This is a genomic window from Hydrogenivirga sp. 128-5-R1-1 (assembly GCF_000171895.1).
Genome location: NZ_ABHJ01000002.1, coordinates 109,184 through 220,956, shown reverse-complemented (window position 1 = coordinate 220,956; position 111,773 = coordinate 109,184). Strand labels below are relative to the sequence as shown.

115 protein-coding genes and 1 tRNA gene (2 of these 116 running past the window's edge) are annotated in these 111,773 nt (G+C 51.4%); 51 read left to right on the top strand and 65 right to left on the bottom strand.

The annotated features are described in order from the left end of the window. The 8 genes from HG1285_RS13915 to HG1285_RS13950 all read right to left on the bottom strand — a co-directional run. Positions 1-1,834 carry the 5' portion of a hypothetical protein gene (locus HG1285_RS13915; protein WP_008286457.1) on the bottom strand. 122 nt of this gene lie to the left of the window's left edge, so only the first 1,834 of its 1,956 coding nucleotides appear in the window; its start codon is at positions 1,832-1,834; its stop codon lies off the left edge, out of view. A gap of 147 nt (positions 1,835-1,981) precedes the next feature. Further along, on the bottom strand, positions 1,982-2,224 hold the full coding sequence (locus HG1285_RS13920) for a hypothetical protein (protein ID WP_008286456.1): 243 nt from the start codon (positions 2,222-2,224) through the stop codon (positions 1,982-1,984). Positions 2,225-2,413: 189 nt separating this feature from the next. Continuing rightward, positions 2,414-4,387: a hydantoinase/oxoprolinase family protein gene (locus HG1285_RS13925; protein ID WP_008286455.1), complete on the bottom strand. Its 1,974-nt coding sequence runs from the start codon at positions 4,385-4,387 to the stop codon at positions 2,414-2,416. Positions 4,388-4,395: 8 nt separating this feature from the next. Continuing rightward, positions 4,396-5,547 carry a cation:proton antiporter gene (locus HG1285_RS13930; protein ID WP_008286454.1) on the bottom strand — a complete coding sequence of 384 codons (1,152 nt, stop codon included), beginning with the start codon at positions 5,545-5,547 and terminating at the stop codon, positions 4,396-4,398. Continuing rightward, on the bottom strand, positions 5,537-6,853 hold the full coding sequence (locus HG1285_RS13935) for a TrkA C-terminal domain-containing protein (RefSeq protein ID WP_008286452.1): 1,317 nt from the start codon (positions 6,851-6,853) through the stop codon (positions 5,537-5,539). Before HG1285_RS13935 ends, HG1285_RS13930 begins: the two co-directional genes overlap by 11 nt. Next, the gene (locus tag HG1285_RS13940; RefSeq protein WP_008286451.1) at positions 6,850-7,770 is read right to left on the bottom strand and encodes an ArsA family ATPase; all 921 of its coding nucleotides are present in this window, start codon (positions 7,768-7,770) and stop codon (positions 6,850-6,852) included. The genes HG1285_RS13935 and HG1285_RS13940 overlap by 4 nt, the downstream gene beginning before the upstream one ends. Further along, positions 7,770-8,861, bottom strand: coding sequence for an HD domain-containing phosphohydrolase (locus tag HG1285_RS13945; RefSeq protein WP_008286450.1), 1,092 nt, complete (start codon positions 8,859-8,861; stop codon positions 7,770-7,772). The genes HG1285_RS13940 and HG1285_RS13945 overlap by 1 nt, the downstream gene beginning before the upstream one ends. 85 nt (positions 8,862-8,946) lie before the next feature. After that, the gene (locus HG1285_RS13950; protein WP_008286449.1) at positions 8,947-9,420 is read right to left on the bottom strand and encodes a YqaA family protein; all 474 of its coding nucleotides are present in this window, start codon (positions 9,418-9,420) and stop codon (positions 8,947-8,949) included. 99 nt (positions 9,421-9,519) lie between these two features. On the opposite strand from HG1285_RS13950, the gene eno reads away from it, so the two are divergent. Both eno and HG1285_RS13960 read left to right on the top strand, forming a co-directional pair. Further along, positions 9,520-10,803, top strand: coding sequence for a phosphopyruvate hydratase (eno, locus tag HG1285_RS13955; RefSeq protein WP_008286448.1), 1,284 nt, complete (start codon positions 9,520-9,522; stop codon positions 10,801-10,803). Continuing rightward, the gene (locus HG1285_RS13960) at positions 10,751-11,089 is read left to right on the top strand and encodes a hypothetical protein (protein ID WP_008286447.1); all 339 of its coding nucleotides are present in this window, start codon (positions 10,751-10,753) and stop codon (positions 11,087-11,089) included. The genes eno and HG1285_RS13960 overlap by 53 nt, the downstream gene beginning before the upstream one ends. On the opposite strand, the gene fabZ is transcribed toward HG1285_RS13960, so the two are convergent. Together fabZ and HG1285_RS13970 are read right to left on the bottom strand one after the other, a co-directional pair. Then, entirely contained in the window at positions 11,090-11,536 is a 447-nt protein-coding gene (gene fabZ / locus HG1285_RS13965) for a 3-hydroxyacyl-ACP dehydratase FabZ (RefSeq protein ID WP_032496375.1), read from the bottom strand. 7 nt (positions 11,537-11,543) lie between these two features. Then, entirely contained in the window at positions 11,544-11,957 is a 414-nt protein-coding gene (locus HG1285_RS13970; protein WP_008286445.1) for an archease, read from the bottom strand. A 39-nt stretch (positions 11,958-11,996) separates the two neighbouring features. Here HG1285_RS13970 and HG1285_RS13975 point away from each other — a divergent pair, with 39 nt between their 5' ends. From HG1285_RS13975 to HG1285_RS14010, 8 genes are read left to right on the top strand one after another with little or no spacing between them, the layout of a single operon-like run. Beyond that, entirely contained in the window at positions 11,997-12,491 is a 495-nt protein-coding gene (locus HG1285_RS13975; RefSeq protein ID WP_032496344.1) for a hypothetical protein, read from the top strand. Then, positions 12,488-13,729 carry a PelD GGDEF domain-containing protein gene (locus tag HG1285_RS13980; protein ID WP_008286443.1) on the top strand — a complete coding sequence of 414 codons (1,242 nt, stop codon included), beginning with the start codon at positions 12,488-12,490 and terminating at the stop codon, positions 13,727-13,729. Before HG1285_RS13975 ends, HG1285_RS13980 begins: the two co-directional genes overlap by 4 nt. After that, entirely contained in the window at positions 13,726-14,664 is a 939-nt protein-coding gene (locus HG1285_RS13985; protein WP_008286442.1) for a hypothetical protein, read from the top strand. The genes HG1285_RS13980 and HG1285_RS13985 overlap by 4 nt, the downstream gene beginning before the upstream one ends. Then, positions 14,661-16,175 (top strand): GT4 family glycosyltransferase PelF, encoded by a 1,515-nt coding sequence (gene pelF, locus HG1285_RS13990; protein WP_008286441.1) that lies wholly within the window; start codon positions 14,661-14,663, stop codon positions 16,173-16,175. Before HG1285_RS13985 ends, pelF begins: the two co-directional genes overlap by 4 nt. Then, the gene (pelG, locus tag HG1285_RS13995) at positions 16,156-17,529 is read left to right on the top strand and encodes an exopolysaccharide Pel transporter PelG (protein WP_008286440.1); all 1,374 of its coding nucleotides are present in this window, start codon (positions 16,156-16,158) and stop codon (positions 17,527-17,529) included. Before pelF ends, pelG begins: the two co-directional genes overlap by 20 nt. Next, positions 17,492-20,215 (top strand): endo alpha-1,4 polygalactosaminidase, encoded by a 2,724-nt coding sequence (locus tag HG1285_RS14000; RefSeq protein WP_008286439.1) that lies wholly within the window; start codon positions 17,492-17,494, stop codon positions 20,213-20,215. The genes pelG and HG1285_RS14000 overlap by 38 nt, the downstream gene beginning before the upstream one ends. Further along, positions 20,184-21,239 (top strand): hypothetical protein, encoded by a 1,056-nt coding sequence (locus HG1285_RS14005; protein ID WP_008286438.1) that lies wholly within the window; start codon positions 20,184-20,186, stop codon positions 21,237-21,239. Before HG1285_RS14000 ends, HG1285_RS14005 begins: the two co-directional genes overlap by 32 nt. Next, a complete protein-coding gene (locus HG1285_RS14010) occupies positions 21,223-24,144 on the top strand; it encodes a tetratricopeptide repeat protein (RefSeq protein ID WP_008286437.1) in 2,922 nt (973 codons plus the stop codon). Before HG1285_RS14005 ends, HG1285_RS14010 begins: the two co-directional genes overlap by 17 nt. Here the strand turns inward: HG1285_RS14010 and galE are convergent. Genes galE through uvrC form a run of 3 tightly spaced genes read right to left on the bottom strand, consistent with a single transcriptional unit; the run spans position 24,141 to position 27,300 of the window. Beyond that, complete coding sequence (galE, locus tag HG1285_RS14015; protein WP_032496374.1) at positions 24,141-25,118, bottom strand: UDP-glucose 4-epimerase GalE; 978 nt, start codon at positions 25,116-25,118, stop codon at positions 24,141-24,143. The genes HG1285_RS14010 and galE overlap by 4 nt on opposite strands. A gap of 30 nt (positions 25,119-25,148) precedes the next feature. Beyond that, positions 25,149-25,619 carry a hypothetical protein gene (locus HG1285_RS14020; protein WP_008286435.1) on the bottom strand — a complete coding sequence of 157 codons (471 nt, stop codon included), beginning with the start codon at positions 25,617-25,619 and terminating at the stop codon, positions 25,149-25,151. After that, complete coding sequence (uvrC, locus tag HG1285_RS14025; protein ID WP_008286434.1) at positions 25,612-27,300, bottom strand: excinuclease ABC subunit UvrC; 1,689 nt, start codon at positions 27,298-27,300, stop codon at positions 25,612-25,614. Before uvrC ends, HG1285_RS14020 begins: the two co-directional genes overlap by 8 nt. 32 nt (positions 27,301-27,332) lie before the next feature. Between uvrC and flhA the strand changes: the two genes are divergently transcribed. The 4 genes from flhA to HG1285_RS14045 are packed head-to-tail and all read left to right on the top strand — an operon-like array spanning position 27,333 to position 32,016. Beyond that, positions 27,333-29,381 carry a flagellar biosynthesis protein FlhA gene (gene flhA / locus HG1285_RS14030; protein ID WP_008286433.1) on the top strand — a complete coding sequence of 683 codons (2,049 nt, stop codon included), beginning with the start codon at positions 27,333-27,335 and terminating at the stop codon, positions 29,379-29,381. Further along, on the top strand, positions 29,371-30,513 hold the full coding sequence (gene flhF / locus HG1285_RS14035; RefSeq protein WP_008286432.1) for a flagellar biosynthesis protein FlhF: 1,143 nt from the start codon (positions 29,371-29,373) through the stop codon (positions 30,511-30,513). The genes flhA and flhF overlap by 11 nt, the downstream gene beginning before the upstream one ends. Beyond that, positions 30,476-31,312, top strand: coding sequence for a MinD/ParA family protein (locus HG1285_RS14040; RefSeq protein ID WP_008286431.1), 837 nt, complete (start codon positions 30,476-30,478; stop codon positions 31,310-31,312). The genes flhF and HG1285_RS14040 overlap by 38 nt, the downstream gene beginning before the upstream one ends. Then, entirely contained in the window at positions 31,309-32,016 is a 708-nt protein-coding gene (locus HG1285_RS14045) for a FliA/WhiG family RNA polymerase sigma factor (RefSeq protein WP_008286430.1), read from the top strand. Before HG1285_RS14040 ends, HG1285_RS14045 begins: the two co-directional genes overlap by 4 nt. Here HG1285_RS14045 and trmD read toward each other — a convergent pair. Both trmD and HG1285_RS14055 read right to left on the bottom strand, forming a co-directional pair. Then, positions 32,000-32,755 (bottom strand): tRNA (guanosine(37)-N1)-methyltransferase TrmD, encoded by a 756-nt coding sequence (gene trmD / locus HG1285_RS14050; protein ID WP_008286429.1) that lies wholly within the window; start codon positions 32,753-32,755, stop codon positions 32,000-32,002. The two genes, HG1285_RS14045 and trmD, sit on opposite strands and share 17 nt — an antisense overlap. 1 nt (position 32,756) lies before the next feature. Beyond that, on the bottom strand, positions 32,757-33,623 hold the full coding sequence (locus tag HG1285_RS14055; RefSeq protein WP_008286428.1) for a tyrosine-type recombinase/integrase: 867 nt from the start codon (positions 33,621-33,623) through the stop codon (positions 32,757-32,759). A gap of 21 nt (positions 33,624-33,644) precedes the next feature. Between HG1285_RS14055 and mobB the strand changes: the two genes are divergently transcribed. Genes mobB through HG1285_RS14070 form a run of 3 tightly spaced genes read left to right on the top strand, consistent with a single transcriptional unit; the run spans position 33,645 to position 35,133 of the window. Further along, positions 33,645-34,073, top strand: coding sequence for a molybdopterin-guanine dinucleotide biosynthesis protein B (mobB, locus tag HG1285_RS14060; RefSeq protein WP_008286427.1), 429 nt, complete (start codon positions 33,645-33,647; stop codon positions 34,071-34,073). Continuing rightward, positions 34,070-34,645, top strand: a complete 576-nt coding sequence (locus HG1285_RS14065; RefSeq protein ID WP_008286426.1) for a hypothetical protein — start codon at positions 34,070-34,072, stop codon at positions 34,643-34,645. Before mobB ends, HG1285_RS14065 begins: the two co-directional genes overlap by 4 nt. Beyond that, positions 34,642-35,133 carry a DUF3467 domain-containing protein gene (locus HG1285_RS14070; RefSeq protein ID WP_008286425.1) on the top strand — a complete coding sequence of 164 codons (492 nt, stop codon included), beginning with the start codon at positions 34,642-34,644 and terminating at the stop codon, positions 35,131-35,133. The genes HG1285_RS14065 and HG1285_RS14070 overlap by 4 nt, the downstream gene beginning before the upstream one ends. Here the strand turns inward: HG1285_RS14070 and HG1285_RS14075 are convergent. The 4 genes from HG1285_RS14075 to HG1285_RS14090 are packed head-to-tail and all read right to left on the bottom strand — an operon-like array spanning position 35,100 to position 39,151. After that, a complete protein-coding gene (locus tag HG1285_RS14075) occupies positions 35,100-36,884 on the bottom strand; it encodes an ATP-binding protein (RefSeq protein WP_008286424.1) in 1,785 nt (594 codons plus the stop codon). The genes HG1285_RS14070 and HG1285_RS14075 overlap by 34 nt on opposite strands. Continuing rightward, entirely contained in the window at positions 36,874-37,542 is a 669-nt protein-coding gene (gene phoU / locus HG1285_RS14080) for a phosphate signaling complex protein PhoU (RefSeq protein ID WP_008286423.1), read from the bottom strand. Before phoU ends, HG1285_RS14075 begins: the two co-directional genes overlap by 11 nt. Before the next feature lie 11 nt (positions 37,543-37,553). Further along, entirely contained in the window at positions 37,554-38,201 is a 648-nt protein-coding gene (deoC, locus tag HG1285_RS14085; protein ID WP_008286422.1) for a deoxyribose-phosphate aldolase, read from the bottom strand. Further along, the gene (locus tag HG1285_RS14090) at positions 38,192-39,151 is read right to left on the bottom strand and encodes a nucleoside phosphorylase (RefSeq protein WP_198005420.1); all 960 of its coding nucleotides are present in this window, start codon (positions 39,149-39,151) and stop codon (positions 38,192-38,194) included. The genes deoC and HG1285_RS14090 overlap by 10 nt, the downstream gene beginning before the upstream one ends. 40 nt (positions 39,152-39,191) lie before the next feature. Between HG1285_RS14090 and def the strand changes: the two genes are divergently transcribed. Genes def through HG1285_RS14105 form a run of 3 tightly spaced genes read left to right on the top strand, consistent with a single transcriptional unit; the run spans position 39,192 to position 41,863 of the window. Continuing rightward, the gene (gene def / locus HG1285_RS14095; RefSeq protein WP_008286420.1) at positions 39,192-39,707 is read left to right on the top strand and encodes a peptide deformylase; all 516 of its coding nucleotides are present in this window, start codon (positions 39,192-39,194) and stop codon (positions 39,705-39,707) included. Positions 39,708-39,709: 2 nt separating this feature from the next. Next, a complete protein-coding gene (locus HG1285_RS14100) occupies positions 39,710-40,666 on the top strand; it encodes a TIGR01212 family radical SAM protein (protein ID WP_008286419.1) in 957 nt (318 codons plus the stop codon). Positions 40,667-40,675: 9 nt separating this feature from the next. Continuing rightward, positions 40,676-41,863, top strand: coding sequence for a cation diffusion facilitator family transporter (locus HG1285_RS14105; RefSeq protein ID WP_008286418.1), 1,188 nt, complete (start codon positions 40,676-40,678; stop codon positions 41,861-41,863). Here the strand turns inward: HG1285_RS14105 and HG1285_RS14110 are convergent. Genes HG1285_RS14110 through HG1285_RS14125 form a run of 4 tightly spaced genes read right to left on the bottom strand, consistent with a single transcriptional unit; the run spans position 41,828 to position 46,576 of the window. Next, complete coding sequence (locus HG1285_RS14110; protein ID WP_008286417.1) at positions 41,828-42,481, bottom strand: DUF554 domain-containing protein; 654 nt, start codon at positions 42,479-42,481, stop codon at positions 41,828-41,830. The two genes, HG1285_RS14105 and HG1285_RS14110, sit on opposite strands and share 36 nt — an antisense overlap. 1 nt (position 42,482) lies before the next feature. Next, the gene (locus tag HG1285_RS14115; protein WP_008286416.1) at positions 42,483-43,703 is read right to left on the bottom strand and encodes a glycosyltransferase; all 1,221 of its coding nucleotides are present in this window, start codon (positions 43,701-43,703) and stop codon (positions 42,483-42,485) included. Beyond that, a complete protein-coding gene (locus HG1285_RS14120) occupies positions 43,700-46,207 on the bottom strand; it encodes a CBS domain-containing protein (protein ID WP_008286415.1) in 2,508 nt (835 codons plus the stop codon). Before HG1285_RS14120 ends, HG1285_RS14115 begins: the two co-directional genes overlap by 4 nt. A gap of 9 nt (positions 46,208-46,216) precedes the next feature. After that, positions 46,217-46,576 (bottom strand): heavy metal-binding domain-containing protein, encoded by a 360-nt coding sequence (locus tag HG1285_RS14125; RefSeq protein WP_008286414.1) that lies wholly within the window; start codon positions 46,574-46,576, stop codon positions 46,217-46,219. A gap of 210 nt (positions 46,577-46,786) precedes the next feature. Here HG1285_RS14125 and HG1285_RS14130 point away from each other — a divergent pair, with 210 nt between their 5' ends. The 4 genes from HG1285_RS14130 to HG1285_RS14145 all read left to right on the top strand — a co-directional run bounded on the left by HG1285_RS14130 (position 46,787) and on the right by HG1285_RS14145 (position 51,023). Next, entirely contained in the window at positions 46,787-47,125 is a 339-nt protein-coding gene (locus tag HG1285_RS14130) for a P-II family nitrogen regulator (RefSeq protein ID WP_032496341.1), read from the top strand. A 22-nt stretch (positions 47,126-47,147) separates the two neighbouring features. Further along, the gene (gene glnA, locus HG1285_RS14135; RefSeq protein WP_008286412.1) at positions 47,148-48,557 is read left to right on the top strand and encodes a type I glutamate--ammonia ligase; all 1,410 of its coding nucleotides are present in this window, start codon (positions 47,148-47,150) and stop codon (positions 48,555-48,557) included. 54 nt (positions 48,558-48,611) lie between these two features. Then, the gene (locus HG1285_RS14140; protein WP_008286411.1) at positions 48,612-49,889 is read left to right on the top strand and encodes an ammonium transporter; all 1,278 of its coding nucleotides are present in this window, start codon (positions 48,612-48,614) and stop codon (positions 49,887-49,889) included. Between the two features lie 72 nt (positions 49,890-49,961). Beyond that, positions 49,962-51,023: an outer membrane beta-barrel protein gene (locus HG1285_RS14145; protein ID WP_008286410.1), complete on the top strand. Its 1,062-nt coding sequence runs from the start codon at positions 49,962-49,964 to the stop codon at positions 51,021-51,023. An 83-nt stretch (positions 51,024-51,106) separates the two neighbouring features. Here HG1285_RS14145 and rpmA read toward each other — a convergent pair whose 3' ends face one another. Together rpmA and rplU are read right to left on the bottom strand one after the other, a co-directional pair. After that, positions 51,107-51,397, bottom strand: coding sequence for a 50S ribosomal protein L27 (gene rpmA / locus HG1285_RS14150; RefSeq protein WP_008286409.1), 291 nt, complete (start codon positions 51,395-51,397; stop codon positions 51,107-51,109). Between the two features lie 11 nt (positions 51,398-51,408). Then, positions 51,409-51,702, bottom strand: a complete 294-nt coding sequence (rplU, locus tag HG1285_RS14155; protein ID WP_008286408.1) for a 50S ribosomal protein L21 — start codon at positions 51,700-51,702, stop codon at positions 51,409-51,411. Positions 51,703-51,772: 70 nt separating this feature from the next. Here rplU and purL point away from each other — a divergent pair, with 70 nt between their 5' ends. The 3 genes from purL to HG1285_RS14170 are packed head-to-tail and all read left to right on the top strand — an operon-like array spanning position 51,773 to position 54,977. Next, positions 51,773-54,001, top strand: coding sequence for a phosphoribosylformylglycinamidine synthase subunit PurL (purL, locus tag HG1285_RS14160; protein WP_008286407.1), 2,229 nt, complete (start codon positions 51,773-51,775; stop codon positions 53,999-54,001). Further along, on the top strand, positions 53,971-54,441 hold the full coding sequence (gene lspA, locus HG1285_RS14165; protein ID WP_008286406.1) for a signal peptidase II: 471 nt from the start codon (positions 53,971-53,973) through the stop codon (positions 54,439-54,441). Before purL ends, lspA begins: the two co-directional genes overlap by 31 nt. An 11-nt stretch (positions 54,442-54,452) precedes the next feature. Beyond that, positions 54,453-54,977, top strand: coding sequence for an archaemetzincin family Zn-dependent metalloprotease (locus HG1285_RS14170; RefSeq protein ID WP_008286405.1), 525 nt, complete (start codon positions 54,453-54,455; stop codon positions 54,975-54,977). Here HG1285_RS14170 and HG1285_RS14175 read toward each other — a convergent pair. From HG1285_RS14175 to HG1285_RS14210, 8 genes are all read right to left on the bottom strand, one after another. Then, positions 54,954-56,123, bottom strand: a complete 1,170-nt coding sequence (locus tag HG1285_RS14175) for an MFS transporter (protein WP_008286404.1) — start codon at positions 56,121-56,123, stop codon at positions 54,954-54,956. The genes HG1285_RS14170 and HG1285_RS14175 overlap by 24 nt on opposite strands. Before the next feature lie 19 nt (positions 56,124-56,142). Next, positions 56,143-56,694, bottom strand: a complete 552-nt coding sequence (locus tag HG1285_RS14180; protein ID WP_008286403.1) for an ATP/GTP-binding protein — start codon at positions 56,692-56,694, stop codon at positions 56,143-56,145. Between the two features lie 7 nt (positions 56,695-56,701). After that, complete coding sequence (locus HG1285_RS14185; RefSeq protein ID WP_008286402.1) at positions 56,702-57,394, bottom strand: DUF4388 domain-containing protein; 693 nt, start codon at positions 57,392-57,394, stop codon at positions 56,702-56,704. A 3-nt stretch (positions 57,395-57,397) separates the two neighbouring features. Then, positions 57,398-57,754, bottom strand: coding sequence for a roadblock/LC7 domain-containing protein (locus HG1285_RS14190; RefSeq protein WP_008286401.1), 357 nt, complete (start codon positions 57,752-57,754; stop codon positions 57,398-57,400). 15 nt (positions 57,755-57,769) lie between these two features. Further along, positions 57,770-58,480 (bottom strand): hypothetical protein, encoded by a 711-nt coding sequence (locus HG1285_RS14195; RefSeq protein ID WP_008286400.1) that lies wholly within the window; start codon positions 58,478-58,480, stop codon positions 57,770-57,772. A 58-nt stretch (positions 58,481-58,538) separates the two neighbouring features. Beyond that, the gene (gene ilvN, locus HG1285_RS14200; RefSeq protein WP_008286399.1) at positions 58,539-59,120 is read right to left on the bottom strand and encodes an acetolactate synthase small subunit; all 582 of its coding nucleotides are present in this window, start codon (positions 59,118-59,120) and stop codon (positions 58,539-58,541) included. 11 nt (positions 59,121-59,131) lie between these two features. Then, positions 59,132-60,883 carry a biosynthetic-type acetolactate synthase large subunit gene (gene ilvB, locus HG1285_RS14205; RefSeq protein WP_008286398.1) on the bottom strand — a complete coding sequence of 584 codons (1,752 nt, stop codon included), beginning with the start codon at positions 60,881-60,883 and terminating at the stop codon, positions 59,132-59,134. Between the two features lie 105 nt (positions 60,884-60,988). Beyond that, positions 60,989-61,915 carry a hypothetical protein gene (locus HG1285_RS14210; RefSeq protein WP_008286397.1) on the bottom strand — a complete coding sequence of 309 codons (927 nt, stop codon included), beginning with the start codon at positions 61,913-61,915 and terminating at the stop codon, positions 60,989-60,991. Between the two features lie 139 nt (positions 61,916-62,054). On the opposite strand from HG1285_RS14210, the gene atpA reads away from it, so the two are divergent. From atpA to HG1285_RS14230, 4 genes are read left to right on the top strand one after another with little or no spacing between them, the layout of a single operon-like run. Then, positions 62,055-63,566, top strand: coding sequence for a F0F1 ATP synthase subunit alpha (atpA, locus tag HG1285_RS14215; RefSeq protein ID WP_008286396.1), 1,512 nt, complete (start codon positions 62,055-62,057; stop codon positions 63,564-63,566). 4 nt (positions 63,567-63,570) lie between these two features. After that, positions 63,571-64,404 (top strand): DUF72 domain-containing protein, encoded by an 834-nt coding sequence (locus HG1285_RS14220; RefSeq protein WP_008286395.1) that lies wholly within the window; start codon positions 63,571-63,573, stop codon positions 64,402-64,404. A 51-nt stretch (positions 64,405-64,455) separates the two neighbouring features. After that, entirely contained in the window at positions 64,456-64,857 is a 402-nt protein-coding gene (gene panD, locus HG1285_RS14225; RefSeq protein WP_032496340.1) for an aspartate 1-decarboxylase, read from the top strand. Continuing rightward, positions 64,829-65,149, top strand: coding sequence for a rhodanese-like domain-containing protein (locus tag HG1285_RS14230; RefSeq protein ID WP_008286393.1), 321 nt, complete (start codon positions 64,829-64,831; stop codon positions 65,147-65,149). The genes panD and HG1285_RS14230 overlap by 29 nt, the downstream gene beginning before the upstream one ends. On the opposite strand, the gene HG1285_RS14235 is transcribed toward HG1285_RS14230, so the two are convergent. The 15 genes from HG1285_RS14235 to HG1285_RS14305 all read right to left on the bottom strand — a co-directional run bounded on the left by HG1285_RS14235 (position 65,146) and on the right by HG1285_RS14305 (position 78,270). Beyond that, complete coding sequence (locus tag HG1285_RS14235; protein ID WP_008286392.1) at positions 65,146-66,378, bottom strand: HDOD domain-containing protein; 1,233 nt, start codon at positions 66,376-66,378, stop codon at positions 65,146-65,148. The genes HG1285_RS14230 and HG1285_RS14235 overlap by 4 nt on opposite strands. Then, a complete protein-coding gene (gene glyA, locus HG1285_RS14240; protein WP_008286391.1) occupies positions 66,344-67,630 on the bottom strand; it encodes a serine hydroxymethyltransferase in 1,287 nt (428 codons plus the stop codon). The genes HG1285_RS14235 and glyA overlap by 35 nt, the downstream gene beginning before the upstream one ends. 12 nt (positions 67,631-67,642) lie before the next feature. After that, positions 67,643-69,088, bottom strand: a complete 1,446-nt coding sequence (locus tag HG1285_RS14245; protein WP_008286390.1) for a hypothetical protein — start codon at positions 69,086-69,088, stop codon at positions 67,643-67,645. A 15-nt stretch (positions 69,089-69,103) separates the two neighbouring features. Next, positions 69,104-70,102 carry a radical SAM protein gene (locus HG1285_RS14250; RefSeq protein WP_008286389.1) on the bottom strand — a complete coding sequence of 333 codons (999 nt, stop codon included), beginning with the start codon at positions 70,100-70,102 and terminating at the stop codon, positions 69,104-69,106. A gap of 36 nt (positions 70,103-70,138) precedes the next feature. Beyond that, the gene (locus tag HG1285_RS14255; protein ID WP_008286388.1) at positions 70,139-70,585 is read right to left on the bottom strand and encodes a glycine cleavage system protein H; all 447 of its coding nucleotides are present in this window, start codon (positions 70,583-70,585) and stop codon (positions 70,139-70,141) included. 45 nt (positions 70,586-70,630) lie between these two features. Continuing rightward, positions 70,631-71,035, bottom strand: coding sequence for a DsrE family protein (locus tag HG1285_RS14260; protein WP_008286387.1), 405 nt, complete (start codon positions 71,033-71,035; stop codon positions 70,631-70,633). A gap of 13 nt (positions 71,036-71,048) precedes the next feature. Continuing rightward, entirely contained in the window at positions 71,049-72,035 is a 987-nt protein-coding gene (locus tag HG1285_RS14265; protein WP_008286386.1) for a CoB--CoM heterodisulfide reductase iron-sulfur subunit B family protein, read from the bottom strand. Between the two features lie 21 nt (positions 72,036-72,056). Continuing rightward, positions 72,057-72,818, bottom strand: coding sequence for a 4Fe-4S dicluster domain-containing protein (locus HG1285_RS14270; protein WP_008286385.1), 762 nt, complete (start codon positions 72,816-72,818; stop codon positions 72,057-72,059). A 12-nt stretch (positions 72,819-72,830) separates the two neighbouring features. Further along, a complete protein-coding gene (locus tag HG1285_RS14275) occupies positions 72,831-73,631 on the bottom strand; it encodes a hypothetical protein (protein ID WP_008286384.1) in 801 nt (266 codons plus the stop codon). A gap of 2 nt (positions 73,632-73,633) precedes the next feature. Further along, positions 73,634-74,692 carry an FAD-dependent oxidoreductase gene (locus HG1285_RS14280; RefSeq protein ID WP_008286383.1) on the bottom strand — a complete coding sequence of 353 codons (1,059 nt, stop codon included), beginning with the start codon at positions 74,690-74,692 and terminating at the stop codon, positions 73,634-73,636. Between the two features lie 64 nt (positions 74,693-74,756). Next, entirely contained in the window at positions 74,757-76,094 is a 1,338-nt protein-coding gene (locus HG1285_RS14285) for a heterodisulfide reductase-related iron-sulfur binding cluster (RefSeq protein ID WP_008286382.1), read from the bottom strand. Between the two features lie 54 nt (positions 76,095-76,148). Beyond that, entirely contained in the window at positions 76,149-76,883 is a 735-nt protein-coding gene (locus HG1285_RS14290) for a 4Fe-4S dicluster domain-containing protein (RefSeq protein ID WP_008286381.1), read from the bottom strand. Positions 76,884-77,026: 143 nt separating this feature from the next. Next, the gene (locus HG1285_RS14295) at positions 77,027-77,452 is read right to left on the bottom strand and encodes a DsrE family protein (RefSeq protein ID WP_008286380.1); all 426 of its coding nucleotides are present in this window, start codon (positions 77,450-77,452) and stop codon (positions 77,027-77,029) included. 20 nt (positions 77,453-77,472) lie between these two features. Further along, positions 77,473-78,021, bottom strand: a complete 549-nt coding sequence (locus tag HG1285_RS14300; RefSeq protein WP_008286379.1) for a DsrE/DsrF/DrsH-like family protein — start codon at positions 78,019-78,021, stop codon at positions 77,473-77,475. Between the two features lie 12 nt (positions 78,022-78,033). Continuing rightward, complete coding sequence (locus HG1285_RS14305) at positions 78,034-78,270, bottom strand: sulfurtransferase TusA family protein (protein ID WP_008286378.1); 237 nt, start codon at positions 78,268-78,270, stop codon at positions 78,034-78,036. 148 nt (positions 78,271-78,418) lie between these two features. On the opposite strand from HG1285_RS14305, the gene HG1285_RS14310 reads away from it, so the two are divergent. Both HG1285_RS14310 and HG1285_RS14315 read left to right on the top strand, forming a co-directional pair. Further along, positions 78,419-78,982: a DeoR family transcriptional regulator gene (locus HG1285_RS14310; protein WP_008286377.1), complete on the top strand. Its 564-nt coding sequence runs from the start codon at positions 78,419-78,421 to the stop codon at positions 78,980-78,982. A gap of 10 nt (positions 78,983-78,992) precedes the next feature. Continuing rightward, positions 78,993-79,721, top strand: a complete 729-nt coding sequence (locus HG1285_RS14315) for a flagellar hook-basal body protein (protein ID WP_008286376.1) — start codon at positions 78,993-78,995, stop codon at positions 79,719-79,721. Here HG1285_RS14315 and HG1285_RS14320 read toward each other — a convergent pair. Next, positions 79,718-80,593: a 5'-3' exonuclease H3TH domain-containing protein gene (locus HG1285_RS14320; RefSeq protein WP_008286375.1), complete on the bottom strand. Its 876-nt coding sequence runs from the start codon at positions 80,591-80,593 to the stop codon at positions 79,718-79,720. The genes HG1285_RS14315 and HG1285_RS14320 overlap by 4 nt on opposite strands. A gap of 22 nt (positions 80,594-80,615) precedes the next feature. Between HG1285_RS14320 and HG1285_RS14325 the strand changes: the two genes are divergently transcribed. Further along, positions 80,616-82,502: an SLC13 family permease gene (locus HG1285_RS14325; protein WP_008286374.1), complete on the top strand. Its 1,887-nt coding sequence runs from the start codon at positions 80,616-80,618 to the stop codon at positions 82,500-82,502. Here HG1285_RS14325 and hflX read toward each other — a convergent pair. After that, complete coding sequence (gene hflX / locus HG1285_RS14330; protein WP_008286373.1) at positions 82,493-83,632, bottom strand: GTPase HflX; 1,140 nt, start codon at positions 83,630-83,632, stop codon at positions 82,493-82,495. The two genes, HG1285_RS14325 and hflX, sit on opposite strands and share 10 nt — an antisense overlap. After that, the gene (gene hfq / locus HG1285_RS14335) at positions 83,629-83,841 is read right to left on the bottom strand and encodes an RNA chaperone Hfq (RefSeq protein WP_032496337.1); all 213 of its coding nucleotides are present in this window, start codon (positions 83,839-83,841) and stop codon (positions 83,629-83,631) included. Before hfq ends, hflX begins: the two co-directional genes overlap by 4 nt. Before the next feature lie 85 nt (positions 83,842-83,926). On the opposite strand from hfq, the gene HG1285_RS18675 reads away from it, so the two are divergent. The 7 genes from HG1285_RS18675 to der all read left to right on the top strand — a co-directional run bounded on the left by HG1285_RS18675 (position 83,927) and on the right by der (position 90,042). Further along, positions 83,927-84,838, top strand: a complete 912-nt coding sequence (locus tag HG1285_RS18675) for a hypothetical protein (RefSeq protein ID WP_008286371.1) — start codon at positions 83,927-83,929, stop codon at positions 84,836-84,838. Further along, on the top strand, positions 84,751-84,957 hold the full coding sequence (locus tag HG1285_RS19390; protein WP_157560450.1) for a hypothetical protein: 207 nt from the start codon (positions 84,751-84,753) through the stop codon (positions 84,955-84,957). Before HG1285_RS18675 ends, HG1285_RS19390 begins: the two co-directional genes overlap by 88 nt. 100 nt (positions 84,958-85,057) lie before the next feature. Beyond that, the gene (locus HG1285_RS14340; protein ID WP_008286369.1) at positions 85,058-86,947 is read left to right on the top strand and encodes a DUF3488 and transglutaminase-like domain-containing protein; all 1,890 of its coding nucleotides are present in this window, start codon (positions 85,058-85,060) and stop codon (positions 86,945-86,947) included. A 49-nt stretch (positions 86,948-86,996) separates the two neighbouring features. Next, a complete protein-coding gene (locus tag HG1285_RS14345; protein WP_008286368.1) occupies positions 86,997-87,290 on the top strand; it encodes a metalloregulator ArsR/SmtB family transcription factor in 294 nt (97 codons plus the stop codon). Next, complete coding sequence (trxA, locus tag HG1285_RS14350; protein ID WP_008286367.1) at positions 87,290-87,616, top strand: thioredoxin; 327 nt, start codon at positions 87,290-87,292, stop codon at positions 87,614-87,616. Before HG1285_RS14345 ends, trxA begins: the two co-directional genes overlap by 1 nt. A gap of 48 nt (positions 87,617-87,664) precedes the next feature. Further along, entirely contained in the window at positions 87,665-88,723 is a 1,059-nt protein-coding gene (locus HG1285_RS14355) for a PilZ domain-containing protein (protein WP_008286366.1), read from the top strand. A gap of 23 nt (positions 88,724-88,746) precedes the next feature. After that, entirely contained in the window at positions 88,747-90,042 is a 1,296-nt protein-coding gene (gene der, locus HG1285_RS14360; protein ID WP_008286365.1) for a ribosome biogenesis GTPase Der, read from the top strand. A 1-nt stretch (position 90,043) separates the two neighbouring features. Here the strand turns inward: der and HG1285_RS14365 are convergent, their stop codons facing one another. The 11 genes from HG1285_RS14365 to bcp are packed head-to-tail and all read right to left on the bottom strand — an operon-like array spanning position 90,044 to position 99,236. Then, entirely contained in the window at positions 90,044-90,784 is a 741-nt protein-coding gene (locus tag HG1285_RS14365; protein ID WP_008286364.1) for a DsbC family protein, read from the bottom strand. Next, positions 90,784-91,062, bottom strand: coding sequence for a hypothetical protein (locus HG1285_RS14370; protein ID WP_008286363.1), 279 nt, complete (start codon positions 91,060-91,062; stop codon positions 90,784-90,786). Before HG1285_RS14370 ends, HG1285_RS14365 begins: the two co-directional genes overlap by 1 nt. 1 nt (position 91,063) lies before the next feature. Beyond that, entirely contained in the window at positions 91,064-92,629 is a 1,566-nt protein-coding gene (gene leuA / locus HG1285_RS14375) for a 2-isopropylmalate synthase (protein ID WP_008286361.1), read from the bottom strand. Between the two features lie 43 nt (positions 92,630-92,672). Beyond that, on the bottom strand, positions 92,673-93,566 hold the full coding sequence (locus HG1285_RS14380; RefSeq protein ID WP_008286360.1) for a DUF3365 domain-containing protein: 894 nt from the start codon (positions 93,564-93,566) through the stop codon (positions 92,673-92,675). A 2-nt stretch (positions 93,567-93,568) separates the two neighbouring features. Further along, positions 93,569-94,696, bottom strand: coding sequence for a hypothetical protein (locus HG1285_RS14385; protein ID WP_008286359.1), 1,128 nt, complete (start codon positions 94,694-94,696; stop codon positions 93,569-93,571). Beyond that, a complete protein-coding gene (locus HG1285_RS14390) occupies positions 94,681-95,244 on the bottom strand; it encodes an ADP-ribosylation factor-like protein (RefSeq protein ID WP_008286358.1) in 564 nt (187 codons plus the stop codon). The genes HG1285_RS14385 and HG1285_RS14390 overlap by 16 nt, the downstream gene beginning before the upstream one ends. Then, positions 95,241-95,732: a roadblock/LC7 domain-containing protein gene (locus HG1285_RS14395; protein ID WP_008286357.1), complete on the bottom strand. Its 492-nt coding sequence runs from the start codon at positions 95,730-95,732 to the stop codon at positions 95,241-95,243. The genes HG1285_RS14390 and HG1285_RS14395 overlap by 4 nt, the downstream gene beginning before the upstream one ends. Before the next feature lie 49 nt (positions 95,733-95,781). Next, positions 95,782-96,897, bottom strand: a complete 1,116-nt coding sequence (locus HG1285_RS14400) for a cache domain-containing protein (RefSeq protein WP_008286356.1) — start codon at positions 96,895-96,897, stop codon at positions 95,782-95,784. A gap of 13 nt (positions 96,898-96,910) precedes the next feature. Further along, on the bottom strand, positions 96,911-98,098 hold the full coding sequence (locus HG1285_RS14405) for a hypothetical protein (RefSeq protein ID WP_008286355.1): 1,188 nt from the start codon (positions 98,096-98,098) through the stop codon (positions 96,911-96,913). Between the two features lie 41 nt (positions 98,099-98,139). Then, complete coding sequence (gene nth, locus HG1285_RS14410) at positions 98,140-98,769, bottom strand: endonuclease III (protein ID WP_008286354.1); 630 nt, start codon at positions 98,767-98,769, stop codon at positions 98,140-98,142. Beyond that, positions 98,766-99,236 (bottom strand): thioredoxin-dependent thiol peroxidase, encoded by a 471-nt coding sequence (bcp, locus tag HG1285_RS14415; RefSeq protein ID WP_008286353.1) that lies wholly within the window; start codon positions 99,234-99,236, stop codon positions 98,766-98,768. The genes nth and bcp overlap by 4 nt, the downstream gene beginning before the upstream one ends. 33 nt (positions 99,237-99,269) lie before the next feature. Between bcp and HG1285_RS14420 the strand changes: the two genes are divergently transcribed. Continuing rightward, positions 99,270-99,881 carry a DUF5752 family protein gene (locus HG1285_RS14420; protein ID WP_008286352.1) on the top strand — a complete coding sequence of 204 codons (612 nt, stop codon included), beginning with the start codon at positions 99,270-99,272 and terminating at the stop codon, positions 99,879-99,881. A gap of 1 nt (position 99,882) precedes the next feature. Next, positions 99,883-101,085 (top strand): glycosyltransferase, encoded by a 1,203-nt coding sequence (locus HG1285_RS14425; RefSeq protein ID WP_008286351.1) that lies wholly within the window; start codon positions 99,883-99,885, stop codon positions 101,083-101,085. On the opposite strand, the gene otsB is transcribed toward HG1285_RS14425, so the two are convergent. Next, positions 101,071-101,760, bottom strand: a complete 690-nt coding sequence (otsB, locus tag HG1285_RS14430; protein WP_008286350.1) for a trehalose-phosphatase — start codon at positions 101,758-101,760, stop codon at positions 101,071-101,073. The genes HG1285_RS14425 and otsB overlap by 15 nt on opposite strands. Positions 101,761-101,784: 24 nt before the next feature. On the opposite strand from otsB, the gene HG1285_RS14435 reads away from it, so the two are divergent. Next, positions 101,785-103,152 (top strand): trehalose-6-phosphate synthase, encoded by a 1,368-nt coding sequence (locus HG1285_RS14435; protein ID WP_083793027.1) that lies wholly within the window; start codon positions 101,785-101,787, stop codon positions 103,150-103,152. Here HG1285_RS14435 and hslU read toward each other — a convergent pair. Then, the gene (gene hslU, locus HG1285_RS14440; RefSeq protein WP_008286348.1) at positions 103,132-104,481 is read right to left on the bottom strand and encodes an ATP-dependent protease ATPase subunit HslU; all 1,350 of its coding nucleotides are present in this window, start codon (positions 104,479-104,481) and stop codon (positions 103,132-103,134) included. The two genes, HG1285_RS14435 and hslU, sit on opposite strands and share 21 nt — an antisense overlap. Further along, complete coding sequence (locus HG1285_RS14445) at positions 104,462-104,926, bottom strand: hypothetical protein (protein ID WP_008286347.1); 465 nt, start codon at positions 104,924-104,926, stop codon at positions 104,462-104,464. The genes hslU and HG1285_RS14445 overlap by 20 nt, the downstream gene beginning before the upstream one ends. A gap of 87 nt (positions 104,927-105,013) precedes the next feature. Here HG1285_RS14445 and HG1285_RS14450 point away from each other — a divergent pair, with 87 nt between their 5' ends. The 7 genes from HG1285_RS14450 to recG form a co-directional block, all read left to right on the top strand. Continuing rightward, positions 105,014-106,621, top strand: a complete 1,608-nt coding sequence (locus HG1285_RS14450) for a S1 RNA-binding domain-containing protein (protein WP_008286346.1) — start codon at positions 105,014-105,016, stop codon at positions 106,619-106,621. Positions 106,622-106,636: 15 nt separating this feature from the next. Further along, positions 106,637-106,939 (top strand): HU family DNA-binding protein, encoded by a 303-nt coding sequence (locus HG1285_RS14455; protein WP_008286345.1) that lies wholly within the window; start codon positions 106,637-106,639, stop codon positions 106,937-106,939. Positions 106,940-106,950: 11 nt separating this feature from the next. Continuing rightward, positions 106,951-107,023: transfer RNA gene (locus HG1285_RS14460), tRNA-Pro, on the top strand. A 28-nt stretch (positions 107,024-107,051) separates the two neighbouring features. Further along, entirely contained in the window at positions 107,052-107,690 is a 639-nt protein-coding gene (locus HG1285_RS14465; protein ID WP_008286344.1) for a hypothetical protein, read from the top strand. Positions 107,691-107,694: 4 nt separating this feature from the next. Next, on the top strand, positions 107,695-111,108 hold the full coding sequence (locus HG1285_RS14470) for a translocation/assembly module TamB domain-containing protein (protein WP_008286343.1): 3,414 nt from the start codon (positions 107,695-107,697) through the stop codon (positions 111,106-111,108). Position 111,109: 1 nt separating this feature from the next. Continuing rightward, entirely contained in the window at positions 111,110-111,418 is a 309-nt protein-coding gene (locus HG1285_RS20195) for a hypothetical protein (RefSeq protein ID WP_008286341.1), read from the top strand. Positions 111,419-111,452: 34 nt separating this feature from the next. Next, positions 111,453-111,773, top strand: partial view of an ATP-dependent DNA helicase RecG gene (gene recG, locus HG1285_RS18085; protein ID WP_008286340.1) — the beginning only. It continues 1,692 nt past the right edge of the window; the window shows 321 of its 2,013 coding nt (coding positions 1-321); it begins with the start codon at positions 111,453-111,455; the stop codon falls past the right edge of the window.

Genomic DNA, 111,773 nt, shown 5'->3' with positions numbered 1-111,773 from the left:
CAACAGAGTTGGATACAACACCGTTTACCACAGCTATGTTGGAACCGGCGTTTACCGCTGAGGTTGCAGCGTTAACTATGGTCCATCCGCTCGCAGCCCTCTGGGCGTTGTCGTTTAGCTGGACAGAGTTCATGTTGTTGTCCTGATCCGTGTCTGAGAGGTCTGAGCAGAAGCAGTTGTCTATTATCTGTCTCTGCTTGTTCAGGTTTATGGCTATGGCGAGGGCGTCCGCATTGGCGAAGTTGTTGTGGTTGCTCGCATACTGGTTGTTGGTCTGCGCTATGGCGCTTCCGTCAACAGCCCCGTCAACGAAGATTATGTTCACGCCGGAGTTTACCGCAGACTGAGCCATGTTTATGGCGCTTAGAGCCGAGAACTCCATCTGGGCGTTGCCGTTCAGCTGAACTGAGTTGTTATTGTTGTTCTGGTCGTCTATGTTCGCGTGAACCGTGTGGACGTACTGACCGGGTTCTCCAGCGAGCTCAAGGTTGCCCGCCACAGCTACATCGTTGGACTCAACGTTCCCCGTGTAGGTCTGGGCTTCGTTGTCAAAGTTCCTTGCGTTCTGGTAGTTGGACTGCACCATGTTTGAAGAGGATACGCTCTTTGCAGCCATAACGTTTATGCCCGTGTTACCCGCGGATACCGCTGAGTTGGTAACGTCAAGACCGCTCGCCTCTCTCTGGGCGTTGTCGTTCAGCTGGACTGAGTTGTTGTTGTTGTCCTGGTCAACTATTTCAAGGAGTTCACCTTCAAACACGCCTTCGGCGTTCTTGACGTTCTGGGTTTGCTTGTTCACGTTCCCCGCGAGGGCTCTGCCGTTGGCAGCCTCCGCCTTGGCTATGTTCAGATGGCTTTCTGCCGTCTGGGTGTTCGTCTGCATTAGAGAGCTCTCTGAGACGTCTCCCATTGACATGACGTTGAAGGCATGGTTGTAAGCCGAGTTTGCGAGGTTTGATATGAGAACTCCGCTTGCCTCTCTCTGGGCGTTGTCGTTCAGTTGGGCTGAGTTGTTGTTGTTGTCCTGGTCAACTATCCTGTTGGGGACGAACTCATCATCAACCTCTGAGCCGTAGACGTTGTTTATATCCTGGGTGACACCGAGCTCTGCGTTTCCAGCCACCGCTAAGGGTGCCTCACCGGTCTGGGCTTCGGCGTAGTTACCCATGTTCTTGGCTACCTGCACGTTTGTCTGGTAGCCCTCGGTTCCCGATACCGTGTTAGCTACGAAAACGTTCATGCCGCTGTTGGCTGCTGAAATGGCTGCGTTCTCAAGCATGAGAGCTGAGCTCTCCATCTGGGCGTTGTCGTTCAGCTGGACTGAGTTGTTGTTGTTGTCCTGGTCAACTATGTCGCCGTTGTTGTTGACCGTCTGGGTCTCTTTGTTGAGGTTGAAGGCTATTGCGATCTCTTCCTCTGCGTAAGCGTTGTTGGCTGTGTTTACGTGGTTCATAGCAGTCTGGAGGTTGGTCTGTGAGAAGGTATGGCTGAAGGACTTGTCGGGGTCTGAGGGTGGCGGGTCTCCGTCGTCTTCACCAGGACCGTCTATGAGTATGTTTACCGCTGCGTTTATGGAGCTCTTGGCAGAGTTTATTATTCCGCCGGCGGTCGCCTCCATCTGGGCGTTGTCGTTGAGTTGGACTGAATCAAGGTTGTTGTTCTGCCCGTTTATCTCAGCGAAGTGCCTGTTGTCGTTGTCAATGACCTGAAGTCCCTGGGCGCTCACGTCGTCCAGCTCTTCCTCGTTTATGACCTGCATCTCGCCCGCCTGGGCTACACCTAACGTCCCTATCGCAAATACTGCTGACAGAAGCAAACTTCTCTTGGAATTCATAATTGACACCTCCTTATGGTGTTCTTAAATTGAAGGAATAAGGCTCTACTCGGCGCTTCTGGCGCCCTTTTAACTTTTTCGTTAAAAAAAGCTACTCGGGAGCCATGTGTTTGCCTCTATTGACCATACTTCCACCTCCTTCAACGCTCAAAAGCTGACCTCAATCCTGGGTACAGTGGAGCTCTTTCTTCTCTCGCTCTCCTTTACAGCTTCATCCCAGAGGATGATCCTCTGGTCTATGTCCAACGGGCTGGGTTCATGTAGGGACACGCCGGCAGCCACGTTGTCAAGCTCTTCCTCGCTCACGTGGTATCTACCCGCCTCGTCCACCTCAAGGGCGTACAGGTGGGCAGTGCCTCCGATGAAGAGAGCGACCAGAAGAGCAAGCATGAACCCTGTTGTGCAATAAGCGTGCCATATAGGAGAAGTGTTGCTGTGCAAACATTCGGGGGTTTTCTCCTCCCTGATAGCCTGTAAATGAAGTTTACAGCTCCGTTGTGCCTCGGTGAAGTTGTAACCTTTGGTACTCTAACCTGTCCTGCGTTGTGTAAAGGTCTTTTATAGGGATGTTAAAGGGCTTTACTCGTGTGTATCTATGAGGAGGTTCCCGAACCTGTCAACCTCGGCTGAAGAACCCGGCGGTAGAACCGTTGTGGAGGAGTACTCCACCACTATCGCAGGTCCGTAAATCCTGTTGCCCCAGCGCAGGCTCTCCCTCCTGTAAACCCTGGTTTCTTGAAACTCACCGCCGAAGGCGGTCTTTACAGAAGTTAAAAGAGCTCCCGAGCTGTCCTCTCCAGACTTCTCACTAAAACTGGGTAGCGTGGGCTTTCTGGGAACGCCAGTAGCCCTGAGCCTTATGTTGACTATCTCGGTTTCCCTGTCGTGCCTGTAGCCGTAGGTTTTCTCGTGTTCCCTGTGGAAGGACTCCTCGTAACCCTCCGACAGGGGAACGGTTAGCTCGTAGGACTGTCCCCTGTACCTCATGTCAAGAAGTCTCTGCAGGGTAAGCTCTTCGGGGGTGAAGCCTTCCCTCTCCATATCCTCAATCGCCTTATCTTCCAGGGCTTGGAAGAGTTCCTCCAGCTGCAGGTAGCTCGTCTCTGGGCCTCTGAGCATGACCGTCAGGGAGTAGTCCTTAACGGTGTCCGCCAGGAGCATTCCCAGGGCTGAGAACATGCCCGGATTACGGGGCACCAGCACTTTAGGTATGCCGAGCATACGTGCCAGGAAGACTGCGTGAAGCCCGCCCGCCCCACCGAAGGTTATGAGGGTAAACTGCTGGGGGTCGTGCCCTCTCTGAACCGAAACTTTTCTGAGAGCTCTCTCCATGTTTGAGTTCGCCACCTCAAGGATAGCCTCTGCAAGCTCTTCTGGGGAAGTATCAAGCTGTTCGCTGAGTTTCCTTAGGGGCTCACCGAGCCTGTCTGGGTAGAGCCTCATCTCTCCCCCAAGGAAGTACTCGGGGACGAGCCTACCCAGGAAGAGGTTCGCGTCCGTTACGGTCACGTCCTCACCGCCCCTGCCGTAGCATACGGGTCCCGGCTCAGCGCCCGCGCTCTGGGGACCTACCCGGAGCATGCCACCCTCATCTATCCAAGCTATTGAACCGCCTCCAGCCCCTATGGTGTGTATGTCTATCATGGGTACCTTTATGGGCAGTCCGTTTATCTTGGCCTCCGTGGTGATCGTTGGCGCTCCCTCTATGAGGGATACGTCCGTTGAAGTCCCACCCATGTCAAAGGTTATGAGCCTGTCAAAGCCGGTTAGCCTTCCCACGTGAAGGGCACTTATTACGCCCCCGGCAGGTCCGGACAGGACTGTTCTGACAGCCTCCCTCTTTGCCACCCCCGAGGATATTATTCCCCCGTTTGACTGCATTATGCTCAGGCTGTCCTCTTTACCGAGGTTCTTCTCAAGATAGGATATGTAGCCCTCCATTTTGGGAGAAACGTAGGCGTTAACGGCGGTAGTTGATGCCCTCTCAAACTCCCTGAACTCCGGGAGTATCTCATGGGAGAGGGAGACGTGGATACCGAGCTTTACGAGCTCCTCGCCGAGCTCCCTTTCGTGAGCTGGGTTGGCGTAGGAGTGGAGCAGGCACACCGCTACAGACTCCACACCGAGCTCTCTAAGCCTATCTACGAGGGCGTCCACGTCCTTTAGGGGTAGCTCCTCTATTATCTCTCCCCTGTGGTTTACCCTGCCTCCAACACCCAGACGGAGCTCCCTAGGTATCAGAGGGGCGGGTCTTCTGTAATGGAGGTCGTACAGACGCTCTCTGTTCTGCCTGCCTATCTCAAGGATGTCCTCAAACCCTCTGTTGGTTACGAACGCCGTCCTTGCCCCCTTCCTCTCAAGGAGTGCGTTGGTAGCTACCGTTGAGCCGTGAACTACCCTCCTGCCCTGCCCTCCTATGCTTTCAAGTCCTTTGAGAACTGCCTCGGCTGGGTTGTGGGGTGTGGATAGGACTTTTAGAACCTCCAGGCTCCCTTCCTTAAAGAAGACGAAGTCGGTGAACGTTCCGCCTGTGTCCACACCCACGAAGATCATCGGGAATATTATCTCAGAACTTTGAGGAGCAGCTTGGTAGTCCAGGGAAACAGCAGGGAGGAGAGAGCGGCGCTTATGTAGAGGGCTATTGAGGTCGTGTCATCTATCAGACCGGAGGAGTGGGCTATCTCCGTACCCGCTATCATCAGGGTGAAAGGATAGGAGAGGAGCAGGGAGGAGGTGATCAGCTCCTTCGGGGTAAAGCCGGCGGTCAGCAGTAGGGGCGATGGAATTAACCTGACCAGGAGCATCAGCGCGAGGAACATTCCCACGGACTTTGCGGTGTCAAAGTTCAGGGAGGAGAGCTCCATATCCATACCGGTCTTTATGAAGAATATGGGTATAAGGAAGCCGTAGCCTATGGAGGAGAGCTTCTCCTCAAGGTCGTGCTTCTTCCTTATGAAGAAGGAAAAGACCGCGCCCGCAAGGAAAGCACCCAGAACGCTCTCTATCCCGGCGAGGCTAGCTATAACGGAGGTTGAGAACATGAGCGCGAGGCTGAGTCTCACCGCTATCGCACTCGGGTCCTCCTCATAGGTGAGCTTCTTGACCATCTCAGGAAACCACCATACGAGGAGCTTGACTACCCTGAATAGGAGAAAGAAGCCGACGAAGAATCCCCCCACGAGTGCCGTCTCAAGGAGAAATGAGCTCCAGCCGTGAAACCTCCCCACCTTCTCCATGAGAGTGAGAGCGAACAGGCTGACGAGCTCCCCTATCACCCCCACTATCATCACGCGTTTAGCCAGCGGGCTTGAGAGTATTCCCATGTCCCTCAGGGTGGCGAGCATCAACCCCACGGATAGGAGCGAGAGTATAACGACGGATGTAAGGCTCAGGTTCAGGAGAAGCGCTGCTGCGGTTGCTGTTATGAGTATCAGGAACGTGTAAAGGGTATATATACCCAGGAGTCTGCCCTTTATACTCTCAATCAGGTTGAAGTCTATCTCAAGCCCGGCGAGGAACATTAGTAGCAGGAAGCCGAACTCCGCGAGGAAGTCAAGCACCTCAGGGACTTCCTGAACACCTCCGAGCAGGTGACCGAGGGCGAGACCCAGTATGAGCTCCCCCACCGGAACGGGCATCCTGAGTGCGCGGGAGAATATGGGAGAGAAGAACGCTCCCGTGAAGACTATGAGCAAGATGAACTCAGCGCTCAAGGGATACCTCCGGCACCAGCAGTGTGGTCAGCTTAGCCTTATTGGCGAGCAGGTGAGGTGTGTAGGGTGAGAATAAACTTGACTTTCTGCCGGGTGTGTAACCCAAGGCGAGCAGGTTGAAGTTTCCCTTAAGGAGCTTTAGGGTCTCCCTCACGGGATTCCCTTCCTTTCTTATCAGGTTCACGTCTATGTCCGCTACGGCTTTCGTCCTGTCCACGAAACTTTTGAGGCTCTCAAGTATCTCCTTCTCCTCCTTGGTGAGCATCTTCTCTATGCTCGTGACGAAGAGGATGAACACCTTGCTCCCGAAGAGCCTGGCGAAGTCAACGGCACTGGGCAGCAGGAAGCCGAGGGCGTCCGTGTTGGCTGAGACGAGTATGTTTTCGTAGGGGTGGGTGCCCCTCAGTATAGCCGAGGGGACTCTCAACTCCTCAAAGACCCTGTCCACGACCGAGCCCGAGAGGAAGCCTCCGCTGTCCCTGAGTAGATAGAAGCCGGCGTCCTCAACGGAGCCGAGCCTGTCGGGTTCCACCTCCAGCCACTCTCTGACCTTGACCCTCTCCTTAACGTACTCAACCTCATCACCGGATAGCCCGCACACGACACCCTTGGAGCCCCACTTGAGGGGGAAGTTGGGCGTTCCTTTGGTCACCATGTTCACGAAGAGTTCTATCTGGGAGGGTTCTCCGACCACGAGCAATCTGTCTCCCGGCTGAACCCTTATGTCTGTGCGGGGCAGGATTATGCTCCCCTCCCTGTATATGAGCGCTATCCTGACGTTCCTCTGCCTTAGCTCGCTCAACTTCAGGAAAGCTGCCGGAGAGCTCTTTGTTATGAGAACCTCCGCCACCTCGCCCCGCCTGAGCCCTATGCCCACCGGATACTTGACAACACCCTGTCCCTTGAGGAGGTTCTTAAGGAGAGCCCCGAGCACGTCCGGTACCGATATGAGCTCTATGGAGAGCTCTCTGAACTCACCGCTTTCTGGTCTCTCCTTCGCTACAAATACGAAAGTCCCCTTAAAGCCGAAGGCTTTCCTCAGAACCCTCGCTATGTCAAGGGTGCTCTCTTCGTTCAGAAACGAGATAACAGCCTCTACCTCGTTCAGCTCTATCTTCTCCCGCCAGAGCTCTATGTCGGTTGCGCTGCCGGGAACCACCCTGAGGTTCTCAAGGTTCCTCTCCTTTTCCAGGAAGCTCCTGAGTCTCTCCCCCTCCTTCTCTACGACCACCACCTCCGAGAAGGTGGACACTATCTCCGTTATCTCCTCAACGTACCTTCCGAGCCCGAGAATAACTACGCTCATACCCCCAGCCTCCTGCCGAGCTCCACCGCCACCTCCTCCAACTGTTCCATACCCCTGACGTCCCTATCCCTCATGGGCATCTTTACGATCCTCATACCTCTGAACCTCTCCTCAATCTCCCTCATGTACTCTCTCTCCTGCTCCTTTCTGGCGGTCAGGAACTCGTCCCTGACGTTCTCGGGCAGAACCTTGTTTACTACAAGGGTATCTACTCCTACCCCGAGCTTTCTGAGGGAGGTTACCAGCCTGGAGGTCTCCTCTATTGAGAGCCTCTCGGGGTTCAGGACGGGCACGAAGAGGGTCTCCCTTGATAGGAGTATCTCTGAAAAGCGTGAGAACCTCCTCCGCCTCTCCTCAAGGATATCCAAGGCTCTGTCCTCCTTATCTCTGCCGCCGGCAGACCAGAACCTCTTGGCTGTCTTCCTCCTCTTCAGGAGCTCCTCAAGCCAGGCGCCGACCCTTCCCACAGTCTTTAGCATCTGGAGCGTGTGTCCCGTGGGGGCTGTGTCTATAACGAAGTGTTCGTAGTCGTCGTAGCTCCTCAGGACGGTCTTGGAAAGTTCTTCAAGGGTGGCGGACTCTTCGGTTCCCGGTGTTTCCTCTACACTGCGGAAGGCTTCCCTGACCTTTTCAAAGACATCTGGGCTAACTAAGGGCTCTATGCTCGCAAGGGCGTTCTTTATGTATTCCTTAACCACCCCTTCGGGGTCTATCTCAAGAACATGAAGCCCTTCGGTCACCTTGAGAATACCCTTGCCTTCCACGCCGAGTATGTCCGAGAGGGAGTGGGCTGGGTCTGTGGACACGAGCAGGACTCTCCTTCCTTTCCTTGAGAGCAGCAGGGCTGTAGCGGAGGACAGGGTGGTCTTTCCAACGCCTCCCTTCCCGCCGAACAGAATCAGTTTCTTATCAAGCATCAAGAAAAGTTTAAACGTATGTCGGAGGATTTTGTGAACTGGGATACGAGGCTGAGCACGTCCTCCACCGTTTTAAAGTTTTCCGGATACTTCACCTGCATGTATTTGAGCTTAACGCCCAACGAGTCCATAGCCTTGACCACGCTCTCCACCTTCTCCTGAGGCGGTATAAAGGGTGCTATTACGCCCACCTCGTCCCCTCCGAGGCGGAATATTAGGGGTGAGGTTATGTCAAGGATATCCACCTTCATAAGCTTTATTATGGTGTCCCGTATGTCGTGCATACCGCAGCACTGGACGTTTATGAACTCAACGAGCTTCGTTAGAACTTCGTTTCCCCGCTCCCACCCGAACCTGCGGTTGACCTCAAATAGGTTCTGTATGTCAAATACCGTGAAGCAGAAAGGCTCACCTTTCTCTATGAAAGCCTCAAGGGTAGGCAGGAAAAGGTCTCCCTTTATGGCTCCGGTGAAGTCTATGTAGTAAAAGCTCCACCTTATCTTGTCTATCTCCGTATCTATCTCCGGTATAACGGCGAAGCCGCCTTCCATGCGTGAGAGAACCTTAACGGCGTAAGGAACGATGTCCGGGTCAAAGTGCTCGCCCGCGAGCTCTTCAAGCTCTCTCAGGGCTACATCCCAGGGCTTTGAACGTTTGTAGATCCTCCTCGCCGTCATAGCCTCAAAGGAGTCAGCTATCGTGTATATACGTGCGAGGAGCGGTATCTCCTTTCCCTTCTTCCCGAAGGGGTATCCCGTGCCGTCGTACTTCTCCTGATGGTAGAGGAGGACGTTAAGACTGCCCTCAGGTAACTCCAGTCCCTTCACGAGCTCGTAGCCGAACTTGACATGCAACTTCATGACCTCGTACTCTTTGGGTGTAAGCCTGGTTGGTTTGAGAAGTATTACGTCAGGTATGGCAACCTTACCAACGTCGTGTATGTAGCCTCCGGTTTCAAGCTCTTTTAGCTCTTCCTCGGTGAGTCCGAGAGCCCTACCTATCTCAACGGCGTAAACAACACCTCTCTCAGTGTGTCCCTTAGTATAGGTGTCCCTCAGTTCAAGAAGTTTGATGAAAAATTCTGGGTTCATATCACCCCTGACTTAAACGTAAGGATTTTAGTATTCATTTTCTATGATTTCTTATAGCGAGAGTTTAAAAAAACATAAAACTAACTTATAAAAGACCTCCCAGGAGGTCTCCCAGGTATGCAACCAAGAGGAACCTCGGCAACCTTCCCACGAAAGAGGCTATCAGGAAGGGCAGCCTCGGCATCTCAAATATCCCTGCGAGCCAGCAGATCACCTTGAAGGGTATAGGCGTCAGGGCTGCGAGCAGGACCGCCCAGACCCCAAACCTGTTGAAGAGAGCCTCGCCTTTGAGGAAGTTCCTCTCACCCAGGAGCTTCTTTGCCACAGGTTCCCCCAGAAGGAGCCCCAAGGTGTGGGCTGTAAGACCACCCAGCACGCTTCCCAAGGTGGCTACAAGGGCGGAGAGCAGGGGACTCAACCCGAGGGCTGTCGCTCCTGCTATGAAGGGGTCGGGGGGGACGGGCTGGGCTATGCTCTCGCTGAAGGATATCAGGAATATGCCCGCGTAACCGTAGCTCTCCACCACACCCCTCGCCCACGCTTCAAGACCTTCAAGCATATACACCTCCGCTCGTTCAGATGCACCTTAGTATATAACGACATGAGGTCACCGAGCTCTGCCTTCGGATAGCCAGGCTGTAGGTTAAAATACTTAACCATGTCTGCGATAGTAGAGGTTCACGGAAGAGAGGTTCTTGACTCCAGGGGAAACCCCACCGTGGAGGCTGAGGTAGTTCTGGAAAGCGGATCTGTCGGCAGGGCGATAGTGCCCAGTGGAGCTTCAACCGGTGAGAGGGAAGCCTTAGAGCTGAGGGACGGAGACCCGAACAGGTTCCACGGCAAGGGAGTCCTGAAGGCTGTTGACAACATAAGGGGAGAGATAGCCAAAAGGGTGTGCGGAATGGAGTCCCTCAATCAGAGGGAGATAGACGAAACCCTCATTGAGCTTGACGGAACTGAAAACAAGAGCAGGCTGGGGGCAAACGCGATACTCGCGGTGAGTATGGCTGTGGCAAGGGCAAGTGCCGAAGAGCTTGGTGTTTCGCTGTACGAGTACCTCGGGGGCAGGTTTGGTGTCAGGTTGCCCGTGCCCCTAATGAACGTCATAAACGGGGGTGCCCACGCTGACAACCCTCTGGACATACAGGAGTTTATGATAGTGCCCGTCTGTGGAGGTTCCTTCAGGGAAGCCCTCAGGGCTGGGGTTGAGGTGTTTCACACCCTCAAGAAGGTATTGAAGGAGAAGGGTTTTTCCACAAACGTGGGAGATGAGGGCGGCTTTGCCCCTAACCTGAGTTCAACCCGCGAGGCTCTGGACACGCTGGTCAGCGCCATAGAGAAGACGGGCTATAAGCCCGGTGAGGACATCCTCTTAGCCCTTGACTGCGCCTCTTCGGAGTTTTACGAGAACGGCGTTTACAACCTTGAAGGTAATAAGCTCTCCTCTGGTGAGATGGTTGAGTTTTACGAAGGGCTGATAAAGGACTACCCTATAGTGTCCATAGAAGACCCTCTCTCCGAAAACGACTGGGAGGGCTGGAAGAGGCTCACGGAGGCTCTCGGCGGTAGAGTCCAGCTGGTAGGGGACGACCTCTTTACCACGAACCCCAAAGTCCTGAAGGAAGGGATAGATATGGGTGTAGCCAACTCAATCCTTATAAAGCTGAACCAGATAGGCACCCTCTCGGAGACTATGGACACGATAATGCTTGCCAAGGAGCACGGATACACAGCCATAATCTCCCACCGCTCCGGTGAGTCCGAGGACACCTTCATATCTCACTTAGCTGTTGCCACCAACGCCGGACAGATAAAGACAGGCTCGGCTTCCAGGTCGGACAGGGTTGCAAAGTACAACGAGCTCCTTAGAATAGAGGAGGAGCTTGGTTATGGAGCGCAGTTCTGGGGAAAAGAGGAGTTCAGGAGATTTCTCAATAGTTAGAAAGCTGGCTTACGGGTTCCTTGCGCTCGCTCTATTAAACACGCTCGCAAACCTCTTCTTCTCCGAGCTGAACCTTAAGAAGGTTGTCCAGTTGAAGCTCGCCTCGGACAGGCTCTCAAAGCTCATAGAGGTTGAGAAGGGGAAGAACCTGAGACTTACCGCCCTTCACGCTCGCGTCAATAGAAATCCAAGATTTTACAAGGAGAAGTTCGTCAGGGAGTACCTGCTGATGTTCAAGAAGGGGGAGAGGGTTATACCCCTTCCGAGGGAGCTGTGGTACAGGTGATCACTTCTTGACCTCTTCCAATCTCCGGGAGGCTGCAAGTAGAACCGCTTCAGTTACCACCTGACCGTCAACGGTTGCAACTCCCTTCATCTTTGAGAGGGTCTTCTTGAGGGATATGGCTTCCAGCTCCATTCTTATCTGGTCTCCGGGGAAGACAGGTCTCTTGAAACGTGCCCCGTCTATACCCGCAAAGACTATGGCGTACTTGCCTATCTCAAGGTTCAGGGACTTTATCATCAGTATGCCGCCTACCTGTGCCATAGCTTCCAGGACATAAACCCCTGGGAAGAGGGGAAAGCCCGGGAAGTGTCCCTGAAACACGGGCTCGTTGACCGATACGTTCTTTATGCCCACTATCCTCTTGCCCTCTTCGTACTCAACTATCCTGTCAACGAGCAGTATGGGATACCTGTGGGGTAGTATGTTCATTATTTCCAGCACGTCCATGGGGGTATTATATATCAAAGATAACTTCCCCAACGTAGTGGCTGTCTTCTTTAGAGACCCTTAGCCTGTGGTAGGTGGCTGCCTTTATCACGAGTTTTGAGGTGTGCCTGTCGGGGTTAAACTTCTCCCCTGAGAGTCTCGCTTTAACGTAGTCCTCTCTTAGCTCTACGATTTCGCATCTGGAGGCTACAAAGCCTTTACTCTCGTGAAGGACGAGGGCTTCGTTTATTATGTCCGCCAGAAGGAAGGGCAGGGGACTCTGGACTTCAATCTCGTGGCTCTCTGCTGGCTCTACCCTGTCTATGTCCGTTATCTCGTTGAAGGTTGCGAGAAGTGCCCTGCAGAAGAGCTCTTCAAGGCTCTCAGCCCTAACCCTTATCCCCGCATCGGCTGTTATGTCATCTATGGTTTCGTAGAACATGTTTCACTTATATTTTAAAATTTAAGTCGGGAGCGAAAAATGGTAAAAAGGCTTTTAATCTGGTCTATCGTAGTGTCTGTTTTTGCCTTGATGTCCTGTGCAAAGATCGTTGATAACGAGAGATTCATTCTTAACAAAGGCAAAAGCTATGCTGTTTTACCCTTTGAAAACTATACAGATACACCCCTTGCCGGTTACAGGGTTGCCTCCGTGTTTGAAAGCGTTTTAAGGTCAAGGGGGTACAGAGTTACGGAAAGGGTTTGGCTGTTTAAAGAGCAGGAACCTACCCGCAAAGAACTTGAGAAGTACCTAAAAGAGGCGTCGGAGAGAGCCGATTATGTAGTAATGGGCAGCGTTAACGAGTTCAGGTACAAGGTGGGTGTGGACGGAGAGCCAGCGGTTAGCATAAGCGTTTGGCTTATAGAGTCCTCAACGGGTAGAAGTGTAGGGGGTGCAACTCTATCAGCTTCAGGGTGGTCCCATGAGTCTCTGGGAACGGTCACCCATGAGCTCGTCCGAACCCTCATAAAATGAACTTAAAAGGCGTCAAGAATTTAATCCCCTACGTGGTTTTATTTGAAGTCGTTGCCTTCTCAGCCGTGTTCTTTACCGTTGGTTACATCTTTAACAGGGAAGACCCCCTCTTTATGAAGACCTACTTCTCCCCTACCACAGTGGTTTCCCTTGTTCTTTCCCTGTACTACGGCTTTGCCGGAGGTATTCCATTCCTTCTACTCCTCTCAGTCCTATCCACATACATTTACGGCAGGCTGCTCATATACGAGCTGCTATGGAACCTGCTCATAGTTATGGTTGCGGCTGAATTTAGATATTACTGGCTCAGGAGGATAAGGTCCTCAGAACTTGAGAAGGAGTACCTTAACGAACAGATAGCCCGTATAAGGAAGGAACTGTTCCTTATAAAGCTGTCCCACGACCAGCTTGAGTTCAACTACATAGTCAAGCCATACAGCCTCAGGGGGATGATAAAGGAGCTCAGAGATAAGCTCCTCAGAGAGCGTAAAGAGAAAGTCCTCGTCAGATACTTTTTGAGCATACTCTCCCAGAACTTTCATATATACAGGGCGTCCCTATACAGCTACTCGGACGGAGAGTTCAGGTATGTGGCAGGCATAGGGGGTTCAGGAGGCAAACTCAACAGGGAAGACCCTCTCGTCAAGGTGGCTGTGGAGTCAGAGGAAACGCACTACCTACCACCCAAAGCTCTGAAGAGGCTTAACCTTAATGGGGGCGGTTTCAATTACCTCGCGGTCGTCTTTGCCTCCGCAGAGGAAGAGAAATACCTGCTCGTTATAGAGGATATGCTCTTTGTTAACCTGAACGAGGAGATACTGACCTACATATACATACTCCTCCAGTATATGCTTGAAGACATAGTTTTCGCCAGGAAGGTTTCTCCCTTCTACACCGACCGGGAGAACAAGTGCGCCTTTGAGTTTATAAGGGAGTTCTACAAGATGTATGAGCTCAATAAAAAAGTCGGTATACAAAGCAGTTTGGTGGTTTTCAGGTATGAAAATTTGAGAGATGACATAAGGTACGAGATAGAACACGCAGGTAGAAGCCTTGATATGGTCTGCTTCGTGGACGACAAAAAGTTGATCCTTTACCTGCTTCCTTTCACGGCACCTGTCAACGCCAAGAGCTTTGTTGACAGAATGAAGGATAGGTTTAAGGAGATAGAGTTTGTAGCTATGTACGAGATTGAGGAACCTATCCTGGAACAGCTCCTGAGGAGAGTTGAAGCATGAACATTAAAGGGGTTTCCGTCTCCTCTGTGATTGAGCTATCAGGGCTTGCCTTGCTTTACAGCTTTAAGTCCCTTGAATCTGTGCTCGCTTACTTAGCCCTGCACGTGTCAGCCTCGGTTATAGTAGCCGCATCACTCAGACCCTTACTACCCCGAAGGCTGCGCAGGGGTTCATTCTGGGCTTTTTCGCTCCTGACGTCTCTATCCGGTCCCGTGGGTTTTCTGCTCATGGTTGCTATATACATGGCTCTGACCTTTAGAAGGGTTGAGGCTATGCCTCTGTACGAAAACGTGAGCACCGAGATAATGCCGGAGGTTGAATTCAGCGGCAGAAAGATAGGTGAGGCGTCCCTCAAAGCGAACAACCCAAGGATAGTGCTTTACATGAGCAAGACGCCCCACCCCCTTGCGGTGAGGTATTTGAAGGAAGCTGTATCCTCTGAGGAAGACGAGGTCAGGCTCGTTGCCTTCGCCACCTTATCCTTCCTTGAGAAGGAGATAATGGATAAGATAGGCTCCTTAAAAGAGAGCCTAAAGAGTATCTATAGAGAGGAGGAGTTATTTTCTACCTACCTGTCGCTTGCTGAGCTTTACTGGGAATTGGTTTACCTGAATATAAGCGACAAAGAGCTTGAAGAGTTTTACCTTGACGAGGTCAGCAGATACGGTGAGGAGGCTCTCAGTATAAAGGACAGCCCTAAGGCTCACTTCCTCCTTGGAAGGCTTTATCTAAGACGCAGGAACATAGAGCTTGCAGAGAAGCACCTTACGAGGGCTGTGGAGTTAGGTTTCCCCGAAGAACGTGTGGTTACCTACCTTCTGGAGATACTCTACGTTAAGAGGGACTACAAGAGGTTGTTTGAGCTTTCCAGTAAATTCTCCCACGTGCTTCCCACTGACCCGAGGGCAGCCTCTATCATGAGGGTGTGGATATGAAGGTCATTGATACAGGGAAACCCATAGATGTTCTCTTCATAGCTGAGGGTACTTACCCTTACATAAGAGGGGGTGTGTCCACATGGATACACCAGATTATAACGGGCATGGAGGATATAAATTTCGGTGTCCTGTTCTTAGGTTCAAGGGAGGAAGACTATGAAGGTATAAGGTACGAACTCCCTCAGAACCTCGTGTACCTTGAGAGTTTTTTCATGTTCTCCGAGTTAGACTACCCTCCACCGAGGTACTCCCAGGGTTCTTATAAGGTTGAAAAGCTGAAGTCCTTCTTCATAGAAGGCGGGGATATACCGGATGAAATAGTGGACATCGGGTACTACACGGAGGAGGTGCCTTTTGAGGAGCTACTCTACGGAAAGAAAACCTGGGATATGCTTGAGGAACTTTATCTGGAAACGGACGTGGACATACCCTTCGTGGACTTCTTCTGGACTATGAAGAACATATTCTCGCCGCTGTGGGTGCTCGTCAGAGCCGCGGATAGTTTGAGAGACTGGAGAATATCGCTCGTTCACTGCCCCTCTACGGGGTATGCGGGCTTCCTCGGAGCCCTGCTGAGGAAGTCTATGGGTATTCCTTACATAGTCACAGAGCACGGCATATACACCCGTGAAAGGAAGATAGATATCCTGAACTCCCGCTGGATAAAAGAGGTTTCCCACATGTCCGTTGACAAGTACGATATAGACTCTCTGAAGAAACTCTGGATAAACTTCTTTGTAAACATAGGAAAAGCCTGCTACCTCCATGCGGACAGGGTTTACTCCCTATTTGAGGGAGCGAGAAATATACAGATCAGGTTGGGGTGCCCGGAGGACAAAACCGGCGTTATACCCAACGGAGTTGAGATTAGCAGATACGCCCCCGTCAGAAAGTTTAGATCAAGGAAGCCTGTGCCCAGAATAGCGCTCATAGGCAGAGTTACACCGATAAAGGACGTTAAAACGTTTATAAAGTCTATGAAGCTGCTGCTGAACGATATGCCGGAGGTTGAAGGGTGGGTGGTTGGTCCCGAGGATGAAGACCCCGTTTACGCTCAGGAGTGCAAGATGATGGTGAAGGCTCTGGGGATAGAGAACAAGGTTAAGTTTCTGGGTTTTATGAGGACTGAAGAGGTATTTAGGGAGGTTGGGATTACGACCCTTACCTCAATAAGCGAGGGCATGCCTATGGTTGTCCTTGAATCCTTTGCAGCAGGTGTTCCCTGTGTTACAACCGACGTTGGTTCGTGCAGGCAACTTATATACGGAGGGCTGAACGAAGAGGATATCAAGATAGGCAGTGCCGGAGAGGTAGTACCGGTCGGCGACCCGAAGGCGCTCGCAGAAGCTTACAAACGTGTTCTAAGGGATGAAGACCTCATGAATAGGTACAGTGAGGCTGCCGTAAAGCGGGTTGAGCGCTTTTACTCCTACGACAGATTTATAGAGAATTACAGGAACGTATACCTGAGTTTCATGGAGGCAGGAGTTGGCAGGGATATCCATTGAGCTGAGACGCATACTTAAAAGGGAAAGTCTCTTAGGTTTGCTTGCCGCTGTCGGCTACTCTGCGGTTCTGGGCAGCGGAAACTGGGTAATAGCCGTATCAACGATATTCATATTCTCAACCTTAGCCCGTCTGATGACCCAGGACGCAAACATACCGGTTATTTACCAGATATACATAACCTACACCGTAGCCTTCAGCCTGATCATATCGGGACCTCTACAACTGATGTTTACGAGGTACATAGCCGACAGGCTCTTTGAAAAAGAGGTGGACAGGGTGGTGCCAAACTACTTTGGAGCGCTCGCCCTGAGCATGTCCGCAGGACTTCTCGTGTCCTTTATAGCAGCACTCTACCTATTCAAAGGGGAACCTTACCATTACCATGCCGTATTCTCCTTCACCGTATCCACGCTGAGCGGACTTTGGGTAACGAACGCTCTCCTTACAGGGTTGAAGAGCTACAGACACATATTTCTATCCTTCGCTGTAAGCTACCTGTTCATCGGCGTTTCTCTGCTCCTTACCGTGAGGTTTGGGCTATTTTGGACTTTCGTTTCCTTCTACGTTGGGCAGTGTCTTTTACTCTTCCTGCTCATTTACCGGGTGATAAAGGACTACGTATCGGATCGTCTCTTTGAGCTGGACTTCCTGAAGAAAAACCGCTCTTATTACTCCCTCGCCATGGTGGGTTTTCTCTACAACCTTGGCATATGGGTTGATAAGTTCGTCTTCTGGTTCAGTCCATTAACGGGAGATAACGTATTCGCCAATATCAGGGCTTCAATAATCTACGATGTCCCCGTTATACTGGCTTACCTGTCTTTAGTTCCGGGTATAGCGGTCTTCTTTCTTAAAGTTGAAGTGGAGTTCGCCACAGAGTACGACAACTACTACAAGGCTGTGAGGGAGTGGGGAACCCTTGAGGATCTTTACAGGCTCGGCAACAAAATGATAGAGGGTATCAGAGCCACCCTATATGAGACCCTGCGGGTCCAGGCTATAGCCACCGTCCTGATTTTCTTCGTTGAGGAGTATGTATTTGAACTTCTCCACGTGTCCAAGGTGTACATACCTCTATTTAATGTCCTGTTATTGGGTGCACTGCTTCAACTGGGGTTCATGGTCATCTTTGCGATACTGTCCTACTTTGACAGGAGAGATTACCTGCTCTGGATGACATCAGTGTTTGTCCTAACCAACTTCTCCCTGACGGTTGTTAGTCAATACCTGGGTCCGCACTTCTACGGGTACGGCTATGTCCTTTCCCTGTTGATATCCCTGCTTGTAGGTATGCTCTCCCTGAGGAGGTTCCTGAGTGAGCTTCATTATAGGACTTATATGCTTAGTGGTTAGTTTCGTATTTGCGGGTGTGTCTAAGGCTGACGAGCCTCAGTGTGTTCTATTTCTATACCACCATAAGTACGTACCTCCGGACGTGATCCACGCCTACGATTGGGTGGTGTTGGATGCAGACAGTCCTTACGTGGACACCCTTGGAAAACTCTTTTACCTGAAGCGAAGGACAAAGCTTATAGGGTACATGAGCGTTGGAGAGATTGAGAGGTACAGAAGCTACTACAACGAGCTCAAGAAGTTTTCCATAGGAAAGAATGAAACATGGAACTCTGAGATAGCAGACCTGAGAGAGGAGGAATACATAAACTTCCTCCTAAATGTTGTAGCCAGGGGTATAGTGGAGAAGGGCTTTGACGGCTTCATGCTTGATACCCTTGATTCTTACAGGCTAGCTGTTGAAGAGGAGGATTATCCTGCCTTTCAGAATGCTCAGATAAGGCTGATACGTTCTCTAAAGGAGCGCTACCCAGACAAGCTGATAGTCCTCAACAGAGGCTTTGAGATACTTGACAGGGTGGGTGATATCGTTGACGCTGTCGTCGTGGAGAGTCTGTTTCACGGTATAGACGAGGACAGGAAGTATGTTGAGGTTGAGCCCTCTGTGAGGGAGAGGCTTCTGAAAGATCTTGAGAAGGTTAAAAACCTGGGTCTACCGGTTGTAGTGATCGATTATGTCCACCCAAGGGATCGTGAACTGGCCGGTAAAACTGTTGATAGGATAAAGAGCCTCGGGTTCATACCTTACGTATCCGACGCGGAGCTCTCCCGTGTAGGACACTCTTCCTGCAGCATAGTCCCGAGAAAGATAGTCCTGCTCTACGACTCAGCCCTCTTCAATAAGAGGCATACAGCCGCCATTCACAGGCTCGTGCAGATGCCCCTTGAGTACCTCGGCTTTGTCCCGGAGCTTCACGATGTAAGGGGAGAGCTTCCGGAGGTGTATCCGGAGCTCGGTTATGTTGGGGTTGTTTCCCTCTATGTGGATAGCAGGAGTGAAAAACTTGACAGATGGCTCCTGAAGGCTAAGGATGAAGGCTTAAAGCTCTTCTTTATGAACGACCTGCCCTTTAAAGACGCCTCCAGCCTGTACAGGTCTTTTGGAATACGCTCATCGGACAATAAAGACCCGTTGCGTAAACCTCTCAGAGTTGTGTGGGCAGAAGAAGGGCATGGTTTTGAAGCTCCCCTGGTACTGCCCTACACAGACGAGCTCGTTGAACCCGAAGAGGGGAAAGCTTTAGTTGTGGCTGAAAACTCCGTGGGGCAGAGGCATACTCCCTTTGCCATTACGCCCTGGGGTGGTTACGCTCTGAACGAGAGCTTGCTCAGAGACAGCGAGCTGTGGGTTTACGACCCCTTTGTGGTATTTGAGAGACTCTTTAAACCAGAGTTTCCTGTGCCGGACGTGACCACCGAAAACGGGAGAAGGATCCTCACAGCTCACATAGACGGAGACGCCTTTACGGAGAAGGCTTCCTTTGATCCTTCCAGGCTTACGGCTGAGATAATCAGAGATGAAGTTCTCAAGGTTTTCCCCATCCCCCACACAGTTTCCATCATTGAGGCTGAACTATCCCCTGAAGGCATATACCCTGAGCGCTCGGAGGAACTGGAAAGGGTCGCTCTCAGCATATTTAGTTTGGACAACGTTGAGCCCGCATCTCATTCCTATACCCACCCCTTCACGTGGCAGCCGGAGACCGTTCCCAAGGAGGACTTGATGTACGGTTACAACCTCAACTTGAGGGGCTACAGGCTGGACTTCAGAAGGGAGATAGAGGGGTCTATAAGGTATATAAACAACCTCATCAAGGACACGGGAAAACGGGTTAAAGTGTTCCTCTGGACGGGCTACTGCGACCCGAAGGAGGAAGAGGTCGGGCTCACCTACGAACTCAGCGTATTTAACGTGAACGGGGGCGATACGGTCGTGACTAAAGCTGAGCCCTTCCTGTCCAGGGTATCTCCAATGGGTGTTGACTATAGTCCCTTTTTCCAGGTTTACGCACCCGTTCAGAACGAAAATCTCTATACGAACCTGTGGACGGAACCAAAGTGGGGGTATGTGAGGGTGATCCAGACCTTTGAGCTCACAGAGAAGCCAAGGCGCGTAAAGCCCATATCCATCTACTACCACTTCTACTCCGCTCAGGAGCTCGCCTCCCTGAACGCGCTCAAGAAAGTTTACAGATACGCTATCTCTCAAGAAACCACACCTATGTACCTTTCGGAGTTTGCCGCAAGGGTGTTGGACTTCAGAGATACGGCGTTTATAAGGGTTGAAGGAGGCTTCAGAATAAAGAACTCAGGTTATATGAGAACAGTGAGGCTTAAAAAGGACATGGGCTATCCAGACTTGAGGCGCAGTCTGGGCGTTCTGGGCTTTAGAGAGCACGGAGACGTGTTGTACGTTCACCTTGATGGCTCTGGAGACAACCTCCTGATACTTACCGATAAGGCTGCGGCTGATTGGGCAAACTTGGTAAGCACGAACGCCATAACCAGAAATTACCTTAGAACTGCAAACGGCTTTGAGCTTGAATTGGAAGCCTACATTCCGATTGAGCTTGAGATAGATACGGGAGCTTGCGAAGTTAAGGTTAACGGACTTCCCCTGGTAAAGGGAAGGGCTCATTTTAAGGGAGAGTTTAATGCCGAGGTTGAAGCAGTTTGCCCTGATTGAGGCTTTCTCTATAAAAGAGGTCTTAGTTTTCATTTTGCTCTTTGTGAGTGCCATGGTTGTGGTGTTTCCCGCAGGCAGACTTGAGGAACTACTCCTGTCGGGGGACAAGCTCAACTCCCAGCTGAGGGTGAAGTATCTGGAAGCCCTTGTTCGGATCAAAGAGTCTCCCGAGCTTCTTGAGGCTCTCGCACTATCTTATGCGAGCTTGGGCAGGAGAAGGGAGGCTCTCCGTATAACTCGCGAGCTTGAAAGGTTCCCGAACTTTAACCTTAGAGCCCTTAAGGTGAGGTATGAACTACTCAAGTACGACTACTTCGCTTTGAAGGGTAGAGCTGATAAAAGGGCTTTGGAGAGAGAACTTGAGAGCGTACTGCTGCACATAGCTACTTTAGAGTCAAAGGCAGATGCCCTTGAACGTGTGTACAGGGAAAGCGTCAGTCTTGGGCTCCATAGGGTTGCCCTCTATACCGCACGAAAGTTAGCCGGGATCACCCATGACCCTTTATGGATCAAAAGGGCTCTTGAACACGCCTTCATACTTAAGGATCGTTCAGCTGTCTTTAGTATAGTTAAGGAGATCAAAGGCTCCGACCCAGACACACTGCTCCTCCTTTACAGAGCCTACGCATCTGTCGGAGAGCTCAGAAAGGCACTTTATTCACTTCAGGGGCTTGTAAGCAGATACCCCCGCATGAGGGAGAAATACCTTGTGGAGCTGCTTTACATTTACGACAGGCTCGGTGAGAGTGCCCTTCCTTTCTTGGTATCCCTAATCTCTAAAGAGAAAAACGAGCTGAGGAGGAAGATGCTGATAATGTTGTCCATTAAGTATTACCTCGGCAGGGGAGAGTACGGGACGGTAAAGGAACTGGTGAAGACCTACGCAACTGCTTTTCCTGACGATTCCATTTTCACAAAGTTTATGCTGGAGGTTTCCCTTGCCACCGGCGATCCGAAGTTTGCAGGATACATAGCCGAGAGGATAGCTGAGAGTATAGGAGTTGTGAATGGTTCTTCTTCTTAGCCTTTTGCTACCCCTTGCGATAGCCTTTGGGAACAGCTATTACTGTATTCAGGTTGTAAGCTCAAAGAGCCTTCAGCCTCTTAAGGAGAGGTTTTCCAGCCTTTCCCACCTGCCTTACTCTCGCATTGAGAAGGTGGGAGGTTTCTACACCATAAGGATCGGCTTCTTCAAGAGCCCAGAGGAGGCGGAGGAACTTTACAGGAAAGTTAAGGGACTTTTCAGAGATGCCATGCTCCGTAAGTGCAGGTATGCCCCGGAGAGGATAGTGTACGAGAACTCTCCGGCGGTGAAAAACGAGCTCTATAAACTGCTCGTCTCCGCGTTGCTCGGTTCAAGCAAGCTTGATCAGGCTGTTGCCGTCGCCAGGAGGGGTACAGAGCTGTTTCCCCGAGACCCATATTGGTGGGAGCTCTACGCAAAGCTCCTTGAGTGGAGCGGTAAGCCGAGGGAGTCCCTAAACCCTCTTCTCAGAGCTTACGAGCTCTCAGGGGACAGGAGACTACTAAGAAAAGCCTTCAGACTGGCTCTCGCCACGGGCAGGTACGACCTCGCGAGAAGACTCCTGGACAAGGTGGAGGTTACCCATAAGGAGAGGCTGTTCGTTTACAGCAAAACGGGAGACCTGGAAGGTCTGAAGGAGTATCTCAGGAGCGAGGGCAGCAAGGAGTCACTTAAGACCCTCGCGGAACTGCTCCTTTCCCTTGGAAAGCACGAAGAAGCCCTTGAGACCATAGAGAGGATAGAGAAAACCTATGGCAGTGATGAGGAAACACTCCTTCTTAAAGCCAAGGTTCTCTTTGCAAAGCGGCAGTTTAAGAAGGCTCTGGACACCCTTAGGGCTCACATGAAGGAGGCAGACAGGAGTGCTGTAGAGTTCTGGAGAACGCTTGCAACTTTAAGCTGGATGCTCGCAGATTACGATACCTCCCTGCGTGCCTCCCTGGTTCTGATAGAGTCAGGGCAGGGACAGCCTGCAGACTACGAGAGGGTGATCTCAATCCTGAATGTGAAAGAGCCCAGGAGGGCTATAAAAATGTCCCTCTCAGCATGGAAAGCATACGGGTCGGAAAGGTTCGTCCATAGGGCGGTGCAGATAGCGTACACCCACGGTTACTGGAAAGAGCTCATAGACGTAGTGGAAGGCTATCCCCATAAGGAGAAACTGCTGGAAGAGGAGTTTACCTTTATAGCCTACGCAACGGCTCTGTACAGGTTGGGCATGAAGAAGAAAGCCTTAGCTTTATTTGACAGGCGTCTGAGAGATAGGTTTTCACGGGATTTACTGTACACATATATATTCCTGCTCATAGATGCGAAGGAGCACAACAGGCTGAGAGCTGTGCTCAAAGCCTACGACAGGAATAGGAGCTATCCTCAGCTCTCTGAGGCTTTCATTTACGGCTACCTGGCTTTGAACATGGGTGGGGAGGCTTACAGGCTTTACAAGAGTGCCGGCATAGAAGACCCTATCATGCTTGCAGATGTGTTTGACGTTATGGGCAAGAAGCGGAGGGCATTTTACATACGCTTTAGAGAATTCAGAAAGATGCGAGCCAAGCTAAAGAGGAGGACGACCCTGCTTAAGAGTGCTGAGTTTACTAAAGATTACCTGTACCTCAGCTTACACTTCTTGAGCGCACCTGCCTACGAAAAACTGCTCATGAGCTTGAGAGGCTATTTGGACGACACCCTTTGGCGGGAGCTATACCTTTCCTACCTGCTGAGCGAAGGTTCCTACGACAAGGTCAGGTATTTAGCCCGTATGAAGCTGTACAGGCTTGAGCCGTGGATGGAACTCAGTCTCTATCTGAGGGAGAATGATGTGGACTCTGCCTACGCTGTGTATCAGGAATTACCTTCCGCCGCGGGGCTATCAGATACAGCCGAAACCCTCTTGCGTGCGGGCAAGCCGGGACTGGCTCTGAAGCTCTCCTATGAGTGGCTTCACAATAATCCCTACGATGTTTCCTCTTACGTCTATCTCAGGGATATTTCTGTGGGCTACGCCGGTAAGTTCAACGCAACCTTTTCCCTGTTGTCCAGGAAGGGATACTCTGAGCTTCGCACGTCCTCAGGGGTAAACCTTCGTTTCAATAGCCTTACCACCAAGGCGGTCTTGACTTACAAAAGACCCCTCTCAAAGGACGCAGACCTTATTAAGAAGACTCCAGAGGGAACTTCCTTCCAGTTAACCTCCTCAATAAGCCTCGGAAAGGCTACGGCAGGTGTTGGTTTTGGACTGTTCCGCAGAGATGGGGAGGTATTGACCTCGGGTGTTTTTGGCGAACTGAAGCCTTTCTCCGAGTTGAAGATCAGCCTGAGCCTGTTCAGAAACAAGGAGACGGAGGAGACGCTCTACCTCTACATTGGTGGTGTGAAGGACTCCCTACAGTTTAATTCGGAGCTTACACTCTCTAAAAGGCTCTTTTTGTTTGGGGAGTTTGATTACTCAAGGTTCTATACACTGAACAGGGAGGATCTGGGAACGGGTAATGTTGTAACGACCCAGCTCACGTACAAGCTGAGAACCCTTTACCCCGATTACAGCTTCAGGATGTACTCCCAGGTGGGAAGGTTCACTTCCTCTGGGTACGCAGGCGATATGGACGGAGTCGTTCCCTCTCCCGGATTTCAGATAATACCTGAGGATTACGAGAGCTTTGGAGTTGGCTTCTTTTTCGGTTACGAGAACAGGGATTCCTACGTCCGTGTATGGAGACCTTTCGTTGACCTTGAGCTCGGCTACAACACCCGTTATGGTTTGCTTTCCTCCGCAACCGCCGGACTGGGCGGCTCTCTGATAGACAAGGACAACGTGTATCTGTATATGTCCCTGAGCGACAACAGGGGTCCAACCCAGGAGACCGTATTCAGGTTGGGGATGTCCTACAATCGCTGGTTCTAACCCCTGCCTTTTACCTCCCACTCCCAGGCGGTCTTTACTATGAATTTAAGGTCGTCGTACTTTGGCTCCCAGCCTAATCTTTCCCTTATCTTCTTGCTGTCAGCCACTAAGACGGGCGGGTCTCCCTCCCTCCTCGGTGCCTCAACCACCTTGAAATCTCTTCCAGTAACTCTCTTGACGGTTTCAACCACCTCCTTCACAGAGTACCCGTGCCCGTACCCGCAGTTAAAAACATCGCTCTGCCCTCCCTCAAGAAGGTACTCAAGGGCGACTATGTGGGCATCCGCGAGGTCAACAACGTGTATGTAGTCCCTTATACAGGTTCCATCGGGAGTGGGGTAGTCTGTTCCGTATATCTCAAGCCTTTCAAACTCTCCCTTGGCAGTTTTCACAGCCCTTATTATGAGGTGTGTGGGATTAGGGTAGGCGAAGCCTATCTTCCCCTCCGGGTCTGCCCCAGCCACGTTGAAGTATCTGAGGGAAACGTATCTGAAGTCCTTCCCGGAGTTTGAGAGGTCTCGCAGGATTCTCTCCACCGTAGCCTTAGTCTCCCCATAGGGGTTTATGGGATTGAGCGGTGCGCCCTCAGAAACGGGGATTTTCTCAGGAATGCCGTAAACCGCCGCGGATGAGGAGAATATGAACTTGTCAACTCCGAACTCCTCCATCACCTCAAGGAGGTTTATCGTGTTCACCACGTTGTTCCTGTAGTACTTTAAAGGTTCCCTCACGCTCTCTGGTACCACTATGTAGGCTGCGAAGTGCATGACCGCGTCAGGTTTGAACTCCCCAAAGACCTCTCTCAGTTTGTCCTTGTATGCGAGGTCACCAACCACGAGTCTTCCGTAGAGGACAGCCCAGTCGTGTCCCGTGGATAGGTTGTCGTAGGTGAGAACTTCGTACCCACGCTCTCCGAGGAGTTTTACCATGTGAGAGCCTATGTACCCTGCACCACCTGTTACGAGAACTCTCATGGCTTTCTTTGAGAGACCCATTATACCCTCTTACCGGTATTCCCTGGGCACGTACAGTAACCCCAGCACCCCACCCCATACGAGGTGTAGCAGGAAGAGGGAGAGGTGATCGCTTAAGGGCATCCTTAAGAACTCCCTCATGAACTCTGCACCGCCGAAGGCGGTAACTACAAGGGCGATAAGGACAAGTATGTGCCACAGAACACCGAAGCTCAAACCCTTTACTGAGCCGTCTCTACCGGGTAGTCTTCTATAGACCGACGGATAGACGAAGACGAGGGCGAGGACTACCGAGTTTACCATGTGCCCCACTGCCATGACCCAGTCCTCAAGCCCGCGGAATATACCCCAGAGCTTTATAAGTCCTATGTAGCCCCTGTAAGTGCCGAAGAGCCCGAGGAACCCGTCAAGCATTAGGTCAACGCCCATCATTACGTATCCAGCGACCAGGCTCACGAACAGGTAGCTGGCGAAGTTGACACCCCTTACGATCTCACTCAAGGTACTTCTTAACCTCCTGCTGGAGAGAGGGTGGAAGTCCCAGCTTTCTCAGCCTTTCCTCGTCAGCCCTTATGAACTCGTAGAGGTTGTCAAAGTTCCTGTATATTATCTTCTTCCTCGTTTCCCCCACCCCCTTGACCTTTGAGAGAACATCCTCAAGAGCCCTCTTCGTCCTCAGCTTCCTGTTGTAGGAGAGGGCAAACCTGTGGGCTTCGTCCCTGATCAGTCCGAACACCCTGTAGAGTAGAGGCTCCTCTCTCAGGCGAACGAGCTCGCCCCCGTCACCGAAGAGTATCTCCTCCTCCTTGGCGAGGGAAAACACCTTGAAGGGTAAACCGAAGGTGTCCCTCACGCTCACCGCTACGTTCAGCTGACCTTTTCCACCGTCTATCAGCCAGAGGTCTGGTATGGGTTCTCTCTTCTCCTTAAAACGCATAGCTCTCCTCGTCAGGACTTCCCTCAGTGCTCCGTAGTCGTCTATTCCGGACAGGCTCTTGACCTTGTACCTTCTATACCTCCTCTTGTTCATCTGCCCCTTCTCCCACACCACGCAACTGCCGACTATATCCTCCCCATAGAAGTGGGATATATCAAACCCCTCTATGGTTTTCGGCAGCTGTATACCGAGCTTTTGTCTGAACTCCTCTTCAAGGACTTCAAGGCTTATATTTTCCTTCACATTTTCCTCAGCGAGGCTAACGAGCTCTGTGGGTATGCTGGAACTGAACTCAACCCTACCCTTTGTCCTGCCCTCTATCCATGTGCGCACCTCCTCCGAGAGGAAAAAGTTCGTGAGTATGTTCTCAGGTACGAAGTTTGAGTAGTAGTATCCGAGCAGGAACTCTTCAAGTTCCTCTTCCCTCTCCAGGTCGTATATCTCCTTACTGATGAGCTTACCACCCCTTATCAGAAAGAGCCCTACCCTCCTGCCTATCCTGTAAAACAGGTCTGCAGAGCTGTAAGGCAGCCCGGAGACGCTCTGACCCCTGCTTATGTTCTCAAGAGCCTTTATCTGATCTCTGACGTGGGCGCACTTCTCAAAGAGCATCTCTCCGGAGAACTCCTCTATCTTCTCGTAGAGCCTCGGGAGAACCTCGGCCACCTCACCCGACAGAAGCGCCTTTGTCCCCTCAACGCTGAGCTGGTACTCCTCTTTGCTGACGAACTTGGTGCACGGGGCTGAGCAGAGACCGAGGTGGTAGTCCATACAGGGCTCCTTTCTCTCAGGAAGGGGGTCGCACGTCCTCAGTTTGAAGAGCTTGTGTATGAGCTTCTTTACCTTGTAGGCTTTGCTCGCCTGCAGGAAGGGTCCGTAGAGCGTGCCCCTGTGCTCAGTTCCCCTCACCACCTTGACCGTTGGGTAAGGCTCGTCGGTCAAGAGCAGCATGGGATAACCGCCGCCGTACTTGTGGAGTACGTTATACCTCGGCTTGTGGCTCTGTATCAGGTCAACCTCAAGGACGAGAGCCTCAAACTCGTTCCTCGTTACTATCCACTCCAGGCTGAGGGAGTCACGCAGTATGGCGAACTCTTTAGGGTCTATGTCTGCGAGCTTGAGGTGTTGTTGAAGTCTCTTCCTCAGGTTCTTAGCCTTACCTATGTAGGTGGGCTTCTTCTTGCCCTTGAATATATACACTCCCGGCTTTTCGGGCGCACGGGATACAACCTCTGACCACTCCATCTCAAAGAAATATAATTTCCTAAAGGGTGTGAATGAAGCACAAAGAAACCTGGATAATCTTAGCCTTTGGCATCATACTGACGGCGATAATAGTTCCCATACCCGCCTTCTTCCTTGACATACTCCTCGCGACCAGCATAACCTTCTCCCTCGCCGTCCTTATCCTGACCTTCTTTGTCAAGACACCCCTTGAGCTGAGCTCTTTCCCCACCATACTCCTCATAGGGACCCTCCTGAGGCTCTCCCTGAACGTTGCTGCGGCGAGAAGAATACTCCTCTACGGACACGAGGGGACGGACGCTGCAGGGCACATCATAGAGGGCTTCGGTAGGTTCGTGGTGGGTGGAGACGTCGTGGTCGGGCTTATCGTCTTCCTCATATTCATAGTCATAAACTTCATAGTTATAACGAGAGGTGCGGAGAGGATATCAGAGGTCTCGGCGAGGTTTACCCTTGACGCCATGCCCGGTAAGCAGATGAGCATAGACGCAGACCTGAACGCAGGTCTCATAACGGAGCAGGAGGCTAAGAAGCGCAGGGAGCAGCTTGAGAGGGAGGCTGCCTTCTACGGGGCTATGGACGGTGCCAGTAAGTTCATAAGGGGTGATGCCATAGCAGCCCTCCTGATACTCTTTCTGAGCCTTATAGGGGGGCTTATAGTGGGGCTCGTCTTCAAGGGTATGGACTTCATGGATGCCTTGCAGACCTATACCCTGCTCACCGTGGGTGAGGGGCTTGCCTCCCAGATACCCTCCCTCATACTCTCAACCGCAGCCGGTCTCATAACCACAAAGAGCTCTTCCACTGAGGAATTGGGGAGCGCCATAGCAGAGGAATTCTCAAGGGAGCCGAAGGCTCTGCTCTACTCCTCTGCCCTCCTGGTCTTCGTGGGTCTTATACCCGGACTTCCCAAGATACCCTTCTTCTTTATGGCGGGTGTTCTCGGGGGGCTCTACTATTTGGTCAGCAGGAGTCTGAAGGAAAGACAGATCAAGGAGCTTGAGAAGCTCGTTGAGGAACAGAAGAAAGAGGAGGCAAAGAAGAAGGAGGAGACAGAAGAGGAGTTCATCCCCCAGCCAGACCCTATAACCATGGAGGTTGGGTACGGGCTGATACCTTACGTTGATGAGAGCCAGGGGGGAGAAGTTCCACAACGTATAAGGACGATGAGGAAGCAGATAGCTCAGGAGTTCGGAGTCATAGTTCCTCTCGTTCACATAAGGGACAACCTCAAGCTCCAGCCCAACCAGTACAGGATCCTGATAAAGGGCATAGAGGCAGACTCTTACGAGATTATGCCCGGATACGTGCTCGCCGTTGACTTGGGAACTACGAGGGGCAGGATAGAGGGTATAGAAACCAAAGAACCTGCCTTCGGCATGAAGGCTTACTGGATACCCGAAGATAAAAAGGACGAAGCCCAGAGGAAGGGTTACATGGTGGTTGACATAAGCACCGCGATAATAACCCACCTTTCGGAGGTTATAAAGAGAAACCTCCACGAGCTCCTTGGAAGGAACGAGGTCATAGAGCTAATAGACAGGCTCGCCAAGAAATACCCCAAGGTCGTTCAGGACATAGTTCCCGAGCAGGTTCCCGTATCGGTCGTCCACAGAGTCCTCCAGAACCTTCTCAGGGAGGGCATACCTGTTAACGACCTCCTGACCATACTGGAGACCCTCGCCGACTATATAGAGCAGACGAGAGACCCGGACGTACTTACCGAGTACGTTAGACAGAACCTCTCAAAGCGGATAACCCGCATGTACATGACCGACGGCGTCCTCTACGCCATAGCCCTCTCGCCTAAGGTGGAGGCTAAACTCATACACCTCATAAACGAGGGCAGAGAGGACGAGTTCATAGACATAGTCCTCAACAAGCTCTACAGGAAGATATCTGCGGAGATTGAAAAGTTCGTCCAGTTCCAGGCTCAACCTGTCCTGCTAACTTCGGGAAACCTACGCAGATACGTGCGTAGAGCCTTAGAGCCCTACTTACCCCAGCTTGCCGTTCTATCTTATAATGAACTTGAAAAGCAGGTGAACATGAAGATATTAGGACTAATAGATGAAGACTGAAAAGATAATAGTTAACTCTTTGCAGGAGGCTGTGGAGGAACTAAAAAGAACCTACGGTGACAACGCGGTAGTCCTGTCTTCAAGGATAGTCAAGAGGAAGAGGTGGAGCCTGCTTCCCTTCTTTAAGACTACCCTCCTTGAGGTCACGGTGGGGATACCCGATGAGGAGGGAGAGTTCCAGAAGGAGTTTGAAGAGAAGATAAAGGTTTATGAAGAGCTTGAAAGACTGAAGAGCACCCTGAGCGAGGTTATGAAGAACGTCCGTTCCCAGGACGAGGAGAAGGAAACGTCCCGGAGGGACGTGGGAGAGGGGTTGTCTATGCGCGCCCAGCGCGTTCTGTCCCGCATGGTTTACAGGGGTGTAAGAAAGGACGTGGCGAGGCGTCTCGTGGAGGAAGCCTGCGGATACGACATAGAGCTCGGAAAGCTGGACTTCAAGGAGGAGATATACCCATCTCTCATGGAGAGCTTCCGTAAGAACATCGTCATAGAGGGGGAAAGGGTCTTCAGAAACACCCCCCGCATAATGGTCCTAATAGGACCTACCGGTGTGGGCAAGACAACGACCATAGCCAAACTTTCTTACCTCTTCAAGAGGGCTGGCAAACGCCCGGGCGTCATAACCTTGGACAGCTACAGGGTCGGTGCTGTTGAACAGCTCAGAGCTTTCATAAACATAATGGAGCTTCCCTTTAGGGTGGCGGACACGCCCGAAGAGTTCCTGAAGTCCCTTGAGGAGATGGACAACAGAGACCTTATCCTCGTGGACACGGCTGGCAGGAGTCAGCATGACAGGCTCAGGCTCAATGAACTGAAGCTCTTCCTTGAGAGTGCGGAGACCCAGATATACCTGACCCTGAGCGCAAACCTCTCGGAGCTCGTAATGTACGAGGTGATAATGCAGTTCGGCATGTTCCCGATAAAGGGGCTCATATTCTCAAAGCTGGACGAGACCTCCTACCCGGGTAACGTTATAAACGTGGCTTACAGAACGAAACTGCCTATCCTGTGCTTCACCACCGGTCAGACCGTGCCTGACGACATCGTCATGGCTGATTACGAGTATCTGACCAAATTAATGTTAGAGGAGAAGCATGAGCTTGAATCAGCAGGCAACTCACCTGAAGCATAGGGAGGGTGCCGAAACAGGCACCAAATACATCGCCATAGCGAGCGGCAAGGGTGGTGTGGGCAAAACGATACTCTCCCTGAGTATAGGCAAGAGCCTCTCCGATAGTGGAAAGAAGGTGCTGATAATAGATGCGGACTTCGGTCTGAGCAACATACACCTCATGCTGGGCATAACACCCCAGAAGAACCTCGCCCACTTCTTCTTCGGGGACGCCTCCTTTGAGGAGATAGTGGTCAAGATAAACGATTTCTTCTCCTTCATATCCAGCGGAAACGGGATATACGAGCTTGCAAAGCTACCCAAGGATCAGGTTATAAACCTCATAAGGAGGCTTCAGGAGCTTGCGGAGGATAACTACGACTACGTTATATTTGATACGCCACCGGGGATACACGACGACACAATAGCGGTAGTGTCCTCGGCAGACTTTCCCCTCGTGATAACCACGCCCGAGCCTACAGCGGTTGCTGACGCATACGCACTCATAAAGATAATCAACCGGGAGAACGACACAGAGGACTTCTACCTTGTGGTTAACAAGGTGGAGAACGATAAGGAGGGTAAGAAGGTCTACGAGAGCATAAGGCTTCTTGCGGAGAGGTACACCTCAGCCAAACTGAACCACGTGGGAAACATAAAGTACAGGAGAGCCCTTATAAGGAAGATAATAGAGCAGAACCCCTTTGAGAGTGGCTTCATGGACGATGTGTATAATATTCTCTCCAATATGAGCGTTGAGGTGAGCCCCAGGAGGAAGAGCTTCTGGGAGAGCGTTATGACAAGGTTGCTTGGAAGATGAAAAATCCATACACCTTTGAAGAGAAGGAGCGTGAGGAGTTAGTCCTTAAATACCTTCCCCTCGTTAAGAGCATAGCCTTTACCATAAAGAGGCAGATCCCGCCTACCATAGACGTCAGAGACCTGATAGGGCACGGAATAATCGGACTTATGAAGGCGCTGGAGAAGCTGGACACCCAGAAGAACCCGGAGAGCTACCTAAAGATAAGGATAAGGGGCGCCATATACGACTACCTGAGGAGTCTTGACTTCGGGAGCAGGAGGATAAGGGAAAAGGAGAGGAAGATACGGGAAGCCCTGAGGGAGCTTACGGAGAAGCTCGGAAGGGAACCCACCGATGAGGAGATAGCCGAGTACCTCGGTGAAGACCTTGGGACGCTCCAGCACGACCTCAGCAGGATATCCTTTTCTTACATACTGAACCTTGAGGACATATTTACCGAGGAGAGGAGGAGCTACGAGGAGGTCATAGGCTCAAAGAGGGTTGACGTTGAGGACGAGATAGTAAAGAAAGACCTGATAGAGAAGCTAAAGGAAGCCATAGAAGCCCTTGACGAGAGAGAAAAGCTCGTAATACAGCTGATATTCTACGAGGAGCTACCTCTGAAGGAGATAGCCCAGATACTGAACTGCTCCATATCCCGGGTTTCCCAGATAAAGGCGGAAGCCATAGAGAAGCTCAAGAAGTTCATGAAAGACTTTTAGACTCAAGCCACTCCTCAAAGCTCATGCCCCTACGAATGCTCTCAAGGATATCCTCTTCCTCCGGGGTGAGCTCTTCGGGGATAAGGTCTGGTCTCTTCCTGAGTGTGTTTTCTATCCTGTGCCATAGCTTCCAGAGCTCTATCAACCTGTGGTTGCCCGACAGGAGAACCTCGGGCACCTTCATTTCCCTGAACTCCCTCGGTCGCGTGTAAACGGGGTAGCCTATCCACCTGTTTCGGAAGGAATCCTCCTCTATGCTCATTGGTTCGCTGAGAACGCCCGGCAGGAGTCTTGAGACCGCGTCCACTAAGGTCAGAGCTACGAGCTCTCCACCGCTGAGAACCACGTCCCCGATGGACACCTCCTCGTCCACTATGCTCTTCACCCTCTCATCAACACCCTCGTACCTGCCGCATATTATCGCCACCCTTTCCTTCTGCGTGAGCTCTTCAACGAACCTCTGGTCTATCCTCCTTCCCCAGGGTTCGGTTATCAGAACGTAGGGCTTTCTGTTCTTCTCAAGGAGGCTCTCGTAGGCTGAAAATATGGGCTCTGGTTTAAGGACCATTCCCGGAAAACCGCCGTAGGCGGTGTCATCAACCTGACCTTTTGGGGCAAACTTTCTTATATCCACAGCTTCAACTTTCACCTTCCCTTTCTTTATAGCCTGGCGGACTATGCCGAACTCGGTGTAGCACCGGATCAGGTCGGGGAATATGGTCAGTATGTAAAACTCCATCTCATCCGGATAGGAAGCTCTTCACGAGCTCCTCAGCCCTCCTCTGGCTGAACTTGTAGTAAGTTTCTATCGTGGTCTTTATGTTGGAGTGACCTGCGAACTCCTTAACTACCTCTACGGGAAAGCCGCTGTTAACGAGGTTGGTTATGTAGGTGTGCCTGAAGCTGTGGACGCTGAAGGGTATTCCGAGCCTCTTGGACAGCCTGTCGGTGTATACCTGAAGGACGCCCCTCTTGACCCTGAAGTTCTCCTCGTAGTTCTCTATCCACTTCAGTATCCTGTCCGTTATCCTGTAAGTTTCGTCTCTGTCCTGGGCGAGCACCGGCGCGAGCCTACCCTTGTTTCTCTTGGTCATGTGGGGCTCAAGCCTTATCCAGAGGATACCACTCTTGTCAAGATAGAAACTGCTCTTGTCAAGGTTTTCAAACTCTCCGAGCCTTATGCCGCTGTAAAGGAATAGGGAGTATATCTTCTCGTACCTCTTACCCTTTACGGCGTTGAATATGTTGTCCACCTCTTCTTTGGTGAGAGCCTTCGGATAGGTGGGTCTCTTCTTGGCGTTGAGCTCCTCCCTGAGCTCCTCTATAGCCTGCTCTATGTCTGTGAACCTGTCCCTGTCTATGTACTCTCTCCTGAGCAGGAACTTGAAGAAGTGCTTGAGGGCGGAAAGGTTTGCGAGGAGTGAAGTAGGTCCGAGGTCTGTGGAGTCCACGTACTTGAATATCTGGGCGGAGGACACCTTCAGAAGTTCCTCTTCTCCTATGTTCACCGTATCAATGAAGTTCTTTATATGCCTGACGTAAGCCTCCGTCGTTCTCTGGTTCTTGGTTCTCTCAAGATTTCTCTTCCAGAGCTCAAGAACCTCCATGGAATTCATAATAATAGAAGAATGAAAGTTATTGCAATCGTGGGGTATCACAACACAGGGAAGACAACACTCGCGGAGCGCCTGGTAGATATGCTCAAAGGCAAGGGGCTCAGGGTGGGCTACCTGAAACACGACCCCAAAGGACACGGCGAGACCGACAGGGAGGGCTCGGACACACACAGGCTCTTTGGAGTTGCGGACAGGGTTGCACTCCTTTCCCCGGACAGACTGACCCTCTGGGAGAGGCGCAGTGATGACCCCCTGGAGGTGGTGAGGGAATACTTCAGGGGCTTTGATGTCGTGATACTTGAAGGCTTTAAGTCCCTCAGAGGTATCCCGAAGGTCGCCTTAGGGAGCGTGGAGGCTGAGGACGTAGTCATGAGGGTTGAAGGAACGGAAGAGGCCGGACATATTATAGAATTACTTGAGAATATGGAGGACAACCTATGAGGGTTAGATGCCTTGAACACAGAGAGCTATGTCCCTTCTGCCACAGGATAGCCCTGACGGTATGCGAGTACTCGGAGCCCTACCCGAGGGTTGAGGCTACCTGCGAGTGCTGTGGGTACCGCTCCTACGACATACCGATGGAGCTAAACAGGGAAACTTTCTTCCAAATACTTGACAGACTCTCAAGGAAGGAGATAGGGGAGATATGCATAGACGACAGGTGTGGTTCAAGGGACATAATAAAGCTCCTTCAGGAGGGAAGGTACACCGAGTACAGGTGCCTTGAGTGCGGCGCCGAGTGGAACAGCGACGATATGCTGAAGGCTATAAAGAGGGTGAAGTCCGTTCAGAAGTACATAACGAACGGCTCAAGTCTGGTGGACGTCCTTAAGGCTGAGGAAGGAGAATGTCCCCTCTGCGGGTGGGACATAGGACACCTGCACGAGGGTTATGCGGTTGAGATAAAGTGTCCCATCTGTGGTTACCACAACGAGTTTAAAGAGGAGTTTCCCGAGAAGGAACCTCCACCTGAAGTGTGTGCCAAGTTTGAGAAGTCCGAGGAAGCTGGATGAAGAGTCCCTTCCAGGAACTCCACCGCTTTATGAACTGGAAGGAGAGATTCCTTAGGGACTATGAAAAGATAGAGAGCTCAGACCTTGAGCTCATAAGGGGTGAGGTTAGGGAGCTATTAGGTCAAGAACCCGATGAAAGGCTCCTTAAGGCTGTCCGCTCCATGTACGTCGGTGGTATGGAGCGCAGGGTGGAAGACCCTGAGATAAGAAGCTGGACTAACTGGGCTGCGGTGAAGACCTACAAGACCTTCAACGAGTTTCCTATACTTTCAGACCTTGAGCTCGCCTTCGTTTTCTATTCGGTGGGAAAGCTCTTCGTTCCTTTACTTATGCACGAGAGGGGTGTAAAGTCTGAGTCCTTCAAGAGGCTTTCCCGCGAAGAACAGGAGGAGGCGGTCTTTGAAGAGCTGGATACTATATGGGAGACACAATTGACACTTATACTTCAGGCTCTTCAATTCCTCGGTCTGAACTCTATCAAGAAGTGAGCCCCTTCATCGGAGGGTAAAGCCCTTATGCTCCACCCGTGGTCTTCCACTATCCTCTTGACCACCGCCATACCCAGCCCCATTCCCTTGGGATTGCTGGAGAAGTAAGGCATGAATATGTTCTCCGCCTCCTCCGGCGGTATGCCCTTGCCGTCGTCCACGTACTCAAGCCCGTCTTCCCCTATCCTTATCCTCACGTTCCTTGCCCCCCACTCTATACTGTTGTTTATGAGGTTGTAGAAGACCTCTTTGAGGAGAGAGGCGTCTCCCTTTACGACCTTGTCCCCTTCAACCTCTATGTTTATCCCTCCAGAGGCGTACAGCTTCCCTATGTCGGAGAGCAGCTCTGAGAGCCTCACTTCCCCGAGCCTTAGTTCCTTTGATGGGCTCAGGTGCTTGAACTGGTTTATCAGGTCGCTTATACGGTTTATCTCCCTAAGTATAAGCTGGGTAAGCTCCGTGAACTTCTCGCTATTGAACTCACCCCTCTCCGCGTATCTGGAAAGCCTCTCAAGGTTGAGCCTGATGGGTGTGAGGGGATTCTTTATCTCGTGGGCTATCCTCTTTACCGCCTCCTGCCAGGTCTTGAACCTCTCGGCTAACACTATGGAGCTAACGTCCTCAACGAGGTATAGGTCTCCCTCCTTGCTCTTTATATGCTCCAGCCTCAGATTCTTGTCCTCCCTTATCCTCCTAAGGGCTTCCTTCAGGTCTCCCTCTCCTCCGAACTGACTCCTGAAGGTTCTGTTTGAACGTGTCTCGCCCGTTGAGCTCACGAAGAGCACGCCCACGGGAAGGGCATCAAGCAACCTCCCCAGGAGGTCTCTCTCCCTCCTGAGCTCCTCGTATATCTTTTTGAGGTTGTCCTTCATCTTTATGAACGCCCTGGAGAGCTCCTCTATCTCGTCGCCGGTTTCCTCCTCTTCAACCTTGATGTCAAGGTTGCCCCTCGCTATCCTCATAGCCCTGTCGGAGAGCCGCTCTATCGGTTCGCTTATGTGTCGCGCCACGAGCATGCTCATCCATACGGTAGCGAGGAGGGTAAGCAGGGTCACGAACACTATGAAGAACACGAATATACCCGTTATTATGTCCCTCGTTTTTACGAACGCCCTCACGTCAAGGGCGAGCTCACCGAACTCCGAAACGTCCCTTATCAGCCTAAGGTCTTTGCTTACCACTACCTTATAGCTTGCATCTCCGGTGTTCACACAGAGGGTATAGTTGAACTCCCCCTCCGAGACATCAAAGTCGCAGCTGGGAACCCTTACCACGCTCTCTATATCCTTTATGCGGTTCAGCTCGTCAAAGAGCCCCGCCTCCAGGAGGGCATGGGCTATGCTCTTGAACCTCTCTACCCTCCTGAGCTCAGACTCGTAGAGGTTTCTGTAAACCCTCTCTGCCGAAGAGGAAAGGGCACGGGTCTTTGAGCTAAGGTAGGTCTTGGTTGATTGCAGGACGACGACTATTGACACCACGTTGAGTAGGAGGAGAGGTATGAACAGATACAGAAACAGTATGTTGGCGAGCTTCCTGCGGAGTATGTTCCTCCTCTTCCCCAGGTAAACCTTTATGAGCTTTCTGAGGATTATGGAGGTTATCAGCACGAGGGCGAGCAGGTCTATGTTGATGGCGAGGAGAAGTATGTAGTAGTTAGCGTAGGGCAGGTTCTTAAGGTTGTTGATGAAGGCTACGTTTATGGCTACGAAGGCTAAGAGGAGGGAGAGACCTATTAAAAGCTTACGCTTCACCTTCTTCTTTTATCCTGTGGTGTTTTATCAGCTCGCCCTCAGCCCAGTATATTGCCATCTCGGCGATGTTTTCGGCGTGGTCGGCTATCCTCTCAAAGTGTCTCGCAACGAAGGAAAGGTGTATGACCCTCTTTATGTTCCTTGGGTCTTCCATCACGTAGGTTATGAGCTCCCTCTCAAGCTGGTGATAAAGCTCGTCTATCATGTCGTCCTTCTCTATTATCTTCTTGGCGAGCATAGTGTCTCTCTGGAGGAAGCTTATCACGCTGTCGTTCACCATGTCCTTGACCGCCTCTGCCATCAGCGTTAGGTTCACGTAGGGTTTCAGGGGCGGTTCCTGGGCGAGGAATATTGAGCGCTCGGCTATGTTCTCAGCCTCGTCCCCCATCCTCTCCAAGTCCGAGACTATCTTGTATATGCCCATAACGAGCCTCAGGTCTGAGGCTTCCGGCTGGTACAGGGCTATCATCCTTATACACCTTCTCTCTATGTCCACCTCAAGGGAGTCTATCTCGTCGTCTCCCTTTATTATCTCCTCGGCGAGCTCAACGTTCTGCTCGTTGAGAGACCTTATCGCCTTGTCTATGGCTTCCTGGACGAGCCTCGCCATCTTTACGACGAGTTCCTTTGCCTCTTCAAGCTCCTCTAAAAACTTCATGGCTAAATAATTTAAGCCTCCTGGCTCTCTTTGTAAATCTCAAGACCTCTGCTGGTACCGAGCCTATCCGCTCCCGCCTCAATCATAGCGAGGGCGTCCTTCAGACTTCTTATACCTCCTGCAGCTTTAACCTTTATCCTGCCCCCGGCGGCTTCCTTCAGAAGTCTCACGTCCTCAAGGGTTGCTCCCCCCTCTGCAAAGCCCGTTGAGGTCTTCACAAAGTCCGCCTCTGCCTCAATACAAACTTCAACAGCCTTCAGCTTCTCCTCCCTGCTCAGATAACAGGTCTCAATAATTGCCTTCAGAACTACTCCTGTCTCCCTCTTTACAGCCTTTAACTCCTCCTCAACGTATCTGTATTTGCCGGACTTGAAGGCTGATATGTTCATCACGATGTCTATCTCTTCAGCTCCGTCGTCCACAGCCCTGACTGCCTCGTGCACCTTGACCTCTTTGACGTTAAGCCCCAGGGGAAACCCCGCGACAGAGCACACCACTATCCTGTCTCCACCCACCTCCTTGGCAAGCTTCACGTGGTACGGATTCACACACACTGCGTAAAAGCCTATCTCCGCCGACCTTATGACGAACTCCTCAACCTCTTTCTCGCTCACGTTGGGTTTGAGCAGTGAGTTGTCTATCAGCTTTCTCACGTCCATTCCCTTAGCCTCCTGAGGGCGTTTAGAGCTACCCTTGACGCCTCCTTAACCTTCTCCTGATAGTTCACTAGGAACTTCTCCTCGGGTCTCTTGTCTATCGTGGGACAGACCACGCCCGCTCTGTGACCCAGAGGGTAGAGGAAGTGGAGCAGGAAGCTCGCCTCCATCTCCATGTTTTCAAACCTGAGCCCCTCTATGCCTGTATCGGTTCTGGAGAGCCTGACGTCTATGTCGGGGACTGTGGGCGGTATCCTTGAGACAGACCTGCCCTGGTTCGCGAAGAAGCCAGAGTTTGACACCGTGACACCCCTCTTGAAGTTTACCCCGAGCTCCTCAGCCGACTCAGTCAGAGCCCTTACAACATCGGGATGTGCCTTTGAAGCGTAGGGACTTATACGACCCTTGAACCTTGAATTCTCAGATATAACGCCCTCAAGGGCGTCCTTCACAACACCTTCAAGCTTTACGCACCTCTCGTCCGGGGGCGGAGCGTCGTAAAACAGTCCCGTGTTGTCAAGCCCAACTGCGTACTCGGTTATAACAAGAGTGCCGAGCTCCGTATCCTTTTGGAGTCCACCCGAGGTGCCCACCCTTATCACGTTCAGCGTGGGAAACTCCTCCTTCCTCTCCATGCTCTGGAAGTCTATCTCGTGGAGTGCCACGATCTCGTTTATGACTATCTCAAGGGAAGGGGTACCCATGCCAGACGTGGTTATGGAGACCCTCTGCCCCCAGTCCGTATATCCCGTGACCGTTCTCAGCCCCCTGTGTTCCTTGTTTACGTCTATCCCCCTCAGAAAGTTCCGGGCTATGAAGGTTACCCTGTGCGGGTCTCCGACGATTATTATGTCCGGTGCGAGCTCTCCCGGGGACAGGTTCAGGTGATACACCTTGTCGTTGATTATAGGAAGGTCGGGAGGGTGGAAGGGCTGCTCCCTCATACTACGCATTATAATCCTAAGAGACTAAATTATTTCGTGAGGAGTTGCGATGGTAAGGGAGATAGTCACCTATCCGGCTGAGGTTTTGAAGAAGCCTACCCTTGAGGTTTCCGACATAGACAGGGAGGTGAAGAGTTTAATAAAGGACATGTTTGACACCATGTACAATGCGGAGGGCGTTGGGCTCGCAGCCAACCAGATAGGAGTTCCCCTTAGCGTCATGGTTATAGACACCACGCCCAAGGAGGACGTCCCAGACCTGAAGCTCGTTCTCATAAACCCGGAGGTTATAGCGTCCGAAGGCAAGCAGAAGTATAAGGAGGGGTGCCTATCCTTCCCCGGGCTGAGCGTTGAGGTAGAGAGAGCCAAGAGGGTGAAGGTGAGGGCTCTGAACGAACACGGAGAACCCGTTGAGGTGGTGCTTGAGGACTTTCCGGCGATAGTATTTCAGCACGAGCTTGACCACCTGAAGGGCATAACCTTCATAGACAGGCTCAAGGGTTGGAGGAGAAGGCTCGCCCTTGAGAAGTACAGAAAGCTCCAGAAGGAGGCTGAGAGAGTATAGACATGGGCACACGGACTAAACCCTTCCTATCACTCAAAGACTACTTTCTGGATAAGTACGGGAAGCGCGTCCAGAAGATAACCGTTGCCCTTCCCTTCACGTGCCCTAACAGGGACGGTAGCAAGGCTAAGGGAGGGTGTACCTTCTGTCACGACGGCTCAAAGCCGTCCATGCTGAGCCCCTCCGTTCCCCTGGAGACCCAGATAGAGGAGGGTATGGAGAGGGCAAAGAGGAAGTACGGCGAGGATATACTCTTCTTCGTCTACTACCAGTCCTATACCAACACCTACGCGGACATAAACACCCTTCGCAGGGTCTACGATACAGCCCTCGGCTTTGAGGGGGTCGTCGGTATAGACGTGGGGACGAGACCCGACTGCGCTCCCGAGGAGGTGCTTGACTTACTCACAGGCTATGCCGAAAGGGGTCTTGAGGTGTGGGTTGAGTTCGGTCTCCAGTCAGCCAACTTTGAGACCCTGAAGAGTATAAACAGGGCTCACGGCGTTTCGGACTTCGTGGACGCGGTTTTAAGGGCAAAGAAGAGACCCCTCAAGGTCTGTGCCCACATGATAGTGGGTCTGCCTGGCGAGGGTAGGGAAGACATTATAGAGACCGCCAAGCTCCTTGCGGCTCTGCCCGTAGACGGGGTTAAGATTCACCCATTGCACGTTATAAGAGGAACTGTGATGGCACTCCAGTACGAGAGAGGAGAGTTCAGTCCACTCTCCCTTGAAGAGTATGTTGAGCTGTGCAGTGAGGTTATAGAGATACTCCCTCCGAAGGTGGTAGTCCACAGAATTACAGGTGAGGTGGATGAAAGTCTCCTCCTGGCACCGGATTACTGCAAGCCCTCCATGAAGAACAGGGTCATAGGGGAGGTGTTCAGGAGGCTTGAAGAGAGAGGGGGCTACCAGGGGGCGAAGACGTCTCTATACCTGAACAGGTCTGCATCTCTTTAAGCTCTTAAGATGAAAAAGGAACACTGGGCGCTCGTTTCACTCCTCCTGAACCTGATTCAGTCTGCCCTCAAGTTCATTGCTGGTCTTATGACGGGAAGCCTATCTCTCATAGGCGAGGCTCTGCACTCCCTCTCCGATGCCACAGCCTCCGTTATAGCTTACGTCTCCATAAAGTTTTCCGAGAAGAAGCATGAGCGCTTTCCTTACGGGCTGTACAAGCTTGAGAACATAGGGGCGATAGTTATAGCCTTCTTTCTCGTCGTTGCCGCCTACGAGATAGCCCACAGGGCTCTGACGGGCAGAGTGGAGATAGACAGGGACGCTCTCCCCGTGGGTATAGGGGTTGTCCTTTTCTCCCTCATTAGTTCCATAACCCTCTCCTTCTTGGAGAGGAGGGCTGGCAAGAAGTTGAACTCACCTACGCTCATAGCGGACTCTTACCACACCCTAACCGACGCCTTCGGTTCCTTCCTCGTGCTGCTCAGCCTCAGCGCCGCTTACGTTGGCTACAACTACGACAGGTACTTTGCCCTTGCGGTCGTAGCCCTGATACTCTACACAGCCTTCGGGCTTCTGAAGGAGCAGGTGGGGGCGATACTTGACATATCTGCCGATGAGGAAACGGTGGAGCGTATAAGGGACATAATCCTGAGTTTCCCCGAGGTGGAGAGCGTGAAGAGACTCCTTGTCAGGAGTGCGGGAGGTAAGCTCTTCATAGATGCGGAGATACTCCTGAGACCCGGCAGCTTCATGAGGAGCCACGCCATAGCGGACGAGATAGAGAGGAGGATAGCCAGGGAAATAGACAACGTTGAGATGGTCTTTATCCACTACGAGCCTGCCAAAGAGGAGAAACTGCGTATAGCCATATTCTCCGGTAACGGTGAGGCTCTCTGCAGGGACTTTTCAAATGTAAAGAAGATGTTCCTCTTTGAGGAGAGGAGCGGCAAGCCTAAGATTAAAGAGATAGAAGTGAAATCGGAGGAGGACGTGGCGAGGTTGCTCGTCAGGGAGGGAGTGGACATAGTTATATGCGGTCACCACCCCGAGAGTGCAAGGGCTAAGTGGATACTCCACAAGAACGGCGTGTTCGTCTGGGAGACCGACAAGGAGAACATATATGAAGCCCTCTCGGAGGTCTCCAGACTGAAGCTTGATGGCTCAGATAAAGAGCGAGGCAACGAGGGGAACGAGTAGGTTTACGCTCTTCACATCTTTGAGGAGACCCCACAGCTTGAAGGCTATCACCACCATTACGCCTCCTCCTATGAACAGGCTGTTCGCCATCGCCTGAGGGTCAAGGAACTCTCCAAAGAAGAAAGCGAGCAGCGTTATTCCTCCCTGGAAGAGGAGAACGAAGAGGGCTGAGAAGGCTACACCCTTGCCGAGGGAGGAGGCGAGTATTATTGAGGAGAAGCCGTCCATGGTGGCTTTTGAGAGGATGAGGGAACTGTCTCCTTTAGTCCCTTCAAGTATGCACCCCAGCAGGGTCATAGGACCTACGGTGAATAGGACGGAGGACGTGACGAAGGCGTTCGTAAAGTCCTTTCCAGTGTCCGAGAGCTCTTCTATCTTTCCCTCTATGTTCAGGAGGTAACCCACGGCCGTTCCTATGAGCAGGATAAAGAACACCTTCAAAGTCTCTGGCTTGTTCTCTACTAGGAGTTTAACTCCCAAGATGAGGGTGAATAGTCCTATGCCGTGGATAACACCCTCTCTCAGCTTTGGGTTTATGAAGCGGGCACCCTTGAGCCCAAAGAAACTCCCCAGGAGGACGAAGACTACGTTGACGAGAGTCCCGAAGCCCGGGAACATGTCAGCTCTTCTTCTCTTCCTCTGTCTGCGTCTGCTGGGCTTCCGCCTGAGCCATTATGTCTTTCATTAGGTTGTATATAAACTCTCCTCTGTCGTCCACCCTGTAACGGCTTACCACCGCGTTGTTAGCCTTCTCCCCTATGCCCTTGGCTTCTTCAAGGTTCTCAAGGTAGTAAAGTATCTTCTCCTCAACGTCAGCCCTGTCAAGGGGCATGTAGGTTATGACCTCCTCGCCGGGGGTCAGAAAGCCCGGAAGCGTTCCGCGAAAGTCAATCATGGGTGCGCTGCCCATAGCTGAGACCTCAAGGGGCGTAAAGCCTATGCCGGAGGGAACCGTATGGGGAAAGCTCATTATAGTTATGTAAGACCTGCCGTATATTTCAAGGAGCTCCTCGTAGGAGTTTACCTTAAGCTGTTCGTGGTCTTCCCTAAGCTCCCCTTGGAACTCACCCACTATCTTGAGGTTCAGCCCGTCCAAGAAGTTCACGAGATACCACCTCTTCCTCATGGTGGCGTATATGGATATATCGTTCAGCATCCTGAGGAAGGCTTCACCGTTCTGCTCCCTCCACTGGGTAAACTCCTGCTGTATCTGGGGGTTGAAAATACCCAGTATGTAGTTGAAGGCTGTAAGCACGTGAACTTCAGGGTTCCTGAACATGAACTCACCCGTCTCTATGAAGAGCGGGAATATGTTCTCGGGGATGTTCTGCCTGACGGAGTTAACGACTATCTCTGGGTTTATCACGGGACCTAAGAAGGCTACCTCTATGTCCCGCTCTTCCGCGGGCTTCGGAAAGAGGGAGAAGTTCAGGAAGGGCGTTATGTAGCTTATGTTCTCAACGCCGAGGAACCTCAGACTGTCAACGTACTTTATGTCCGTCACGAGGGCTATCAAGTTCCTGTGGCTCTCAACTCCGTGTATGTTGGGGAAGTGCAGGAGAGGATCCTCGGTAAAGACGGAGAGATGAACGAAGCCGAAGATGTCGTATATGGGAACCTTCTTTCCCTCCTGCTCACCTATTATTATCCCCGTAGCGTTCACGTCCATGGTGAAGGCGGGTCTGAATTCGTTAAGCTCCTCCACAGCCTTCTGGACGTTCTGGGGGTCAAGCTCTATCTCCTTAAGCTCCACACCCCTGTTCTTCAGGTAATCAAATAGGGCGTCCAGGTGTTTGAGACTTCCCTGCAGCTCTCCGACTTTGAAGAAGGCGAGTTTCATGACCTTTCCATTATAAAGGATTTCTCCTCGTCCATTATCCTCTCCTTGAGCCTCTCTATCTCCTCGCCGAGCTCCCTGCCCTCAAGACCTTTACTCTTAAGTTGAGAGACCGCCTCCGGCGGTGCTTTAACGAACCTCAGCCTCTCAAGGAAGAGCTTGACCTTGTCCTGAACGTCCCTGCAGGTCATAAGTATCAGCAGGAGCGATATGTGAACCCCCTTCAGAGCCCTGTAAACCTCCGAGTTCCTCTCAGCCCTTTGGAGTTTGTCTTTGAGTGCGTTCAGGGAGGTGTAGAGGCTCTCCATGCTCTCCCTCACCCATGAAGGTGCTGAGACCTCCTGCAGAAACCTCTCGCTGACCTCCGGCTTGACCGTTGAGAGGATCACCATCAGGAAGACCCAGCCGTAGTCCACCCTTTCCGAGGGAAACTCAAGGGAGTGCCAGTCGGTCACCTTTTTAAGGTTTATGAGCCTATCCTCAAGGTTCTGAGTCCATCTGAAGCCCTTTATCACGTGCTCCAGAACCTTGAACTTCCTGTAAAGGGAGAGTATCTCCAGGAGTCTGTCCTCCCTCAGGGCGAGCCTTATCTCGTTCATGATCCTTCCTCTGGGAGCCTCTTCAAGTAGACCCAGGTTTACAGCCTGTTTGAGTAGCCTCTCCGTGCTCTTGGATAGCTTGAACCCGAGCCTGCCTGCAAACCTGAGCGCCCTGAGTATCCTGACAGGGTCTTCTATGAAGCTGACCGGGTGCAGAACCCTGACTATCTTGTCCTTGAGGTCTCTGATACCTCCGAAGTAGTCAATTAGTGTGCCCATGTCTTCGGGGTTCACAGATATAGCCATGGCGTTTATTGTGAAGTCCCTCCTCACGAGGTCTTCTTTAAGGGAAGCCTTCTCCACCTTAGGGTAGGCGCCCGGCCTCGGGTAGGTCTCCCTCCTTGCGGTGGCGAACTCAAGCTTCAGACTACCAACCTTAACATGGGCTGTCCCGAACTCCGGAAAGGGGTGAGGCTGAACGCCGTGTTCCCTTGCGAGCTCCTCGGCAACTCTTATGGCGTCTCCCTCTATTACGAAGTCAAGGTCCCACACGTCCTTTCCCAGCAGTATGTCCCTGACCACACCTCCAACTATATAAGCCCTGTAACCCAGCCTGTTGGCTATGATCCCCACCTCAGTAGATATCTCCTCTATGTTCTTGGGTATCCTTATCCTCTTGTGGAGGGCTTTAGCCTCGCCCAGGTCTTCCTTCATCCTGTGGAGTATGTCAAGCCTTGTGACAACCCCGACCACAGTTCCTCCGTCCACCACGGGTATCAACTTCTGACCGAACTTTGTGAGTATCTCCTCAGCCTCCCACACCGGGGAGTCAGGCGAGAGGGTAGTGAAGTCCTTGTTAACGAACTCACCCACAGGCTCCTCTGGATACAGGCGGGAGAGCTTCAGAAGGCTCTTCTTGGAGACTATGCCTATCAGGTTTCCCTCCCTGTCTATGACGGGGGCATTTGCAAAGCCTCTCTCGGACAGCTCCAGCAGGGCGTCCCGCACCGATAAGTGCTCCGAGAGCATGAAGGGGGGAGAGCTCATTATGTCCCCCACCCTGAGCTTTGGAGGTTTTAAACCCTTCAGGTAACCTATGAGTAAGTTTTTAACCCTCTCTGCGGATACGTTTTCAAGCTTTGTGGCTCCCGCTTCCGGATGCCCCCCACCCCCGAAGTGGGAGAGAACTTTCCCCGCATCTATGTCCTTTGTCTGGGAACGCCCGAACACGTAGGTCTTTCCTTCAGCCTCTATTATCACGAAGAAGGCATCGGCCTCCTTCAGGTCTTTCACTTCATACAGGAGGGCGTTTATGTCCGGCTCATATTTCTCAAGAACAGCTGTAGCTATGACTATTTCCCTGTCCTCTATGAAGAGCTTCTCTATTGAAGAGAGGATCCTCCTGACTATGTCTATCTGCTCCTTGGTGAAAGCCTCAAGCATGTACTTCCTTATGCTCTTCAGGTCTGCACCCATGGACAATAGCCATGATGCCGCCTTTAGGTCTCTATCGGTGGTTCCTTCGTAGGTGAAGTTTCCCGTGTCCTCGTATATGCCGAGGGCTATCACGGTAGCCTCCTCGGGGGAGAGCTCTATGTTTCTCTCAATCAACTCTTCAACCACGAGGGTGGTAGCCGCGCCCACCCTGTCCACCTTTCCCTCAAACTCCTTAACATCACCCTCCGGGTGGTGGTCGTAAACTACGACACCTTCCACCCTGTCCTTGGGGATGCTCTCTGGAAAATGTCTCGTATCCGTAAGGACAAGGGTGAAACGTTCAGGCAGGTCATCCGTTGTCCTGAAGAGGTGTCTGAAGTCTCTGAACACCTCGCCCGCCCTCTTTGAAAGGTATCTCGGTGTTAGAAGACACGAGTCCGGAGAGAGCCTCTGGAGGGCTAAGGCTGCCGAGAGGGCGTCCAAGTCGGCACCGTCGCTCAGAACTATGACCTTGCTACATTCCTGTCCCACCCTATAAATTTAAACCCTCACGGCAAGTCCCCGGGCGATTATCTTCGTGTGAACTGCGTACTCCTTGCTCTCTATCCTGAGCTCCAGGATTGCGTTCGCTCCCACCTCCCGGGCTCTGTCCATGAGCTTCTGTATTGCCGACTGTTCACCCATGGAGGCGTACACCTCGTCCCCTTCGCTGGGTATGGTTACCACGCCCTCCACGTAACCGAAGATCCTCTGAACCTCGTACCCAGGTATGGACTTTGAGTAGGTAACTATGATGTTGTCCTCTACCGACGGATCACCGCTCCTCTCCGCCCTGTGCCTGAGCAGAGAGGCTGTTATGAACGCCACGAGAAATACCCCAAGAGAGACCTCAAACCACATGTGAGAAACCTCCCCAAATTTATCTTTTCATCCTTATTATAATCCCCCGTCCCTCCGAGGGAAGTGTTTACAACTTTACAATTTTGTGAACAATTTTACCTGAGATCGGAAGGCTGTATCCTGACCTCGGTCGTAAAATCTATGTTTAAGGGGCGTTTTTGATTTTTGGCACGCTCCTTGCACTATAACGGAGCAGAGGAGGAAGGCAAGATGAAGAAGATTGAGGCTATCATTAAACCCTTCAAGTTGGACGAGGTCAAGGACGCCCTCGTGGAGATAGGCATCGGGGGTATGACAGTGACCGAGGTAAAGGGCTTCGGTCAGCAGAAGGGTCACACCGAGATCTACAGGGGCACGGAGTACGTTATTGACTTCCTGCCCAAAGTCAAGATTGAAGTGGTGGTCAAGGACGAGGACGTGGAGAAGGTTCTTGACACCATCGTCAAGACAGCCCAGACGGGAAGGGTGGGCGACGGAAAGATATTCGTCCTCCCCGTTGAAGAGGTCGTCCGTATAAGGACGGGTGAGAAGGGTGAAACAGCTATTTAAAAACCTATAAGGAGGTGCAGGCATGCCGAAGTATTCACCGCAGGAGGTTTTAAGCCTCATTGAACAGGAAGGAGTCCAGTACGTTGATCTGAGGTTCTCAGATCCCTTTGGTCAGTGGCAGCACCTGACCATACCCGCCTACGAGCTTTCCGAAGACACCTTTGAGAACGGAAGAGGATTTGACGGATCTTCCATAAGGGGTTGGCAGTCCATAAACGAGTCCGACATGCTCGCAAAGCCCGATCCCAACACCGCTTTTATAGATCCCTTCATAGAGACCAAGACCCTCGTGATGATATGTGACATCTACGACCCCGTTACCGGAGAGAGGTACGGAAGGGACTCCAGATACATAGCTCAGAAGGCTGAGCAGTATCTCAAGCAGACGGGTATAGGCGATACCGCCTACTTCGGTCCCGAGGCGGAGTTCTTCATACTTGACTCCATAGAGTACGGAACCTCCGCCAACTACTCCTTCTGGAGGGTGGACTCCGAAGAGGGCTGGTGGAACAGAGAGCTGACTTCCACCGGCTACAAGATACCCCACAAGAGGGGATACTTCCCCGCACCCCCCATGGACAAGACCATGGAGATCAGGAACGAGATGGTCTCCATACTCTCCGAGCTGGGAGTGACCGTTGAGCTCCACCACCACGAGGTCGCAACCGCCGGACAGGCTGAGATAGACATCAGGTACGACTCCCTCGTAAGCCAGTCCGACAAGCTCTTCCTTTACAAGTACATCGTCAGAAACGTGGCAGCCAAGCACGGCAAGTTCGCCACCTTCATGGCTAAGGTTCTTCCCAACGACAACGGTTCCGGAATGCACACCCACTTCTCCATCTGGAAGGGAGACGAACCTCTCTTCGCAGGATCCGGATACGCAGGTCTTTCAGAGACCGCTCTCTACGCCATAGGCGGAATACTCAAGCACGCAAGGGCTATAGTCGCCCTCACCAACCCCACCATAAACTCCTACCACAGGCTCGTTCCCGGATTTGAGGCACCCGTAAGGCTCGCCTACTCCGCAAGGAACAGATCTGCCGCCATCAGGATACCCATGTACTCCCAGTCTCCCAAGGCAAAGAGGATAGAGGTTAGGTTCCCCGACGCCACATCCAACCCGTACCTCGCCTTCAGCGCCATACTTATGGCTGCAATAGACGGAATAGAGAACAAGATTGACCCCGGAGAGCCCTTTGACAAAGACATCTACTCCCTACCTCCCGAAGAGCTTGAGGGAATACCCCAGCTCCCCGGATCACTTGAGGAGGCTATAAACGAGCTGGAGAAGGACTACGAGTTCCTCCTAAAGGGCGGAGTCTTCACAGAGGAGTTCCTCCAGCTCTGGATAGAGACCAAGAGGGACGAGATAGACCAGCTCAGGTTTACCCCTCACCCTCTGGAGTTTGAGCTTTACTTTGACATTTAAGTTTTTAAGCACCCCGCCTTCGGCGGGGTCATTTTTATAAAGGAGGGAAAAGAGATGAGGCGCGCATCCCTTTGGGCATTACTGCCTTTACTTACGGTAGCCGTTCCTGCCTTTGCAGGAGAGGCTAAGCTTGACACGGGTAATACAGCCTGGATGCTCATGGCTTCCGCACTGGTTGTATTCATGACCGTTCCCGGACTGGCGCTCTTTTACGGCGGTCTGGACAAGAGCAAGAGCATCCTCAACACCATAGCCATGTCCTTCGTTGCCTTCGGTATAGTCACGATAACCTGGCTTGCCGTGGGTTACTCCATAGCCTACGGTGACGACCTGGGTCAGTTCATGGGCAACCCCTTTCAGTACCTCTTCGGTAAGGGGATAACGGGTATAAACGCCGATACGGGCTACCCCGCTCTCCTTGACCTGATGTTCCAGCTAACCTTTGCCACAATAACCACCGCTCTGGTCAGCGGTTCTCTCGTTGGAAGGATGAAGTTCTCCGCATGGATCATATTCTGTGTGCTCTGGAGCATAGTGGTTTATCCGCCCATAGCCCACTGGGTCTGGGGTGGAGGATTTCTCAGCAATCACGGAGCCCTTGACTTCGCCGGCGGAACGGTTGTCCACATAAACGCCGGTATAGCGGGTCTGGTTGCCGCTCTTATACTGGGCAAGAGGAAGGAGCCCCAGCTCATTCCCAACAACGTTCCCCTGGTTGCCCTCGGAGCGGGTATCCTCTGGTTCGGTTGGTTCGGATTCAACGCAGGTTCCGCCCTCGCAGCGGACACCATAGCCGTCTACGCTATGCTCAACACCACCGTAGCGACCTCCGCTGCGATGCTGGCGTGGATGTTCGTGGAGTGGATGTCAGCAGGGAAACCCACCGTGGTGGGTATATCCTCTGGAATAATAGCAGGTCTCGTTGCCATAACTCCCGCGGCAGGCTTCGTCAATCCTGTGGGAGCCATATTCGTGGGCGCCATAGCTTCCATATTCGCCTACTTCGCCGTTGCCAAGCTGAAGGCGGCGCTCGGGTACGACGATGCCCTTGACGTCTTCGGAATACACGGAGTCGCAGGTATAGTTGGTGCGATACTGACGGGTGTGTTCGCCGACCCCGCTGTAAACGAGAGCGCTGGACTCCTCTACGGGAATCCCAAACAGCTTCTCATACAGCTGGAAGGTGTGATAGTTACCCTTGTTTACTCGGGAATACTCACAGCCATTATAGTGCTGGTGGCTAAAGCGCTCACCGGTCTGAGGGTTAAAGAAGGTGACGAGATTGAAGGACTTGACAGCTCCCAGCACGGTGAGAGTGCTTACAACCTTTAAAAGCTCAAGGAGGGAGGCTCAGTCCTCCGCTCCGCTTTTCTCTTTTTGAAAAACACTAAGGAGGTGTTGGTTATGAAGAAGAAGATACTGCTTACCGCTGTTCTGGCTTTTGCCGGAAGCTCCCTCGCTCAGGAGAAGACCCTGAGCCTCAAGATATCTCAACCCATGGAGCTGTACGGTGCAATTACGGGAGGATACTTTTATACCACCAATGAGGGTAACAGGGACTCCCAGGATGCTTTTAGACTGACCAATGTGGTTGTTGGTCTTTCGGGAGGAGGTGACAAGGTTAGCTTTGACCTTGCAGTTGGTACACTCCTTGCCCCCTCTGTATGGGATGGCGGAGTGAACAACAGTATGATCTCCTATACCAATGGAAGCTCAGTTAGCAACGAGGCAGGAATACTTTGGGGGTATGTCACCTTGTCTCCTATGAATAGGATATCCGTTGACGTAGGTTACCTCACAACCAACGTGGGTGCTGAAGTCATAAATACGTATGCTAACAAGAATATAACTTTGGGAGCTGTTTGGTACGCCCAGCCTGTCATATATCCTGGTGTAAGGGTAAACTTTCAGCTAAATGAAGATATAAGTCTGTACGCTGAGTACAATAACGATGCCATAAGCCCTAGGGCAGAAGCTTACGCTGTTGGTTCGCTTGGTTCCTTGGCTGGTATAGATTATGCTTTAACCTACTATGACTACACCGGCTTCAAAAACTTTATAGATGTGGTGCTTGGGTATTCTCTTGGAACACTTGAGATAGGTCTTAACTTAGACTATCAGTGGTTGGATAGTTCCGCCAAATCCTCGGGGCAGGACGACACAGCTTACGGCTTGGCTGTATTCATAACTCCGTCCTTTAAAGACATATCTGTTCCTGTTAGGTTTGAGTACTTTGATGAAGGTACGAGCGGTATATACTTCACCCCTGACTTTAACGGAGATGGAACCCCTGATGCATACGCTGAGAAGGGATTCTCCTTCACAGTTACGCCAACCTATAAGCCGACCGAGAATTCCTTTGTAAGAGCTGAACTTTCGTACGTGTCCGCAGACAACAAAGTTTTCAAGAATGGAAATGAGGACAACAAAACCACCGTCGCCGTTGAGCTCGGATTTACGTTCTGAGCCCTGCACCCATTGTGCCCTTTGCCCCCTCTCGGGGGCTTTTTTATTAGACGTAAGGGATTAACGGGAAGGGAAATAGAGTTTTAATTGGCTTTTCCGTTTCCGTTCAGAGATTCCCACTCCTCAGGGGTGAGGACACTGACCGTCTTCTTATTCCTTCTCTTCTCAAAGTGGACGTATCCGTCTGTGAGTGCGAAGAGGGTGAAGTCGGAACCCAGACCAACGTTCTTGCCGGGGTATATCTTGGTTCCCCTCTGCCTGACGAGTATGTTTCCTGCCTTTACAAACTGACCACCGTATCTCTTAACTCCGAGCCTTTTAGAATGACTATCCCTTCCGTTCCTCGTAGAGCCACCACTCGCTTTAGATGCCATACTAAAACCTCCTACTTTATATCTTTAATTAATATCTCGGTGAAGGGTTGTCTATGACCCTTCCACCTCTTGTAGTTCTCCTTAGGCTTGTACTTAAATACGGTCACCTTCTTACCGAGCCCGTGGGACACCACCTCTGCGACTACCTTTCCCTTGTAGAACTCCACGCTTCCGTCGTCCTTCCTTACCATCAGAGGCTCTAACTCAACGGTGGAGCCCTCTTTGGCATCTATCTTCTCTATCCTGAGCCTCATTCCAGGCTCTACCCTGTACTGTTTGCCACCCGTCTTTATCACGGCGTACATGGATTACCTCCTTATGGCTTAGCGGAGTGAATAGTATAGCACAAAAACAAGGTGATAAAATAAAGCTTCCATGGAAAAGCTCTGGGAAGCACACGGTCTATCGGAGGAAGAGTACAGGAAGATAGTGTCCTACCTCGGAAGGGAGCCCAACAACGTTGAGCTGGGTGTTCTGGGTGCCCTCTGGTCTGAGCATTGCTCCTACAAGTCCTCAAGGAAGGTTCTGAGGAAGTTCCCCAACAAGGCGGACTGGGTGGTTCAGGGACCGGGGGAGAATGCGGGCGTCGTGGAAGTGGACGAGAACGTCTGGGTAGCCTTCAAGGTGGAGAGCCACAATCACCCCTCCTTCATAGAGCCTTTCAACGGAGCCGCTACGGGTGTGGGCGGGATAATAAGGGATGTACTCTCCATGGGAGCCAGACCTATAGCCTTAGCGGACTCCCTCCGCTTCGGTGAGCTTACAGACCAGCGCACGCGCTTTCTCGTAAGAGGGGTTGTGAAGGGTATAAGCTCTTACGGAAACTCCATAGGTGTACCCACAGTGGCAGGGGAGACATTCTTTGAGGACTCCTACAGGACTAACCCCCTTGTAAACGCCTTCTGCCTCGGGGTAATGCCTGCGGGCAGGATGTTCCGCGCCAAGGCTACGAAAACCGGACAGCTCCTCTTTCTGATCGGCTCTTCAACCGGAAGAGACGGGATACACGGTGCGGTTATGGCTTCCGGGGAGTTCGGTGAGGACGCCGAGGAGAAGAGACCCAACGTTCAGGTTGGAGACCCCTACTTCGGCAAGAAGCTGATAGAGGCGGTTCTGGAGGCTGTGGAGAGAGGACTGCTCGTGGGCATGCAGGATTTGGGAGCTGCTGGTCTTGCGGGTTCAGCGTCCGAGCTTGCGAGTAAGTCCGGTATGGGCGTTGAGATTTACCTGGACAGGGTTCCCCTCAGAGAGGAGGGCATGAATCCTTACGAGATACTCCTCTCAGAGAGTCAGGAGAGGATGCTCCTGATAATAGAGGAGGAGAACTTAAAGCACCTTGAGGAGCTCGCCAACAGGTATCACCTGAGTTACGGTGTCGTCGGGAAGACTACCGAAGACAAGAAGTTCAGGGCTCTCTTCGGAGACGAGCTCGTTGCAGAGCTACCGGTCAGCCTGATAGTGGATGAGGCACCCCTATACGAGAGACCCATAAAGGAGCCTTCCTACATAAAAGAGCTCAGAAGTTTTGAACAGAACCTCCTGCCGGAGGTTGACATAAAAGACTCACTCCTGAAACTCCTTTCATCACCCAACCTGTGTTCAAAGGCGTGGGTTTACAGCCAGTACGACTATCAGGTTGGAACCAACACGATCGTCAAGCCCGGAGGGGATGCCGCCCTCCTAAGGCTGAAGTGGGTTGAGAGACCGGAGCTCAACTCAAAGCGGGGCATAGCCATATCCGCCGAGGGAAACGGCAGGCTCGTATTCCTTGACCCTTACGAAGGAGGTAAGTACGTGGTCGCCGAAGCCTGCCGGAACGTTGCCTGTACCGGAGCGAAACCTCTCGCCATAACGGACTGCCTGAACTTCGGCAACCCGGAGAGACCGGAGATAATGTGGCAGTTCGTCAGAGCTGTGGAGGGTATGGCTGAAGCCTGCGAAGCCCTCAACGTCCCCGTGGTGAGTGGAAACGTATCACTCTACAACGAGACCATTGAGAAGGATAAGGTAAGGAACGTTTATCCCACCCCGGTGATTGTCTGTGTAGGAGTCCTTGAAAACGCCGAACGGTTCGTGGACGTGTATTACCCCTCCACGGCAGAGCTTCTCCTTATAGGAGACCTGAACAGGCGTTCCCTTATAGACGGCAGCGAGTACCTGAAGGTTGTTCACGGAGTTGTCAAGGGAGGCGTCCCGGCGGTTGACCTTGCGAAGGAGAAAACCCTCATTGATACACTCGTGGAGCTCGTTAGGGAAGACCTGATAGAGTCTGCCCACGATGTATCCTCTGGAGGACTTCTGATAAACATACTGGAGAGCCTCTTCGTGAGCAGGTGCGGGGCTGAACTTGAGCTCTACTCCGACGAGAGGGCAGACCTGTTCCTGTTTTCAGAGATGCCAACCCGCGTGGTCGTCAGCGTAGACCCCTCAAAGTCAGACCAGCTGAAGGACTTCATAGAGGGCAGAGGACTTGACTGGATGTACATAGGCAGGGTGGTTTCCGACAGAACGCTCAGGGTGAACTACAACGGAGAGTTGCTGCTCCAGGAAGAGGTTGAAAAGCTCAAGGAGGTGTGGGAAAGATCCTTAGAGGAAGCACTCTGATATACATATACACCCTCACGGGTGTCCTTCTGATAGACCTCTTTACTAAAGAGCTTGCGGAGAGGTTTCTCTCAGAGAGGAGTTACGATCTTTTCCCCTTCCTGAAGCTGTTTCTCATATACAACAAAGGGGCTGCCTTCGGTATGTTTGCCGACACGCCCGACTGGTTCCGCATACCCCTACTGCTCCTGACACCCCTCGTGGCGTTCGTGGTCACCTACATATACTCCCGCAGGGACGGTAATCCTGCGCTCGCGCTTCTCATGGGTATGATAGCCGGGGGAGCCCTGGGCAACCTCTACGACAGGCTCTTTATAGGCAAGGTGAGGGACTTTATACACCTCCACGTGGGCGAGCACTACTGGCCAGCCTTCAACTTCGCCGACGCATCTATCACCACAGCCATAGTGCTCCTGATAATAGGTCAGCTGAGAAGGTAATATTTATAAGCATGGGTTTCATATACATAACCTCCTTCGGAGGTGTGGAGAACAGGCTTCAGATAGCCTCGGCGAGGAACATAAAGGACGTGTTCGGAATTGAGGTAAGGCTCTCCTCCGTACCCTTTCCCCCCAAGCTGGGCTTTGACCCCGTCAGGGGACAGTTCCATGCAGGAGCCATACTCTCCTACCTGAAAGGCTTTTCCTTCCCTGAGATGGTCAAGATGCTGGCACTGGTTGAGTTTGACCTCTACGAGGAGGGTCTCAACTTCGTCTTCGGTGAGGCTGAGCTGGGCGGTAGAAACGCTGTGGTCAGCGTGTACAGGCTGAGGCACCCCAACGAGAGGATCACCTTTGAGAGAACCTTTAAAGAGGTCAACCACGAGCTCGGTCACACCTTCGGGCTGACCCACTGCACCGATGCAAGGTGTGTGATGAGCTTCTCTAACTCCCTTGCGGACGTTGACAGGAAGGGAAGGGATTTCTGTGATAACTGCAGGGAGAAGCTTGAATCAGCCCTTGCTCTCTACCGATAGGAACCAGCGTGCTACGAGTGCAAACCACAGGACGGACACCAAGAGGTTAAAGGCAAGCATGTAGACCACGCCAAACTTGAGGAACACACCACCGAGCGCTCCCCCCAAGAAAGCCCCTATGAACTGGGAGGTGTTGTAAACTCCAACCGCTATACCCCTCGTGTCCCTGTGGGAGAGCTTGGTCAGAAGGGAGGGCATTATGGGCTCTAAAAGGTGAAAGCCCACAAAGTAGAGGAGCAGTAGCATCACCACTCCCACGAAGCTTCCTACGAGCAGGTGGCTCGCGAAACCTAGACAAATTAGCAGTATCCCGCTCAGGAAAACCTCCTTCACCTTCCCCTTCTTCTCTGCGAGGATGGTTGAGGGAACCATTATGGCTATGGACACCAGTATTATTGGCAAGTAGAGCTTCCAGTGGTCTGGCTTCGGGAAGCCGTATCTGTGTATGAGCTCTATGGGGACGATCGTAAAGATGGAAACGAGGAGGGCATGCAGGACTCCCACGGAGATGTTAAGCATTAATTGAGCCCTGTCCCTTATGACCATGCCCACGTTCTTTATAGAAGGCTCTATCTCCTTGTGGTGTTTCTCTGGCTCCTTTATGAAAAGGATTATGTAGAGCATAGCCACCGCCGAGAGGAAGGCGGTCATGTAAAAGATGAAGGGAACGCCGAACTTCCCTGCAAGTATAGGAGCCACCGTTATGCTGAAGGCGAACACCATGCCGACAGAAGCACCTATGTGGGCGAATGCCCTTGTCCTGACCTCTTCCCTTATGAGGTCTGCCGCTAAGGATACGGCGGCCGAGGATATGGCTCCACCTCCCTGGATCAACCTCGCCACTATCATGCTCCACACGTTGGTCGCCAGTCCCCCCATGATACTACCGAGTATGTAGGCGATGAAGCCTGCGGTTATAACTGGTTTCCTTCCAAACCTGTCGGATAAGTAACCGAAGGGAATCTGGAGAACCGCCTGAGTTAGACCGTATATACCCACCGCCATACCAGTGAGTATGGGTGTGCTGCCCTCAAGGTTCTTGACGTATGGTGCCAGAACCGGTAGAAGAAGAAAAAGACCGAGCATACGTGCGACGACAGCAAAGGTTATACCGGCGAGGGTTTTTTTCTCCTGGGGGGTAAACATGTGAAAGTATTATAAACCTTCAGGAACTCTCTAAACTATATCTGATAATTTCCAGAAGGGTTAGTAAGGTCTTCTTAACGTCCTCTTTGTCCTTGGCGGAGAGAGGTATGACAGGTATTCCCTCATCTTCCGAGATGTCCAAGGCGAACTTCACGTCCTCGGGAGACCACGCGTTCGGCAGGTCTTGCTTGTTGGCACCGACCACGACCGGCACGGGAAACCTTGACTGAAAAAAGTTTATTATCTTCCTCGCCTCGTGGAAGGTTTTAGGGTCTGTGCTGTCAACGAGGACTATTATCCCCAAGGCACCCTCTCCAAGTATCTCCCACATGAAGTCAAAGCGCGACTGCCCGGGCGTTCCGAAGAGGTAGAGCTCGTGCTCGTCGTCTATGCGTATCTTTCCGAAGTCCATGGCGACGGTGGTGTAGTCCTTGACGCTCTTCTCGGTTACGCCGGAGGTCTTCCTCTCTGTCGCTACGGTCTTTATCTCACTGACCGTGTTTATGAATTGGGTCTTGCCCGCCGCAAAGGGACCCGCCACCACTATCTTGATCTTCTTCAGCTCCTTCATGCCTCACCTACAGTTGTTTGATCTTCTCTATTATCTTTGCGAGGAGGTCAAGGGTTATGGAAGGCTTCTGGACTCTCTCCTTCCTCTTCCTCCTTATTATCCCGGAGGCGAGGAAGCCGTAGAGAGCCCTGTCCACCGTTAGCCTGTCTATGCCAGCCTCCTTTCTTATGTCTGCCACCGTCCTGTTCCCATTTACCAAGGAGAGCACCTTCTTCTCCTCTTCCGTGAGGTTAACCTTAGCCACCCTATCGTCCGCGTCGGGAGCCTTTTCAAAGACGAGAAGCTCGTCCGATATCTTCCTCTCAACCTCGTCCTCCGTCAGGGATCGGGAAGCCCTGATTATCAGCTCCTCAACCGGGTAGCGCACGGGGACATCGCTGTCGTACTTTATAAACCCTGGGGTGAAGGAGAATATACCTTCCTTCTGCTCCAGCCTCGGCAGGAAGAAACGCTCTATGGTTTTGTGTATATCTTCCTTCTTTATACGTAGCTTGTTTATGAGCTGTTCAAAGTTCCTGTCCGTGTAAACCCTGAAGACCTTATCTACCGGTCTTGCGAAGACGACCTCCCCGTCCTTAACGTAGTAGGCTACTATCATGTCCTTCCACTCTACGAGGAGGACTCCACTCTTCTTGTCCTTGGCGAGAACCTGAAGTATATCTGCAAAACTGAAAGTGGTTAAATCTCCGGTGAGAGCCATCTATTAACCTATAGCCTCCTTTAGCTGGTCTTGGGCTTTCTTAATCTCCATGAGCAGGAGACCCAGCTTGGCTGCGTTGCTGGCGAGAACCGTGAGCACGGCATCCTGACCTATACCGGTCAGGACTATGTAACCTTCCTCTCCCTTTATGGTGATCTGCTCAAGGGTTCCCTTCTGAAGCTCCTCTGTAACCTTTTCACCGAGAGATAGTATGGCGGCGCTCATGGCGGCGACCCTATCCTCTTCTATACCGGGCTTTAGAACAGCGGATATGGGGAGACCATCGGCACTTACGAGAACTGCACCCTCAAGACCGGAACTCTTGATCAGCTCCTGCAGGACCTTCTCGTACTTATCCATATCTTATAACCCTCCTTAATCTACTTTTATGAACTTCAGCTCTTCCCTTATCTCTCGCTCCAGCCTCATTATCTTTTCTATCCCCTCCTTTACTCTCTGAACATCTATTTTATCGTCTTTTTCTTGAAGAAGTGCAGAAATTCTCTCTAATTCTTCTCTGCACTCGTTTAGCCTGCTCTTTAGACCCGCAAACAGCTCCGCGTAGTCTTCAAATACATGCTGAACCGCCTGACCTATGGCACCGACGGGGTCAAGCCCCGTGGGAAACTCAGCCTTCAGGTCTCCCTCCTGAACCTTGTCCAGAGCCTCCAGTAGCCTTGAGGCGTTCTCGGAAATGCTCTCTATCTGGTCTTCTAAGGAGCTTATCTGTCTCTGATATTTTTCCTCAAAACTCTGGACGAGCTCCTTTATGCTGTTAACCACGTCTATCACCTCTTCATGGAGGGGAATGGGGACGACCATCTTCTCCTTGTGCTTCTCTTCAAGGATATCTATCACGTAGAGCAGCCTGCCGAAGAGCTCCTCAAGCTTACCCTTAGTCCAGAGTATGTTGAATAGAACCCATGCAGAGGATATCGCAAAGCCAACGCCCAGGGCGTAGTAAGGACTCATGCCTCCCAGGAAGAAAAAGGCAAAGGAGAGCAACACACCCAAGAATATGGATGAGAGCAAAAAGAACTTCAGGAGCTCGCTCGCTAAAGAAGATATCTTGGGCGTTTCAACCATTGGCTCACCCTCTAATCCCCCTATGGGAGGATATCGTTACAAGCTTAGGTTTTTTCAATTACTCGGAATTGCCCTCATCAACGAAGAGCTCTCTCCTCATTGCCACCTTCCCCGTCCTCGCCATCTCCTTTATACCAAAAGGTTTCAGGAGTTCAAGCATGGCGTCTATCTTGCCTTCGTCCCCCGTAGCCTCTATGGTGTAAGTCTCTGGGGATACGTCAACTATCTTTCCCCGAAATATCTCAACTATCCTCAAAACTTCATCCCTTGCCCTTGAGGTAGGGGTATGAACCTTCACGAGAACGAGCTCCCTCTCCACGTGGGGAACGTCAGTTATGTCCCTAACCTTAAGGGTATCTATGAGCTTTCTGAGCTGCTTTACCACCTGGTCTATAACTATGTCGTCCCCCACAACCTCTATGGTCATTCTGGATATACCGGGCTCGTGGGTCTCTCCTACGGAGAGGCTCTCTATGTTGTATCCCTTACCCGCTATGAGGGTCGCTATCCTCGCCAGTACGCCTATCTCGTTCCTGACCTTGACGTTTATTACATGTTTCCTGACATGCCCCTTTCTCGTCTGCCTGAACTTGGGTGCTTTGGCGACCGTTATCTCCGCTCCGCCGACGGTGTCAGCCATAGGTAACCTCCTTAACCTACCAGATACATAGTTTCAGCTTCGGTTCCCTTACCGTCCTCAAGTATCATGTCCTTGTAAGACTTTCCAGGAGGAACCATGGGTAGCACGTTTTCCTCCCTGTCAACCACGAAGTCCATTATCACGGGCTTGTCATCTATCTTCATAGCCTCCTCAAGTATCTCCCTTACCTCTTTAGGCTTCTCAGCCCTGAAGCCTACAGCACCCATGGACTCCGCCAGCTTCACGAAGTCGGGCTGTAAGCTCAGATCCACCTCAGAGTACCTCTTGTCGTAGAAGAGCTCCTGCCACTGGCGAACCATCCCAAGGTATGCGTTGTTTATTATCGCCACCTTGACGGGTATCCTGTACTGCACCGCAGTTATTATCTCCTGCATGGTCATCACGAAAGACCCGTCCCCATCTACCACGAAGACCTCCTTCTCTGGTCTTCCCACCTTGGCACCTATACCCGCAGGCAGTCCAAAGCCCATAGTTCCCAGCCCACCGGAGTTGAGGAACTGTCTCGGATAGGAGTACTTAAAGAACATCGCTGCCCACATCTGGTGCTGACCCACGCCGGGCACTATTATGGCATCTCCGTTCGTTACCTTGTGTATCTGCTCTATCACGTATTGAGGCTTTATGACCTTCTTGGAGTTTCTGTAGGTGAGTGGGTGGAGCTTCTTCCACTTTTCTATCTGCTCTATCCACCTCTCTCTCTCTTCGGGGTAGGCTATCTTTGCTCCCTTCCTCTTTAGCTCGTTTATAAGCTTCCTGAGGACTATCTTCACGTCGCCCACTATGGGGACGTCCACGATTATGTTCTTGGATATGGATGCGGGGTCTATGTCTATGTGGATTATCTTGGCGTCCGGTGCGAACTCGTCTATCTTTCCCGTAACCCTGTCGTCAAACCTCGCCCCTACCGCTATAAGAAGATCGGAATTGTAAACCGCCATGTTGGCGTAGTATGTACCGTGCATTCCCAGCATTCTCAGGGCAAGGGGGTGATCCTCGGGGAAGGCGCCCTTACCTTGGGTTGTGGTGGTAACGGGTATCTTCATAAGCTCAGCGAGTTCTATAAGCTCCTCCTGGGCTTCCGAGTTTACCGCACCGCCACCAACGTACAGGACGGGTCTCTTAGCTTCCATTATCAGCTTCGCCGCCTTCTTTATCTGCTGTATGTTCCCTTCAACATGGGGCTTGTAACCCGGCAGAGACCTCTTCACCTCGTCCATGGAGGGTATCTTCACATCGGAGAGCTGCTGGGTTATGTCCTTGGGTATGTCCACGAGGACGGGTCCAGGTCTTCCCGTACTGGCTATGTAAAAAGCTTTCCTTATCACGAGCGGAAGCTCGTCTATATCTCTGACCAAGAAGTTATGTTTGGTTATGGGTCTCGTTATCCCTACTATGTCAACCTCTTGGAAGGCATCGTTTCCTATCATGTGGGTGGGAACCTGCCCGGTTATGACGACCATCGGAACGGAGTCCATGTAGGCGTCAGCTATTGGGGTAACTATGTTGGTGGCTCCGGGTCCCGAGGTGGTCATGGCGACACCAACCTTGCCTGTAGCCTTGGCGTACCCCTCAGCCATGTGCCCCGCACCCTGTTCATGACGGGCGAGTATGTGTTTTATGCTTCCATCCCTGTACAGGGCATCGTAGACCTCCATTATTGCACCGCCGGGCAGACCGAATATTACTTCAACACCTTCCTCTTTGAGGGTTTCTATTACTATGTCCGCGCCCTTTCTTGACATTAGACTATCTCCTCCTGATATACATAAATCGTAATATATAAAATTTGTATAAACTTAAAGGAAGTTCAAGCTCTTTGGTAAAGGCTTTCCTTACATCCAGCGTAATTATCTTACTTTGTGTCCTGCAGGGGCTCCCATGAACACCGGAGGCTTCTCCGGTTCAGGCTTAGCCTTCTTCTCAGGGACGTCTATAACAGACACCACATCCGAGCCTTTGAATGGAGTTCCGTCCTTCAGCTTACCCCAGAGGTAAACCCTCAATCTCTCAGAGACCATCCAGCCCTTGACCTTGTGCCTGTCAAAAATGGCTATGAGAAACTTCGGGTTCTTTGTTATCACCTTTACGGGCTTCGTCCCCTGAAAGATTATGCTGCTTGGGTCTATGTCTTCCACCCTGTAGCCCGAAGGCGGTTCTACATGAACCTCCATCTTTGACCTTGAGGTAAGGTTCACGTTAATGACCCTCGGAACTACTCTTATCCTCGTCTCAAGTAAGGGTCCCGGAACGAGGGTGTCCCCTAAGAATGTGTCTGCAAATACGTTGTGACCCTCTCCGAAGTCCCTCTCTATCTGAGCTTCTATCTCTTCAGCGTCGTCGGCCCTCGGTATGGGGGTGTCTCCCATCGCGTCAAACTTTCCCTCCACAGGTGGGAACTTGCTTCTGAAGGAGAAACAGCGGAGCTTCTCTCCGGGGGCTATGAGTGCGTCTTCCCATTCTTCGTCCGAGACTTTGCTGTCGCGGTTCCAGACTATCCTTCCCTCCTCCCTTATCAGGACCTTCCATCCTTTCGGCTGTCCTATGTCGCGGACAGGTCCCTGAGGGTATAAGGTGAAGACGCTCACAGCCTGCTCTGCGTTTGGCAGATTTTCAACCTCGTAGGAGTAAATGTGTTCTTGTGTATCGGGGTCAAAGTCCACGTTGACATGAACCACCACGTTCACCTTGTTGGGCGGAATGTAGGGAATTTCTACTTCCGCAACGGAAATTCCCACCAAGAATATCAGACAAGCCATAAACACCGGAAACCTCATCTTTTTCCACCTCCCCTTTGTTATTTATGCGGCTTAAATTTAATGTCTTCCGTTTGGTGTGGTCAATATTCGTTCCAGCGTTTCAGGGTTTTCAGCTCTTGTGATATAATTCTGAGACATAAAATTAGGAGGTTCCGAAATGGGAATGCTCAGCTATGAGGAAGCCCTTGACCTTCTGCGTCAACAGATAAAGGACTTTGAAGCAGAAGCCAAGATGGAAGAGGTCGGCGTGGTCTATTACGTCGGTGACGGTGTTGCGAGGGCTTACGGTCTTGAGAACGTTATGGCGATGGAGGTCGTTGAGTTTGAAGGTGGTGAAAAGGGCTTAGCCTTTAACCTTGAAGAGGACAACGTAGGTATCATCATTCTTGGAAGTGAAACTGGTATAAGGGAAGGTTCAATAGTCAGAAGGACTAACCAGATCCTCTCAACACCGGTCGGTGAGGGACTCGTTGGTAGGGTCATAAACCCACTGGGTGAACCCCTTGACGGGAAGGGACCTGTTGAGTACGAATACATGTCTCCCGTTGAGAAGATAGCCCCGGGAGTTGTTGCGAGGAAGCCCGTCCACGAGCCTCTCCAGACGGGTATAAAGGCTATAGACTCTATGATCCCCATAGGTAGGGGACAGAGGGAGCTTATAATCGGTGACAGGGCTACCGGTAAGACGACGATATGTATAGACACGATCCTCAACCAGAGGGATACGGACGTTTACTGCATATACGTTGCCATTGGCCAGAAGAGATCAACCACCGCAAGGATAATAGAGCTTCTTGAGAAAGAAGGTGCCATGGAGTACACCACCGTGGTGGTTGCTTCAGCTACAGACCCCGCATCACTCCAGTATCTTGCTCCATTCGTAGGCTGTACCATAGGGGAGTACTTCAGGGACAACGGAAAGCACGCTCTCGTCGTTTACGACGACCTCTCCAAGCACGCTGAGGCATACAGACAGCTCTCCCTCCTGATGAGAAGACCTCCCGGAAGGGAAGCCTATCCAGGTGACGTTTTCTACCTACACTCAAGGCTCCTTGAGCGTGCCGCAAAGCTGAACGACGATCTGGGTGCTGGTTCTCTAACAGCCCTACCCATAATTGAGACCAAAGCCGGTGACGTTGCTGCTTACATTCCCACCAACGTCATATCCATAACCGACGGTCAGATATACCTTGAGCCTGACCTATTTAACAAGGGTGTCAGACCCGCTATTAACGTTGGTCTTTCGGTCTCAAGGGTCGGAGGGGCAGCGCAGATAAAGGCAATGAAACAGGTCGCGGGAACGCTCAGGCTTGACCTCGCCCAGTTCAGGGAGCTGGAGGCTTTCGTCCAGTTCGCATCGGAGCTTGATAAGGCTACTCAGCAGACCATAAACAGGGGTATGAGGCTCGTGGAGCTCCTCAAGCAAGAGCCCTATAACCCTCTACCCGTTGAGAAGCAGATAGTTGCCATATTTGCAGGAACGAACGGATACCTTGATGACCTGCCCGTTGAGTCGGTTAGAAAGTTTGAAAAGGAGCTATACGCTTTCCTTGACAACGAGAGACCGGACGTGCTCCAGGAGATAAAGGAGAAGAAGGCTCTGGACGACGAGCTCAAGCAGAAGATCAAGGAAGCTCTGGACGCCTTCAAGGAAAGGTTCGTTCCCTGATTAGGTGAGGGGGCGTAAAAGAATATACGTAGGTTGCAGTGGCTTCTCTTACAAAGACTGGAGGGGGGTCTTCTACCCCTCCAACCTCCAGCAGTCAGAATTCATAACTTACTACGAAAAGTTCTTTGATGTTCTTGAGGTTAACTACACCTTTTACTCCATGCCCCACACTTACACCGTAGGGAGCTTCCTTGAAAGGAGCAAGAGGCTACGCTTCTCGGTGAAGGTGAACAGGGTCTTCACCCACGAAAGAACCTACTCGGATAAAGAGCTAAGGCTGTTCCTTGAGGGTTTGAAACCCCTTCTGGAAAGCGGCAGGTTTATAGCCTTCCTATTCCAGTTTCCTCAGAGCTTTGGTTACTCACCTGAGAGTATGGATTACATTGCGAGGCTGTCGGAGGACTTCGCTGGCTACGAAAAGGCAATTGAGCTCAGGAGCAGGAGCTTTGGGCGCAGCGAGGTGTATGAGCAGTTGGAAAGCCTCGGCTTCTCTCTGGTTAATATTGACGCTCCTAAGGTCAGGGGACTTCTCGTTGGACCTTGGAAGTCCGTGGGAGAGCTAAACTACGTGAGACTTCACGGCAGGAACGAGGAGAAATGGTTCGGAAGCGAGGAGTCCTACGAGAGGTACGACTACCTCTACTCTCAGGAGGAGCTTGAGGAGCTTAAGGCTAAGATAGAGAGGCTGAACAGGGAGAAGGAGACGTACGTTTTCTTCAACAATCACTACCGTGCTAAGGGTGTGCTGAACGCCCTTCAGCTCAAGGAGCTCTTCGGTGAGGAGGTTAACATACCGAAAGGTTTGAGGGCAACCTTTGGAAGGAAGCTATGGGAGTAGAAATTTATAAGAGATTTCGTATATTATTATCTGCTCGGAGGAGGTGTTCAGTTGAGGAGACAGATGCTCAAATCAAAGATTCATAGGCTTACCGTTACCGGAGCTGACCTTCACTACGAGGGTAGCCTTTCCTTAGACGTTGAGCTCATGGAGGCTGCCGACCTTCTTCCCTTTGAAAAGATAGACGTTTATAACATCAACACCGGCGATAGGTTCACTACCTACGTAATACCTGCACCGAGGTATTCGGGCACTGTCAGGCTAAACGGTGCGGCGGCAAGACTGGGTGCAAGAGGAGACCTTATAATAATAGCCTCTTACGCTGAGTATAACGAAAACGAGCTTGAATACTATAGCCCCCGCCTCGTTTACGTTGATTCGGAAAACAGGATAGTATCCCTGAAAAGGTCTATGGAGGAAGAGGATGTTCAATGTACCGGAAGTAACACCTGAAGAGGCTAAGAAGATACTTGAGGAGGAAGGTGATAAGGTTGTCCTTCTGGACGTCAGGACTCCACCGGAGCACTTTCAGCTGAGGATACCCAACTCAATGTTCATACCCCTTGACGACCTGAGGTACAAGCACTCCGAACTTCCCAAGGACAAAAAGTACATAGTTTACTGCAGAAGCGGTGAGAGGAGTGCCTTCGCCACTTACTTCCTGAGACACATGGGATACGACGCCTACAACCTTGCAGGCGGTATAATCGCCTGGCCCTACGAGAGGGAGTCTGGGCAGGGTTAGATCCTGAGTATCTCTTCAGCCTGGGACTGAGCTTGAAATAGAAGGTTCTTAAGTTCGTAGGCTTCCATCCTGAGTTTGGGAGCGAACTTCTCCACCATGTGGTCAAGCTTCTCACCACCGAGCTCAAGCGCTTCCTCAAGTATGCTCGCTTCCTGGAGTGCGAGGCTGAGGCTCTTGTTAACCCCCGTGTAGGCGTCTATTATCTCCTGGTCTATGTTCACCTCTCGGAGAAACTCTATCTTGTCAACGCCGAGTATCTTATCTATCAGAGAGAAGAGTCCCGCCAGATAGGCTTCGTTTGCGAGCTCGGGCTTTATCCTCCTCATTACCTCCTCGGCTATTATCGCCCTTATCAGGGACTTCTTCCAGAGGTATGGATTTTCAACGGACACGTAATCGTTGGTTGCCACCAGGAGGGTAAACTTCTTCAGATTGTCCATACCGAGGTAGGCGCACGCCTGAATAAGGTCTTTAATCTCTTTTCTCCGTGCGAAGTAAGCTGAGTTTACGAACCTAAGTAGCTTTGCAGACATACCCACATCGCTCGCTATTATGTTCGCAAAGTCCTTTATACTCTGCACTGTGTTCAGGGCAGCTATCATTCTCATCAAGGTGCTCTTAAGGAAGGGGGCTATCTCAAACTCCTTTATGGTGGACACGGAGCCAAGGTAGTTGCCTTCAAAGAGGTCTCCGTAGTTCAGAACCCTGTTGAAGTCTTCCTCCGTTTCTATCCTGGATATGAGTATCTTCTTCTGATTTCTCTTGACAGCGTTCACCCGCGCCTCATCCACTGTCTTGGCGGAGAACTCAACTATGTGGGACATGCGGAGTATGTCCGCGTACTTGCCGGAGTAAAGACCCTCCGTGAGTGCAAGGAGCCCTCCCTTCTCTCTCAGCTCCTCTATCCTCTTTATGGCGTTGGCGTATATGGTCTGTCCCATCTCCATCTGGGGCGGCATGAGCTGAAAAACCACCATCTCCGTGGGCAGAAGGTCAAGGACTTTGTTTAGGAGTGAATCCAGGGTCACGTTTATGAATATCTTCTTTCCATCGGAGACCCTGTTTAAACCGAGCTCAGCCACGAGCTCGGCAACTATGAAGGTGGCTTTGTTGAAGGGTATATCGCTGGGGTACCTGTCCAGGTCATCGGTCTTTCTCAGGTATATCTCATATCCGTATGTGTTTCTGGCAGCATCAAATACCGGCTGCCTTGCTATTGCGAAGCTCATTCATCCGCTCCCTGAGTTCGGGATAAAGGGGGAACTGCTCGCACAGCTCTCTCACCTCTTCCCTCACCTTTTCTATAATCTTATCGTCTCCTAAGTTCTTTACAACCTCGGAGATCATCCTCGCTATACTTCTCATCTCGGCTTCCTTCATTCCCCTCGTGGTCAGAGCTGAGGTTCCTATCCTTATGCCGCTCGTTATCATGGGTTTCTGCGGGTCAAAGGGAACGGCGTTTTTATTGACCGTTATGTTTGCGCGTCCAAGAGCCTCCTCAACTTCCTTGCCAGTCAGGTTCATGTTTCTAAGGTCTATTAGAACTATGTGGCTGTCTGTTCCGCCCGTTATTATCTTGAAGCCTTCCTTTGCAAGCTCCTCCGCAAGGGTCTTTGCGTTGAGTATCACCTGCTTTGCGTAGCTCCTGAACTCTTCCGTCATAGCCTCCTTAAAGGCAACAGCCTTTGCAGCTATAACGTGCATGAGAGGTCCACCCTGTATACCCGGGAAAACGGACTTATCAACTTCCTTCCTGAACTCTTCTTTGCATAGTATAAAACCGCTGCGCGGTCCTCTCAGGGTCTTGTGGGTAGTTGACGTTACGAAGTGAGACACAGGAACCGGGTTTGGATACTCTCCGGCCGCTATCAGTCCAGCGTAGTGTGCCATGTCAACCATCAGGAGCGCTCCCACCTCGTCCGCTATCTCCCTGAGCTTTGCCCAGTCTATAACCCTCGGGTAGGCTGAGGCTCCACCAACTATCAGCTTGGGCTTGTGCTCCTTTGCAAGTTGATACATCTGGTCGTAGTCTATCAGCTCCGTTTCCGGGTTTACCCCATAGTGAACTACGTTGTACAGCTTTCCTGAGAAGTTGACCTTCGCTCCGTGGGTCAGGTGTCCTCCGTGGGCGAGGTTCATGCCCATTATGGTATCTCCAGGCTGGAGGACTGCCATGTAAACTGCCATGTTAGCCTGAGAGCCCGAGTGTGGCTGGACGTTGGCATGCTCAGCGCCGAAGAGCTTTTTAACCCTTTCTATGGCAAGGTTTTCAGCTATATCAACGAACTCACAACCTCCGTAGTATCTCCTTCCCGGCAACCCCTCGGCGTACTTGTTCGTAAGGACGCTACCGGTCGCCTCCATGACTGCGAGGGAGGTGAAGTTCTCTGAGGCTATCAGCTCAAGGTGGTAGAACTGCCTTTCGTACTCCTTAAATACAACGTCAAATATCTCGGGGTCGGTTCTCAGCAGGTTTTCCATGGAAGAATTATATCATCTCCGGGGGCAGAGAATTTCACGAACCTTAAGGGCGCCCTTGATTAGCTCGTCGTGGGTAGGGTTGTCGGAAACGGTCTCCTCCCACACCTCCTCGCTCTCCATTTCAACCCCAGCTTCAAAGTAAGCTAAAACCATGGTGAGGAAGTTTTCAAAGGTGCTTTCTACGATAACCCTCGCATCTTCTTCCGTTGGATATATATCGGCAAAGCTTTCAACGCTGACCTCTTCGGAAAACTCCAGAAACAGTTGTATGCCAAGGCATAAACTCTCTTTTATTTCCGTCTCCTTCGCTTCCCTGACCTCCTGAGAGGGGGAGTTTTCCATCTCCTCGGCGAGCATAGGTATTAGCACGGACAGGTAGGCGAACAGATTTCCCAGATTCATGGGGAAGTCCTCGGTTCTGCCGAGCTTCAGGAGCTCGTTCACTGAGAACATAGCCTTCTGGAGTAGCACCAGTGAGAGTTCCCTGTACTCCTGGTTCTCCGTCTCCTCCCAGCGTTCGTGGAAGCTCATACCGAGGTCTCCGAATATGAGGGGAGAGAACTCCTCAGTGTAGGGTATGTACCTGTCAAAGCTGTACAGGATGTCCTTAAGCACCTCCGTGTTGTCGGTCGCGAGACTTGTTATGACCTCGTATATGGTGAAAGCCCTCTTCTCATCGGATATGTCGCCCTTCACGTACTCCTCAAGCATATCTTTCAGTGTTTTATACGTGGTCTCATCAGTATCTCCCTCAACGAGCCTTGCACAGGCGTAGAGGGACTTTTCCATGAAGAGTGCTCTCAAACCTTTCTCTTCTGTCTCGTATAGTTTCTTCAAGAGGAGCTGGTAAAGCTCTTCGGTGTTTTCCTCGTCCGTTAACCTGAACAAAACGTGCCCCAGAAACATATCCAGGGAATCTATGTCGTATTCGGTGCAGTCAGAGAGGACTTCCTCAACCGTGTGAACGTCCAGGGGAGCGCTTTCTCCCATGAGTAGGTTGTTGAGCTCTTCCACTTCACCCTTCATGAGGAGTTCTTTGAGCTCTTCCACCGACAGGTGCTCTCCCCCGAGATTGATGTTTATCGTACCCACCTGCACGCCTCCGGTAGCTAGTCTCTCAACCATAACGGCTATATCCGCATCCGGGTTGAGGAGTCCTTCCAGCCTGGTCTCTGTGGGGTCTACGCAAACGAAGTCTCCCGTCCGGTCTATCTTCCTCAATACTGACTCAAAGTCTCCTGATCCTCTTATTATGCTATCTATCTTGGTAGGTACTTTCCCCTCGTTGTGGTAATCAAGTATGGCTACCCACTCACCTTTTTCATCGTTTACGTGGAGCAACAGGTAATCAACTGACAGCTTCCTGACGTTGAATAGATAGGTCAGATCCCTTACTCTACCCTCTCCCTCAAGGACTCTCTTTAAGGACTCTCTTCCCCTAAGGATCTTTAGTTTCATACGGAAAAGATAGTATTACATAACTCCGGCTTCAAACATAAACACCGTGGAACAACAGCTCGGCGAGAGAACCGGGTCAAGACCTATGGACTTGGAGTAGGTGACCACTCCCTCCGCAGGGAAGGCTATCCCGTTCACGCCCGCAAGGACAGAGTATATGTCCAGCTTAACCCTCTCCGCACCTGCTGGTCTCGCACACCCTATCATTATGGGGGAAGTTGGCATTGCCTTTCTCGCATGGAGAACCACATCAACGCTCTCTTCAACCGAGGGCGGTGGCAGTAGCTGAAACTTAGCCTTGCCGTAGTAGGGCATCACAACCACAAGCACGAGAGCGTCGGGATTGTACTTGGCTATCATGTCAAGGGCGTAGTATTCACCCTTTATCTTTCCGTAATGGAGACCTATTATCACGTGGGGGACTATCTTCAGACCAGCTTCTTTCAGTAGCCTAAGGGAGTTGTCGTAGTCCTCTACGCTCTTGTGGGGCATCTTGTAAACTTCGGAGATGGTATCGTTGTCGCCCATTATGTCCAAGAGAACCGCATCAACCTCAGCATCCTTTAGTCCTTGCACAAAATCCTCGTCCACCAGACCCACGTGGCAGGTCACCAGCATACCGAGGTCTCTCTTCACAGCCTTCATGGTCTCAAAGAAGGGTTGGAGCTCTACCACGCCGTCCTTGTTAGAACCGCCCGATACCAGAATACCCTCTACACCCTGCTCTTTTAACTGATTGCAGACCTTCCAGAGATCATCGGGGGTGGTGGCAGGTATCATGTGCCAGAGTATCTTGCTGGCGCAGTGGTCGCACATGAGCTCACAGTTCCTTCCCGTGATGGATATGTCCACGAACCTCGGGGGAGTCTTTATGGAGAAGTCCTCCACCTCGTAGTGTTTAAATCCGGGACTGTGAAAATAGACCTTCTTACCGAAGTTCTTGATCCTTATATCAAGACCTTCTCTTAACTTCTCAGCAAGCTTCTCGTCTATATCAAAGTCAAGTTCTACCATGATACTTATAGGACGGGGCGCGTGCGCCCCGTGATTTTACTCACACTTAACGCCTTTCTCTTCGGCTACCTTCCTGAGAGCTTCTACAGCATCCGCACCGCTCATGAGAGACTTGGGATCGTCTGGATTGGTGGGCTTGAGCTTAACTATCCAACCCTCTCCATAGGGGTCATCGTTGGCGAGCCCGGGATTTCCCTTGAGAGCATCGTTTACCTCAACGATCTCACCCTCAAAGGGTGCAGGAACGGGTCCGACCCACTTTCCGCTCTCAATGGTGGCAACGCTCTTGCCCTTCTTGACCACCTTACCCACCTTCTTGGGCGTGTAGGCAACCAGCCTTCCGGCCATAGCCGCAGCAACGGAAGTGAGACCCACGGTGTAAGTACCGTCTCCGTTGTCCTTTGCCCAAGTGAAGGCGTTCGCGTCAGGATCGATGTGATAGAGAAGGTCCTCAGGGACCTGGCATCCGTTTACCTCTGCCATTTTACACCTCCCGTTTATTGGAATTTAGAGAATATTCTATCCCATTTAGAAGACTATCAGCTTGTCAGCTTCCATAGCCCTTATGGCGAACTCGCTCGCTGGTACGACCCCGTCAAGCTCCGGTATAAGCTCCTCCTCTGACAGACCGAGTGAGTCCACAGCCTGCCTGCAGGAGTAAAACCTCACACCCGCCAGTTTTGCGTCCCTCATGAAATCGTACACGGTTTTGGGCTTCTGTCCGTTCTGGGGAAAGCAGTTTCCCTCTCCCGTAGGACATATCTTCTCAGCTATACCCTTTCTTATGAGGTTCGTCCCGTCCATGTTGAAGAAGACCTCAACCTCTGCATCGTTGGCGGCCATAAGAGCGGCGATGTAAAAGGGCGAGGCGCACCGCCAGGGTGTCCTCGGCCCGCTGGTCATGAGTATAACTATCTTCTTTTCCTCGTCCATCACCTACACCCTATCAGGCAAGTCCGAGCCTCTTGAGAACGGGAATAGGATCGGAGAGGTTGTCCTTGAGCTTTACGTCTCCGGCGCTGTATCCGAAGGCGAGACCCATCAGCTGGGTGAAGTAAGCTGCGGGAACGTCCACATCGGGAACACCCTTCATCATGAGCCTGTGTCTGTACATCTCAAGGGACGCGTGACAGAGGGGACACTCGGTAGCTATTATGTCCGCTCCGTTCCTCTTAGCGGTCTGGAGTATCATCATCACGAACTTCTCGGATACCTGCTCGTCGGATAGGGAGTGGGGTCCGCCACAGCACTGGGTGTGCATGGGCTCAAATTCAACGTTGGTGGCTCCTGCGGACTCAAGGAGAGCCTCCATGTAGTAGGGGTGCTCGTCGTCGTCGGCGGTGTCTCTCATTCTGGGTCTCTCCTGCTCCTCGGTTCCTCCGTGGGAGTAGGTTCTGGCGTAGAAGTGGGGTCTGGTGTAGAGACATCCGTAGTAGTTGGCGACCTTCAGACCCTTTAGTGGCTTTCTGGTTCTCTCTTTGACCTTCTCGGGTCCGGCTTCGTGGTAGAACCACTCAAGTATGTGGTAGGTGTTGGGTATCTCTGACAGAGGATCCACTCCACCCTCTTTGAGCAGAGAGTTTATCCTCTCAAACACGTTCTTGTCGGTCTCAAGGAAGTACTCAGCCCTCTGGAGAGAGAAGGAACATCCGTTGCAGGGTGCCACTATGGTGCTGTGACCCTGCCTTTTGGCGAGGGACATGTTCCTTGCGTTCAGGAGCATAGTTCCCCAGAAGGTCACGTTCTTGGTCTCCATAGCGCCGCAGCAGTTGTAGTCCTCAAGGTAGTCCAGCTCAAGACCGAGCTCCTTAGCAACTATTCTGGTGGAAACATCGTACGCCCTTGCGGCACCCTCGAGGGAGCAACCGGGATAGTAAGCGACTCTCTTTCCAATACCGCCCATGGGCGGTTTTCTTACTTGAGCTACTGCCATCTTTTCACCTCCTCAACCATATTAGTGAGCGAAGACTCCCTCTTCGTCCATAACCTTCCTGAGAACCTGCTTGAACCTGTTCCAGTTCTTGGTTCTCGGGTGGAAGAGCATGTGCTTTGCGTTCAGAACGAGGAAGCCTATGTTCATGCTCTTAAGGGGCTTCGCTGCAAGCTCTTTGAGCCACTCGGGAACTCCGCCTATGAAGGGTATGGGCTTCTTGAGTATGGGGTCTTTCACAACTTGGTAACCCTGCTTCTCTATCCATCCGAAGAGGAGCTCTCCGTCCTCTATCCTTCCGTACTCGTAAACGCTCTCAAGGAAGAACTTGTCAAACTTCTTGGAAGGATACTCCTCTATGACTCCCTTCTTAGCCATAACCCTCAGGATAGCCTTGAGAACCTCCTCAACCAGAACTCCCTTGGGACATCTGTGGGTGCACTTGTGGCAGGACACGCACCTCCACATGACGTCCGCTCTTTTCTGGAGCTCGTCTATGAGCCCGAGCCTGGCAAGGTGTATGAAGTGTCTGGGGTTGTATCTCTCATCCCAGTAGTTGTGAACGGGACAAGAAGCTGTGCAGTAGGAACACTGGTAGCATTGGAGTATGGTTTTACCTTCGGGTTGCTGGAGAACCTCGTCAAGGAACTCAAGGTCGTAGTCGTTTATAACCCTAGGGAGTATTATAAGGTTCCAGTCTCCCGATACGTCAACACCGTCAACAACGAGCCTCTCTTTCCTCAGGACCCTTTCCGGGTCAACAAGGCTCCTCTCGTGAATAGCCATGCCTCACACCTCCTAAGTAAATTCAACGGGGACGTTAACCCCGAGGAGTCTCTTCGCCATAACTCCTGCAGGTGGAAAGAAACCCTTTGCGCTGTGCATGGTAGAAAGGGTCATGTAGTCCACGTAAGTGGCGTATATCATCGCCAAGAATATGTCCACAAAGAGATAGCCCTTAACCTTTATACCGAACTCCTGTAGCTTCTCCGCTATCTGTTCATATACCTGTTTGAACTGCTCGTACTTCTCTCCGTACATCCTTCTTCCACGACCTCCCGTGGGAGGTTCCTCTTTCAGGAAGACTATCGCCCCGGTTTCACTCTCCGGATCCCATATCCAGCTCGTCCAGAGTATATACTCGTCGGGGAAGGTGAAGTGAAGGAGTTCTGCGGCTATATCCCTTGCCGACTTCCTGTCTATTCCCCTTATCTCCTTTGCAAACTCATCCACCTTCTCTTCCCAGCTTCTCTCTTCCTTTTTCTTCTTTTTTAGAAATCCGCCCTTCTCGTCTCCGTAAAGCAGGTCGCTTATAGCCTTCTTGAGTCTATCCATACCAGTCTCTTCAACGATCTGCTTCTTCTTCCTTCTCGCGGCGAATATCTTGTCAAGTACAGCCTCTATTTCAGTTTCCTTCAGGGAGGGAAGTCTATCTTTGGCGAGCGTGTGCTGGAAAAACTCCGATTTCTCTACAAGTTCCTGATAGAACTCCTGGGCGAAGTCTTCCCCCTCGCCAAGGATCTTTATCAGATAGTCCCTTATAAGGGCATCATCAAGCGTGACAGCCTTAAAGCCGCCTTCCTTCTTTTCTTCGTTCATAGTTATGCTGACACCTTAGCTCCTATAAATGTTGCGGCTTCTGCTCCAGCAGCCTCACCCTCGGAGAGGGAGGACTCTATGTCTATGGGTCCCTTACAGGCACCTGCGATGAATATGCCTGCCTTGTTGGAGACTATGTTTGAACCGGCATCCTCCGCTGGAACGAGGAACTGGCTGTCCGGGTCCTGTGCAAGCCCGAGGATCTTGGCTAACTTCTTGGTTCCTTCGGAAGGCTCCATTCCGAGGACGAGAACTACCAGATCCATGGGTATCTCGGCAGGTCTCTGGACTATGGTGTCCTCGTGCTTAACCCTGAGTCTTCCGTCGGAGGGGCTGTAGGTTATTTCAGCTATCCTACCCCTGACGTACCTGACGCCGTGCTTCTCCTGGGGAGCCCAGTAGAAGGGATACTCCCAAGTTCCGTAGGTTCTGACGTCCATGTAGTAGCAGAAGACGTCAACGTCAGGATACTTCTCCCTTATCTCGGTTCCCTGAAGACCGGAGAGAGCACATCCGTACCTACAGCAGTGGACGTTGGTGACACCGAGCTGTCTGTCCCTTGAGCCCACACAGAAAACGAAGGCAACCCTTTTGGGAAGCTGTCCGTTGGAAGGTCTGTAGAGCTTGCCTTCCCTTGAAAACATCTGCTCAAGCTCAAGGTTGGTGATAACGTCGGGGTAGATGCCGTATCCGAGCTCACCTTTTCTCTTTGCGTCAAAGTGCTGGAATCCGGTTGCCACAACGATAGCGGCTACCTCATGCTCCTCTCCGTTGGAGAGCTTTACCTTGAAGTTAGGAGCCTCACCTTCGCAGGCTTCAAGCTCAACTCCCAGCTTAACATCAACGTTGGGATTGTTCTGAACCTCTTCAATGAAAGGTCCTATAACCTGCTGGGGAGTCATCTTCCTGGGTATGAGGGTGTGGTAGTCCTCAATTACGGGTCTTCCACCGAGCTTCTGCTCCTTTTCCACCAGTATGGTGGGTATTCCGAGTTTTCCCAGGGTTCTCGCCGCTGCGAGTCCTGCCGGACCTCCTCCGACTACCAGAACACTCTTTGCCATCTCCAACCTCCTTAATTAAGAGTTATAGAATAAAGGGGGCAAAAGCCCCCACAACATATCCCGTTTAGGACTTGAAGAGAGGCATATCTGCGGAAGCAGACCTCTTCCTCTTGAACCCGTCGGAAGTCTTGCTGTAGGGCTCGTAGAGGTCGTACTCCTTGAAGAACTCCATCAGCTCGTCGTACTTTCCTTCCTTCTCAAGCTCCGCTATCTGCTTTACGGTGTCCTCCCACTCCTTTCTGAGATCCTTCCAGTTGGTTATTCCCATCTTCTCAAGGAGGGGCTCGTAGTTGGAGCAGTTCCAGTAGAGCTGGACTATCTTGAAGGGGTGAGCTCCGCATGCGAGAGCTGAGAACATAACATCTGACATAACCGCAACGGGGTGATACATTCCGTGAGCCTTACCTATCCACTGGTTCTTCTCAAAGGTGGTGGTACAACCGGTGTCGTGGGTGACTATGAGGTCAGCCTTGATCTCCTCGGCTATAACTTTGAGCTTCCTCTGTATGGCGAAGGATCTGGTGAACTCCCTCTCGGTGAGGATGTGCCTGAAACCGAAACCACAGCAATCGTACCAGGTGGAGTAGTCAACCACCTGAGCACCGAGAGCCTTAACGACTGCAGTAGAAGCAGCGGGTCTCTGTCCGTTGTAAACTTCCGCGTCGTAGGGGTAGTCGTCAGCCATCATCTTCCAAGTGTGACAGGCGTTGTGTATAGCCACCCTTACGTTGGAAACGTCTATTCCCTTAGCCTTGCCCTCTTTCTCGTAGAGCTCGGCTATCTTGTTTCTGACGGCGTGGACCCACTCTGAGTAGTGAACGACCTCTTGGGGTATCACTATCCTCCCGTCCTCGGTGAGTCTTCCGAGCTTCTTGAGTATGGGCTTGACCGCATCCCTGAGCTCTTTGTTGAATATGAGCTGCTCCCTCGTCTCCTTGTAAGAACCGAAGGAGGTTCCGCAGTGTATAAGGGGATAGTATCCGGTCTTCCAAGCCTGGTGCATGTTCCTCAGCCAGACAGCCGCGAGAGCAACGGGGTTAGAAGTTCCGGAACCGTGGTAGTTCCAGGCCGTGCAGGAAGTCTGGTGAGGCTCGTTGAGGTAGTCGTAGCCAAACTTGTTCATGAACCAGAAGATAGAAGCAGGGTATCCAGGTATGTTTCCACACTGACCGCAGGACTTGTGGTGCCAGAGCTTGGCGGTGGGAACGGTCTTTATCCTACCGGTTCTGGTGAAGACCTCAACAGGCTTATTCTCCTCGGTGATCTTAAAGACAAGGATCTCGCCCTTTTCCTCAAGCTCGTGCATCTCCTCAAAGAGATGGTCGTAGTGAGAGTGCTTGTTCAATATCGGAAAGGGTTCAGGATCCGCATATCTCAAATATGGGCTTTTTCCATGTCCCATAACTACACCTCCTCAAAATTTTTCCTCGGGGTTTCATCCCCTTTAGTTAGCATATTACTCCTCTTCCTCCTCTTCCAGAAGCTCTTCCCAACGCTCCTCGTTCTCCTCCACTATGTCCATTATGACGTTGTAGAGGTTGGGGTCAAGCTTCTCAAGCATCTCAAAGATGCCTGTCTCTCTCCATATCGTGTACATCTCTATGGCTGTTTCAAGGGAGACTTCCCAAGCGGTCTTAACGGACTTACCCACGTCAAAGGGTATAGCCATCCTCTTAGCCCTTATGTTCTCCATGTTGTCCTGCATCTTGGGACCCCAGTCGGGGAAGAAGTCCGGCTGTAGCATGTCCGCTGAGAGCTGGTTTCCGGTGGTCATGACCTTTAGAAGAACCCTTCCGTAGGGCTTAAGAAGGTCTTTGGTAGCCTCAAAGGCGTTCCTGACCGCAACCTCCCTCATTATTATGACGAGTCCGCCGGGGTTGTTGACGAAGGGACACCTTATCCAGCAGGTAAAGCACTGGGAGCAAGCCCAGATGTATTCGTGCATCATGTCGTAAACGACTTCCACGTCTTCCTCAAGGAACCTCTGGACTATCTCTCTCGGGGAGTAGTCAAAGAATCTATTGGAAGGGCATGATGCCGTACAGACTCCGCAGTTCAGGCATCCGAAGAGGAACTCCTTAAACCTGAAGTCTGACTTCACCTCTTCGTAAACCCTTACCTTCTCTTCCCAGGGGACCTCCTTTGTCTTCTCGGATATGGGTATGTTGTATCCGTAAGGATGTCCTTCCATCTCAGCACCTCCTCAATTTGGTATGCACAGATACTAAGTTAGTTTCTTTATTGGGAGAAAACAAAAAAATTTCGTTATAGGTATATAAAAATATGCTTATAATCATATTTTTATTTTTGGGGGGAGCCGCTCCCCCCATTGTCTTACAGGGATATGACAGCATACTCTCCGCTCATGAGCTTGTCTAAGAACGCAGCACCACCGATTATTCCGTCACAGAGCTCTTCGTTGACGTCCTCTTTCTTATATACATCGGTAAGGTCAAGGGAGGGTACACAGAGGTATATCTTCACGCCCGCTTCCTTAGCCATGACTATGAAGTCGTAAACGCTCTGCTCAACTCCGGGTCTTACCTTTACCTTCTTAGCGTTGTCCTTCATGAGAAGGAACCCGGCTTCAGAGGTTATCACCATTTCAACCTCGTAGTCCATCGTGGTTGCGGCGGTGGCAAGGAAGAAGGGTGCACCCGCCTGGGGGTTTATGAGCTCACCGGTCGTGGGTTCAGCCCTCTCAAAGAAGGGAACGGTCAGGATGTAGAAAAGGAGCTTTTCATACTCTTGTGCAGCCATCTCTTTCCTCCTAAAAGTTTTTAAACGAAAAGTATCATAGGTTTGTCCGCCTCAAGAACGTAATTGATAAAGGTGGCAGCTCCTCCTGGTGGCTCAAGACCGTCTATGAGGTCTTCGTACTTGTAGTCAAAGAGTTCCATTGTCATCTGGCAGGGTATTAGCTTTACATCCGCATCCTTGCACAGTTCTACGAGCTCCTCAACTGAGGCTACACCGTGATCCTTCATGGTCTTCTTCATCATAGCGGTCATGAAGTCCGTCATTCCGGGAATAACGCCCATTAGCTGAGGTGGACCGGGGAATATCGCTTCCATAAGCCCTGCGAGCTGTCCGGCTACGGGAGTTTTCTTCACTGAAGGGGGAAAAGCCATGGGCATTCCGGGGTTGCCCACGGGAGCTATCTTGAGGTGCTTCATCTTCTCCTTGTGGATAATGTTGAGCCCGTAAAAGGTGAAGAATATGGCGGTCTCAACACCAAGGGATGCTGCCGTTGAGGCAAGTATCAGAGGAGGGTAAGCCCAATCTAAAGTTCCTTTTGTTGCTATTATCGCCAGTCTTTCGCTTGCCATGGCTACCCTCCTTTACTTTTTCTTGATGTAGAAGATGTACTTACCTCCTTCTTCTACAGTTTCCACGAGCTCGTGCCCAGTCCTCTGACAGAAGGCAGGTATGTCCGCCTTGGAACCTGGGTCTGTAGATATAACCTCAAGTATCTGCCCGCTCTGAAGCTCCTCAAGAGCCTTCTTTGTTTTCAAAACGGGAAGAGGACAGTTGAGTCCTGAAGTATCCAGTGACTTATCGGCAGTAACGCTTGCCATACTACACACCTCCTTTAAAATTTACAGAAAACCCTTACATTAGATTATCACCATATTTTTATAAAGGGACTATTACTTTTTATTAATACACGGATAAAGCCGATTTATAGTTTACAGGAGCTTAGGGGGGGTATAAGTTTATTTAGATATGGGAAGGAAGGAAGAGATACTGAAGCTCGTTGAGGAAGGATACACGACCGCGAAGGAGCTCGCCAGACACTTCAACGTATCGCTCATGACAATATACAGAGACCTCAGGGAGCTTGAGGAGGAAGGAAGGATAGTTAGGAGGCACGGTAACATAGAGCTCAAGAGGGAAGACAGTCTCAGGGACAGCGTCTGCGCAGTGTGTGGCAAGGAGGTAGATCTGAGGCTCGCCTTCATATACATACTTAAGGGAGGAAAGAAGGTTCATACCTGCTGCGCCCACTGTGGTCTGATAGCTTACAAGACCCTTAACAAAGACAAGATTGAGATGGCTATAACGAGGGACTTTATAACCTGCAATCCGATAAACGCCTTCATGGGAGCTTTCGTTGTGGGTAGCTCTGCGACGCCCTGCTGCACACCTTCCGCCTTTGTGTTCGCAGATAAGGAGGACGCCGCCAGGTTCGTTAAGGGCTTTGGGGGCTACGTGTCCGACTTTACGGAGGCTGTGGACAGGATGGAGGAGCTTATGAAGGTGGGGCAGAAGGTTAACATATCCTTGTAAGGAGGGAGTTATGGCTCTGGACTATCAGCCACTCTTCATACTGTCAAGCGGCATGCTCCTGCAGGAGAGAAAGCTCGCCGTTACCACCAACAACCTTGCAAACCTTGATACGCCTTCCTTCAAGAGAGATTTCGTTGAGGTGTCCAGCTGGTACACGGACATGGGTGCCCAGGTGCCGAACCTTTCACCCGAGAACCCTACCAACAACTTTGTTTACCCCATGATGACGCGTATATTTACAGACCTCTCACAGGGTTCCCTCAGGGAAACGGGCAACACCTTTGACCTCGCCATAGAGGGAGAAGGCTTCTTTGCAGTAAGGACGCCCGAGGGCGTGATGTACACGAGAAAAGGGAACTTCCGCCTTGACAGCGAGGGCTTTCTCGTGACGGAGAAGGGTTACAGGGTGCTTGACAGAGCCAACGATGAAGTAAAGGTGGTGGGCAACAGGGTGGACGTGGACAGGGAAGGTAACGTTTACGTGGACGGCATCAGGGTGTCCACCCTCGGTGTGTGGGCTCTCCCCGACGCCCAGAAGGTAGGGGAAGACCTCTTTACGGGCACACCCCAGCCGGCGGAAGGCTTCTCGGTCAGACAGGGGTTCATAGAGCTGTCCAACGTGAACGGCATAGTTGAAATGGTCAGACTCATAGAGACCTCAAGGGCACACGAAACCTACGCTCGTCTTATACAGGCTGTTGACGAGGTTCAGAATAGGGTGAACACGATAGTCCGCTAAAAGAGCGTTCCCTGAACCCTTCCTTTAAACAGCTTCTCAACATCCTTTAGTATGCTCTTCATCTCAAGCTCTTCAAGGCGCTTCCTGAGCCTGTTTATGTCTGGCTCTCTGAGTTTGAAGTCCTCATCGGACAGGCTCACCTCAGCATCCGTCATTGGCTTTACGAGTTGGTAAGACAGCTCCAGTTCCTCCCTCTTAGCCTCCGGATAGATCTTCTTAAACTCTTCCCACCTCTCCAGTATGTTAGGGACACCGCCGAACTTCTCTATTAGCTTTACCGCCGTTTTAGGTCCCACCCCCCTTACGCCGGGCACGTTGTCTATCTTGTCTCCAACGAGGGCGAGATAGTCGGCAACCTTCTGAGGGGGTACACCGAACTTATCCTTCACCTTATCGGGATTGAAGACCTCCCAGTTCATAGGGTTTATGACTACCACATTCTCGCTTACGAGCTGGAGCATGTCCTTGTCGGGCGTGTATATCTTTACCTTAAACCCCTTCTCGGAGAACCTCTTGGCGAGTATGGCTATCAGGTCGTCCGCTTCGTACCCCTCCACCTCAAGGGTCGGTATGCCCATAAGCCAGAGCAACTCCTTTATGACAGGTATCTGGAGTCTGAGTGGGTCCGGCATGGAAGGTCTTCCCGCCTTGTACTCCTTAAACAGGGAGTCTCTCTTGGTAGGTGCAGGGTGGTCAAATACTACCACCAGGTACTCTGGTCTCTCGGACTTCATTATGGAGAGCAAGGCTCTGAGGAACCCGTATATGGCGCCCGTTGGGAACCCGTCTTTGGTCGTGAGGGGCGGCAGGGCGAAAAAACCTCTGTATATGAATGATGAGGCATCAATCAGATAGATCTCCCTGTTTCCCATGGCATTATAATTTTCTTACATAATGGTAAAGAAAATACTCCTTTCTTTTATCTCCCTTGCCATAGGGGCAACCTTCATCGCCGACGAGGCTCTTATAAAGGATACCGTCGGGCTTGACAAGGATAAGGTTCTCACGCTGGAAGTTCTCACCCTCGCCATATACCTCTTCGTGTCCGAGCTCGTAAGGGTTGATGTGGTGGGGATACTCATGATGGTTCTCCTTCCCCTGCTTGGGCTCGTGTCCCCAGAGAAAGCTATAGGCGGCTTGAGCAGTAATGCGGTCGTCTCAATAATAGCCGTGATCATCATAGGTGCCGGTCTTGACAAGACCGGTGTTATGAACGTTCTCGCTGGTTACATAATACGCTTTGCCGGCAAGTCCAAGACGAGGATAGTAGCCCTCATATCGGGGACGGTAGCCCTCATATCAAGCTTTATGCAGAACATAGGTGCGGCTGCCCTGTTTTTACCGGCAGTGGTGAGGATATCCAAGAGATTGAGAATACCCGTATCCCACATGCTCATGCCCATGGGTTTCTCAGCTATACTCGGGGGTACTATAACCCTCGTCGGCTCAAGCCCCCTGATACTTCTGAACGACCTGCTGAGCATGTACGAGCTTCCTCCCTTCGGTCTCTTCTCCGTTACACCGATAGGTCTCTCTCTCGTGGCCGCCGGAATCCTTTACTTCATACTCCTGGGCAGGTTCATTCTTCCCAAGGTTCACAGCTCCGAGGACGAGGGCAAGTTTTTACCCTCCGATCTCTCACAGACCTATGAAAACATATGTGGACTCTACGAGCTTCACGTGCCCGTGAACTTTTCCAGACGGAAGATCGGGGAGATAGATGCGAGGAGGAGGTTTGGTGTAACCATAGTTGCCGTGTACCACAGGAAGACGAGAAAGAAGAACTTCGCTCCCCACAGGGAAGAGGTGGTTGAGCCCTCCGATGACATAGCTGTGATCGGGTGCCCGGATACGGTTGACCGTTTTGCCCGTGAGCTGGGTCTAATACTGAAGGAGGAGCTTGAGGAGTTTGCCGACGACCTTTCAAACGTGAACGCTGGTCTGGTTGAGGGCATAATAACACCCCGTTCAGAACTAGCCGGCAGAACCTTGAACGACGTGCGTTTTAGGAGGAGATACGAGGTAAATCCGGTAGCCCTCGTTAGGAGGGGAGACGTCATATACTCCGGCTTCTCCGACATGAAGTTGATGCCCGGTGATACTCTCCTCCTCTTCGGGAGGTGGGATAAGTTCCTGGAGCTGAAGGACAGGAACGTGTTCGCCTTCTCCACTGAGATAAAGGGGGAGATAATGCGCCCGGGGAAGGCAAAGTTTGCCCTGCTCTGGTTTGGCGTAGCCCTGACCCTAATACTCGTGTTCAACGTGAAGCTCTCCATAGCTCTGTTGACGGGTGCCCTCGGGATGATACTAACGAAGGTAATGAGCGTTGACGAGGCTTACCGTTCCGTTGACTGGATGACCGTATTTCTCTTAGCAGGGTTGCTCCCTCTGGGCATAGCCTTTCAGGAGAGCGGGACGGCCGAGTTCGTGGCGAAGACGATAATATCCGGTATAGGAGAGCTGACACCCCTCAGCTTCTACCTGCTCGTTGCCCTGCTTACTTCCTTCTTTACCCTCGTGGTTTCCAACGTGGGAGCGACAGTCCTCCTTGTTCCTCTCTCAATAGACATGGCTATGGAGGTGGGTGCAGACCCCCGTCTGTCAGCCCTCGTTGTTGGTGTTTCCGCCTCCAATACCTTCGTCATTCCCACCCATCAGGTGAACGCTCTCATAATGAGACCCGGGGGTTACAGAACCATAGATTACGTGAAGGCAGGAGGCGGTATGACCATTCTGTTTATACTGGTCTTGATGGCGAGCCTTTACATCTTTTACGTTTGAGTACTTCCCTCCGCACCGGAACCAACCGCCAGCATTCTTTCCCCGAAGAGCCTTATTTTATTTATCAGCTCGTCTATGCCCCATCTCCTCTCGGCAGAGACAACTACCGACGCGCCCTCCACAAAGGCTCCGTGGGGAAGGTGTCTCATCTCTTCCTCGCTGTCCACTATCCTGTCAGCCTTGTTGAGCACGTATATTACCGGCTTCCCGTCCGCTGAAAGCTCCTTGAGTATGTCTCTGACCGTGTGTATGTAATCAAGCCACCTGTCGTCGGACACATCAACCACGTGGAGTATGAGGTCAGCTTCCGTCACCTCTTCCAGTGTAGCCTTGAAGGACTCTATCAGTTCCGTGGGAAGCTTCTTTATAAAGCCCACCGTATCAGTAAAGAGCACCTTCAGGTCTGAGGAGAGAAACCTTGAGGAGGTTTTTGTATCCAGCGTTGCGAAGAGCATATCCGCGGAGAAGGACTCCCTCCCGGTGAGCACCCTGAGGAGCGTTGACTTACCCGCGTTCGTGTAGCCCACGAGGGCGACCTTGAGTATGCTCTCCCCCGAATCGCTCCTCTCTCTCCTCTTTCTCTGGTGCCTTCTCATCTTCTTAACCTCTTCCAGCTCTTCTCTTACCTGATATATCCTCTTCTTTATGAGCCTGCGTCTTATCTCCGTCTCCTGTTCACCGGGACCTCTCGTTCCAACGCCACCTCCGAGCCTTGACATGGACTTACCCCTCCCCTGAAGGCGAGGTAGTTCGTGGGTGAGCCTTGCGAGCTCCACCTGAAGCTTCGCCTCTTTGCTCTTAGCCCTCCTTGAAAATATCTCTATGACGAGGTCTGTCCTGTCCAGCACCTTTCTGCCCGTCAGCTTCTCCAGGTTCCTGACCTGAGAGGGCGTTAGGGAATCGTCAAAGACGACCGTGTCCGCTCCGGTTCCCTTAAGGACTTCCCTCAACTCGCGAGCCTTACCCTCCCCTATGAAGTACCTAACGTCTGGTCTATTCCTGTTCTGGAGTACGTAGCCTATGCTCTTCCCGCCCACCGCCTCAACGAGCCTTTTCAATTCCTTCAGGGATTCCTTCGCTTCCTCCTTGGTAGTATCCCTGTTCCATATACCTACGAGGACTGCCCTCATTTACCCTCCACTATGGTGCTGACGGCGTGCTTGTATATGAGGTTGGGCTGTCCCTCAACGTCAAGGAGTATTGTGTACTTGTCGTGGTTCAACACCTTGCCCGTTATCCTGTTGCCACGGGTAAGGTATATGGTCACCGTGGCTTCCTTGGCTTTGAAACTGTCAAGCAGTTCGTCCTGTATGCTCACCTCTTTCTCCATAGGATACATTCTCCTTTACCTCCTTAGAATTTAAATATATACAAAGGAAGCTCCTTTTGTTGCAAGAGAAATCACTCCACTTTAAATTATTCCTATGCTCAAAGATACATGGCAGGAGATAGGGAGGTTAGAGAGCATATTCCTGGAGATCATAGAAGACCCCACCAAGAAGGAAGTACTCCTTTACCCCATATGCTACTGCCAGCTTGTCAGGAAGGAGAACAACTTTGAGGTGGACCTGGCTAAGCTAATATCCTGTGCCAACAAGACCTTTCACACCTTCAAGGGAAAGTGGCAGGACATACTCCTTGAGCTGGATCTCTTCCAGTTCGTAACCCCAAAGGGCGACGTATTCTACGGTAAAGACATACTTAAGGTGTCCTCACCGGAAGGTTTAAAGGTCAGCTTTCTGCCGGAGTACAGGGAAGTGTTCTACGAGATGTACTCCAAGTTCCTGCGCTACTGGACAGTCCTGAGCAAGATATCCAGCTACTCAAAGAGGAACACGCCCGCAGAGGCGGTTTACATGTCAGCCCTGATATTCAACGAGGAGCTCTACGCTGAATCAGCCCACTACGCAAGCGTTCAAGCTATGAGGTTCCCGAGGGAGGAGCCCTTCTTTACCACCGTGAAGGATATCTCCGAGTTTTACATAAAGCTGAACGAGAGGAAGGAGTTTGATACGGAGCTCCTTGAAAGGGCACTGGGCAGGGTAAAGGGTCTCGGCAGCACCTACTACAGCGTGAACGTGGAGAAGCTCAGAAAAGACCTGGAAGCCCTGATAAAGGACGTTTCAAAGGGAAAGGGCTACTTCGTATTGAAGATAAGCTTTACCCTTGTTTCAGGTCATGGAAAGGGCTTTCTCAGAAGGGTAATATCTAAGCTGGTTGAAAAGTTAAGAGAACTCGGAGGAAAGAGATGGACTTTAATGAACTCAGAAACGGTCTGCTCCTCTTTCACAGGAACCTACTGGAGAAGGCAGAGAGGACTGATAACCCACGTCTGAAGGACGCTTACATGGAGGCGGCGAGGCATCTTAAGGACGTTGCCTCTTCCCTTTACAAGTTTGACCAGACCATGAAACTCATAAAGGAACTTGAGAAGCAGGGAACCCAGCACAACTGAGGTGTATCTGGAATTCTGAGTTTAAAGGACCTGCTTCGCAGGTGTCCTCATTCTGGGGCGTAGGGAGGCATAAGCTAAATCTACGATAGAGTATTTAGGTATGCTGACCGCTAAGAAGGTAAGCCTCATCCTGACCTATCTCGTCGCCCTCGGTTGTTTCTTAGGTCTGTACGGCATAGCGAGCGACCTTTACTACTTCCCCCTCCTGGGCTTGTTCCTTATCGGCCTTTTGAACGAGTGGAAGTTCCGTATATACATGCCCCGCTGGGTGTTCAACCTCGGCGGTGTGCTGGTATCCATACTCTTCCTGCTGGAGCTCAGCTTTGACAACGCTGTTAAACCCTTCGCCAACATGCTCCTCCTTCTCCTCGCTATAAAGTCCCTTGAGGAGAAGAAGCCCAGGGATATATACCAGATGCTCCTCCTAAGCCTCTTCGGGGTTGCGGTATCCACCACCTTCCGTTTAGACCTGAGCTTTCTTCTCTTTTTCCTGTACGAGCTCTTCATAGGAAGCGTGGCTTTCACCTTCACGAACGCTTACGCCAACCTCGGTGAGAGACCTCTAACGCCCGACTTCCTCTCTCGTTACCTTAAGTTCTCGGTTCTGTTTCCCTTCTCCGTGGCTCTCGCTACAGTACCCTTCTTCCTCATACTTCCGAGAACTCAGACGCCCCTCTTTGACGCCTTCGCCCGTCAGGAGAAAGGTCTCTTGAGCGGCATATCCGATGAAGTGGAGCTCGGGAAGGTGGGGGACATTCAGCAGGACAACACCGTTGTGTTCCGGATTTACGGGAAGGTGCCGGAAGAAGCCTACTGGAGGGTATCCGTCTTTGATACTCTCCTGAATACGAAGTGGGTCAGGACGCTTAAGGAGAAAGAGCAGAACCCCAGCGTGCTTGAGCCAGGAGAGTTTTACAGGTACACGATCATACTGGAGCCTACCTACGATACCTTCCTACCGGTGCTGGACTATCCTGTCAGACTCCTGAGGCTGGAGGGAACTAAGGCGAGCGCCCTTAGATACAAAGGGGGATACTACGAGAGCACCAAGGCTATAAACCGACCCGTGAGGTACAGGGCTGTATCGGGAGACCTCTCTCCCTCGGACGAACTGAACGAAGTATACAGGGAAGTCCCTCCCGACGTCCCGGAGAGCGTAAGGGAGCTCGCCAGGGAGCTGTCCCGCGGTAGGGAAAGTCCAGAGGAAAAACTTGAAGCGGTTAAAGACTTCTTTAAAAGGGGGTTCTCGTACTCCCTCAGCATAGAAAAACCTCAGGGACACCCCATAGAACACTTCCTCTTCAGGTCAAGGAGGGGAAACTGCGAGTTCTTTGCCTCCTCCACAGCCCTTCTCCTGAGGCTTATGGGTGTGCCTGCCCGTGTCGTGGGTGGTTTTAAAGGCTACATAAAGAACGATTACGGAGACTACTACATAGTAACCAACTCTATGGCGCACGTGTGGGTGGAGGCTTACGCGGGAGGAAGGTGGCTCAGGCTGGACACGACGCCCCCCTACCTCTCACCGGCGGTCAGCCGTATATCAAAGCTGCATCTCCTCCGCGATGCCCTGGTGTCCTTCTGGTACGAGAACGTGGTGGACTTCTCAGCCAAAAAGCAGGTGTCCCTGCTGAGGAGTGCGGTTAAAGGACTGAAGGATATCTCTCTGTCCGATATAAAAGAGGTTTTCTTAACCTTTATCGCCGTTCTTTTTGGTGTGATGGCAGCATTTCTGGCTTTCAGGTTCTATTTACTTAGGGTAAGGAAGACTCCGGAAAACCTTTACAGGCTTTTACTGGATAGGCTCAGCAGGAAGGAGGGTTACCCCTTTAACGAGTATCTTCCCGAAGAAGTGCTGAAAAAGCTCTCCAGCAGACCCTACTACCGTGAGGTTGCCTTCATAGTATCTCTGTACCAGAGGCACAGGTTTTCTCCATACAGGGTGACCAAGAGAGAGCTTGAGGAAGCTTACAGAGTGTTGAGAAAGATTTAATACTTGCTTATATTCTAATTATGTTAAAATTTTCCAAGAGGGCGAGAGGATGAATACAACTGTAACCAACGAGGAAAAGTTAGAGGAGTTGGCGGAATTTTTCAAGGCTCTTTCCCACCCCGTAAGGTTAAAGATAATCTCAATCCTCATTGAGGGGAAGCAGTGCGTCAAGAATCTTGGGGAAGTACTCAATATGTCACAGCCCAGCGTATCCCAACACCTGTCCATACTCAGGAGCAGGGGTATAGTTGGGTGGAAAAGGGAGGGCTCAATAATCTGCTACTATATTAAGGACGACCGTATTCTGAAACTCTACGACATGCTCATCAAGGAGGAGTTGTAATGGCAGGAAGTGTTGTTACATTGACGGAAAGCAACTGGAATGAAGAGGTTGTTAACTCAGATAAACCTGTGCTCGTTGACTTCTGGGCACCCTGGTGCGGACCCTGCAGGATAATAGCTCCCATAATTGAGGAACTCGCCGAGGAGTTTGAGGGTCAGATCAAGGTAGGTAAGCTCAACACCGACGAAAATCCCAACATAGCCATGCAGTACGGCATAAGGGCTATACCTACCGTAATACTCTTCAAGAACGGGGAGGTCGTGGACACGAGGATAGGCGTCCAGCCGAAGGAAGCTTTAAAACAGATGGTTATGGCTCACGTATGAGCTGAAACTTAAAAATTTTTATCTTGGGGAGGATATTAATATATAGCTATGGAAGCCCAGTCTGCGTGGGACACTCTGGTTGAAGCTTCTCGCTATATGTTTCAAGGACCTTCCACAAAAGAGATAGTCCTATTCTTCGTGGTTCTCGCCGCCACTCTCACCGTCATAACCATACCCTATCTATGGGGCAAGCTTTCCCACGCCAGGGAGGTTGAGAAGGCTTTCTTCATGAGGGGAAGGTCTCTTGGTCTTACCGAGGAGGAGATAAGGCTCCTCTGGAATTACGCTAAAAAGTTCCCCTACGATCCCCAGATGGTCTACGAGAACAAACCCCTCTTTGAGAGGGTCGTCTCCCGAATAATCCATGAGAACATAGCGGGTGTTAGACTCATACCCTCCATAAGGGCTAAGCTCAGGTTTGATACGATCCCCTGGTTCATACCTATAACGAGCACAAGGGACATAGACCTTTATCAGACTGGAAAGCTCGTCATAGACGGGGTTTACGTGGACGCCGCCGTCTGGGACAAGACGGAAACCGAGCTCCACGTTGTTGTTCTTGAGGCACTTCCAAGACCCGTGAGGATAGGCGAGAGCGTGAAGTTCCACTTCATAAGGGAGAACGAGGGCAGGTATAGCTTTGAGACCATAATCAAGGATAAGTACACGGAGGGGGACAGGCTCGTGCTTGTCCTTGAACACACGGACAACATCCACAGGGTGCAGCTGAGGGAGAGCCTGAGGTGGAAGGTGAACATACCCGCGGAGTTCGCCGTGGTGGATGACATAACCGAGGAGGCTATGGAGGGTGCCGACTTCCTAACGGGCAGGATAGAGGACATAAGTACAAAGGGTGTTAGGATATGCACCGATGCCCTCATAAAGCCTTCGGAGGGCAAGTACGTGGTTATGAACTTCTCTATAGGGGAGCACAAGTTTGAGAACATGCTCGGTCAGATAATGAACGTCAGGGCTATGCAGACACAGGTCTGCATGGGTGTCAGGTTTTTGAAGGTCTCCCGTCAGGAGGAGAAGGTCATAGACAAGTTCATACTTGAGGAGCAGAGGAAGCTCATAAAGACCTTCAAGATAGGTGAAAGCGACTGAACAGGTGTTAATATAAAACTTTCATGAATAACAGAGTTGTGATAATAGGGCGTCCTAATGTGGGCAAATCTTCCCTCTTCAACAGGATCGTCGGGCGCAGGAAGGCGATAGTTGAGGATATACCTGGTGTTACGAGGGACTCAGTTGAGTCAAAAGCGGAGTGGGGTGGAAAGGAGTTCCTGCTCGTTGATACAGGCGGGCTCGTACCGGACTCCCATGACGAGATACTTGAGGGCGTGAGGAAAACCATAGAGAGGGAGGTAGAACGTTCTGACGTTATCCTCTTCGTTGTTAGCGTAAAGGACGGCGTTACCCCCCTTGACGAGGAGATAGCGCGACTCCTCTATCCCTTCGGAGACAAGGTGATACTTGTGGTAAACAAGGTGGATACGGACAGGGACGAGGAGGTCGTCTCTGAATTCTATCAACTTGGCTTTAGGCACGTCTTCCCGGTGTCTTCCGTCCACGGTAGGGGCGTGGGGGAGCTCCTGGACGAGGTGGTTAAGAGGCTTCGGTATGGCAGTGTTGAGCTGAGCTACGAGGGTATAAGGCTTACCCTTGCAGGAAGACCGAACGTTGGGAAGTCTTCCCTCCTCAACGCCCTTCTCAAGGAGGATAGGGTGATAGTCTCGCCCGTGGCGGGCACGACAAGGGATACCGTTGAAGTTCCCTTTGAGTGGAATGGCAACAAGTTCGTCCTGGTGGACACGGCCGGTGTGAGGAGACCCTCAAACGTTGAGTACGGCGTGGAGTTCTTCTCGGTAGGGCGCTCCCTTAAGGCGATAGAGAGTTCGGATGTGGTCTGCCTTGTGCTTGATGCTGGAGAAGGTGTGACTAGGCAGGACAAGAGGCTCGGTGGTCTGATAGAGCGTAAGTATAAGGGTTGTGTTGTGGTCGCCAACAAGATGGATCTCTCTCCCCTCTCCGAGGAGGAGGTTGAAGAGCTGGTAAGGAGAGAGCTCTTCTTTCTGGATTACGCTCCCATTGTGTTCACCGTTGCTCCGGAGGGAAGGGGTGTAGAGGATATCCTTGATAAGGCTGTACTCGTCTACGAGGACTACACAAAGAAGCACAAGACCTCCTTCGTCAACAAGGTCGTGCACGATATAGTTGAGGAAAGACCTATACACCACAGGGGCAGGCAGGTTAAGGTTTACTACGCCTTTCAGGAGGGAGTAAAACCACCTACGGTGGTGGTGATAACTAACTACCCCGATGCCTGGAAGGACAACTACAAGAAGTTCTTTGTGAAGAGGCTCAGGGAAGCGCTCGGCATAAAGCACTCCCCTATAAAGCTCCTTATAAAGGGAAGGGACTGAGTTATTTAACGAGGCTGTTCAGCTCGTCCGTTGACCTCGGCAGACCCACTATGTACTTCCCGTTCATCCCTATCACCGTAGGAGTCCCCGATATACCGAGCTCCTGCATTAGCTTCATATTCTTCTCTATGGCTTCCTTACCTTTCTTGCACTGGTTCTTGGTGTTCACGTTCTTGTGTATGTGGTCATAGCCCTTCTTATCGCACACCATAGCTATGGCTTTGGGTTTTGCCTCGGGATGTATGGGAAGCGGGTAGAGGATAACCTTTACCTGGACGTTGTTCTTCTTAGCCCACTCCTTCAACATAGGAGAGAAACGTCTGCAGAAGGGACAGTCTGGGTCAGTTATGTAGTAAACGAACTTATCCCCTTTACCGTAGGTCATGTTAACGCTCTTCTCAAGCTTGTCCAGGACATCCTTTGATACGGTCATGTACTTGCTGACCGTCTTCTGGGTTAGGTTCTCCTTCGTGTCCACGTTGAACACGTTACCCACTATGTAGTTCTTGGCTTCCGCATTTGTATATACGACTATAGGCTTTAAACCCATCTTAAGAACGACCTCGCACAGACCCCCGAATCCCTCCACAGGCTTCAGGCTCACTACCTTGAAGTCCCTGTTGACGAGCTTGCTGAGGTTTTCCTTAACTGTCTTCTCGTCGGGGCAGGCTTTCGCCTGAGTAGCCTTACAGGAGTATAAGAGGACAGAGCCTACCATAAGGGCAAATATGGCTTTTTTCATCACCTACCTCCAGTTTTCTTATATTTCCAGATTTTACTAATATACACCATGAGCATGTATATAACTCCGAGCAAAGCTAAGACCTCAAGCACGAGAAGGGGGACGAATATGTAAGGGTTTTCCCCGATCCTAGCAATAGTTTTCGCTACCAGCAGCCCGTATAGACTTCCCCCTATCAGCAAGAATACAAACAGGAGGAGCGCAAATACAAGCAGGGGAACTACAACCAAGCGTAGCAGCCATAGAAGTAGTCTGAACCTTAGTAAGAGCCTCCACAAATCAGATAGTTCCCTCTTCCCTTATGCGGCTCTTCTGGAGTATGTACTCCTTCCTCATTATGGCTCTGTTAAGAGCGTCCACGAAGGCTTTCACGCTGGCTTTTATTATGTCCGTATCAACACCCCTTCCAGAGGCTTTCACTCCGTCAAGCTCCAGCACAACCCTCGCCTCGGCTTGGGCGTCCGTATTCGGGGTCAGGGCTTTTATTGAATAGTCCAGCAACTTCGTGTTTATCCCGAGCGCCTTCTGGACAGCCTTTATCGTGGCGTCCACGGGTCCGTTCCCCGTTGAGGTTGCCGTTCTCTCCTCGCCCTTGAAGTACAGCTTAACGGTGGCTGTGGGCATCAGGTTGTCCCCACTCTGCACCTGGAAATGCTCTACCTTGACGGGCTCTTCATCACCGAGCTTCATGAACTCCTGATATATCAGAGCCTCTATGTCCTCGTCGTAAACCTCCTTCTTTTTATCTGCGAGGGATTTGAGCTGTTCGTATATCCTGTTCAGGTCTTCCTCCGTGTACTGTATGCCGTACTCCTCAAGCTTCTTCTTGAGGGCGTGCCTTCCTGAGTGTTTACCTAAGACTATCCTCCTGCTCGTGGGGAAGCCCACATCTTCGGGGTTCATGATCTCGTAGGTCAGCCTGTGGCTCAAAACGCCGTGCTGGTGTATACCGGACTCGTGGGCGAAGGCGTTGTCACCGACTATCGCCTTGTTGGGCGGCACGAATGAGCCCGTTATCCTGCACAGTAGCCTTGAAGTCTTGTAGAGCTCCTTTGTGTCAACACCCGTGCTCAGACCACCGAAGTAGTCCTTCCTAACCTTCAGAGCCATAACTATCTCTTCAAGGGCTGCGTTTCCAGCCCTCTCTCCTATTCCGTTTATGGTGCACTCAACCTGCCTGACCCCGTGTCTCACGGCTGTGAGTGAGTTCGCCACGGCGAGGCCGAGGTCGTCGTGGCAGTGTACGCTCAGGACGATCTTGTCTATGTTGGGGACGTTGTTGAATATTCCCTCTATCAGGTCTGCGAACTCCTCCGGTACCGTGTATCCTACCGTATCCGGTATGTTTATAACCGTAGCACCGGATTTGATGGCTTCCTCTATCGCCTTGTAAAGGAAGTCCCTCTGACTTCTCGTCGCGTCCTCGCAGGAGAACTCCACATCGTCGGTGAACTTTCTCGCGAAGGATACCGCACTCCTTATCCTTTCAAGAACCCTGTCGGGCTCCATCTTAAGCTTGTACTTCATGTGTATCTCTGAGGTGGCTATGAAGGTGTGTATCCTCTTTCTCCCGGCAGGTTCTATCGCCTTAGCTGCCACCTCTATGTCTTCCTCCCTCGCCCGTGCAAGGGAGCATACCACAGGACCTTCAACCTCTCTCGCTATCCTGTTTATCGCCTCAAAGTCGCCCTGGGAGGCTATCGCAAATCCAGCTTCTATCACGTCAACCCCGAGACGGGCGAGCTGGTGAGCCATCTGGAGCTTCTCTTCAGTGGTCATGGAGAATCCCGGTGCCTGTTCTCCGTCTCTCAGGGTAGTATCAAATATGTAAACTCTATCTCCCATCTTTAACCTCCGTAATTGATAATAATTCTCATTTAAGCGGGTGTCAAGATATCATGTCCATAACCTTCTTCAGGCTCACCCTCATCCTCTCTATAGCCCTTGCGAGCCTTCCTATCTCGTTCTCGGACTGATAAGGTATGGTCTCGTCAACCTCACCCTTGCTTATCTTCTCGGCGCTGTTTCTGAGGGCGTCTATGGGCTTGAACACCCTGAAGTTCAGTATCACCAGGATTATCCCCGACATAAGTATGAATACGCCTCCAACTAACCCACCGTTTAAGAGCCCGTCCATACGAGCCTGAGCCACCACCTTGTCAAAGGGGACGTAAATGAGAACCGCTCCGTTCACCTTTCCCACGGGCCACCTAGGGTCGGTCTTGGGCTTATATATGTTCCTAACAGCTACAGGCATGGCATCAACGGTGCTGTGACACCTGAGACAGCTCTTTTTGGGTATAACTGCGAAAGCCTTTATGAAGTACTCCTTACCCTTGTGAAGGGTTATTCCCTCGTACTCCTTCAAGTTCTTATCCTTAAGGTAGGCTATTATCCACATCTCCGTTTCGTTTGGTTTGTTCCCGGGGTTAAGCGGGTTTATAGCCACCTGCCTCAGCTCCATATCCGGTATCTCCCTGTTGACCATCTTGAATATGGAGGCGGTGAAGAAGGAGGAGGACTGGGCTTCAAGTATGAAGTCCTGGTTTGTACAACCTGCGGATAGGAGCTCGTATATCTTCGGTCTTAGGGTCTTACGGACGTAATTTCTTGACGCCTTAACGAAAGCCATCGTGGTTTCTATCCTGCCCTTTGCGGAGTCAATAGCCCTGTCTATGGTCGTCTTGTATATGAAGAAACCCACACCTATACCTATGAGGACGCCTGTTATGACGACCACCACGGTTATCTCTGTCTTTATGCTCTTGAATATGGCTTTCATCTCTATATCCTCCTGACCCTTTTTAAGAAGGCTTCCCTGTGATTATCATAGGGGATCTCCTCCCCGAGTCTCTCTATGAACTTATCAAACTTCTCCACGGGCAGGCTCTCCTCATCGCAGCCGAACTCGTCAAGAACCTTCTTCCATACGAGCTTTGCCACAGGTCCCATCTCGTCCGTGTAGGCTTCCTTCACCTCCCTGAGTTTGTCAGGGGGCACCCTGTCCACCACAGCTTCCGAGACCTTCAGGGTGAATTTAACAGGCGAGGGGTTAGTGTCCACATAGAGGGGATAGAGGACGAAGTTACCGCCGAAGTCAACTTCCTCTTCAGCTGCCTCCTTTATGCTGAAGAAGTCCTGCGTTAAGCCCTTTACCTCGTGGCCTCTGTAGAAGAACTGGTAGTATTTCTTCGTCCTTCCCCCGTTCAGGTACAGCAGTGCGTTCATCTTCCTTTCCCTTATATCGTCCCTAACTACATCAAGTTCAGACTTCCTTGATATCTTCCCGCTTTTAACCGCTTCAAGCTTGACCATGCCAAGGAGAAGGGGTATCAGGTCCGCATCCAGAAGAAATATGCTCACGAGACCACCCCTTGCGTTTACCCTTATGTACTGTAAAGCCCTCTCACCGATCCCAGTCGGAGAGAATATTCCCACCGGTTCCCCGTTGTAGAATAAAACCATTCCCACCGGTTCCCTGTGAGTGTGAAAGAGGACGTAGCCGTTGAAGTGGCTCTTTTTAGCAAGGGTGTTGAAGTGCTCTACATCTATGTGAGCAGCCGAAGATGTAGGCTGGAACTCCTCGCCGTAGCCGGCTATACATAGCGGTCCCCCTTTCTCGGGGTCGGGCTCTTCCCTGAGGGCGTTCATGACGCTCACCACGTCGGTCTCAACAACCTCTAAGAAACCCGTCTGGGGGAAGCCGTAGCTTGTGTAGTTAGTTTCTTCTATGCCCCTCTTGCTAACTATGAACACTTTTGGGATCTCTCCCTCGTAGAAGGGTATGTAATCCTCGTCCTCCCAGGAGGTTATCTTCACGTAACCGGTGAACTTTCTTCGCCTTAAATCCTCTATGAGAGCTTCTGTATTGACAAGCTCAAGGTTTATCTTCTCTCTTATTTCTTGGCGCATGCCTTCTCAAGGAGTATCCTTTTCACTATTGACTGGAAGGTTTCAAGGACACCTTTGCCCTCGGTAGCCACGGCTTCAACGTACTCAGTGCCCCACGGGTTGCAGACGGGCTGGAGCTCGTCCACCGGCAGGGCGTCAGGCAGGTCTCTCTTGTTATACTGCACCACAACGGGCAGGGAGTAGAGGTCAAAACCTTGCTCTTTCAGCACGGCGGCGGTCTCCCTGAGGACGAGGAAGTTTATGTTCTCCCTCTCTCTGGAACTGTCCACGACGAAGACGAGTCCGTCCACCCCCTTCATTATTACCTTTCTTAGAGGGTGTAACCTGAACTGTCCTGGCGTTGTGAGAACCTTTATGTCTATGTCTTGCCCCTCAAGGTTTATAGAGCTCAGGAACATCTCAACGAATAGAGTCCTGTTCTCGTCCGTCTCCATGGAGATGTAGTCACCCTTTGTTATTCCCTTCTCCTTGAGTATGTCGTAGAGCACTTTAACGTTGGTGCTCTTACCTGCGAGTGATGCTCCGAAGTAAACGACCTTTAGCTTCATGTCGCCCCCAGTATCTTGTTGAGTTTGTCTTCAATGGCTTCGGGGGAGAGCTTCAGCAGTTTTGATGGTTTTGGCTTTACAGAGGAGAATATCTTGTTCAGCTCGTCCGCGAGCTCTTTCAGGAAGAGCCTCACGGTTCCGAGGGCGACGCTCTTTGGGCAGAGCACACCCACCAGGAATCTATCGCCTACAGCCTTAACTACCACGTTCTGTTTTTTGCTCTCGTACTGGATCGCGTCAAGGAGGTCTTCCTTTGATACCATCTTTGCCATCTCAAAGGCGGCTCCGAATATGCCGCTTATTATGCTCGCCAGAAACTCAGCCTGCGTCTCATCCAGGTTCTTGCCGAAGAAGGAGATGATACGTCCAGCGTCGTCGGATAGTATTACGAGGTCTGCGTCCGTCCTTGTAACGAAGTTCTTCAGAGCGTTTACGAGCTTCTTCTCAACCTCTTCATCTATCTCGTACTGGACTATGTCAAGTTCCATTATGTCCTCCTGAAATAAATGATAAACCAATCCCTTTCATCATCAAGCCTCATTTTAGAAGGTCCATAACCTTCTTGATACTTATCCTCATCCTCTCAAAGGCTTCAGCCAGCTTTCCTATCTCGTCCTTAGAATCCACGGGCACCTTCTGGTCAACGTCTCCCATGCTTATCCTCTCCGTATGCTCTATGAGGGTATTTATCGGGTCTTCCACGTACTTCTTGAATATCATGTAGCTTATAAAGAAGCTGAATATCAGACCTATAAAGACAAACATGAGTATGTAAACACCCAGCTGTTTGTAGGAGTCTATTATGGGTGTCAGGTCGTAGCCCATCACTATAAGACCTATGTTCCTCCTGGAGAAGTCAAATATCGGTTTAGCGACCACGGCGTAGTTCTGAACCACGAGAACGGTTCCCGGAGTGTCCTTAGCTTTCAGCATCAGCTCTCTCAATATCGGGTTGGTTTCGTAATAGAGCACGTAGTTTCCAAACTTTTCAGCCCTCGCCGCCCACTCGGAATGAGCTGCAGCCCTCTTGTTTATGAGCACGAGGGTGTCCATACCGGTGAGCTCCTTGAGGTTGTCCAGTATGGGGTTGAAGGGCGTTATGAGCTCAACGGCACCGAGGTACTCCTCACCGTCCATAACAGGATACGCACCCGTAACTATGGTTCTCTTCAGCCCTACCTCTATGCCCCTGTGGGGTGCTCTCCTCTGAGCTACGGCAACTATGATCCTCCTGAACTTTGAGACGTCTATACCAAACCTCTCTGGATTCCAAGTCCTGAAGAAGGAGACCGCAAGGGGTGTGAGGAAGTGTAGCCTCAGGTCATATATACCCGTGAGGGTCTCAAGGTCTGCCCTAACCTTGACGTACTTGTAAAGTAGCTTTCTATCTCTGTTTTTAAAGGCTCTTTTTACCTCTGGGTCCATGCTGACGAGGTAGGCGACAGCCAGCCCCGCGCTCTCCCTGTTCTTGACCTGTTCCAGGAAGAGCTTGTACCCATTGTTCAAGGTCTCCTCAGCCTGCTTTTTCAACTGTTGTTGCAAGAGGTAGTAGCTTATCGCCGCCACAGACGCTATGAGAACGACGAGTATCACTATGTTGGGAACCACGAACTTCTCTATAAGCGAGGCGTTCTTAAAGTACTTTCCTACCATCTAAAACCTCCTGCTAAATTATATCGGGCAGTATGTTCTCAACCTGACTTAAAAACTCCTTAGCTGCGCTCTCCTCAGGAATTTCTTTGCGAAGCTTTTCAACTACTATCCTCAGGTGGTTCACCGTCATTGAGCTTTCCTTAAATCCGAGCTCGTTGAGTGTTTTGTCCCACAGCAGCTTGCCCACGGGTCCCATCTCCTTTATGTAAGCTGACTTTATCTCAAGAACTCTGTCCAGGGGAACTTCGTTGTCTGAGACCACGACCTCCTCTTCCACTCCCTCTATAACGACCTCTATAGGTCTCGGTTTCTCTATTATTGATACGTCATAAACCGTTATGGTTCTGTCCGGGAGGTTCTCCACCTTTGAGATGAGCTTGTCCTTGCCCATTTCTTCGGATACGAAGACCCCCTTCTCCTTAAGGAGCCTGTCTATGGGCTGACCCATGAAGAACATGTCGTACCTGTATATCCCTTCACCTGCCGTCACAACCACGGCGTTTTTCCTTTCCTCCTTAACGAACGCCTCCGCCTCCTCGTAAGTCTCAAAGCTCTTCTCAACCTGTATTACGTTGTCCGAATGCATTGAGTACACGAAGCTGAGGAGCTCAGGCTCCAGCGTGTACATGGACATAAAACTCCTTGCCGGTATTAGGTTCGCGTTTATGTAAGTTATAGCCTTCTCTCCGAAGGAGCCGTCACCCCCGAACACAGCCACGGGAAATCCCCCGTGAAAGACCACCGTTCCGAAGAGCTGCTCGTCGGAGTAGAGGGCTACGTAACCGTCCAGGTGGCTCCTCTGGGCTAAGAGGAACTCCTTGTTTATGTCAAGGAAGCTTATTGAGACGGGCTCCTGAACGGGAAGCCCGTAGGGAAAGAACACGAGCGAACCGTCGTGGGATATATTGTTCCTGTCCTCTATTATACCGACGAGGTCGTCAACGGTGGTTTCAACGAGAGTAGCGGTGCCCTCCTTTCTGTCAACGCTGAACTTGTCCGCTTCGGATATACTCCTGCTCCCGTCCGAGTTGAAGGTTACAACCTTGTAGGGGTTTCCCCTGTAAAAGAGCAGGTAGTCATCCTTGCTCCAGTAAACCACCTTGAGAAAGCCGGTCACTTCCTTACGACGAACCTCGTCATAGACCTTTCCCACGTTCATTACGTTTACGTCAAGGTCTTTGAAAAGGACTCTCTTTATCATCTCCCCTTATATCCCCTATAAGGCTATTTCGGTTACGAACATTATAACTTTACCTTGCAGGAATCACAGAGCTCGCATATAGGGCACTCCTCGCACTTGGGGTTTTTAGCCGTGCACAGGTTCTTTCCGTGGTTTAGGAGAAGGAAGGAGAACTTAGTCCACAGCTCCTCCGGCACTATATCCATTAGGTCCTGTTCAGCTTTGTCTGCATCCTTCTTATCGGTGAAGCCTATCCTCTGGGCGACTCTGAGAACGTGTCTGTCCACTATTATGGCGGGAAGGTTGAAGGCTCCACCCAGCACCATGTTGGCTGTCTTCCTCCCAACTCCGGGTAGCTTGACCATCTCCTCAACGCTCTTGGGTATCTCCCCTCCAAACTCCTTAACGAGAGCCTCGCAGCACTTCTTGAGCAGCTTAGCCTTCCTTCTGTAAAAGTTTATTGAGCTTATGTCCTTCTCAAGCTCTTCAAGGGGAACCCTCACTATGTCCTCCGGGCTCTTGTACTTGCTGAAGAGCTCAGCCCTGAGGGTGTTAACCTTCTTGTCGGACTCCTGAGCGGCAAGGATAGCCTCTATAAGCAGTTCAAAGGCGTTGTCGTACTCAAGCTCAAGTCTGGCGTCGGGGTAAAGCTTCTCAAGCCTCTCTATGACCTCTAAAGCTCTCTCCCTCAACCTTCTAACTCTCTCAGGAGTTTTTCTACGTGCCCCTTTGCCTTTACGTTGTACCATGCCTTGGCGACCCTGCCCTCTTCGTCTATGAGGAATGTTGACCTTATTATTCCCTTGGTAACCTTACCGTACATCTTCTTTTCCCCGTAAGCGCCATAAGCCTCCGCCACCTTCTTGTCCGGGTCGCTGAGAAGAGGAAAGTTCAGGTCGTACTTCTCCTTGAACTTTTTGTGTGAGCTTACGCTGTCCGGGCTGACACCCACAACTTTGTATCCCTTTGACACCAGGACGTTTAGGTTGTCCCTAAAGTCACACGCCTCCACCGTGCACCCCGGGGTGTTGTCCTTGGGGTAGAAGTAGAGTATCAGCTTATTACCTCTGAAATCCTTGAGGCAGAACTCCTTCTCCTCTCCCTTCTCATCTATCCCCTTAAGGCAGAAATCGGGCGCCTTTTCGCCTTCTTTGAGCATCGCCGTCCTCCCTTTCAGTTTAACATTTATTATATGTCCCCTTTCGTATTCAAATCGGAGTTGTGGACTGCCCAGTACACGGGTGTCAAGGTTAACACCGTGGCAGCTTTTATGAGGGCTCTTAACGAGGTGGACGACGACACCATCTACTACCACCTCTACAGGAACCTCTTTGAGTACCACTTCCTCCCCACAGATTATGGCAACAGCTTTGCATACTGGCTGGCTGAGAACGGCTTTCCCGTCCTCGCTGAGAAGTTCTCTGCGATAGACCTTATGGAGTGCGTATGTATATCGGACGTGAGGGAGGAGATGCTCAAGATACTCCACAGCGGTGTGGACGGCTTTGAGAGGCTCTGCAAACCCTTTTACTTCATACGTGCCGTAAGGAAGGTGGTGGACACGGGCGTGGTTGCGAATAACCTTGAGGAGTTCAGGGAGGGTGTCAGGAAGGTAGGTATCCACTCCCTCTTCTACCACCTCGTAACGTCCAGACTTGTCCACGGAGAGGCTGTAAACGACTTCTCCCGTTGGCTCAGATCTGTGGGCGAGGAGGAAAAGGCTGAGGAGATAGACAGGATAGACCTCATGGCACACAGCCTCTATGAGATAAGGGGGATGATACTCAGGTATCTGGAGAGCTGAAATGTTTGAAGAGTACGCGAGGTATATAGACGAAGGGACTCTAAGAGAGCTCAGACAGCTTGCGAAGGAGCTCAAAGGGGTCAGGGTTCTGCACGTGAACTCTACCAAGCAGGGTGGTGGTGTGGCTGAGATACTTCACCGCATGATACCCCTCATGAACGAGCTCGGTATAGAGACCCACTGGGAGGTCATAAAGGGGGACATAGAGTTCTTTAAGGTCACCAAGAAGATACACAACCTTCTTCACATGCCCGGAAGGGAGAGTTTGAGCCACCAGGACGTTATAACTTACATGAGGCAGACGTACGAGAACGTCTCTCACATAGATACCGACTACTACGATGTCGTCTTCATACACGACCCTCAACCGCTGGGGCTCATAGTTAAGAAGAGGCTCGGACAGAAGTGGGTCTGGAGATGCCACATAGACATATCTACCCCAGAGGAGGAGGTATGGAAGTTCCTTGAGATGTTCGTCAACGGCTACGACGGGAGCATATTCCACATACCCGAATTCGTCAGAGAGGGCGTCCAGATACCAGCGTTCGTTATACCTCCTTCAATAGACCCCTTGCACGACAAGAACGTTGAGCTTGAGGAAGGTTTCGTAAGGGACGTCCTTGAAAGGTTCTCCATAGACCCCGACAAGCCGATAGTCCTCCAGGTATCAAGGTTTGACCGCCTGAAAGACCCCGTAGGGGTGATAGAGGCTTACAGAATAGTTAAGCGCAGATACGACTGCCAGCTCGTACTCGCGGGTTCCTTTGCGGACGACGACCCGGAGGGAGAAGAGGTATACAATGAGGTGCTTGAGAAAAAAGGAGACGACGAAGACGTGTTCGTGCTCAACCTGCCACCGGACAGCCACAGGGAGATAAACGCCTTCCAGAGGGCTGCCACCGTCGTTGTTCAGAAGTCCATAAGGGAGGGTTTCGGGCTAGTCGTATCCGAGGCTATGTGGAAGAATAAGCCTGTGGTAGGAAGCAACATAGGAGGCATAAGGAGGCAGATAATAAACGGCGTTACGGGGTATCTCGTTAACAGCGTGGAGGGAACAGCCTTCAGGATAAAGCAGTTGCTCGCGAACCCCGAAGCGAGGGACACTATGGGTAAGAACGCCCACGAGAGGGTAAGGCACAGCTTCCTGATAACACGACACATCAAAGACTACCTCCTCGTGATCTACAGGCTACTTAAGTCCTGAAAGGAACTCGTAAACCTCATCAACGTCTTTCAGGAGCAGTTCTGCCTCCGGAGGCTTCCGCTCTCCCACGAACACGGGTAGTCCCCCGAGCTCCCTCACCTTCCTCAGGGCGTAGAGGTCTGTTGTATCGTCCCCTATGTATATGACCCTTTCCTTTCCATCCCAGCCGATGAATTTCAGAAAGTCCTCCACAGCCTTACCCTTGTCCCTACCAGAATACACGGCTTCAAGAACCTTCTTCCCCTCTATGACGGCTCTGGGAGGGTGTTTCTTAGTAAACTCCCTGAACAGCCTCTTCACCTCCTCCTCGCTCCCCTTGAAGTTCCTGTAGTGCAGTGCGAAGCAGCCCTCCTTCTCCTCAAGGATGAGTCCTTCCTTACCTTCAAGCTTGTGCTTCAACGGATTCAGGTCGGGCATCTTCCCATCGGTGAACTCCTTAAGGAGCTTCTCTCCCCTGTAAATCCTCACCCCGTGGGACGTTATCAGGTAGATCGTGTCCGGCACGGAACCGAACACCTCCTTGAAGCTATCAAGACTCCTGCCCGTCACTATCCCGAGGGTGTGTCTCTTTGAGAGCTCTTCAAGAAAGTCCTTTTTATCTCTCTCTATCTTAGCCTCGCCTGGCTTTGATACTATGGGCGTCAGCGTCCCGTCGTAGTCAAGGAGTATAACCATTCCGTGTATTATCTTTAAATAATAATGAAATTGATAGTAGTATCAAACAGAGAACCCTACAGGCTGGAATCCTCAAGGGGAAAGCTTGAGAAGACGGTGGGAGGGCTCGTCTCAGCCCTTGAACCCATACTGCGTAAAGAGGGCGGTGTGTGGGTGTGCTGGGGCAGACAGGGACAGAAGACTCCCCTTGAAACCTACATAACCCGGGACTTCGTGATAAAACAGGTTCCCCTCACGAGCAGGGACGTCTCGGAATACTACTACGGCTTTTCAAACGAAACCCTCTGGCCCCTCTGCCACATGTTCATAAACAGAACCCACTTTGACAACAGGTACTGGCTGGGCTACAGGAGGGTTAACCGAAAGTTCGCCCGTGCGGTTGCCGAAGCCTACACCCCCGGCTCAAAGGTTCTTGTCAACGATTACCAGCTCGCTCTGGTGCCCAAGCTCCTTAAAGAGAAAGGTGTGAAAGACCCCATATACATGTTTTGGCACATACCTTTCCCTCCCTACTTCATGCTCAGGTTTCTGCCCCAGAGGAGGGAGATACTTGAAGGCATGCTCGGTGCCGACGTCATAGGGTTTCATACCCAGCACTACGTTCAGAACTTTCAGGAGTGTGCAAGGGAGATACTGGGTGCCTTCTACGATGACAGTGCGGTGTACTGGAACGGGAGGAAGATAAAGGTAAAGGCTGTTCCCGTGGGTATAGACACGGACAGGTGGGAGAGGTTGATAAGGGAGCCCAAAGTGATAAAGTACGCGAGGAACCTCAGGAAGAAGCTCAGCGTTGAATACGTGGGCATAGGGGTGGACAGGCTTGACTACACCAAGGGACTGGAGGAGAAGTTCAGGGGCATAGGCAGGTTCTTTGAGAAGTACCCCTCCTTCAGGGGCAAGGTTTCCTTCATACAGATCGCAGCTCCGACGAGGACAAAGCTGGAGGACTACATGGACATAAAGAGGAAGACCGACGAGATAGTGGGCATGATTGAGGGGAAGTTCGGAGAGCCTGGCTGGGTGCCCATATACTACTACTACAAGAACTACGGGGACGAGAGGCTCGCTTCTCTTTATTCAATGGCCGACTTCGCTCTCGTTACGCCTGTCATAGACGGGCTTAACCTTGTGTCCAAAGAGTACGTCGTTACCAAGAAGGACTACGATGGTGCCCTCGTGCTGAGTGAGTTTGCCGGTGTAAGCATGCAGTTAAGGGAGGGGTCCCTTATAGTGAACCCCTTTGACGAAGAGGCTATAGCCGAGTCCATATACATGGCTCTCAAGATGGGTAAGAGGGAGAAGCGGGAACGCATGAAAGCCCTCAGAGATAAAGTAGTTAAAGAAGACGTTCACTGGTGGCTCAGGAACTTCTTAGAGGATGTACCTGCTTAACTCCTCGTCCTTGACTATTCCCTCAAGCTTTGCCCTCACGAACTTGCTGTCAATTATTATGTGCTGACCGCTCATATCGGGTGCGTTGAAGGATATGTCTTCCAGAAGTCTCTCCATGACCGTGTGGAGCCTCCTCGCACCTATGTTCTCAGTCCTGTTGTTGGCGTCCTCCGATATGCGGGCTATCTCCTCTATGGCGTCCTCGGTGAACTCTATCTCAACCCCCTCCGTCTTAAGGAGCTCTATGTACTGCTTGGTGAGGGCGTTTTCGGGTTCGGTGAGTATTTTTACGAAGTCCTCTTTGGTCAGAGGCTTGAGCTCAACCCTTATGGGGAACCTGCCCTGGAGCTCTGGTATCAGGTCTGAGGGTTTTGCCATATGAAAGGCTCCAGCCCCTATAAAGAGTATGTGGTCTGTCTTCACAGCTCCGTACTTGGTGTTCACGGTTGTTCCCTCAAGTATGGGTAGGAGGTCTCTCTGAACTCCCTCCCTTGATACGCCGGGTCCTGTGCCCGGCGTCTTTACAGCTATCTTATCTATCTCGTCTATGAAGATTATTCCAAAGTTCTCAGCCCTGAAGACCGCCTCCCGTGCCACCTCCTCCATATCTATCAGCTTTTCAGCCTCCTCCTGCTCAAGCACGTGGAGAGCCTCCTTGACCCTGAGTTTTCTCCGTTTTTTGGAGGGCATGAGGTTTGAGAACATCTCCCTGAGCTGGTTCTCCAGCTCCTCAAAACCGGGAGGTCCCGCTATACCGACCATAGGAACCGCCTTCTCCTGAACGTCTATCTCTATGACCTTCTCGTCCAGCTCTCCCCTCCTGAGTTTCTCTCTCAGCTCCTCTCTCTTGCCTGCATCCTGAGACTCTCTTATCCCGAAGCTTGTGAACTGCTGGGGCACGAGGTAGTCCAGTATCCTCTCCTCAGCGAGCTTCCTCGCCCTCTCCCTGACCCTTTCAACCTTCTCCCTCTTTACCATCTGGTAGGAGACCTCTGCGAGCTCCCTGACCATTGACTCCACGTCCCTTCCGACGTAGCCGACCTCCGTGTACTTGGTTGCCTCCACCTTAACGAAGGGAGCCTTTATGAGACCTGCCAGCCTCCTCGCTATCTCAGTCTTGCCCACACCCGTGGGTCCTATCATGAGTATGTTCTTGGGGGCTACCTCATCCCTTATGTACTCGGGGAGCTTCTGCCTCCTCCACCTGTTCCTGAGGGCTATAGCCACAGCCTTCTTGGCTTCTTCCTGCCCTACTACGAACTTGTTGAGCTCTTCAACGGTTCTCTTGGGGGTGAGCTCCTCCAAGAGCTCAGAAAGCTGGCTCGTCATCTCCAAATCCTCTCCTGGTCAGCTCCTTGGGGGTGTTCTTAACAACCTCTTCAAGGAAGTTGTCTATGTCATCGGGGAACTTCTCAAAGTCGGGTGCAACGGGGAAAAACTTCTTAACCACCTCAACGGGAGGGTTCCCGTATCCTATCGCCGGGAGTATCCTCTTAGCTCCCCTGCGCGCAGCCTCCCTGTAAGCTATCTTGTAGCCCTCTCTGAAGGCTGTCTCTATGTCCTTGAACCTCTCTATCTCGTCTCCAAGCTCGTAGAGTACTATGTCGTAGGTGGTCTTCCTGAACCTCTCCCAGTCCTTTATACCCACTATGTAGTTCTTCCCAGACCACTGCTTGAGCTCCACGGACTTAAGGTTGCCGAGCTTGAAGGACAGTATGTAGTAGTCTATGAGCTGTCTGTCCGCATAGATGTCAAGGAAGAAAAAGAACTCCATAACGCCTCCTGTTAGGATTAATAATATAATCCAGAAATTTGATACCCGTGAATTTTTGCTATAATGTATTCTCCCGTGGAGGACCTAATGAACGAATTTGAAAAACTCCTGAGTGAAGCCCTCCCCCAAGAAGAAAGCTTCAAAAAGGGAAAGATAGTTACCGGTAGGGTTATAAAGATTGATGACCGGTACGTTTACGTTGACATAGGTTACAAGGTTGAGGGTGTCATACCCAGAGAGGAAGTCGGTGAGGATATAAAGGAAGGGGACGAGATACAGGCTGTAATAGTGAAGATATCACCGCGCCTGGACTACCCGAGGCTTTCTTACAGGATAATATCCCAGCAGAAGGGGCTTGAGGAGCTTCAGAAGGTTCACGCCGAAGGGCGTGATGTTGTGGGAACAGTTGAGAAGAAGACGAAGGGCGGTTTTATAGTTGACATAGAGGGTGTAAAGGCTTTCCTGCCTGCGAGCGAGGCTGGTAAGAAGCTCAGCGTTGGAAAGCCCGTGAGGGTAAAGGTAATAGAGATCAGCCTCCAGAAGGATAGGCCGAGGGTCATAGTGTCCCACAGGGCTTACCTTGAGGAAGAGAGGGAGAAGAGGAAGCAGGAGCTTCTCAAGAAGCTGGACAGGGGTGATGTGGTTGAAGGAAGGGTCGTAAAGATAGACCCCAACAAGGGCATCACCCTGATAGTGGAGGGTGTCGTTAGGGCTTTCCTACCCAAGGAAGAGCTGTCCTGGGGAAGAGACAAGAACCCCTTCAACTACGCAGAGGTGGACGAGACCATAAAGGTTAAGGTCAAGAAGAAGAGCAAAGACAAGGACTTCCTCATAGTGTCTCTTAGAGAGCTGAAGGAGAACCCCTGGGACAAGTTCACCAGGGAGCACAAGGTCGGTGACGTTATAGAGGCTAAGGTATTGCAGGTCGTTCCAAAGGGTGTGGTTCTTGACCTGGAGGAAGGTCTTGAAGGGTTCGTTCCCCTGGAGGAGGTTAGCTGGAACGGGGACGTGCCCGAAAAGGGAACGAGCGTTAAGGCTAAGGTTCTCAGGATAGAGCCCAAGAGGAAGAGGGTCATACTCAGCATAAGGCAGGCGCTCCCGAAACCGTGGGAGGAGTTCCTTGAGAAGAACCCTGTGGGTTCAAAGATAACCGCGAAGGTTGAGAAGATAGAGGGTAGCAGGGCTATAGTTGATCTCGGCGATGAAAAGGTGAAGGGTGTAGTCCACAGGAGTGACCTCTCCTGGACTAAGCCCAAGAGGGTTGAGGAGGTGCTTCAGGAGGGTGAGGAGAGAGAGTTTGTCGTGCTCGGCACCGAAGGTAAGTATATAAAGCTCGGCGTGAAACAGCTCACCCCAAATCCCTGGGAGATAATTCAGGAGAAGTACAGCGTTGGAGACGTATTAACCTTGCCCAGCAAAGAGGTTATGCCCTTCGGAGCCTTCCTTGAGCTGCCCGAAGGTGTGGAGGGTCTGCTTCCCTTCTCAGAGGTGCCCAAGGACGTGAAGCTTGAGCCCGGACAGGAGTACGAGGTGAAGATAATTGATCTAAACCCGAAGGAGGGCAAGATAACTTTCTCCATCAAGGCTCTGCGAGGAGAGGAAGAGAAGTCTGAAGAAGCTACCTCTTACGAGGAAGAAGTTTCAACGGCGGGCTTCAAGCTAGGGGACATTCTTAAGAAAAAGTGGAAGATGTAATGCCGGAGCTCTGGTATGACTAAGAAGGACATAGCGAGCCTCATATACGGAAGATGTGAAGAGGAGTTTGAGACAACCAAGAAGGAGATATACCAGATAGTTTCAGAGGTCTTTGAGATCATAGAGGAGACCCTCAAGAACGGCGAGAAAGTCCAGATATCTGGATTTGGCACCTTTTTGGTTAAAACCAGGAAGGGTAAGATAGGCAGGAATCCCAGAACCGGGGAGGAGGTTCCCGTCCCTGACAGGAAGGTCATCGTTTTTAAACCGAGCAAGAAACTCCTTGAACTGGTAGAGCTCAAACTCAAGAAAGTATAATTAATACTTGACGGGGTGTAGCGCAGGTGGCAGCGCGCTGGCATGGGGGGCCAGAGGTCCCGGGTTCAAGTCCCGGCACCCCGATTTGAAAGCATAACAAGGAGGTGGAGATATGGTAATAGAGCTTCAACCTGTGGAAGTTGACATTGAGCCCCTCGTGACCCGGGTATTCCTGAAGTCAATTGACCTGCTTGGTGGACTTCAGAAGCTTGCAGAGTTCAAGACGCTCACGTGGTTGCCATCGCTTGCGAGGGCTTCCTTTGCAATAGTCCTCAGGGAGGAGTACCTTAAGACCGAGGAGGAGATAGCCGAGATAGTTGGTCTGACGAGACAGACAGTAAGGAACATACTCAGGGCTGACCCAGAGCTCGCCATGTACAAGATACAGCACATAGACGAGCTTACCCAGGAGGAGAAGAAGGAGCTCAGGGTTCATACCGCTGGAGGCATAGCCAAGTTAGCCTACAAGCTCGTGAAAGAAGGGCACGAAGAGCCCAAGATATTCCTTGAGTACTGCACCCAAGCTGCCGTTGCCCTTGACATACCTTGGGCTTACATGGTTCTCAAGAGGATAAAGGGAACGGACTTCCCCATACATTCTGCAGAGGACATCAGGGAGAAGCTGTCGGGCGTTATGATAAAAGGTAGAAAGGCAGAGGAGGTAGTTGAAGAGCTGGAATATCCGATAAAGAACCCGGCTGAGCTCTTACACAAGATAAAGGAAAACCTGAAGATGCACGGAATAGAATGAGTTTATGCGCTATGTCGCTTTACTCCTTCTCCTCTTGCTCTCCCTTTACTTTCTCATTCTCAAGCCCTACATGGTCTCCAGGCGTATCCATTACGACCTTGAGGGACTCAGCTTTGGCTTTAAACCGCTTCACCTTAAAGTAAAACTCTTCTATCTTTACCTGCCCTCAAAGGGCAGGTACTTCTTCATAAACCTCTCAAACCTATCCTTTGAGGTTAGGGATAAGCCCTACCTATCCATCGGTGAGGGGAGTGCTATCCTCGTTGAATCGGAAGTTGTCAGGAAAAAAACTAAAGGGGGCAGTCCGCCAGCCTTTCTGATACCAGAGTTTCTGAAGGACGTGGAACTTGACGTGGGCAGATTTCTCTTCACCTACGTGGGTGCCAAAAACGTTAATGTCCTTGCTGAAGACCTGTCCCTGAAAGAACGTCTCCTGAAGGGACATCTGACCGTGGACGCGGACGGGCTATCTCTCAAGGTTGACGTAGAACGGGTTGAGCTCCTTGAACAGTCTATAAGGGTTGAATCCCTGAGAGTGTCCTCTGAGCTCTTTGAGCTGTATCTTAAGGGGTTTCTAAAGGAGGGCAGACCGACGGCTGTTTTTGATATAGACGGCAGGCTCAGAGAGCTTGACTTTCCAAGCGTGCGCCTTTCCCCGGTCAGGGTGAAGGGTAGTGGAAGGGCAGACTACAGGCGACTTGAGGTCAGGTTGAAGGCTAAGATGGAGAGGCTTGAGCTCAAGGGCAGAAAGACTTTTTCGGACTTAAAAGCCTCGGGACTTCTGGAGCTTGAGGTAGGAGGCGGTCTCACCCTGAGGGGTAGCCTTGGAAGTCCTGTTCTTGAGGGGGATTACAGCCTTGAGCTACTACCGAAGAGGGTTTTGAGACTTAAAGTTAAACGTTTCCCCGTGGATTCGGAACTCCTCGGAATAGAACCTTTTTTCTTTACATGGGTTGGGGGCAGCCTTGAGCTTGATATGGACAGGAGGAGTTTGCTCCTCTTCGCCTCATCTGAGGGCGCCGGGGTGGAGCAGTTGGGTTTGAACAGGACAGACCTCGCCTTGAAGTACAACTACGGGCTCGGTGAGGGTAGCTTTGAGCTCGCCCTCTGGAACCCTGCGGAGATCCACCTCAGCGGTAGCCTGAAAGGGGGGAGTTTCAGGAGCCTCGTATCTCTGAAAGACTTCCTCCTGGTTCAGGGAGGACTCTCAGCCTTCGTCTCCTACGAGGGGAGCGTAGCCCGTGAGGAGGAGCTTGCCGTAAGAGGTCATGGTGAACTTGAAGACGTCTTCTACAGAGACCTGTTCCTGGGAAAACTGGGTTACAGGCTCTCTCTTCTGGGAAAGGCTATATCCCTTGAGTACGGAAGCGATGGGCTGAAGGGAACCCTGAAGGGAACCTTGGGAGGTAGTCTCCTGTCAATAACGGAGTTCAGGGAGTTTAGAAGGGAGCTTAAAGGTTACGAGGTCACCCTTAGGGAGGGAAGCCTTGAGTTCGCCTCCAGTGGGAATAGCTTCACGGTGGCTTTGAACCTTAAGGATGCTTCCCTGAGGAAGGATGCCATGATCGTGCCCTTCAAGGGCGCTTTAAGGCTCTCCAGACGAGGAGGTCTTGAGGGCAGTTTTATCCTGAACTCCAGAGGGATTACCCTTGGGGAGAGGGTCTTTAACAACGTCTTTTCCCTGACAGGGAGGTTGGACTCCGAGGGCGTGAAGGGGAGTTACGGCGTTGATGACTGGCTCAAAGGTTCTTACTCCGTGAGTTTTAAGGATACGCTTGTGAGGTCTTCAGGAAGGGTAAGGCACAAACTCCTGAACGCGGACTATATCTTTGAAGGCAACCCTGATAAAGGCTTCCTTAAGGCAGACCTTGACACCTCCTTTGGTGGTGAGGTTGTAAAGACCGAGCTGCAAGCTCGGTACTTTAAGGAAGACTACGAACTCACGCTCTCTCCTTTCCTCTACAGGTATAGGGTTTCGGAGTTTAAGTTCGGTGGGCTCAAGGTGAGAGGTAACCTGGAGGGCGGGAGTATAGAGTTCGGGGACGCTTCACTCCTCATACTCGGCAGACCGGTGGTGTCCGTGAGACAGAAAGAGGGAACTTTCAGCATTAAAGAGGGCTCTGTGAGCCTCTCCTTCACCTCTTCAGGTGCTCTTATAGGAAATACGGAGCTCCTCTACGATAGGGAGGGCGGGCTGAGTTTGCATTCTGAGGGTAAGGTGAACCTGGACTCCCTGTCCTTCTTCATAGCCACGCCCGTGGGCGGCAAGGCGGGAGGTCTCCTGACTTACGACCTGTCTTACAGAGGGGGAGACCTGTCTCTGAACCTGAAGAACGAAGGGAGGGTCGTAACCTTCTCCCGGTACTTTGCCTATCCGATGGACGCCTGGATTGAGCTCAGGGCTCTCGGCAGAAGCCTCTCAGCCTTCCTGACCCTCTGGAGGGGTGAATCCGGAATGTCTGCAAACGTGGGCTCCAACGACCTGAGGAATTACTACGTCTACGTGGTTTCAAGGGACCTCCCGGTGGCTTACAGAACCCAAAATTTTTCCCTTAAGGTTGATGTTAGCTCTGAGGGATGGGTGAACGTGTCCGATCTGTCCAAGGTCTCCCTCAGCCTGGACATGCTTCTCTCCGGTGAAGTTGAGGTGATTAAACCTCCCGGAGGAGGTGGAAAAAGAAGGGAGCCAGGAAAGGATGCTACCGTTGAGGTGGAGCTTGACGTCAGGTTTGACACCCTAAAACCTATAAGGCTTACACTACCTGAGGGGTACGTTTACGTCAAGGTCAGGGGCTGGGTAGGTGGGAGTGCGAAAGACCCGGAGTATGCAGTCAGCGTTGAGTTCCTTTCCGGGGAGCTCACCTACTTCGGCAGGCGTTTCTTCGTCAGAGGAGGAACGGTGGACGTCCTGAAGGAGAAAGAGCTTGAGGAAAAGAGGATAGACATATCCCTCGTAAACCCCTCCGAGGACATGAGCATATTCATAAACCTGAGGGGGGAGCTGGAAGACCCTCAACTCGTTGTGTGGTCTGAACCGCCGAGGAGCACCCAGGAGATACTGACCAAGCTCGTCATAGGGAGCACCGCCGAGGGGCTCATACCGGTGGCAAAAACCCTCTTCAAGCAGCTGGGATACATAGGCAACGTCAGGAGCGGTCTCGCGAGCCTCTTGGGCGTTGACATCACCCTCTCAACCCAGACAGGCACTCAGGGGGAGATAGGCATAAACGTGAACATAAAGAAGAAGATAGCCAAAGCCCTCTCCATAGAATACCAGCAGAGCACCCTTAAAGACCCGAGGGCTACCTACTACGGCGGTAGTATAAAGCTCCACGGCGGAACTTACTTCTACGGACGGATATTTGCAGACAACACCTCGGAGATAAAATTAAGGTTTATAAGGAAGTTTGATTTCTGAAATGGAAAACAGAAGAAAGCTCTTGGAGTTCATAGAAGGTCTCCTGAGCAACAACGGGCTTAAGCTCAGGCGTGGGTTCGGGATAGGGCTTTACCTCTACAATCAGCTCAAAGATAACGCACCACCCTACGTTCTTGAGAACCTCCAGCTCTTTGACAGGATGCCCTTTGAGAAGCGGAAGCTCTCCTCCTTGACTGAAAGATTTCTTGAGAGCTCTGAAACCGAACCAAAGAGGACGAAGGGAGGTCAGAGAGAGCTAAAGGACTTTCTCCTGCCGTGGACAAGCTTAAGTTTTAGAGAGCAAGAGTAAAGGTCTGAAGGCGCTCGGCATATCCACCTGATAGATGCCCTCTCTTCTTTCCGCTCAGGTACGAGGACAGACGACCTCTCTCTTCCTGAGGCTCGCCAAGGTCGGTGAGAAGGTGGTTCTGAAGCTCAGGGTTAAGGAGGTTAGGAGGGTAAACGATGGCAGGTACACCGTTGAGGTCGTGTGCACAGACGGCAACGACGAGGTAAAGCTCAAGTTCAGGTTCAAGAAGAACGACTTCGTCTTCGCCCTCTACAGGAAGGGAAGCGACGTTGTGGTTCAGGGAAAGCTAAAGTCCTTCAACAGGGAGAAGTACATAGTCCATCCCGAGCTCCTCAAGGCGGGAGAGTACGGGGAG

Excerpts from the sequence above, each read along its gene's own strand:
- rpmA (WP_008286409.1), bottom strand. The coding sequence starts at position 51,397 with ATGGCATCTAAAGCGAGTGGTGGCTCTACGAGGAACGGAAGGGATAGT.
- hslU (WP_008286348.1), bottom strand. The coding sequence starts at position 104,481 with ATGACGAGCCAGCTTTCTGAGCTCTTGGAGGAGCTCACCCCCAAGAGA.
- HG1285_RS14105 (WP_008286418.1), top strand. The coding sequence starts at position 40,676 with ATGAAAAAGGAACACTGGGCGCTCGTTTCACTCCTCCTGAACCTGATT.
- HG1285_RS14140 (WP_008286411.1), top strand. The coding sequence starts at position 48,612 with ATGAGGCGCGCATCCCTTTGGGCATTACTGCCTTTACTTACGGTAGCC.
- HG1285_RS14285 (WP_008286382.1), bottom strand. The coding sequence starts at position 76,094 with ATGGGACATGGAAAAAGCCCATATTTGAGATATGCGGATCCTGAACCC.
- HG1285_RS13985 (WP_008286442.1), top strand. The coding sequence starts at position 13,726 with ATGAACATTAAAGGGGTTTCCGTCTCCTCTGTGATTGAGCTATCAGGG.
- HG1285_RS14305 (WP_008286378.1), bottom strand. The coding sequence starts at position 78,270 with ATGGCAAGCGTTACTGCCGATAAGTCACTGGATACTTCAGGACTCAAC.
- uvrC (WP_008286434.1), bottom strand. The coding sequence starts at position 27,300 with ATGGAGTGGTCAGAGGTTGTATCCCGTGCGCCCGAAAAGCCGGGAGTG.
- flhF (WP_008286432.1), top strand. The coding sequence starts at position 29,371 with ATGAAGACTGAAAAGATAATAGTTAACTCTTTGCAGGAGGCTGTGGAG.
- HG1285_RS14195 (WP_008286400.1), bottom strand. The coding sequence starts at position 58,480 with ATGGTTGAAACGCCCAAGATATCTTCTTTAGCGAGCGAGCTCCTGAAG.
- flhA (WP_008286433.1), top strand. The coding sequence starts at position 27,333 with ATGAAGCACAAAGAAACCTGGATAATCTTAGCCTTTGGCATCATACTG.
- HG1285_RS14390 (WP_008286358.1), bottom strand. The coding sequence starts at position 95,244 with ATGAAGCTAAAGGTCGTTTACTTCGGAGCATCACTCGCAGGTAAGAGC.
- galE (WP_032496374.1), bottom strand. The coding sequence starts at position 25,118 with ATGAGAGTTCTCGTAACAGGTGGTGCAGGGTACATAGGCTCTCACATG.
- HG1285_RS14395 (WP_008286357.1), bottom strand. The coding sequence starts at position 95,732 with ATGGAACTTGACATAGTCCAGTACGAGATAGATGAAGAGGTTGAGAAG.
- HG1285_RS14445 (WP_008286347.1), bottom strand. The coding sequence starts at position 104,926 with ATGGAGTTCTTTTTCTTCCTTGACATCTATGCGGACAGACAGCTCATA.
- trxA (WP_008286367.1), top strand. The coding sequence starts at position 87,290 with ATGGCAGGAAGTGTTGTTACATTGACGGAAAGCAACTGGAATGAAGAG.
- HG1285_RS14245 (WP_008286390.1), bottom strand. The coding sequence starts at position 69,088 with ATGAAACTAAAGATCCTTAGGGGAAGAGAGTCCTTAAAGAGAGTCCTT.
- HG1285_RS14275 (WP_008286384.1), bottom strand. The coding sequence starts at position 73,631 with ATGAACGAAGAAAAGAAGGAAGGCGGCTTTAAGGCTGTCACGCTTGAT.
- leuA (WP_008286361.1), bottom strand. The coding sequence starts at position 92,629 with ATGGGAGATAGAGTTTACATATTTGATACTACCCTGAGAGACGGAGAA.
- HG1285_RS14435 (WP_083793027.1), top strand. The coding sequence starts at position 101,785 with ATGAAATTGATAGTAGTATCAAACAGAGAACCCTACAGGCTGGAATCC.
- HG1285_RS14010 (WP_008286437.1), top strand. The coding sequence starts at position 21,223 with ATGGTTCTTCTTCTTAGCCTTTTGCTACCCCTTGCGATAGCCTTTGGG.
- pelF (WP_008286441.1), top strand. The coding sequence starts at position 14,661 with ATGAAGGTCATTGATACAGGGAAACCCATAGATGTTCTCTTCATAGCT.
- HG1285_RS14450 (WP_008286346.1), top strand. The coding sequence starts at position 105,014 with ATGAACGAATTTGAAAAACTCCTGAGTGAAGCCCTCCCCCAAGAAGAA.
- HG1285_RS14110 (WP_008286417.1), bottom strand. The coding sequence starts at position 42,481 with ATGTTCCCGGGCTTCGGGACTCTCGTCAACGTAGTCTTCGTCCTCCTG.
- HG1285_RS14070 (WP_008286425.1), top strand. The coding sequence starts at position 34,642 with ATGAAGAGTCCCTTCCAGGAACTCCACCGCTTTATGAACTGGAAGGAG.
- HG1285_RS14115 (WP_008286416.1), bottom strand. The coding sequence starts at position 43,703 with ATGAAACTCGCCTTCTTCAAAGTCGGAGAGCTGCAGGGAAGTCTCAAA.
- HG1285_RS14230 (WP_008286393.1), top strand. The coding sequence starts at position 64,829 with ATGTTCAATGTACCGGAAGTAACACCTGAAGAGGCTAAGAAGATACTT.
- HG1285_RS14170 (WP_008286405.1), top strand. The coding sequence starts at position 54,453 with ATGGGTTTCATATACATAACCTCCTTCGGAGGTGTGGAGAACAGGCTT.
- rplU (WP_008286408.1), bottom strand. The coding sequence starts at position 51,702 with ATGTACGCCGTGATAAAGACGGGTGGCAAACAGTACAGGGTAGAGCCT.
- trmD (WP_008286429.1), bottom strand. The coding sequence starts at position 32,755 with ATGGAGTTTTACATACTGACCATATTCCCCGACCTGATCCGGTGCTAC.
- HG1285_RS14265 (WP_008286386.1), bottom strand. The coding sequence starts at position 72,035 with ATGGCAGTAGCTCAAGTAAGAAAACCGCCCATGGGCGGTATTGGAAAG.
- HG1285_RS14130 (WP_032496341.1), top strand. The coding sequence starts at position 46,787 with ATGAAGAAGATTGAGGCTATCATTAAACCCTTCAAGTTGGACGAGGTC.
- HG1285_RS14315 (WP_008286376.1), top strand. The coding sequence starts at position 78,993 with ATGGCTCTGGACTATCAGCCACTCTTCATACTGTCAAGCGGCATGCTC.
- HG1285_RS14125 (WP_008286414.1), bottom strand. The coding sequence starts at position 46,576 with ATGTGGTTTGAGGTCTCTCTTGGGGTATTTCTCGTGGCGTTCATAACA.
- otsB (WP_008286350.1), bottom strand. The coding sequence starts at position 101,760 with ATGGTTATACTCCTTGACTACGACGGGACGCTGACGCCCATAGTATCA.
- HG1285_RS14400 (WP_008286356.1), bottom strand. The coding sequence starts at position 96,897 with ATGGTAGGAAAGTACTTTAAGAACGCCTCGCTTATAGAGAAGTTCGTG.
- HG1285_RS14380 (WP_008286360.1), bottom strand. The coding sequence starts at position 93,566 with ATGAAAGCCATATTCAAGAGCATAAAGACAGAGATAACCGTGGTGGTC.
- HG1285_RS14425 (WP_008286351.1), top strand. The coding sequence starts at position 99,883 with ATGTTTGAAGAGTACGCGAGGTATATAGACGAAGGGACTCTAAGAGAG.
- HG1285_RS14270 (WP_008286385.1), bottom strand. The coding sequence starts at position 72,818 with ATGGCTATTCACGAGAGGAGCCTTGTTGACCCGGAAAGGGTCCTGAGG.
- HG1285_RS14295 (WP_008286380.1), bottom strand. The coding sequence starts at position 77,452 with ATGGCTGCACAAGAGTATGAAAAGCTCCTTTTCTACATCCTGACCGTT.
- HG1285_RS13925 (WP_008286455.1), bottom strand. The coding sequence starts at position 4,387 with ATGATCTTCGTGGGTGTGGACACAGGCGGAACGTTCACCGACTTCGTC.
- HG1285_RS14250 (WP_008286389.1), bottom strand. The coding sequence starts at position 70,102 with ATGGTAGAACTTGACTTTGATATAGACGAGAAGCTTGCTGAGAAGTTA.
- HG1285_RS14045 (WP_008286430.1), top strand. The coding sequence starts at position 31,309 with ATGAAAAATCCATACACCTTTGAAGAGAAGGAGCGTGAGGAGTTAGTC.
- glyA (WP_008286391.1), bottom strand. The coding sequence starts at position 67,630 with ATGGAAAACCTGCTGAGAACCGACCCCGAGATATTTGACGTTGTATTT.
- HG1285_RS13945 (WP_008286450.1), bottom strand. The coding sequence starts at position 8,861 with ATGAACCCAGAATTTTTCATCAAACTTCTTGAACTGAGGGACACCTAT.
- HG1285_RS14090 (WP_198005420.1), bottom strand. The coding sequence starts at position 39,151 with ATGCGTAGTATGAGGGAGCAGCCCTTCCACCCTCCCGACCTTCCTATA.
- ilvB (WP_008286398.1), bottom strand. The coding sequence starts at position 60,883 with ATGTCAAGAAAGGGCGCGGACATAGTAATAGAAACCCTCAAAGAGGAA.
- HG1285_RS14185 (WP_008286402.1), bottom strand. The coding sequence starts at position 57,394 with ATGGCTCTCACCGGAGATTTAACCACTTTCAGTTTTGCAGATATACTT.
- HG1285_RS13950 (WP_008286449.1), bottom strand. The coding sequence starts at position 9,420 with ATGCTTGAAGGTCTTGAAGCGTGGGCGAGGGGTGTGGTGGAGAGCTAC.
- HG1285_RS14040 (WP_008286431.1), top strand. The coding sequence starts at position 30,476 with ATGAGCTTGAATCAGCAGGCAACTCACCTGAAGCATAGGGAGGGTGCC.
- HG1285_RS13970 (WP_008286445.1), bottom strand. The coding sequence starts at position 11,957 with ATGTTCTACGAAACCATAGATGACATAACAGCCGATGCGGGGATAAGG.
- HG1285_RS14255 (WP_008286388.1), bottom strand. The coding sequence starts at position 70,585 with ATGGCAGAGGTAAACGGATGCCAGGTCCCTGAGGACCTTCTCTATCAC.
- HG1285_RS14455 (WP_008286345.1), top strand. The coding sequence starts at position 106,637 with ATGACTAAGAAGGACATAGCGAGCCTCATATACGGAAGATGTGAAGAG.
- HG1285_RS14465 (WP_008286344.1), top strand. The coding sequence starts at position 107,052 with ATGGTAATAGAGCTTCAACCTGTGGAAGTTGACATTGAGCCCCTCGTG.
- HG1285_RS14280 (WP_008286383.1), bottom strand. The coding sequence starts at position 74,692 with ATGGCAAAGAGTGTTCTGGTAGTCGGAGGAGGTCCGGCAGGACTCGCA.
- HG1285_RS14210 (WP_008286397.1), bottom strand. The coding sequence starts at position 61,915 with ATGAGGTTTCCGGTGTTTATGGCTTGTCTGATATTCTTGGTGGGAATT.
- HG1285_RS14055 (WP_008286428.1), bottom strand. The coding sequence starts at position 33,623 with ATGGAGGTTCTTGAGCTCTGGAAGAGAAATCTTGAGAGAACCAAGAAC.
- HG1285_RS14365 (WP_008286364.1), bottom strand. The coding sequence starts at position 90,784 with ATGAAAAAAGCCATATTTGCCCTTATGGTAGGCTCTGTCCTCTTATAC.
- bcp (WP_008286353.1), bottom strand. The coding sequence starts at position 99,236 with ATGCTCAAAGAAGGCGAAAAGGCGCCCGATTTCTGCCTTAAGGGGATA.
- HG1285_RS20195 (WP_008286341.1), top strand. The coding sequence starts at position 111,110 with ATGGAAAACAGAAGAAAGCTCTTGGAGTTCATAGAAGGTCTCCTGAGC.
- der (WP_008286365.1), top strand. The coding sequence starts at position 88,747 with ATGAATAACAGAGTTGTGATAATAGGGCGTCCTAATGTGGGCAAATCT.
- glnA (WP_008286412.1), top strand. The coding sequence starts at position 47,148 with ATGCCGAAGTATTCACCGCAGGAGGTTTTAAGCCTCATTGAACAGGAA.
- HG1285_RS14385 (WP_008286359.1), bottom strand. The coding sequence starts at position 94,696 with ATGCGCCAAGAAATAAGAGAGAAGATAAACCTTGAGCTTGTCAATACA.
- HG1285_RS14180 (WP_008286403.1), bottom strand. The coding sequence starts at position 56,694 with ATGAAGGAGCTGAAGAAGATCAAGATAGTGGTGGCGGGTCCCTTTGCG.
- HG1285_RS13935 (WP_008286452.1), bottom strand. The coding sequence starts at position 6,853 with ATGAGCGTAGTTATTCTCGGGCTCGGAAGGTACGTTGAGGAGATAACG.
- deoC (WP_008286422.1), bottom strand. The coding sequence starts at position 38,201 with ATGGACGTGAGAAAGCTGATAGACAACTCACTGCTCAAACCCAACGTG.
- HG1285_RS14345 (WP_008286368.1), top strand. The coding sequence starts at position 86,997 with ATGAATACAACTGTAACCAACGAGGAAAAGTTAGAGGAGTTGGCGGAA.
- HG1285_RS14420 (WP_008286352.1), top strand. The coding sequence starts at position 99,270 with ATGTCCCCTTTCGTATTCAAATCGGAGTTGTGGACTGCCCAGTACACG.
- HG1285_RS14290 (WP_008286381.1), bottom strand. The coding sequence starts at position 76,883 with ATGGAAGGACATCCTTACGGATACAACATACCCATATCCGAGAAGACA.
- hflX (WP_008286373.1), bottom strand. The coding sequence starts at position 83,632 with ATGAGGGCAGTCCTCGTAGGTATATGGAACAGGGATACTACCAAGGAG.
- HG1285_RS19390 (WP_157560450.1), top strand. The coding sequence starts at position 84,751 with ATGGACTTTAATGAACTCAGAAACGGTCTGCTCCTCTTTCACAGGAAC.
- HG1285_RS14310 (WP_008286377.1), top strand. The coding sequence starts at position 78,419 with ATGGGAAGGAAGGAAGAGATACTGAAGCTCGTTGAGGAAGGATACACG.
- HG1285_RS14405 (WP_008286355.1), bottom strand. The coding sequence starts at position 98,098 with ATGATAAAGAGAGTCCTTTTCAAAGACCTTGACGTAAACGTAATGAAC.
- atpA (WP_008286396.1), top strand. The coding sequence starts at position 62,055 with ATGGGAATGCTCAGCTATGAGGAAGCCCTTGACCTTCTGCGTCAACAG.
- HG1285_RS13920 (WP_008286456.1), bottom strand. The coding sequence starts at position 2,224 with ATGCTTGCTCTTCTGGTCGCTCTCTTCATCGGAGGCACTGCCCACCTG.
- HG1285_RS14175 (WP_008286404.1), bottom strand. The coding sequence starts at position 56,123 with ATGTTTACCCCCCAGGAGAAAAAAACCCTCGCCGGTATAACCTTTGCT.
- mobB (WP_008286427.1), top strand. The coding sequence starts at position 33,645 with ATGAAAGTTATTGCAATCGTGGGGTATCACAACACAGGGAAGACAACA.
- HG1285_RS14470 (WP_008286343.1), top strand. The coding sequence starts at position 107,695 with ATGCGCTATGTCGCTTTACTCCTTCTCCTCTTGCTCTCCCTTTACTTT.
- HG1285_RS14340 (WP_008286369.1), top strand. The coding sequence starts at position 85,058 with ATGCTGACCGCTAAGAAGGTAAGCCTCATCCTGACCTATCTCGTCGCC.
- HG1285_RS13960 (WP_008286447.1), top strand. The coding sequence starts at position 10,751 with ATGGAGCGCAGTTCTGGGGAAAAGAGGAGTTCAGGAGATTTCTCAATA.
- HG1285_RS14100 (WP_008286419.1), top strand. The coding sequence starts at position 39,710 with ATGGGCACACGGACTAAACCCTTCCTATCACTCAAAGACTACTTTCTG.
- HG1285_RS14190 (WP_008286401.1), bottom strand. The coding sequence starts at position 57,754 with ATGGATAAGTACGAGAAGGTCCTGCAGGAGCTGATCAAGAGTTCCGGT.
- HG1285_RS14005 (WP_008286438.1), top strand. The coding sequence starts at position 20,184 with ATGCCGAGGTTGAAGCAGTTTGCCCTGATTGAGGCTTTCTCTATAAAA.
- HG1285_RS14235 (WP_008286392.1), bottom strand. The coding sequence starts at position 66,378 with ATGAGCTTCGCAATAGCAAGGCAGCCGGTATTTGATGCTGCCAGAAAC.
- HG1285_RS14325 (WP_008286374.1), top strand. The coding sequence starts at position 80,616 with ATGGTAAAGAAAATACTCCTTTCTTTTATCTCCCTTGCCATAGGGGCA.
- purL (WP_008286407.1), top strand. The coding sequence starts at position 51,773 with ATGGAAAAGCTCTGGGAAGCACACGGTCTATCGGAGGAAGAGTACAGG.
- HG1285_RS13980 (WP_008286443.1), top strand. The coding sequence starts at position 12,488 with ATGAACTTAAAAGGCGTCAAGAATTTAATCCCCTACGTGGTTTTATTT.
- def (WP_008286420.1), top strand. The coding sequence starts at position 39,192 with ATGGTAAGGGAGATAGTCACCTATCCGGCTGAGGTTTTGAAGAAGCCT.
- HG1285_RS14145 (WP_008286410.1), top strand. The coding sequence starts at position 49,962 with ATGAAGAAGAAGATACTGCTTACCGCTGTTCTGGCTTTTGCCGGAAGC.
- hfq (WP_032496337.1), bottom strand. The coding sequence starts at position 83,841 with ATGTATCCTATGGAGAAAGAGGTGAGCATACAGGACGAACTGCTTGAC.
- HG1285_RS14300 (WP_008286379.1), bottom strand. The coding sequence starts at position 78,021 with ATGGCAAGCGAAAGACTGGCGATAATAGCAACAAAAGGAACTTTAGAT.
- HG1285_RS14320 (WP_008286375.1), bottom strand. The coding sequence starts at position 80,593 with ATGGGAAACAGGGAGATCTATCTGATTGATGCCTCATCATTCATATAC.
- HG1285_RS14260 (WP_008286387.1), bottom strand. The coding sequence starts at position 71,035 with ATGGACGAGGAAAAGAAGATAGTTATACTCATGACCAGCGGGCCGAGG.
- HG1285_RS14355 (WP_008286366.1), top strand. The coding sequence starts at position 87,665 with ATGGAAGCCCAGTCTGCGTGGGACACTCTGGTTGAAGCTTCTCGCTAT.
- phoU (WP_008286423.1), bottom strand. The coding sequence starts at position 37,542 with ATGAAGTTTTTAGAGGAGCTTGAAGAGGCAAAGGAACTCGTCGTAAAG.
- ilvN (WP_008286399.1), bottom strand. The coding sequence starts at position 59,120 with ATGGCTGACACCGTCGGCGGAGCGGAGATAACGGTCGCCAAAGCACCC.
- HG1285_RS14065 (WP_008286426.1), top strand. The coding sequence starts at position 34,070 with ATGAGGGTTAGATGCCTTGAACACAGAGAGCTATGTCCCTTCTGCCAC.
- HG1285_RS13940 (WP_008286451.1), bottom strand. The coding sequence starts at position 7,770 with ATGCTTGATAAGAAACTGATTCTGTTCGGCGGGAAGGGAGGCGTTGGA.
- HG1285_RS18675 (WP_008286371.1), top strand. The coding sequence starts at position 83,927 with ATGCTCAAAGATACATGGCAGGAGATAGGGAGGTTAGAGAGCATATTC.
- eno (WP_008286448.1), top strand. The coding sequence starts at position 9,520 with ATGTCTGCGATAGTAGAGGTTCACGGAAGAGAGGTTCTTGACTCCAGG.
- HG1285_RS13975 (WP_032496344.1), top strand. The coding sequence starts at position 11,997 with ATGGTAAAAAGGCTTTTAATCTGGTCTATCGTAGTGTCTGTTTTTGCC.
- fabZ (WP_032496375.1), bottom strand. The coding sequence starts at position 11,536 with ATGGACGTGCTGGAAATAATGAACATACTACCCCACAGGTATCCCATA.